The following is an 87,410-nucleotide window of genomic DNA, read 5'->3' on the forward strand; positions in this document are numbered from 1 at the left end:
ACAGGAGTGGCGAGCGCTGCTGTTGGCCGCCGGCCTGCTCACGCGTATTCCGATCCCCGCCATCGGCAGCTGTGACAGCCGAACCGTCGGGCTTTCCCTGCACTGGTATCCGGTCACGGGGCTGCTCATCGCCCTGCCACTCGTTGCGGTGGCCGCGCTGACGCAGAGCTCCCCGCCACTGGCCGCCGCCCTGGTCCTGTGCGCCTGGGTGGCGCTCACCGGGGCCCTCCACCTGGACGGCCTGGCAGACTGCGCGGATGCCTGGGTCGGCGGCATGGGCGACCGGGAGCGCACCCTGGCGATCATGCGGGACCCCGCCAGCGGCCCCGTCGCGGTAACCGCGCTGGTGCTGCTCTTGCTGCTCAAGTGGACCGCGCTGACAGTCATCATTGCCGCACCGCTGGATACCGGCTGGTGGCTGATACCCGTGCTCGCCCGGCTGGCCGTGGTTCTGGCTTTTATCAGCACCCCCTACGTGCGCCCCGGCGGCATGGGCGACGGGCTCGGCGAGCAGCGCTCGCCTTGCGCCATCGCTGTCGTCGGGGCCGCCAGTGCCGTCGCGGCCCTGCTGCTGACACCGGCACGGATCGGGGGGCTGTGGCTGGTCGCAGCGAGCCTGCTGTTTTGGTGCTGGCGCAGGGCAATGCGCCGCCGCCTGGGCGGCTTTACGGGCGACGGCGCCGGTGCCCTGGTGGAATTGCTGGAGGCGGCACTCCTGGTCGTCACCGCCCTGGCCGCCGGAGGCGTCGCTTCATGATGGTGCTCGAGCTTGTCGCCGCGCTGGCTATCGACTGGCTGTTCGGCGAACCTCGCCACCACCCTCTGGTGGCTTTTGGCCACTGCGTGAGTACCGTGGAAACGCGTTTCTACCGCGCCGACCAGTCTGCGCGCCGGCAACAGCTTGCCGGCCTGTTGGGCTGGGCTCTGCTGGTATTGCCCCCGGTCGCGCTGCTCTGGACCTTGCTCTCCAACCTGTCCAGCCTGTGGCAGGGCATTATCGCCGTGCTGACCCTGGCCTTCTGCCTGGGCGGGCGCAGTCTAAGCGAGCACGCCCGGGCGGTGGCCGGACCGCTGGCGCGCGGCGACCTCGGCGCTGCGCGCCAGCAGGTTGCGATGCTGGTCAGCCGCGACACCCGGGCGCTGGATGAAGGAGGTATCAGTCGCGCCACTATTGAATCCGTCCTGGAAAACGGCAACGACGCCATCTTCGCCTCGCTTTTCTGGTTTGCCCTCGGAGGTGCGCCCGCCGCCCTGCTGCACCGGCTGGCAAATACCCTGGATGCCCGCTGGGGCTACCGCAGTGCCCGCTACGAGAATTTTGGCCGCGCGGCAGCCCGACTCGATGACCTGCTCAACTGGCTACCCGCCCGGCTCTGCGCCCTGGCCTATGCCCTGGTCGGTCACTGGCTTGCCGCGGTCCGCTGCTGGAGAACACAGGCCAGCCATGCCGCCAGCCCCAATGGCGGCCCCGTGATGGCGGCCGGGGCCGGCGCACTGCAAATCCGTCTCGGGGGGCCGGCCATCTATGCCGGCCAGCGGGAAAACCGCCCCATCCTCGGTTGCGGCCGGGAAGCGCGCCCGGCGGATATCCCCCGGGCCCTGGCATTGCTACGTCGCGGCATTCTGCTCTGGTTGCTGGTGATTGCCCTCGTGACATTGCTGCAGGAGATATCGGTATGACCCTGGTGCACGGCGGCAATCTCGCGGCAGCGGCGGCGCAATTCGGCATACCCAGGGAGCAATGGCTGGATCTCTCCACCGGCATCAGCCCCTGGAGCTGGCCGGTCCCCCCACTACCGCAGGCCGTGTGGAACCGACTGCCGGAACGGGACGGCGAGCTGGAGGCCGCCGCCGCGGCCTACTACGGCACAGGGAGCCGGGAGCTGCTGGCGGTACCGGGCTCCCAATATGCCATCGCGCGGATTCCCGGCACGCTTCCCACGGCGACCGCCGCTCTGCCCCTGTGGGGATACCGCGAACATGAGGCCGCCTGGCAGCGGGCCGGTCACCAGATTTTGCATTACCGGGATGCCGAACAACTGGCGCAGCTCGTCAGATCCGGTGCGGTTCGCCATGCCGTGATCATCAACCCCTGCAATCCCACCGCCGAACTGGCAGGCCTGGATCTGCTGACCGATATCGCGAGCGGACTGCAGGCGGTGGACGGCATGCTGGTTGTCGACGAGGCCTTCATGGACACCACACCGGAGAACAGCCTGCTATCCCGGCGTCCACCCAACACCGTGGTGCTGCGCTCAGTCGGCAAGTTTTTCGGTCTGGCGGGGCTCAGGCTGGGTTTTGTCGTGGCGGAGCGGTCCCTACTGGCGGAGCTCGGCGCGACCATGGACCCCTGGGCCGTTAATCACCCCGCCCGCTGGATTGGCACCCGCGCCCTCGCCGACCGGGCCTGGCAGCGGCAGCAACGGCGGCGGCTGGCGGTAAATGCGCACCGCTGGAACGAGATACTCGCCGCCGTATTCCCCGGGGATAGCCTGACAGGCAGCAGCCTGTTTACCAGCCTGCAATGCGACTGGCACCGTGGCCGCGCGCTCTACGCCTCCGCGGGTCGACACGGCCTGCTGTTGCGATTGATCGGTCCCCAGGCCGGTTCGGCGCAGCTGCGCTTCGGGCATCCACTGCCCGAGCACCACGACACTGCCCTGGCCAGACTCTACCTGGCACTCGGCGACCTCACTACGGAGCACACATGAAGCACCTGACTCGCAGCTTCGGCAACTGGGCCTGCGCCCTGCTCTGCCTGCTGGCCACAGCGGCTGCCGGGGAAATCCGCCTGGTCGATGTCACCGGCCACGAGGTGGTCCTGGAGGCACCCGCACAGCGCATCGTCAGCCTGGCGCCCCACATTACAGAAACTCTGTTCGCCGCCGGCGCCGGAGAAAAAATCGTCGGCACCGTCGCATCCAGCGATTACCCCGAAGCAGCAAAAGCCATTCCACAGATTGGCGGCTATGACCGCATCAATCGCGAGAGCCTGATGGCCGCCAGGCCGGACCTGGTACTGGCCTGGGAAAGCGGCAACGGCAGCGAGGTCATCGCCGGCCTGCGGGCCCTCGGTGTCACAGTCTATGTGAGCGAGGTCCGCGAGCTGGACCAGATCGCCGGCAGTCTGCGCGCATTTGCCACGCTGGCCGGTACCACCGAGGCAGGACATGCCGCGGCGGATGCCTTCGACAGGCGCTTGGCGGCATTGCGCAACACCTACAGTCACAGGCCGCCGGTCACGGTCTTTTACCAGATCTGGAATTCGCCCATCCTGACCTTGAACGGCGAACATCTGATCTCCGACGTCATTCGCCTTTGCGGGGGGCGCAACAGTTTTACAGACGCCATCGCCCTGGTACCCAAGATCAGTATCGAAAGCATTCTGCTGCGAGACCCCGATGTCATCGTCGCCAGCGGCATGGGCGAAGAACACCCGGAGTGGGTGGATGACTGGCGCCGGTTCCCGAGCCTGCGAGCGGTGCAGAGCCAGCAGCTCTACTTCATTCCCCCCAGCCTGCTGCAACGCCATTCGACACGGGTTCTCGACGGCGCCGAGCAACTCTGCGGTTTCCTGGAACAGGCGAGAGCAGGGCCCGCGACCTGAGTCATTCTCTCAGTGAAGGCCCGCCTGGGCACCGGCACGCACCAGCCGCCCGGGCAGCGCCCCGGTGGGCACCCCGTTTTCCATGACCACCTGTCCGGACACCAGTGTAAAGCGATACCCAGTCGCCCCCTGAAAGACCCGACGGCCTCCTGCTGGCAGATCGTAGACAACCTGCGGTGAATCGACTCCCAGCGTCTCCAGGTCAATCACGTTGATATCGGCTTTCATCCCCGGCTCCAGGGTGCCGCGGTCGCTCAAACCCATGCAGCGGGCGGTATCCCGAGTATGCATGCGCACGGCCGTCTCCAGCTCCAGGCGCGGCCCGCGCTGCCGGTCCCGTACCAGGTAACTGAGCAGCCAGGTGGGAATGCTGGCGTCCGACAGCACACCGCAGTGGGCGCCGGTGTCAGCCAGGCTGATCACGGAAGATTCGTCCGTCAGCATCTCGATCTGGCGGTCCAGATTGCGGCGATCATAGCCAAATAGCGGGCAATAGAGCATGCGCTTGCCGTCATTCTCCAACAGGGCGTCGTAGGCGAACTGCGCGGGACTGACCCCCGCCTGCCGCGCACGCTGGGCGATGCTGTCCTGTTCGCCAGGCTCGTAGTCCGGCAGGTCATCCAGGACATACAGGTTGTCAAAACCGTTGGCGATCCGGTCCATGATCTCGTGATCCAGGTGCGGTGGCACCTCCTCGACGATTGCCCTGCGCACCGCCGGGTCCCTGAGCTTGCTCAGGCGAGTGGCCGGGTCCAGTTCCGCCAGCGCAGCAAACGACTGGTGGAACATGAAGGGGTTCACGGTACCCTCCCAGCTCATCAGGATGTTCACCGGACGGGCACCGACATGGGGAATCAGACGCGCGCCCTCGGCTTGGGCCTCCTTGACGTACTGCAGTTGCTGCAGCACCCGCGGCCAGTCCGCTTCGCTGCGATAGAACAAGACGAAATTGACCTGACACTGATTCTCTATGGACAACTGCTTCATCCAGTCCATTTCCTGGCGCCAGTCGGCAAAGTCGGACACCAGACCGTAAATGCCCCGGCCGGTTTCGCCAAGTACCCGGCCAATGCCCAGCAGCTCACTGGCATCCGCGTAGGTGCCCGGCATCACCTCACCGTTGCGGGTCATGTGAAGCTGGGTTCGCGAGGTGGTGAAGCCCACGGCCCCCGCCTGCAGGCCTTCGCGCACAATCGCCGCCATGCGCGCCACGTCCTCCTCGCTGGCAGCTTCGTTGTTGACGCCGCGCTCACCCATCACATAGGTACGTACCGCACAGTGGGGTACCTGGGCGCCAATATCGATGGCCCGCGGCATACACTCGAGGAAATCCAGGTATTCGGGGAAGCTCTCCCACTGCCAGTCAATCCCCTCGGAAAGCGCTGCTCCCGGGATATCCTCCACGTCCTCCATGACTTCGATCATGCGCTGACGCTCGCCGGCATCGGGCTTGCAGGGAGCAAAGCCCACACCGCAGTTGCCCATGACCAGGGTCGTAATGCCGTGGACCGAGGCGGGACTGCAGTAGGGGTCCCAGGTTGCCTGGCCGTCCATGTGAGAGTGTGTATCGACCCAGCCAGGCGTCACCAGGCAGCCCCCGGCATCAATGACACGATCTGCGCCCTCCTTGATGTCACCCACTGCCGCGATGACACCGTCCTGGATCGCGATACTGCCCGAAAATGCCTTGCGGCCCGTACCGTCGACTATTTGCCCGTTGCGAATGACCAGATCGTACACTGCCTGCCCCTTTAGACTTATGCTTATTAGTCTGGCCAGCATAGCCCATGCTGGGGCCTTCGCAAAAGCGCCGGCGGGAGGCTCACGGAAAACGTACCGTCGACTCGCGGGTTGGGGGTAATCTATAGTCACCTTGAGCCATCAAGCAGAGTACCCACGGGATCCCATCGACCATGACCACCGCAGAACATCGCCTGCAAACCCTGTGCCCCCATTGCGGCACATGGAACCGCGTTAACCGCAGCCGTCTGGAGGAACGCCCCAAATGCGGCCGCTGTCACCAGCCGCTGTTTACCGGGGCACCACTGCCCGCGGATGACGCGCTTTTCGAGCGCTTGCTGGCAAACGAAGAACTCCCCATGGTGGTGGATTTCTGGGCCGAATGGTGTGGCCCCTGCCGGATGATGGCCCCGGTTTTTGCCGAAGCCGCGGCCCATGTGGAACCCCGGGCCCGCTTCGTCAAGGTGGATACCGAACAGGCCCAGCGGACCGCTGCGCGATTCGCCATTCGCAGCATTCCGACCCTTGCGATCTTTCACCGCGGCAAAGTCATCAGCCAGCAGGCCGGCGCCCTGCCCCGACAGCAGTTTCTCGCCTGGGTGGAACACAACCTGCCCGATTGAGGTGAACTTTTCAGTTCCGCGGGCAGCCAGGGCAGTGGCGTCCCTGGCGGCAACGAGGCAAACCGATCCTCAGTGCAGCGCACTGGAACCGGAGTAACGCGGTGGCACCACCGCCGCGGCACGCGGCGCCAGCTCTGAGTGCGCCGGTGGTGCACCCGCCTCAAGCAAGCGCTGGCAGCACTGCAGCACAGCCTGACGGGGGGCGCCACTGGCCATGGCCCAGTCCAGCCTCGCCATGCAGCCACCCACCAGGCCGCTGACGAGGCCGGCATCCCCCAGCTCCAGCAGCAGCGCACGCAACAGAATCGCCGACTCTGTGAAACGCCGAAGATCCACCTCGCCCTGCTGGGCGTGGTCGCGAATCAGTATTTCAGCCGCCTCCAGCGCACTGCCGGCAGCATTGATCGCCTGCTCCAGGCGGTCTTCCGCGGAAAACGCCAGGGCCTTGTCATAACTCATGATCCAGGTGCCGCGGGCTCGGGTGGCGCTGCGTTCCAGCAGCGCGCGGTGGTGTTGGCAGAGAAAACGCAGTCGCATGATGGGCCTCCTGTTATCGATGCAGGGCTCAATTTAATGCGAATAGTTCTCACTTGCAATAGCTGGCAAGAGATTCCGGTTTCCGTAGTGGCGCCAATCTGGCTGCGCTAGGAAAAGCCCCCTGCCAATTGGCCTGCCCCCTTCCACGATCATCTCGTCAAGCAAGCAGACCCAAATGGCCGAAAACTCGTCCGCGCTGACGAAATGGTAAGATGTTGCTTTTCTTGTTCCAGGAGGTCCTTTTGTTACGGCAACTCTTATACATGCTGAGCCCAGTACTTCTCGCCCTGACCCTCCCCGCCTCATCCTCTTTTGCCAGCTATGCCTTCTATGTCGGCAGCGAACTCACCGCCGACGGCAGCGTATTACTGGGGGGAACCGGCGAAGAGCCCTCGAGTCACTGGCTGCAGATCGCACCGCGGGGACAACATGGCGCCAATGCCGTCATCACCGTGGGCGCCACGGAACGCGCCGACCTGCCAGCGCGACTGTCGACGATTCCCCAGGTGGCCGAGACTGCCCGCTACATCACCATGAATTATTCCAGCTATGCCGGTTTCCCCGCTCCCATTACCAATGGCGGCCTCAACGAGCACCAGGTTGCCGTGCGCGACGTGTGGTCGCCATCACGCGACGAGCTGGTGGCCATGACCCCGGCGCAACAGACGGGCCCCAATTACAGCGACCTGGCGCGGATTGCCCTCGAGCGTGCCGAAACTGCCCGCGAGGCGGTAACAATCATTGGCGACCTGATTGATCGCTACGGCTACACCACCTACGGCGGCAACTCCCACCTTATCGCCGACAGCAGCGAGGGCTGGGTGGTGCTCGAGTTTGCGGGTGGCCAGGGGCTGTGGGTAGCCGAACGACTCGGTCCGGACGACGTGCGAGTCAGCTACCCGGGATACATCGGCGACATTCCCGCAGACTACGCCGACCACCCGGACTACATGGGCTCAGACAACCTGATTGATTTCGCTGTCGAACGTGGCTGGTATGACCCCGAAGCCGGCGAGCCATTCAATGTGGACCGGGTCTACGGTATGGGTGGAATCATGCGCCACCCCGGCACCAAATTCCTTTCCCCTGCCACCGTTGAGGCGGAACTGCGTGCCATGGCGCCAGTCACCGTGGCCGACATGATGGCCATGGTGCGCGACCCACGCATCGCTGACGATCACGCCGGTTACGGACAAGTGGCCCACCTGCGTCCCGAGCTGCCACATCCTGAGCTGGGCCTGCTGTGGGTGGCCCCAACCGGTTCGGTCACGGCGCCCTTCATCCCCTGGTGGATCGGAGTACAGTCCGTGCCCCCCGAATACGGCGAACACCGCTATCTGACCGAGAACGCGGGGCCGACCTTCCTTAACCCGGCATTTCAACTTCAGGAAGCCACGGAATTTGCCGGCCGCGTGTTCAAACGCCTGATGTACTACACCTGCGCCCATCCCGAAGAGCAATTAGAACGGGTACAGTCCACCCTCACCGCATTCGAAGCCGGTATGCTGTCCCGGGTACCGCGACTGGAGGCGACCGCCATGCTGGCCTTTGATCAGGACCCCGCCCTGGCCCGTGAACTGCTGACCGATTACAGCCATGCGCGCGCCGCCGAGGCCTTGAACCTTGGCCGCGACTTGGTCGCCGGCATTGGCGCAGAGATTCGTGTGCGGCACGGTGTCCCGGCACCCGCGGCAAAAGAGGACATCAATGCCGGCGGGACATCCATCAATTGTCTCGTCGGAGCCAACCCCGACCGGCCTCAGTCATGAACCGGGAGGCTATGGAAAACGCGCTGCGCCAGGGGCTGTCACGGCAGCGCGCCGGAGACTTGGCCAGCGCCGCGCGCTGGTATGAGAGCGTGTTGCAGCAGGCGCCAGAGCAGGTTACCGCGCTGCACTACCTGGGCCTGACTCGATTCCAGCAGGGACAGCTGTCAAGCGCAGAAAATTTACTGCGGCGAGCCCTGGCACAGCGGACAGACAACGCCAACGCCTGGAGCGACCTGGGCATGGTGCTGCTGCGTCGCGGTCAGCCCGAAGCCTCCATTGAGGCCTTCAGCAAGGCTCTGAGCCTCGCTCCCGACCATCCCGATGCCCTGCACAACAAGGCTCAGGCCCTGCGTCAGCTGGGCCGTTTCGACCAGGCTCGGCCCTTGCTGGAACACCTGCTCACCCTGAAGCCCAAATCCGCATCGGCGCGCTACCTGCTGGCCAACGTGCAGCACCGGGCCAATGACCTCGACGCCGCCATCCCCGCTTACCGCGAAGCGCTGCGCCTGGCCCCCGGGGACAAGCGTATCCGTCTCGGCCTCGGTGACGCACTGGAATCCTCCGGACAGTTCAGCGAGGCTCGGGAACACTACGATGCCGTACTCGCAGCTGACCCGGACAGCCCCCTGGCACTGGCCAGACTCCTCCAGATGCGCGACCGCGAGCCAGCAAGGGAACAGGTAAGGCGAGCAGAAACCCTGGCGGACAACCCGGCCACTCCAGAGGACGGCCGGGTGCGCCTGAACATTGGGCTGGGCTACTACCACGATCGCCAGCAACAGTTCGAAACCGCTTTTCAACGACTGCAGGCGGGATACGAAGTGCTTGCACGACGCGCCCCCTTTGACAGTGACGGCTATTCCCGTGCCGTGGATAAACTGATTGAGGCCCTGCCCAAGAGCTTCTTCGAAAGCGCCCCGAATTCCGGGCTGGACAGCGAGCGTCCCATCTTCATTGTCGGGATGCCCCGCTCTGGCACCACCCTGACCGAACAAATCCTGGCCAGCCACAGCCAGGTCGCAGCGGGTGGAGAGCTATCGTCGCTACTCAAGGTGAGCTATCGCATCGGCGAACTTTCGGCCAGTGGAAAGCCCTATCCGGCGGGTCTACGCAGCGTCGCACCGCCGGACCTGCGCAGCCTGGCCGAGGATTATTTGCGTCAACTCGACCGCGTTGCCCCGCAAGCAGCAAGGGTAACCGACAAGTTGCCCTTCAATTTCATGCACCTCGGGGTAATCGCGCTGCTGTTTCCGCGCGCGCGCATTATCCACTGCCATCGACACCCGCTAGATAATTGCGTGTCCTGCTATTTCACCAGCTTCGCCGACCAGATTCGCTTCGCCAACCGACTGGATACCCTGGGGCGCTACTATGTCGAATATCACCGGCTGATGACACACTGGAAGCAGGCCTTGCCACTGGAGATCTTCGATCTGCGCTACGAGGACCTGGTGACAAATACCGAAGATCGCATTCGCGCACTGCTGGGCCACTGCGACCTGCCCTTTGAGGACAGCTGCCTGCGCTTTTACCAGACAGAGCGCGGCGTACGCACTCCCAGTCGCTGGCAGGTGCGGCAACCAATCTATGCAAAGTCGGTGGGGCGCTGGCGCAACTACCAGCAACAGCTGGCTCCGCTGGCAGAGATACTGGCCCCCGTGCTGGGGGCCGAAGAGAATCAGCGAGGCTGACAGTTCACGTAGGGACCATTGCGGGTGCTGATGGTGCGACTGTCCAGCGGCGCGCGATACCCGACCAGCAGCCGGTGGCGGGCCTCGATACTGGCGAGCAGTGCCTGGCCCAACTCCAGGGCCTCTTCTGCTCGCTCAGTGCTGTAAGCGTCGAACACCTCACCGGCCATACCCGGTTCACCCGCCTGGTAAAGTGCAAGTGCCCGTGCTTCGACCCCTGGCTGGTCGAGGATACTGGCGTTTTCGAATGCCGCCAGGGCCTCGGTGACTTCCGCTAGAAAACGCTCCGGCGCGTCGCAGGTATAGTACATCAGACGCTTGAATACACGACCGGCGAACAGGGATGCCTCCTGTATCGCGAAGTCCGGCGTCACAAAACGCGTGGCTTCGCCCTTGGTCAGGTAACGGTGCTTACCGTACTCCGGCAACACCTCACTGCCACCGATCCAGTAAGGCACGAAGGGCGCGGTGATGGAACCTGTGGGCGCAACCCACAACACCTGCAGCGATTCGTGTGGCAGCTGCTGACGGATATGTGCCACCTGGCCGTAGCCATTGGTATCCAGGGATACCAGGGGGTCGCGCACAGCGGCCATCATATCGCGCAGACTGACGCCACCCGCGGCGCCCTGATCCATCAGACGCTTCTCGATAATCTTTACCGTATCCGACCGCCCCTCACCGTTGCCGTATATCGCGTTGACATTAAACGGGGCACCGGAATCCGGGTCGTACCAGCCCTGTTCAACCGCAAAATCAATGAAGTTGTCTGACCCCATGTAATCCGGGCTATCCTGGAAATCCAGGGGGATTTCCAATACATAGCCGGGATAGGACATGCGAACGTCATCCGGTCCAAGGCGCTCGGCGATCCACAGCCCCTGACCACCGGCGAAATTGATCACCACCCAGGCCTCTTCGGCATCGGCAAACAGGTGTGAGTTGCCACCGTAAGTGGAGTAGCCGAACTCATCCATCAGCCCGCCGATGATCTCCACCGCTTCCCGTGCGGTGCGCGCACGCTCCACGGCGATGCGCGAGAGATCACTGTAATTCGGCCCAGTCTGGGGGTTGGGCGTCATCGCTGCCAGCTCCGGCCGCGAAGGCGACCAGATATCCCGAACCGCGAGACCGTGCTCGTTGAGGCCGCCATTGGTCAATGGTGGCGGGAAGCCCTCGTAGTCGGAGTAACTCATGGTAATGTATTTGGCAGTCTGCCGGGCCTGGGGGATGTCGATGAACTGGCCAGGGTAAGTGGCCTTCTCATCGACACCGACACGGATGGTCTCGCCCTCCGGATAGGAACGGCGCGGCACGATCTCCAGCCAGTGGCTGGAGACCTCGTCCCCGGTACCGCCGAGCAATACGCTGCCATCGGTCGTCAGATTGCGACCGACGTAGATACCGTAGCTAGCCAGAGCATTCACTGCAGGGACTGCCAACAGCAGACACAACACGGTTTGACGTAACAGCTTCACAATAAACCCCCCTGCTTATTCAAAGTTGTAGCGGACGCCGAAGCTCATGCGCTGTTGATCGATGAACATGACGCCATAGCCGGGGTTGCCCTGCTTGGCCACCAGGATGTCTTCGTCGAAGATGTTGTGCCAGTTGAAGGACAAGGTAAGGTTCTGCCAGTTCCCGAAAGGCGGTACATACGAGGCGTGGAGATCCACTCGCTCGTAGCCACCGTCCACCAGGGAGCCAAAACGGTCGACATTACTGGTGCCTTCGATAAAGGAGTAATCGTCGCTGTACTTGTAAGTCGCCCCCACACGCAAACCATTGACCGGCCCCTCGAGGAACTCGTAGCTGGTAGTCAATGCCGCGGCGTGCTCCGGCGTGGTCCTGGGCGGTGTGGAGCTGGAGTTGTTGGGGTTGATGATCTCCGCGTCGGTCCAGGCATAGTTGGCCGCCAGGTTCCAGCCGGGCAGGATCTCGCCGACTATCTCGAACTCGAGGCCGGTAGTTTCCTGAGCACCTTCGAGCACGGTGCTACCAAAGCCACCGAAGGATCCCAGGAAGGAGCTGGAGACTTCGATATTGGTGATCTCGTAGTCATACAGGGCGAGCGAGCTGCCAATCGCGCCACCCAGCCATTCGGTCTTGATACCGATCTCGTGCTGCTCCATTTCCTGGGGCGCACTGACAGTGCGGCCGTCGCCGTCAGTGAAGGTCTGCGGCTCGAAGCCTTCGCTGTAGCTATAGTAGAGATTGGCATCATCCAGACTGCCCCAGTCGCGGAACAGGTTGTAGGTTGCGCCGAACTTGAAAACAGTCTCCTGGAAGCCGACATCGGTCACATCATCGGGCGTGTTTTCACCGCGGTTGATGGGAATGCGAGTTCTGGTTTCATTGTCCTGATACAGCACACCGGCGAGTACATCCAGACGATCAGTGATGTTAAACAGCATCTGGAAGCTCAGCTTCAGATCCTCGGTTTCCTCCTGAGTGAGCTGACGCACGCCGAGAATCTCCTCGCGGTCACCCTCGATGGGACGGAAGGGAGAACCATCAGAGAACACCGGGCCGGTACTCGGGTCATAGACATCGTCACCATACATATCGATGGTGCCGTAACCCTGGAAGGAAGAGTTCAGCAGCTCGAAACGATCCGGATCGACATTGTCACTGTACTCCAGCGCGGCGAAGACCTGATGCTCGCGGCCGAACAGTTCAATATCCGCACCCAGGCTCTGGTTGAAGGTCAGTTCCTCGCCATCCTGTTCGATATCGTAGGAATAAATATAGATCTCATCGTCGCCGAGGGAATAGGCACCAAAAGGACCGAACGGATAGAAGTACTCCAGGTCCTCGTCATAGCGGTTCCAGGCCAGCTTGCTCTCGCTTCGGATACCATTGGCGAATTCATGCTCGAGCTCCAAGATCGCGAAATCGATATCCAGCGTATCCTTGGACTGGTCCGGGTGGGAGAAATACCACTCTTCCGGATCTGCATCCGGAAGGCTGAGGCTGCCATCCGGGTTCTCCACCACGGCGCCACCGTCCCACGGATCCATATTGCGCGACTGGTGGAAGTAACTGAAACGCAGAGTGCTGGTGGTAGCGATATCCCACTCCAAAGAGCCCAGGACCACCGATTGGTAGTTGGGGAAATCTTCGCCGGCTATATCCAGCGGCAGTCCAAACTCCCGATACCTGCCGGCCAGACGGCCGGCTACCGTTCCGGCTTCGTTGAGCGGCCCGGTGACATCGACAAAGACCTCGCTGGTGTCGTAACTACCCACTTCACCACCGACTTCCAGGGCAAAAACACGCTCGGGCTTTTTCAGGATAGAGTTGATTTCACCGCCAAAAGAGCCTGTAACACCGTAGATCGCAGTCGCCGGCCCGCGAACAATTTCCAATCTTTCCAGCGCATAGGAGTCAACTGACGTCAGGTCGTTGCCCAACAGTATCTCGTTGACACGCTGAGTGCTGTTAAACACACCGCGCATGACAATCTGTTCCAGACCAAAGCCAAAACCGGAGCGCTGGACGCCGGGCACCAGGTCTGTCGCTTCATAAGCTGACTTGGCATTGATGGTTTTCAGCATTTCGTCCGTGATGACAGATACCGCCTGAGGAGTATCAACCAGCGACATCTGCAGACCCGTAGCGCTGTCTTGATCCTGCGGGCGATACTGCTTTGCCACACCGCGAACAACTACCTCCTCCATACGCGATGCAGGTGCCATGGCGATATCGGCGGACTGGGCTACAGAGGCAGGCGACTGGGTAACAGCCAGGCCTGCAGACGCCAAAATCGTGTGCAAATAAAGGGGTTTGCGTTGCGGGGTAAATTTGGACATAGGAGGGCTCATCACTCTTTGCTGAGTTTAATCGGGACGGAGTTCAATCGGGCAACGGCATCAGCGTTTGGCACGCCAAAGCACCCGTTCCATCAGTGGAATACCGGCGGATCCACAATCCAGCAGAATAAAGGCAGTAGATCCGGGAGGCAGTAGAGGCAAGCAGTCGTTGGATCTTATCGATAGACTGTCTTACTCACTACGGTGGGTCAGCAGCAACCTGCGCCAACCGAGTTCGTCAGAGGAACTATGATATCAAAATACGGTCCCGCTGTCGATTTGCGCGCAAAAGCGCCTCGTCGCGCAGCAGCTGAAATACGTGGAGCGCGGCAGTTTCCGCGGCAATTAGCACGGTTTTCTGGGACAATCCTGGCACGTAGACAACTCGCGTGGTGACAGTCGAGGATGCTTTCGCACGATTATAGCTTGATGCAGCAAGCCAGCGAACTTGATCAGCAGGGGCGCGTCGGGGATGCAATGTCGCTACTCGAAAAGCGTCTGTCGTCCGCGAATGCACCGAGGGAATTGTGTCTGCTGCTGGCGAAAATTGCCGCGCGTCACAACTCACCCCAACGGGAGGCCAGGGCTCTGGCTCACACCCTGTCGACAGCCAGTCAGCCACGGGAAGCACCGCTTCTGGGCCGGCTAGGCACGCTGCTCTTGAACCTGGGCGACACACTCGGTGCTGCTCGCGCCTTTTCCCGCGCAACGCAGTTGCAACCTCAGGAATTTGCTGCCTGGCAAGGGCTGGCCAAAGCCGCGCTTGCGCGCCAGGACGTGGCCACTGCTGAACAAGTATCAGTACGCCTGATGGCGCAATTCCCGGAGCAGGTTTTTTCCCATCTGCTAGCGGGCCACCTGGCCAAAGCCCGTGGCGACGCAGGCGCTGCGCAGCACCATTACCAACGGGCACTGAAACTGGAAACCCATTGCGGCGAAGCACTTTACGGCCTGGTGGATCTGGATACACCCGCCGCCGATAGTCCACTCGCAATCCGGGCAAAACAGCTGGCACATCACGCCGCTGCCGTGGCAAACCGTATCAATGGCGCCTTTGCTTTCGCACGTATCCTCGACCACGCCGGACAATATGCTGACGCCATGCACTACTTCCAGCGAGCCAATAATCTGGCACTGGAGGATCTCGCATTGCGCGGCGTGCGCCATGACCCTGGCAGGCTCTCGGCACGCATCGAATCCATTCGGCGTCTCTACCCGACCTCGCTCGCGACAGCTGCATCGACGGAATCAGCCCCCTGCCCTTTGTTCATTGTGGGCTTGCCGCGTTCGGGAACCACGTTGGTGGAGGGCATTCTGGGCGGGCACCCACAGGTCCAGGCCGGCGGCGAACTGCCCTTCCTGCAGGAATGCGAGCGACATTTTATGCACTGCCGCCATCAGGCGGGACTCAACGGACCGATCAACCCCGCGAGCGAGACGGACGCACGACTGCTGCATGCGGCCCGGCTTCGCTACCGGGAAGCCCTGGGCTCCCGCACGCAGGCAACGACCGGGTGGATCGTGGACAAGCTACCTGCCAACTTCCAGAGCCTGGGCTTCCTCAGGCTGCTGTTCCCACAAGCACCCGTCGTGCACGTAGTTCGGGATCTGCGCGCAACTGCCTTTTCCCTGTACTGCTCAAACTTCGCAGGGCACGAGCCCTACTATCACAGCCTGCAAGGCCTGCTGGACTACTGCTCGTACTACCTCGAGGTAATGCATCACTGGCAGAGCCGGATACCCGGCATGGTCGAGGTAAGCTATGAAAGACTCGTCACATCCCCCGAGGAGGTCATTCCAGCGCTATTAAGAGCCGTGGGCCCGGGCACCACGTACCCTGGCTGCAGCGCCCCCCATCGCAACGTCGGCACGGTACTGACTGCCAGCCACGCACAGGTGCGTCAGCCGATCCACACCGGCGCCATTGACCACTGGCGCCACTATGAGCCCTGGCTTGGCCCGCTCTCCTCACTGGCAAAGCCGCCCTTGTCCCGCGATTGAGGAGAGGCAAAACGCACAATGCTCAGCTGTCCCTCCATCTCAAGCGCAGTGCATTACCCACCACGGAAACCGAGCTCAGGCTCATGGCCAGCGCGGCGATCATGGGCGACAGCAACAGGCCGGTGAAGGGATAGGCCAACCCCGCCGCAACCGGCACCCCGATACTGTTGTAGAGAAAGGCAAATACCAGGTTCTGACGCATGTTGATCACGGTTTCCCGTGACAGGTGGATAGCCCGCTCGATACCACCCAGGTCTCCCTTGACCAGGGTCACCTGGGCGCTGTTCAGGGCCACATCGGTGCCGGTTCCCATGGCAATGCCAACATCCGCTCTAGCCAGGGCGGGTGCATCGTTAATGCCATCCCCTGCCATGGCGACCGCGCAGCCTTCCCCCTGCAGTCGCTCCACCAGGGCCAGTTTGGCGTCCGGCTTGACTCCGCCGTGCACCTCGTGAATACCGAGTTCCCGAGCTACGGCTCGGGCTGTGAGCTCGCCATCTCCCGTCGCCATGACAATGCGCAAACCCGCGGCCCGCAGTGCCTTGATGGCGTCGTGCGTGGTCGCCTTGATCGGGTCTGCCACCGCCAGGGCGCCAGCCAACCTGCCGCCGACCGCCAGGAACATCACCGTGGCACCGCGCTCTCGCAGGGCATTGGCCTGCTCATCCAGGGCCGTGGCGTCCACTCCCTGCTCCTGCATAAGCGCCAGGTTGCCCAGGGCAAGAGGCTGACCGCCGACCCGCCCCGTCACACCAATACCGGACCCGGACTCGAAATCGTCGGCAGCTTCCAAGGTCAGTTGGCGCTCGCGTGCCGCCGCGACAATCGCATGGGCCAGCGGGTGCTCACTGCCCTGATCCAGACTGGCAGCCAGTCGCAACACCTCGTCATCGTCCCAGCCTTCCGCAGCGACCACCTGGCGAAAAGCCGGGCGCCCTTCAGTGAGCGTCCCGGTCTTGTCCACCACCAGCGTATCGACCTTACGCAGCGCCTCGATGGCGGCGGCATCGCGGAACAGGACGCCCCGCGTCGCGCCCTTGCCGGTCGCTACCATGATCGACATCGGCGTGGCCAGGCCGAGTGCGCAGGGACAGGCAATGATCAGCACCGCCACTGCATTGACCAGACCATAGACCCAGCTCGGCGACGGCCCCCAGATGCCCCAGGCAAAAAAGGTGAGCAGGGCAATCGCGACCACCGCCACCACGAAATAGGCTGCAACCGCATCCGCCAATCGCTGCATGGGTGCCCGGGAGCGCTGCGCCTGGGCGACCAGCTGCACGATCTGCGCGAGGGTGGTGTCCTCTCCCACCTGGACGGCCTCGACCACCAGGCTGCCGCTGGTATTCATGGTGGCACCAATCACCTGATCGCCGGGCTGCTTGCTGACCGGCAGCGGTTCGCCTGTCAGCATCGACTCATCCACCGCGGAGCGCCCCTCGATCACCTGGGCGTCCACGGGCACACGCTCTCCGGGCCGCACCCGCAGGCGGTCACCGACTCGAATGTCGGCCACGGGCACATCGTCCTCATCGCCATTGTCAGCGATGCGCCGAGCCCGTTCCGGGGCCAGCTGCAGCAGGGAGCGCAGAGCATCCGAGGTACGTGAGCGCGCCTTGAGCTCGAGAAACTGCCCAAGCAGGGTCAGGGTGATGATCATCACCGCGGCCTCGAAATACACCGCAACCCGGCCATCCTGGATGAAACTCGCGGGGAACCAGCCGGGGATCAGAGTGGCCGCCACACTGTAGAGCCAGGCCGCCCCGGTACCCAGCCCAATCAGGGTCCACATGTTGGGACTGCGATTGCGCAGGGACTGCCAGCCGCGCTGGAAAAAGGGCAGCCCGCAGTACAACACCACCGGCAGGCTGAGCAGCAACTCCACCCAGTCCTGCATGGCCCGGGGCATCCAGTCCCGACCGTGCCCGAACATCGCCAGCATGAACACGGCGGCGGTAAAGGGCAGGCTCAGATAAAAGCGGCGGCGAAAGTCGACCAGCTCGGGGCTTTCTTCCTCCTCCAGGGAGGGGGCCTCCGGTTCCAGGGCCATGCCGCACTTGGGGCAGTCACCCGGTCCCCGCTGACGGACCTCGGGATGCATGGGACAGGTGAACCAGACCGACTCATCGCCAGGCTGGCTCTCCCGGTGCCGGCCCGCCAGGTAGTGTTCCGGGTCGGCGGCGAATTTGCCGCGACAGCCGGCACTGCAGAAGTACCAGTCCTTCCCGGCATACTGCCAGTGATGCGGTGAAGCCGGGGTCACCGACATGCCGCATACGGGGTCCCGCAAATCACCGCCGTCACTGGCTTTGCACGTGTGCTCAGTGGTCATGCACCTGTCCTCCATCGACGTTCTAATCAGACTGCGAGTCGTCCGGAGCTTGCGACTCAATCAAATGACAGACCGAATTCCCGTTTGGTGACCGATCCGGCATCTCCCGCCAGCTTTCCATGGCGCTCTCCATGCGGTCGCAGAGGGCCTGCAACTCGGCGATTATCATTCTGACACCCTTCGCTTGACGAAGCCTTGAAACACCGTGAGTGTAAAACCGTGGTCCTACCCCAGGGTCAAGTGCATCCTGCGCCCTGGGCAACAGACAGTCCAGCCGGACCGCTTTCAGGGCGCAAATCCACACCTGGTCAAGATGCTTGAACAGCGCGACTGGACGCCCCGGAGGTCTTGCCCCTACCCTCACTGTATAACAACCGACGTCCTATGCCTCAGGGAGAGCGCTTGCATGACAGAGACCATTGACCTGGTGATTCGCAACGGGCGAATTGTCGACGGCAGCGGCGCGCCCGCCTTCGAGGCCGATATCGCCATCGACAAGGGCCGCATCATCGCAATTGGCGGGGAACTGGCGCAGCGTGGCCGCGAGGAAATCGACGCCAGCGGCCAGCTGGTCACCCCGGGCTTCGTCGACATCCATACTCACTACGACGGCCAGGTGACCTGGAGCAATAGTATTACCCCCTCCTCCGCCCACGGCGTCACCACGGTGCTGATGGGCAACTGTGGCGTGGGTTTCGCACCGTGCCGACCCGCCGACCGGGAAAGCCTGGTCAGCCTGATGGAGGGCGTGGAAGACCTGCCCGAAGTGGTCCTGACCACCGGCCTGCCCTGGGCCTGGGAGAGCTTCCCGGAGTACCTGGATTTTCTTGAACAGCGGCAGTACGACGCCGATATCGCCACCCAGCTGCCCCACGCCGCCCTGCGGGTGTTCGCCATGGGCCAGCGGGCGGTGGAGCGGGAGCCCGCCACCCCGGCGGACTGCGCCCGCATGGCGGAACTCGCCGCCGAGGCAGTGGAAGCCGGCGCCCTGGGTTTTGCCACCTCGCGCACCATCAACCACCGCGCCAGCGATGGCAAGTTGATCTTCACCCTGGACGCGGCCGAAGAGGAGTTGATTGCCATCGGCAGGGGACTGCAGGAACGGGGCAAGGGCGTGCTGCAGCTGGTGTCGGACTTCAGCGATGTGGACCAGGAACTGGGCATGCTGCGCCGCGTCGCAGAGCAGACGACAAGGCCGATGTCACTTTCGGTCATGCAGTGGCACAACGCGCCGGAAAAGTGGCGCGCTGTATTCGACTGGATGGAGGAGTGTCAGCGCGAGGGACTGGCCGTCACCGGGCAGGTCAGCGGCCGACCCGTGGGCATCCTGATGGGCTTCGAGGTCAGCTTCAACCCCTTCAGCTATACCCCCACCTTCAAGTCCCTGCAGGCGCTGTCCCTGGAAGAGCGTCGCCGCGCCCTGCGTGACCCGGACATTCGCCAGCGCATCATCGGTGAAACCCCCGAGCCCTCGGATTTCCCCGGCGAAATGTTGCTGCGCTGCTGGGACCTGATGTACCCGCTCGGCGAAAACCCCGACTACGAGCCGGATGCGGAGAACAAGGTCAGCGCCATCGCCGCCCGCCGCGGTGTCAGCCCGGAGGAGTGCGCCTATGACCTGATGCTGGAGCAGGACGGCCAGGCAGTGATCATGCTACCGGTGGTCAATTTCGCCGACGGCACCCTGAATGCCGCCCTGTCCATGCTGCGCCACCCACACAGCATTTTTGGTCTGGGGGACGGCGGCGCCCACCTCGGTTTCCTCTGCGATGCCAGTCTGCCCACCCACCTGCTGACCTACTGGGTACGCGACCGTGAAAAAGGGGAACGTCTGGACCTGGAGGAGGCCATCCGCGGCCTGACCCACGATACGGCGCGCGCCGTGGGCCTCAATGATCGCGGCCTGCTCAAGTCGGGCTACCGAGCGGACATCAATATCATCGACTTCGACCAGTTAACCCTGCTGCCACCACGGGTGCACTACGACCTGCCTGCCGGCGGCCGGCGGGTACACCAGGGCGCTCTAGGCTATACAGCAACCCTGGTCAACGGCACGGTTGTCCAGCACAACGGCGAAGCGACCGGGGCCCTGCCCGGCCGCCTGGTGCGGGGAGCTCAGGCCGCCTGATCCGAGTCGCTGTCAGCGGCGGGGCGGGCTGCCACGGTGCGGCCCGCCAGCCGCCCGAAGAAACTGCCATCCCCCAATGAAATCCCGGAGCTGTAGCCCTCACCCCAGCGGGGCAGGCCACAGGTGGTGCGACCGGCCGCATAGAGGCCGGGTACCGGCTGGCCGTCCACGTCCAGCACTTCGCCAGTCGGCTGGGTAGTCAATCCGCCCAGGGTAAAGCCGGTAGCGGGGTAGTCCTCCGGGCAGAAACTCAGCGCCGCGAAGGGCGGCTCCACCAGGGGCTGCATCCACTGTGTGTGCTTGTGGAAGAGCGGGTCCTCCCCGGCCTCCGCATAGGCGTTATAGCGCTCAACGGTGTGAACCAGTTCCCCGGCGGGCAGGCCGAGATCGGTCTCGACCTCTTCCCAGCTTTCCCCTACCGCGGCGATGTCGATGTCCGGGCGGAAATCCGGACGCGCAAAGATCGCGTTGTCCATCAGTAGCCAGGCGCGCCCCTCGGGCTGACGCAGGATGTAACGACAAATGCGGCCGTGGTAGGCATCCTCGTTGATGAAGCGCTGACCGCGCTGGTTGACGAAAATGCCGCGCACCATGTTGTCCGGCGGGAATAGCGGCTTGGTGGCAAAGAACTCGTGCATGTGCGAGACCGCGCCGCCCACCGACATCCCCATGCGAATGCCCGAACCGTCGTCGTTGCCGCCAGTTGTGGGTACCTCGGCGGCCACCAGGGCCTCCGGCGCGAAGCGACGCAGCATCTCCTGGTTGCAGATGAAGCCCCCGGCGCACAGGATCACGCCCTTGCGGGCACGAATGAAGCGCGGTTTGCCGTCGATGCGAGCGACCAGGCCCTGCACGGCATTGTCCGTATCCGCCACCAGGGATAGCGCGCGGGCATTGAACTCGGCCCTGACGCCCAGGCCCAGGGCGCGTTCGGCGAGAAGATCCATGATCACCTTGCCCGCCCCCATGCCCTCCATTTGCGCGGCATGCCCCCGCGGCGCCGGTTTGGCCACGGCGGAGAAGGGCCAGGCCATTTCGCTGCCGGACCAGATCAGGGTGTCATCGGTCATCGGCTCCAGCCATTTACCGGGCAGAAAGGTTCCCTTGAAGGGAATGCCCTGCTCCTGCAGCCAGCGAAAGTGATCCAGGGCGCCTTCGGCATAGAGTCCCACACGTTCCTCATCCACCCCTGGCCCACCACTCAGGCGCAGGTAGCTGGCAAAATCTTCCGTGCTGTCCTCAAAACCCGCCGCCTGCTGTACCGGCGTGCCGCCACCACCGCCGAGGTAAAACTCGCCACCGGAGAGGGCAGCGCTGCCACCCCAGGTCGAGGCCACCTCCAGCACAGTGACACTGGCGCCAGCGCTGGCTGCCTCGATTGCCGCGCAGGCACCCGCTATACCGAAGCCAACCACTACGACGTCGGTTTCCGCATCCCAATGCGGCACATCCGCCAGTCGACAGGGCGTTCCAGGTGTGTAGGTCGCAGTCATGATCAGTTCCCGAGTTCAAAGTACAGATTCTGCCAGCGCCCAGGCGCTGACCAACAGGTAGGGGCGCGAAGCGCCCCTGGGCCATCAGCCGGAGACCGTGAAACCACCGTCGATGGGCAGCGTCTGGCCGGTAATCCAGCCGGCCTGGGCGCTGCTCAGGAAGAGCACGGCGCCGGCAATATCCTCCGGCTCCCCGAGACGCCCCAGTGGCGTACGCGCCAGGGTCGGCTGGGCCCACTCAGGGTTCTCGAACGTGGCGGCGGTCATGCGGCTGGCGGTCAGGCCCGCCGCAACGGCATTCACGCGTATCCCCAGTTTACCCCATTCCACGGCCAGGGCGCGGGTCATCCCCAGCAGCCCGGTCTTGGCTGCGCCGTAACCCGGCACGATGCCGATACCGAAATAGGAGCTCATCGAGGCGATGCCGACTATCGAAGCCCCGCCTTCGAGCTCACTGGCGGCAAGCAGGTCGCGGCAGCCGCGCGAGAGGCGGTAGGCTCCCACCAGGTGCATGTTCACGGCGCGCTGGAATACCTCCGGGTCGTACTCATCCAGGCCCAGGGAGGGCAGCGCCAGTCCGGCGTTGTTCACCAGGATATCCAGACCCTCGAGGCTCGCCGCCAGCGCGGCAATCTGCTCTGGCGACTCGATATCCAGTTCCGCATAGTGGTATCCGGAGAGATCGACCTCGTAGTCACTCGCACTTGCGCGTGTCCCGGTGATGATAACCTCCGCACCCGCAGCCCGGTAGGCGCCCGCAATGGCAGCCCCGATGCCACTGGTGCCACCGGTAACCAAGACCTTGGCCTGACTGAAATCGTAACGACTCTGGTTCCGCACCGGCACCTCCGCCTTCTGGCTATTTTAATGGGATTGCATTAAATCAGGTCTGCCTCAGGGGGGCAACACGCTTGCGCTTCTTCCCGCTGCCAAGCCGGCGGGGCAAACTGGTAGACTGTTGAAACCATTGGCTCGCCTCCCACGATTCCAAGCATGCTGGACACCCGAAAAGTTGCCACCGAGGACCTGCAGATCGGCATGTTCGTCAGTCGGCTCGACCGACCCTGGCTGGGCACGCCCTTTGCCATGCAGGGTTTTCGCATCGAAAACCGCGAGCAGATCGAGGAACTGCAGAAGCTCTGCAAGTATGTGCTGGTGGACAACGAACAGAGCGGCATGTCGCTCTCTCTGCCGAAAACCCGCAGCGCGCGGCAGCATCTACCCCTGGAAACCATCTTTTTTGACCGCTCGCTGAAGCCCTACCGCGACCAGACCGATTTCATTCAGGAGCATGCCGCCGCCAACCAGGCGATCGATGTCCTGACCGATGACCTGCAACAATCCTACGAGCGCGCGACCCGTGACAACCGGATCCACACAGTCATGCTGCGCCAGTCACTGGATCCCCTGCTGGGCAGCGTGGCGCGCAACCCCGACGCCAGCGTGTGGGTATCGCGCCTCAAGCGACACGACCGCTACACCTACCAGCGCGCGCTGAATACTGGCATCTGGGCCGTGGCACTGGGAAGGGAGCTCGGCCTGCCGAAGTCCGACCTGCGCTCGCTGGCCATGGGGGGCATGCTGCTGGACGTAGGCATGCTGTACGTCCCCAGTGATATCGCCAATGCCCAGCGCCCCCTGAGCCCGGACGAGGCAGAAGTGGTTCAGGCCCACATCGAGCACGGCCTGGAAATTGTCAGGGCCAGCGGCATCATGAACCGCGATGTACTCGACATGGTTGCCCACCACCACGAACGCTACAACGGTTCCGGCTACCCCCGCGGCCTGACCGAGGATCGCATCCCTACCTTCGCTCGCATTGCCGGCCTGGTGGACACCTACTCCGCCATCACCACCGACCGCGGCTACGCCAGCGCCCTCTCCCCGGCCGCGGCCATGCGCGCCCTCTACGACATGCGCGACATCGAGTTCCAGGCGGAACTAGTGGAGGCCTTCATCCGCGCTGTCGGCATCTATCCCGCCGGGACGCTGGTGGAACTCACGGATGGCAGTGTCGCCGTGGTCGTCGCCGAGTACCGGGCACACCGGTTGCGGCCGACGGTGCTGCGGCTGCTTGACGCCGGCAAACGCCGTCTGGAAAAGCCCGAGCTACTCAAACTCCAGGCCGACGGGTCCAGCTGGCGGCGCAAGTCGCTGCCCGGCATTCGGCGCAGCCTGGAGCCCGACGCCTTCGGCATTCAGCTTGAAGAGATCGATCTACACGAGTATTTCGGCATTTAATTGAAGAAATCCTGACTTTTTTGCAGTTTTTTGCTTCACCGCGCCTTGCGCGGCGCTATTCTTGAACCTAGGCAATTCCGCGCTCGGCACGGGGCTTGATGTCAGGACCATGCTAACTTCACTGAAAATGCCAACCAGCGACCTCGAAGTCGGAATGTTCGTCAGCGCACTGGACCGGCCCTGGCTGGATACGCCATTCATGATCCAGGGCTTCAGAATCGAAACCCGGGCGCAAATCGAGAGTCTGCGCGAACACTGCGAGTACGTGTTCATCGACACCCGGCAGAGCCGGCAACGGGTAGCACCCGTGCGCAAGGCCGCCTCCCACAGGCGCCAGCCTCTGGAACAGATCTTCCGCGATCGTCGACTGCAGTCCTATAACGACGAGGCAGCGTTCGACAAGGAGCAGCCCCGGGCGGCTGCCGCCCTGGAAGCCCTCTCCAGTGACATGGCAGCCATTTACGACAGCGCAGCCCGCGAGGGAAGGGTCGACCCGATTCGTCTGCGCAAGGCCGTCGAACCGTTGATCGACAGCGTCAGCCGCAATCCCGACGCCTGCCTCTGGATGGCCCGCCTGAAACACCACGACGAGGCCAGCTATGGTCAGTCTCTCAGCGCCGGCATCTGGTCGGTGGCCCTGGGACGGGAGCTCGGCATGTCCCGGCAGGACCTGCGCTCCATGGCCATGGGCGGCATGTTGATGGATATCGGCAAGCTGCATGTGGACGCCGAGATACTGCGCCGCCCGGAGCCGCTGGATACCGACGCAGCCGCGCTCATGCAAGCGCATGTACAACATGGGCTGCGCATTATCGAAAACAGTGGCATTATCAACCCCGACGTCATCAATATGGTGGCACACCACCACGAGCGCTGGGATGGCTCCGGCTATCCCGGCAGATTGAAAGCGGAGCAGATTCCCGCGGTCGGGCAGATGGCGGCCATCGTCGATACCTACAGTGCCCTGACCAGCCCACGCCACTATGCCTCAGCCCAGTCACCTTCAAGCGCGATTCGCACTCTCTACGAGGCCCGCAACACCGACTTCCAGGCGGAGTTGGTGGAAGCGTTTATTCGTGCCGTGGGGGTCTACCCCGCGGGTACCCTGGTGGAGCTCTCGTCGGGGGAGGTCGCAGTGGTCGTCAGCGAGTACCGTGTACGGCGCCTGCGCCCCAGGGTTCTGGCTTTGCTCAATGCCCACAAGGAGCCCCTGTCCAGCCCTCGCCCCGTCGACCTCCACGACAACGGCAAAGCTCGCCGGGAGCCGCCGCCTTCCATCCTGCGCAGCCTTGAGCCCGGCGCCTACGGTATCGACCTCGAAAGCCTCTCCCGTTATTCGGGTTTCGCCGCCGCCTGAAGCAGGCTTGCGCCCGTGACGCCGGGCAGCATCTGGTGTGTGACTGACGGCCTGGCCGGGCACCGCAGCCAACTGCGCGGGCTGTCCGAGGCCCTGCAGCGGCGGTGTCACGCTCCGGTGGTCTGGCTGTCGCCGGATGCGACACCGCCCGAGGCGCCACCCTGGCTGATCCTGGCGGCGGGGCGCCGCACTCACTGGCGCGCGCTGCGTCTGCGCTGCCAGTATGGCGGCCGCCTGGTGGTACTGATGCGCCCCGGCCTGCCCCGCCGGCTTTTTGACCTGTGCATCCTGCCGGATCACGATGGCGTGCCCGAAGGGCCGCGCACCTGGCTCACCTGCGGCCCCCTCAACCCGGTTGCCGCACAAACAACGCTCGCCACCCATGCAGGACTGATCCTACTCGGCGGCCCCAGTCGGCATCACAGTTGGTCCCCGGAGGATCTGGAGCAACAGCTACGCCAGCTGCGCCAGGCCCTTCCCGGGGTGCGCTGGACCGCGGGAACTTCACGACGCACGCCCGAAGCGACACTGGGCATGCTGGCAACACTGGAGGACAGTCGCTTCCGGGTCATGCCAGCCCAGGCGGCCCCGCCGGGCTGGTTGCTGTCGCAATTTCAGCAATGCGGTATCATCTGGGTCACCGAGGACAGCGCCGCCATGGTCTACGAGGCCCTGAGCAGCGGCGCCAGCGTTGGCGTACTAAAGGTGCCACGCCGGCATGACAGCCGGGTCAGCCGTGGGCTGGATGCACTCGTCGAGACGGGGCGTCTGTCCACCCTGCCGCAGCTGAAGGCAAACCGCGACATGCCAGCGTCCGGTCCGCCGCTGCAGGAGGCTGATCGCATCGCCGCGCGCCTGATCGACCATTTTGCTTGAGGACATCATTACCCATGCGCATCCTGCAGGTGCTCCCGGCACTGCACAGTGGCGGCGTTGAACGCGGCACCATCGAGTTTGCCCGCGAGCTGGTGGCCCGCGGCCACGATTCCTGGGTGATGTCCAGCGGTGGGCGACTGAGCGAAAACCTGGCAGCCACCGGCAGCCGGCATATCCGCTTTCCGGTGCACCGCAAATCGCTCCGCTCTCTGCTCGCGGTCCGGGCCCTGCGCAAACAGCTGATCGAACTCGCCCCCGACGTAGTCCACGTGCGCTCCCGGGTGCCCGCCTGGATGGTCTATCTGGCCTTGCGCCCCCTGCCCGCGAATCAGCGCCCGGCCGTGGTCAGCACCTTCCACGGGCTTTATTCGACCAATGCCTATAGCGCCATCATGGGGCGCGCGGACCGGATTATCGCCATCTCACGCTGTGTTCGCGACTACATCCTCTCCAATTACCCGGCGGTTCCCGACGAGCGCATCACGGTGGTCCCGCGCGGTGTCGATACCCAAGCCTTTCACACCGGGATGACGGCCGGGCCCGAATGGATAGAGGCGCTGCGTGCGGCACACCCCGGTCTCGACCCGACACTGCCCTGGATCATGATGCCGGGCCGCCTGAGCCGCTGGAAAGGGCAGGCGACCTTTATCCGCCTGATCGCCGGCCTGCAGGCCCGCGGTGTGTCCTGTCAGGCCCTGATCGTGGGCGAAGCGGAAGCCGGCAAGGAAGCCTATGCCACCGAGTTGCAACACCAAGTGGTCCGGGAGCAACTGCAGGAGTCGGTCTTTTTCCTGGGACACCGCGGCGATATGGCGACCCTGTACGCCACTTGCCAGCTGGTTTGCAACCTGTCCTCCCGGCCGGAGCCCTTTGGACGCACCGTGATCGAGGCACTGGCCTGTGGCACGCCCGTGCTGGCCTGGGACCAGGGCGGCCCGGCGGAAAGCCTGCGTGACTGCCTGCCCGAAGGCCTGGTGATGCCCGGCGACGAAGTGGCACTGCTGGCCACCGCGCAGCGCCTGCTGAGCGACCGGTCTCTCGAGTTCCAACTGCCCGACTGCTATACTCTCGGCGCCCAGGCGGACGCGACGCTGGCCGTCTATGAGCAGGCCCTCGCCGACCGGGGCTGACAGCTGCGAAAGGGACCGCATGCGCATACTTCACGTCGCCCACCAACAGTGGCGCAATTACGGTGACACCCGGGTCAGCTGGGCACAGAAGTTGCTCCACGGCCTGATCCGCTGTGGTTATCAGGTGCGGCCATTCGGCGACCGCGACACGGCGGCCTTCCTGGCCCCGCTGGGCATCCGGCAGCTCGGCGAGCGGGCGGCCAACCGCGCCCTGCTGCAGACCGTAGAGGCCTACCAGCCCGACCTGGTCATCGTCGGCCACTGCCCGGCAATCACCAACACGACGCTGGAAGCGATGCGCCAGCGCTGCCCCGCTGTAACCATCGCGGTTTGCAATAATGACCCGCTGTTTGTACCCGAGAATGCTGCTCGCATCGCCCAGCGCTGCACCGTTGCCGACGCCATTTTCGTTTCTACCGGCGCGCCCGAACTGCGCCGCTTTAGCGGCCAGCGCGCCCGGCTCTGGCATATGCCGAACCCGGTGGACCCCGCGGTGGAGCGCGCGGATTGCAGCCAGCGAGAGACCTTTGATCACGACCTGCTGTTCTGCAGTAAATCCAATGACCTGACCGAACGCGGCAAGCTGGTAGCCGGACTCCGCGAGGCACTGGCTGGCGAGCTGCGTTTCCATACCCCCGGCAGCTTTGGCGTGTCGGGCGTTTGGGGCCGCCACTATGACGACACCCTGGCGGTCAGCAAGATGGGGCTGAACCTCAACCGGCAGGAGGGCTGGCACTGGTATGCCTCGGCGCGCATGGCCCAGATGGGCGGCAATGGCCTGCTGCTCTTTACCCACGCCGACGCCCACTTTGACAGCCTGTTTCCCGAGGAGACGCTGGTGTATTTTCGCGAACTGGAGGACCTGAAGCGTGCGGTCATGCGCTTCCATCACGACGATGATCTGCGGCGTCACTATGCCGCCAACACCCGCCACTTTTTCCATACGGAAATGAATATCGACCTCTACGCCCGCTATATCGTCGAGGCCAGCCTGGGCCTGAACTGGAGCCACGACTACGCCTGGTTGGAGCACGCCCGTGCCTGAGGGGATTCGCGTGGTACAGGCCCTGGCCGGCGCCGCGGTGGGTGGCGCCGAGAATTTCTATACGCGTTTGGTGGCGGCCCTGGCCGACGACCCCGGGCTCGCCCAGCACGCGTTCACACGCCGTAACCCCGCACGCGAGGCGGCCCTGCGCAACGCCGGCATTCCCGTACAGCGCTTCCGTTTCGGCGGCCCGCTGGACCTGGTCGATCACTGGGTCTACCGGCGAGCGCTGGAACGGCTATCGCCCGACATCGTCATGACCTGGATGAGCCGCGCCAGTGGCAATACGCCGCGCGGCCCCTGGCGCCTGGTCAATCGCCTGGGACACTACTACAACCTGCGCCACTACCGGCACGCCGATCACTGGGTGGGTATCACCCGCGGCATCTGTGATTACCTGGTGCGCGAGGGGCTGCCCGCGGAACGCATCAGCTGTATTGGCAACTTCGCCGACGAGACCCCGCTGCCGACACCGCCCCGGGACAGCTTCGACACTCCGGCTGACCAGCCTGTGCTGTTGGCGGCGGGTCGCCTGCACGAGAACAAGGGTTTTGATGTGCTCCTCCAGGCGCTTACACAGGTGGAGTCCGCCACCCTCTGGCTGGCAGGCGATGGCCCTCTGGCACTCTCGCTGAAGCAGCAGGCGCGTGAACTCGGGGTGACCGACCGGGTTCGCTTCCTGGGCTGGCGCGACGATGTCGGGGCCCTGATGCAGGCTGCGGACCAGTTCATCTGCCCGTCGCGGCACGAGGGTCTGGGCAGCATCGTGGTGGAAGCCTGGTTCCGGGGGGTGCCCCTGATTGCCACCGCGTCCCAGGGGCCCGGCGAGCTGATCAGCGACGGCGAGGACGGGCTGCTGACGCCTATCGACGACAGTGACGCACTCGCCGCCGCGATCAACCAGCTGCTGCAGAACCCGGACGAAGCACAGGCCCTGGCCCTGCGCGGGCGGCAAACCTACCGCGAACGCTTCTCCCGTGCCGTCATCAGCCGCGCCTACGGCGAGCTGTATCGAGGCCTGGTCGACCGCCCGTGACAACTGCTCAACCACATATACATCTGGCCGGCGAGCAGGCAGCCTTTGCCCGCGGCGGCAACCGCCTGATATTCATCCACCCGGAGGACGCCGACGCCTGTATCAAGGTTCAGCGGCCGGACCGCAGCCCCGCGCGCAAACGCGCCGAACGTCGCTTCCCGCGCAACCTGCGTCCGCTGCGTCACTTTGACGATAACTGGCAGGAGCAGCGGGTCTACCGCCGCCTGCAGCATCATATCGGCAGCGCCAGCTTCGACTATGTGCCGCGGCTGCACGGCCCGGTCGCGACCAACCTCGGGCCGGGCCTGTGCAGTGAACTGATTCGCGACGACGACGGCGCCATCTCGCTGCCGCTCAAGCAGTATCTCTGGCTGCACGGGCAAAGCGCGGCGCTGACGGCTGCGCTGGCGGAATTTCACCGTGGCTGGCAGCACCTGGGCATGCCCTCCCGCGCGCTCCTGCTGCACAACCTCGTGGTCCAGTGCCAAGGGGGCGTACCCGCCCGCATCGTGGTCATCGACGGTCTCGGCTGGCCACAGCCCCTGACGCCGGCCTGGTGGTGCCGACCGCTGGCTCGACGCAAGGCGCGCAAGCGTCTGGCAGGGCTCCAGCGCGCCATTCTGCGTCTGCTGGAAAAGCGCGAGCGAAACGAACCCTATGGGGTACATGGCTGGCTCGAGGAGGCCGGGCGTGACCGGACCTGAGAGCGCGGTGGACCGTTGGCTCGGCCACCTGGCAGCAGCCGGACTGTTACTGCTGCCAGTCAGTTTTTACCTTGCCCGGGACTATGGGGACAGCGCGCGCGTCTTCTATCTGCTGGTATTGCTCCCCGCCCTGCTCGCCCTGCCCTGGTGGCTGCCTCGACAGCGTCGATCCGGCCTGCTCGGAGCCGGTTTCCTCTTGCTGCCCCCGACATGGCTGGCACTTAGCACCAGCTGGGTGGACCCAGCCCTTCAGGAGGGGAGCCGAAGCACCTGGTACCACGTCAAACCCCTGCTGTTTCTCGCCGGCCTGTGGCTCGCCTGCAGCGTTTGCGTCAGGCGCTATCCGCCCTTCCCCCGCTGGCTGGCAGGTGCCGTTTGCCTGGTGTCATTGCCCAGCGCCCTGCTGACGCTGTTGCTCTACCTGACACAGGCACTGGAGACGGGCGCCTGGCCCAGGCTGGCGGGCGTTTCACTGCGCGGCGATGTCAATGTCACCGCCACACTCTACGCTGTCGCCGCGATTTTCTTCGCCTGCGCCATCCTCCGCCACCGCAGCCGGTGGAACCTGGTCAGGCTCGCTGCACTGCTGCTGTTCCTGGCGATCGCTCTCCTCTCCCGCAGCAAGGTCCCGCTGCTGGCACTGATCGCCATCTTCGCGATGCTGCTCCATGTCGCCCTGCAGCAGCTGTCACTGCGTACGCGCCTGGCAATCGCCGCCGTCCCGCTATTGATGGTGGCGGTGTATGCCGTGACCCTGGAACGCATCCCCCTGCTCGAGCGGCCCGAAGGCTACCTGCTGCGACTGGAGCTGTGGTCGCAATCACTGGGGCAGATTGCGCAAGCCCGGTGGTTCGGGCACGGGGTCGGCGCCGAGTTGCCATTGTATCTCCCGGCACAACCCGTGATTGGTCACGCCCACAACATGCTGCTGGATACCTGGCGCGTGGGCGGCCTTGTCGGCGCCCTGTTGCTGCTCGGCCAGCTCGCCGGGGGAGCCTTTATCGGCTGGCGCGTCCTGCGCTCCCATCCGGACTGGTTGCCGGTAGCGGGCTGGTGGGCCCTGGGGGTGTTTTTCCTGATGACCAATGGCCAGCAGCCGCTGGTCAAGCCTCACCACGTGTGGTTTTACTACTGGATCCCGCTGTCGCTCCTGCTCGCCCGCTATCTTGCCGATGCTGTCAGTAGCCATCCACGCGCTGATAGGGGCGCACCCTGACCCGGAAATAGCCCATCAGTCTGCCGGCATCCCGGCAGACGGTAAGCCACTGCCGCACGGCCCGCTCGCGGCGCCTGCGCAAAAGCCACCAGAGCAACGGCAACAGGCCGACCAGTGCCCGCAGACCATAGGCCAGGGAGCGCAGAAGGTTGCGTGGCTTGTCCGCCAGCACGCCGCCTCCGAGCATCAAGCCCACCCGGAACTTGCGCTGCGAGAGCCAGCGCAAGTTCGCCCGCGACGGTGGGACAACCTCCGTGACCACGGCCTCCTGACAGTACAGCAGTGGGATACCGGCGCGTCGTGCCGCGGAAAAAAACACCGTATCCTCGCCACCCACTTCCCGAAGCTGCTCGTCAAAGCGCAGCCCAAGGCGCTGCACCTCCGCCATGGGAACCAGTGTGTTGTTGCTGGCGCAGTAGCGCAGGGACTCGCCACTGGGCCGTGGCTTGCGCTGGAAAAAGCGCTCGTAATGCTGCTGCCTGGGATTCTGTACCCGGCTGATGACCCGCCCCTGGATCACCGCCTGCCACTGCCGACTGGCCGCCATGGTGCAGAGGGCCTGGAGCCAGTCGCTGGTCACCTCTTCATCGTCATCTACCAGGATCAGGGCCGTGGCGCCAAGCTGCTGTGCGTGATCAAGGAGGCGATTGCGTGCCTGCGGGATACCGATGTGCGGCTCCTGGCAGTAGGCCAGCGGCCAGCTCAGACGGTTGTCATAGCGCGTCACCAGCTCGCGCTGGGAGTCCCGGCTATCGTTCTCCACCACGCAACCGGACACCCGGACGCCCACCGGCAGCACCAGCGCTGTCAGGCTTTCCAGGAGGTTTTCCAGCATCATGGGTCTGCGGCGGGTACAGATACCGATACAGACCAGCGGATTGTCGGATGGCAATGTGGTCAAGAAAGCGTACGCTCGGGAATTGGCCGTCGATTATTCGTCACCGCGGGCGTCAGTGTCAATTCAGCCGACGGCGCAGGCCACCGGCCAAGGTCCGCCAGGCAGGCTGCTGCGAACGGGAAAAAGCCCCTTCCGGCTTGGCTCGACAGACGGTTTGGCGTACCGTAAGCCCCTGTTCACTCGAGAGATTCCCGGTCATGGACGTCATCCAACAGTTCACCAGCCTGGTTCTGCAATGGGTTGCTGTTGCCTTCGCGGTCGGGCTGGTCATGCTACTGCTCGCCATTGCCTGGATGTATTGGGTGGACACCCGCCAGACCCACCACAGCCTGCGCCGCAACTACCCGGTCATCGCTCGCGGCAGGTACATGCTGGAGCACCTGGGCACCTTCCTGCGTCAGTACCTGTTTGCCCAGGACCGCGAGGAACTGCCCTTCAACCGGGCCCAGCGCAGCTGGGTCTACCGGGCCGCCAAAAACCTCGATTCCACCGTCGCCTTCGGCTCGACACTGCCACTCAACCAGCCGGGTGACTTTGTCTTTCTGAACGCCCTGATTCCTCCCCTGGATGAGGAGGTCTGCGCGCGGAGTGCCATCTGTTTCGGCGAGGGCTATGCCAGGCAACCCTGGAGTACCCACAGTTTTTTCAATATCTCCGGCATGAGCTTTGGGGCGCTGTCTCGCCCCGCGGTGCAGGCACTCTCCCGCGGCGCGGCCAAGGCCGGCGTCTGGCTGAACACGGGCGAGGGCGGGCTATCCCAGTACCACCTGGAAGGGGGCTGTGACATTGTCTTCCAGATCGGCACAGCCAAGTATGGCGTGCGCGATGATCAGGGGTGCCTGAGTGACGCGCGTCTGCGCGACCTCGCCGCCTTGGAAAAGGTGCGCATGTTCGAGTTGAAGCTATCCCAGGGGGCCAAGCCCGGGAAGGGCGGCATCCTGCCGGGCCGCAAGGTGACCGAGGTCATCGCCAGCACCCGCGGGATCCCGGCGGGAATGGACTCGATCAGCCCCAACCGTCACCCGGAAATCAACAGCGTCGACGACCTGCTCAAACAGCTGCAGCATATCCGCGAGGTCACCGGCAAACCGACCGGCATGAAGCTGGCACTGGGGGACCCGGGCTGGCTGGACGAATTCTGCGAACGTATCCACGCCCTGGGTCTCGACCACGCGCCCGACTTCATTACCCTCGACAGCGCCGATGGCGGCACCGGAGCCGCCCCCCAGAGCCTGATGGACCTGATGGGCCTGCCGATACGGCGCAGCCTGCCACTGCTGGTCGACAAACTGATCGAGCACGGCCTGCGCGAACGCATCCGGGTGATCGCCTCCGGCAAGATGATCAACCCCGGTGCCGTGGCGGCAGCCCTTTGCCTGGGCGCCGATACGGTCAACTCGGCCCGGGGTTTCATGTTTTCCCTCGGCTGCATCCAGGCGCTGCAGTGCAACCGCAATACCTGCCCGACCGGCGTCACTACCCACAACCCCGATCTCCAGCGCGGTCTGGTGCCCGAGGACAAGGCCCAGCGGGTAGCCAACTACGCCACCAACCTGATGCATGAGGTGGAAATCATCGCGCACTCCTGCGGCGTGCGGGAACCGCGCCTGCTCAATCGCCGCCACGCCTGGATCGTCACGGCCGGAGGCGTTCCCCAGCCCCTGCTCGACCTCTACCCCGAACCCCAGCCGCGGGCGCCCCAAGGCGGCGATACCCGGGCCGCCGCACCGATCGAGCGCGCCGTCACCGAGAGGGCTCAGCCGTGAGTGTCGCCGCCCGGATCAACCGCCTGGTCCTGGTCATCGGCCTGGTCGCCCTGGCACTGGTCATTCTCCTGATAGCCCAGGGCGAATACCGCCACCACCGCGAACAACTGATCGCTGCTCTCAGCGCCGAAGCCGCGCCGGCCGAGCTCGCCACTGCGGTGGTGCTGGCACAGGGCGAGACCCTCGAACAGACACTGCGCGCGCTGGTGCGGCGCGACCGCGCACTCCGCTACGCGCGCCTGCTCTCCCCGGAGGGGCGCGTGCTGGCAAGCTGGCAGCAAACAGGGCAGACCAGTCCGCCGCCGGACCTGCGGTCGGTACGCGACGCGGAATTGTCACCCACGGAGACCGGGGTCAGCGGCCACCCCGGGGACAGCGGCGCCCCCCTCGCCGTCGCGCTACTGGCCGGTGGCGAGCGTATGACCGACATCACGCTGCCAGTTTTTGCCCCCATCAACCCCGCCAGCGGCAGCGTGGATCGCCAGCAGCTCGCCGCGGCACTCGCCAACCCCGCGAGCAGCCGCTTTGTCGCGGCCTACCTGCAGCTCGGGATCAGCCGCGCGCATACCCTGCTCGCGGTGCTCCCGGCCATCGCCCTGCAGGCGGCCCTCGGGGCCTTGCTGGTCCTGGGTGCCTGTCTGCTGATTACCTGGTACACCCGGCGATTGATGGCCCCCCTGGCGCAACTCGCCAGCAAGGCCGACGCCATCAATGCCGGGCGCCTGGAGGAACCGGTCACCGTCGACGGCAGCGGGGAAATCCAGGAGATAGCTTCGGTCCTCAATGCCATCATCGGCGGGCTCAATCAGTACAAGAGCCGGATTGATGTCGACCATCAACTGCTCAGCATGAAGGTCCAGGAACGCACCGTGCAGCTCAGTCAACGCAATGAAGAGCTCAGCCGTGCCGTACGCCAGGTCACCGAAACCCGCGACCGGTTACGCCAACTAGCCTACTTCGACAGCCTGACGGCTCTCCCCAACCGCCGGCTGTTCACCGAACAGCTCGACCTGCTGCTGCGCCTGGCGCGGCGAAACGATGAGCTGCTGGCGCTGATGTTTCTCGACCTGGACAACTTCAAGCGGATCAACGACTCCCTCGGCCACAGTGCCGGCGACCTGTTGTTGAAGGAAGTCGCCCAGCGCCTGGCGAGTTGCGTGCGCGAGAGCGATGTAGTCGCACACTTCGTCGACAACGAATCGCGCATCGATGTCTCCCGCCTCGGCGGCGATGAATTCACCGTGGTGCTCAACCAGGTCGAGAACAAGGATGCCGTGAGCAAGGTCGCCCAGCGCCTGCTCAACAGCCTCCTGCAACCGATCACCATCGACGGGCACGAACTGGTGGTCACACCGAGTATCGGTATCGCCGTGGCGCCCCAGGACGCCGACAGCATCGAGGGCTTGCTCAAGGCCGCAGATACCGCGATGCACCAGGCGAAGGCCCGGGGCAAGAACACCTTTCTCTTCTACGACCACAGCATGGACGCCGAGAGCGTCGACCGCCTGCGACTGGAAGCCGATCTGCGCCGCGCCCTGGAGCGCGACGAGCTGCTGTTCCACTACCAGCCACAGGTGGACGCAGAGACCGGGACCGTCATGGGGGTGGAGGCCCTGATGCGCTGGCAGCACCCGGAACAGGGGATGATCCCGCCCTTCCGCTTCATCCCCATCGCCGAGGAGGCCGGTCTGATCGGCGAGATGGGGCTGTGGGGGATCCGCGCCGCCTGCCGGGACATCGTGCAGTTGCGCCGCGAGGGCCTGCACCTGCCCAAGGTCGCCGTGAATGTTTCCGCATTGCAGTTTTCCAGCAACTTTGCCGAGCGGGTGCGAACGATCCTCGAAGAAACCGGGGCCTCACCGGACATGCTGGAGCTGGAGCTGACCGAGAGCATACTGGTCGAGGACAGCAATCAGATACTCGGTCTGTTGCGAGACCTGAAGCAGCTGGGCGTACGCCTGTCCATCGACGATTTCGGCACCGGCTACTCGTCTCTCAGCTATCTGAGTCGCTTCCCCCTGGATGAACTGAAAATCGATCGCAGCTTCGTGATCGACATCGACAAGAGCGAAGCGGATGCCAGCCTGGTCAGCGCCATCATCGCCATGGGACGATCGCTGAACCTGGAGCTGGTGGCAGAAGGGGTGGAAACGCCGGAACAGTTCGAGTTTCTCACCCGCGGGGGCGAGCTCACCATCCAGGGCTACCTGTTCAGCAAACCGGTCGAGCTGGACGCGCTGAAGCCGCTGCTGGCGGTGGGCCACTTTGCCCCGCGCATCCGCGATGTGCGGGCGGAACTCGCGGCGGCCGCGCCCGCGATCGCCTCTCCCTGAGCCAGGAGAAGGCGCCTGCCGTCAGTGGCCGGCGCCCGCCGGGCGATCAGTTGCCCTGCTGCTGGGCAGCCTGGGCCTCCTCGCGTTTCGCCTCCTGGATACGCTGCAGGTTTTCCTTGTAGGCCTCGGCAACCTTGTCGACCCCCGAGGGGTTGAGGCCGCCGCTGTTACCCGCAACGGTGTAGGTTGCATAGACACCGGAGGCGGTCATCAGACCGGCTGAAATCACCCGGGTCGGCACCCCTTCATTCTTCATCGTGTTGGCCAGGTCAATGAAGCGTTGCATGCACTGGTGGTGCTGCTCCTGGTCGGTTGCGGTCATGGCTTGCCTCCCGGCATTGCTGTGTCTGTTGCAGCGAGTCTATCACGAGGGCGAAGCGGGCTTCACCCAGGGATCGTCGCCCTCACCGCCCTCCAGCGATGCGCGCACCAGAGCCCGAAACAGGTTCATCTGCTCTCGCTGCATGGGCAGGTATTCAGGATGCCACTGCACACCGACCTGAAAGGGGTGTTCCGGGGCCTCCACCGCCTGGATGAAATCATCCAGGTCCCGCGCTACCGGCACCAGGCCCTGGCCCAGTTCAAGCACAGCCTGCTGATGCAGGCTGTTGATGCGCAGACGAGTCCTGCCGAGAATTCGCGCCAGGCCAGAATCCTCTTCCACCAGCGCCGTCTTGCGCGGCAAGGGCGTGCGCCGGTTGCTGGTGCGGCGGCGCAGGGGACGCAAATCCCGATAGAGGGTTCCGCCACGCACCACGTTGAGCAACTGGGCGCCGCGACAGATACCCAGAAGCGGCAACTTCCTGTGCATCAGATGCTCGAGGACCCGAATCTCGAAGCGGTCGCGCTCCGGGTCGGCCGGTGCCACTTCGGGGCTGTCCGGCAGATAAAGGCGCACGTCGATATCGTCGCCACCGCTGATCACCACCGCATCGAGATCATCCAGTGGCAGGGGCCGGGAAGGACTCAAGCGAAGGGCGCGGGCCCCCGAACGCCAGAGCGCCAGATGCGTGAACCACCAGGCCAGGGGAAGCCCCCTGTCCCCGCCGGTCACCCCCACCAGTGGTCGTTTCAAAGCAACTCCGGCAGGAGGTAGCGCCGACACTGTTCCTCCCAGTTACTGAACAGACCGCCGGTGGCGCCACCGTGAACCGCGCGCCAGGCCTGCATGGCCTCGCGCAGACGCGCCTCATCACAGGCGAGGGCTTCCACCTGCAGCCAGTCGCGCCAGGGGAGCACCAGCCCCCACTCGGGCTCGTCGATTTGGCAGTTAGGCAGCCGATAATGCAGCGTCGGCCGGGCCTTGATTCGGGGATCTGGCACCCGGCTGCGCACGCGCGCTTCATCCAGGTGCGCAAACAGCGGCAGAAGGTCCAGGGCGCGGTTACGTGTCGGGTTGAAGCGCAGGTAGTCATCGATCAGGGCCGACATGTTCGGTCGATAGCTGTCATCGAGCACCCGGTGGGAATACTCGGTGGGAAAGGGATCGATGTAGGGGGTAAGACGGCGGGTCAGGCTCACTCGGCTGCGCTGGCGCAGCCAGTCGAACAGGCAGAGGAAGGCGCGCAGGTAGGCGAGCACCGTCGCAGCATCCAGCGCGGGCAGCTCGGGATTGAGGTGCAGACCGAAGGCATAGTGGGGGGCGTGACCGGTACCCAGGGCGCCGGCCTCGCGCAAAGTGGCGAGGGGGGCGCAAAGGCGCCAAAGATCCGCCATCGGCACCGGGGGGCCCACCACCTCCCAGGGCACGACCTGCTCGGCGGCCACCTTGAGCAGGGATTCCCCAAAAAGCTCGGCGCTGTCCGACTCGCGCCGCTCACGCCCCACCCGCTTGAGCCAGGCGAAATCCAGCTCGATGCCAAAGTCTCCCAGCCGGGTGTCGCGCAGCAGCTGCTCGTAGTCGGAGACCACTTCCACCTCGCCACCGAGCGCATGCCGGAGAATGCGCACGATGGCCCGCAGGTCGAGCCCGGCAAATTCCAGTTCCACACCCACGCGGCGCGCGCTGCCCTCCCCGGTCTGCAAACAGGGCGGCAGCGGCCACAGGCGTGCACGGTAGTCGTCATCCACGGCACACGCCATAGGTCTTACACCCGCTCGATAATGATCGCCGGCGCCATGCCCCCGGCGGCGCACATGGTCACCAGACCGCGGCGCAGATCCCGGCGCTCCAGCTCATCCAGCAGGGTACCGATCAGAATCGACCCGGTGGCCCCGATGGGGTGGCCGAGGGCCATGGCGCCGCCGTTGACGTTGACCTTCTCCCGGTCGAGTTGGAGGTCGCGGATGAACTTCTCCGCCACCACCGCGAAGGCCTCGTTGATCTCGAACAGGTCGATGTCCTCCAGGCTCAGGCCGGCCTTGGCCAGTACCTTGCGCGCCGCCGGCACCGGTGCATTGAGCATCAAGGTGGGCGAATCCCCCATGTTGGCCATGGCGATCACCCTGGCGCGGGGCTTCAGGCCGTGCTCCCGGGCAAAGGCCGGTGAGGCGAGCAGCAGCGCCGCCGCCCCGTCGACAACCCCCGATGAGTTGCCCGCATGGTGGACGTGGTTGATCTGCAGGTCCGGGTGCTTCTGCAGCACCAGCTTGCGGAAGGTGGTCCCAGCCTCATCCAGCGGGTAGTCGGCGATCGCCTCGAAGGCGGGCTTGAGCTGACCCAGACCGTCCAGGGTGGTCTCGGGACGGGGAAACTCCTCGCGATCCAGGGCCAGGCTGCCATCCGGGCGGTAGACCGGCACCAGGGAGCGGTCGAAGTGGCCGTTGCGAATGGCGTGGTCAGCGCGCTGCTGGGACTCGAAGGCGAGGCGATCGAGATCCTCCCGAGGAATACCCTCGAGGGTGGCAATGGCATCGGCGCAAACCCCCTGGTGCGGCTGGGGATGCATCTCGCGCAAGACCGTGTTGCCGTTGTCGAGGAAGGGCGAGGCCGTGTTTCCCTCCTTGCCGTAGAGGGACATCATTTCGGTGCCCCCGGCCACCACCAGGTCCTCCATCCCCGACAGGATGCTCGCCGCCGCCAGGTTCACCGAGGTGATGCCCGAGCCGCAGAAACGGTCCAGGGTCACGGCACTGGAGCGCACATCGTAGCCGGCCTGCAGGGCCGCCATCCGGCCCAGGTCACCGGACTGGTCACCGCGCTGGGAACTGGTCCCCCAGATGATGTCATCTACCAGGGCCGTATCCAGGCTGTTGCGCTCTGCCAGCGCCTTCAGCACGGTGGCACCCAGGTGCTGCGGGTGCAGATCCGCCAGGGCACCCTTGCCGGCCTTGCCGATGCCACGGGGCGTACGGCAACTGTCGATGATCCAGGCTTCGCTCATTGTGATTATCCTCTCGGTTCAGTGGGTCAAACCGTCATGGTAGCGGGAATCAGCCGCTCTGTGCAGTCGCATCCCCGCTGTCGCGCCGCCGCTGCTGCCAGATCAGCACCTGCGCGGTCAACGCCGGCAGCATGGTCAGGGTCACCGCAGTGGCGCCCAGAATACCGAACATCACAATCGCCCCTACGCCGCGGTAGAGCTCGGTACCCGCCCCGGGGATCAGCACCAGCGGCGCCAGCCCACACAGGGTGGTGATGGTGGACATGGCGATGGGGCGCAGGCGCGCGCTGACCGCCTCCTGCACCGCCTCCAGGGGCGGCATGCCCGCCTCCTCCACATTCTGCACCGAGCGGTGGACGATCAGGATCGGGTTGTTGACCACGGTGCCCATGAGAATGAGGAAGCCGAGCATGGAAATCATGTCGAATGGCTGCACGATAGCGGCCAGGCCCAGCAAGGGTAACAGGCCCCCGACCAGGTTGAGTACCCACAGCCCGACAATCCCTCCGGCGATGCCCAGGGGAATCGAGGTCATGATCAGCAGGGGATAGCCCCAGTGGGTGAAGATCGCCACCATGAGCAGGTAGACAATCACCAGGGCCACCAGGTAGTTGCTCCAGAGTGCCTCGCGGGTGGCATCCAGCTGGTCGGCGGCACCGGAAATGGCCAGGTTGACCCCGGCCGGGATCGCCCCCTCGGCCTGCAGCTGCCCGACCACCTCCTCGCGCACCCGCTGCACGCCGGTCTCGAGGGCGACGCTGCGAGGGGGAATGATGTTCAGGGTGACCGTGCGCCGGCCATCCACCCGCCGCACTTGAGCGGTGTCCACCGTTTCCACGATATCCGCAAGGCTGGCCAGGGGAACCAGTGCGCCGGTGGGCGTATAGACCGGCAGCTGAGGCAGGGCGTCCAGTGTCGCCGACTGCCCCACGTCGCTGTAGAGATAGATATCCACCTTGTCGTCGCCGAGGAAGAACTCGTGGACAAAACTGCCGTCGGTGAGCGCGGCGACGGTAAAACCCAGCGACTCGGCATCCAGTCCCAGCTCCGCCGCACGCTCCCAGCGCGGCCGTACCTCCACCATCGGCTGGGCCAGACTCAGGGACGAGGGCTGGCTCTGGATTCGCGGATTGCCAAAGACCTCGTCGGCCCGCGCATAGATCACCCGGGCCACCTCATAGAGCTGCGCCAGGTCCGCGCCGGAAATATCCAGGTTGATGCTGCGGGTGCCCCCGTCGTTACTGGTGATGATGGAGCCCCGCGCGGCAAAGGCGCGCATACCGGGCCAGGCCTCGAAACGCGCCGTGAGGATGTCCAGCAGCGGCTCGATATCACCCGGATTCAGTGGCTCGCTGATGATGCGCATCTGTTCCGGTGAGATACGCATATTAACGTAGGCCAGTGCCGGCACTTCCGCCTCACCCCTGCGATAGGCCTCCGGATCGGCGCCGACGTAGGGCAGCAACTCGGCCTCGATGGCGGCGGAGATCTCCGCCATGGTCTCGAGGTTGTAGCCCGGCGGCGCGTTCATCACGGCAAAGACCTTGGGCTCCTCGCCCTCGGGCAGGTACTCCGCGGGGGGCGTGAGCATGAGAATGATCAAGGTACTCAGAGCCACGGTTACGCCGATGCACAACAGTCGCGCGCGGGTCGTGGCCAGAATACCGTTCACCAGGCGCAGCGTGCCGTCACGCCAGCGGCCAGCCGCACTCCCCCGGGGCCGCTCGCCGAAGGGCACCCGGGCTGCGACGGTCGGCAGCACGGTAATCGCCACCAGCATGGAGGCGAGGATGGCCGAGGCAATCGCCACCGCCACATCCGAGTACAGCTGCCCGGCTTCCTGCTGGATAAACACCACCGGCAGGAAAACCAGCACCGTCGTCAGGGTCGAGGCGAGCACCGCGGGCCAGACCTGGCGCACGCCATCAATCGCAGCCTGCAGTCGCGAGGCGCCCCGCCGCCGCTCCAGTTCGATGCTCTCCAGCACCACAATGCTGTTATCCAGGGTCATGCCAATGGCAAAGGCGACCCCGGCAAGGGAGATGACGTTAATCGTGCGCCCCGCCAGCAGCAGCCCCAGAAAGGCCACGATGATGCACAGGGGAATCCCCATGACCCCCGCCGCGGTGGCACGCCCCGAGCGCAGGAACAGGTACATGACCAGGCTCGCGAACAGGGCCCCCAGGATGAGGTTCTGCCAGACGTTGCGCACCGAATCCTGGACATAGCGCACATCATCCGAGACCAGCTGCATGACCATGCCCGCGGGTTCCAGCACCTCGCCATTGGTGGCCTCCAGCTCCTGCAGCATGGCTTCCTTGATGTCGATGACGTTGGAGCCAGACTCGCGCCGGATGGCCACAAAAATGTTGGGGTCGCCATTGAAATAGGCCAGGCTGCGCTTCTCGAAATTGCCCAGCCTGACCGTCGCCACATCCGACAGACGGATGATGGCGTCCCCACGGCGCTCGAGAATCAGACTCTCCAGGTCCTCCAGGTCCTCGAAGCGACCCACGGTGCGCAGCAGGTAGCTGCGCTTGCCGGATTCGATCTCCCCGCCCGAGCGGTCCCGGTTGCGCGCCCGCACCGCTTCGCGAACCTGCACCAGGGTGAGATCGCGTTGCGCCAGCCGGCGCGGGTCCACCAGGATCTGGATCTGTCGCTCGGCTCCGCCCCAGACGCTGACCTCGGATACACCGGGCACCCTCGACAGGCGAGGCCTGACATAGTCCTCCACGAAGTCCAGCGCCATGTCCATGTTCAGCTGACGCGGATTCCCCGGCAGCGGCACCACACTGAAGAACATGAAGGAATTGCTGGAGAAGGAATTGGCATAGATGCGCGGCTCGTCGACATTCTCCGGGTAGGAGGGCACCTGGCTGAGAGCATTGTTGACCCGGATCAGCATCTCCGTGATGTCGGTACCGAAGGGAAATTCCAGCTCGATTTCCGCCGTGCCACTGCTGGCGGAAGACTCCAGCCGCGTCAGGCTGGGCAGGTTGCGCAGGTACTCCTCCTGCTCGACCAGGATTTCCTTTTCCACGTCCTGGGGGGTTGCCCCCGGCCAGGTGGTGCGGACACTGATCACCCGCACATCCAGGTCGGGAATCATCTGCACCGGAATCCGCAGGGCGGCGATCGCACCCACCACCGCGACAATCAACACGATCACCGTCATCAGGGTGCCGCGGCGTACAATCTGCTCGAACATGTCAGCTCCCCGCGGGCTGTTCGACCGGCGCCACCCGCTGGCCTACGCTCAGGGCTTCGTTGCCCCGCACAACCACACGTTCGCCAAGCTCGAGGTCACCGCGGACCTCGACCCTGCCATCGAAGGTCAGCCCGGGCTGCACCGGGGTTTCCCTGGCTACCGGACCGGACTCGCCGGCCTCCACCGTCCACACCACGACGCGACCGTCCGGATAGCGCAACAGCGCATCCCGGGGCACGGTCAGGGCCCGGCGCCCGGTATCCAGCTGCAACTCCGCACCCACTGACATGCCGGGGAGCATGAAGGGCGGCCGCTCGCCCTCGGGCAGTATGCGCAAAAGGAAGGTACGGGCACCGGGGTCCGCCACCGGCACCAGGCTGTCCACCCGGCCGGCCCAGACGCGCTCCGGGGCCTTGCCCAGGCGATAGGTGGTTTCGGCACCGGACTGGATACCGGCGACGACATCCTCCGCCACGGCAAACTCCAGCCGCAGATTTTCCAGGCCTACCAGCTCGAACACCGGGGTGCCCGGGGTCACCCACTCGCCCAGGTCGGTGTGGCGTGCGGCGACGATACCGGCGAACGGTGCACGGAGCTGGTGCCGCGCGAGCACCGCACGACGGTGTTCTGCCTCCGCCTCCGCGCGAGCCAGGGCGGCCTCGGCCTGGGCCACCTCCGCCTCCAGGTCGCGCACGGCGGTTTCGGCAATGCCCCGTTGGGGCAGCAGGCTGCGCCCCTCCTCCAGGCGGCGACGCGCATCTTCCAGTTGCAGCCTCGCCTCCCTGGCGGCGGCCTGGCTGGCTTGCCTGTCGAGACGGGCCAGCTCGTCATCCAGCCCCAACAAGGTATCCCCGGCGGCAACCCGGCTGCCGGCGTCCACCGCGAGCGTCTGCACCAGGCCCGCCGTAGCCAGGGACAGGCGGGCACTGCGTTCGGCGGTCACCGAGCCGGTGAGCCGCAGTTCCTGCAGCACGCGCTCCTCGGCCACGGTCACTACACCGACCGGCACCTGGGCCGCGGCGCCGGCAACCCACACCAGCGCCGTGGCCAGACCGGTAAGGCCAGCAGCCAGCACCCCGCGACAAAGCCTTCGAATCACCGTCGTCAAACTGTCCTCCTGTTGCTGAATATTCCGACCAGGCCGCTCTCGGCACTTCACCAGTACCCTACGCAGGCGGGCCGGGTTTGTCTCAGACCACGGTCGGCCTGCTATAGTGTCAGAAATCGAGGCGAGACAAAGGGAGAGACCATGAGCACCCGCTATCGCAAGACCGAGACACTTTCCGTCAACGGCGAAAGCTACACTATTTTCCCGCTCGATTGTGACACTGCCGGTGGCGATGTCGACAGTCTGCCCTACGCGCTCAAATTGCTGCTGGAAAACCTGCTGCGGCACGGCGACCAGGAGTATGTCTCGGACGCGGATATCGAGGCCCTGGTGAACTGGGACCCGGCAGCCAGCCCGTCCCGGGAGATCAATTTCGTGCCGGCGCGGGTTCTGCTGCAGGACTTCACCGGGGTGCCCGCCATCGTCGACCTGGCGGTCATGCGCGACGCCATGGTCGACCTCGACGGCGACCCCGACCGCATCAACCCGCTGTCCCCGGTCGAGCTGGTCATCGACCACTCGGTGATGGTCGACCACTTCGGCAGCGAGGACTCGCTCACCCGCAACACCGACATCGAGATCGAGCGAAACCTGGAACGTTACCGTTTCCTGCGCTGGGGCCAGGCCGCCTTCGACAATTTCCGCGTGGTGCCGCCGGGTACCGGCATTGTCCACCAGGTGAACCTGGAATACCTCGCCCGCGGCGTCTTCACTCGCGAGGAGGACGGCCAGCAATTCGCCTACCCCGACACCCTGGTGGGCACCGACTCCCACACCACCATGATCAATGGCCTCGGTGTCCTGGGCTGGGGCGTCGGCGGTATCGAGGCCGAGGCGGCCATGCTCGGGCAGCCGGTCACCATGTTGATTCCCGAGGTGGTGGGCTTCCGTCTCGAGGGCAGCCTGCCGGAGGGCGCGACCGCCACCGACCTGGTCCTGACCGTGACGCAGCAGCTGCGCGCCCACGGCGTGGTCGGCAAGTTCGTCGAGTTCCACGGCCCGGGGCTGGCCCAGCTCAGCCTGGCGGACCGCGCCACGATCGCCAACATGGCCCCGGAATACGGCGCCACCTGCGGCCTCTTCCCCATGGATGCCGAGACCCTGCGCTACCTGCGCCTGACCGGTCGCAGTGAAGAGCAGATCGGCCTGATCGAGCAATACCTCAAGACCATGGGCCTGTGGCACGACGAGAACACCCCGCCGGCCCGCTACAGCAGCAACCTGACCCTGGATCTGGGGGATGTGGTGCCCTCGATTGCCGGGCCAAAACGTCCCCAGGACCGGATTGCCCTGGGCGAGGCCAAAGTGGCTTTCAACAAAGTGCTCGCCGAGCACCGCGAGCTGTCCCTGGCCAGCATGGAAGAAGCCGACTGGGACGAGGAAGGCGGCAGCGCCGCGGTGGAACAACCCGGCGCCCAGGAAGGCTGCCGGGTGGACCGCGGCGACGACAGTTTCACCCTCGAGCACGGCGCCGTGGTGATTGCCGCCATCACCAGCTGCACCAACACCTCCAACCCCGCGGTCCTGGTCGCCGCCGGCCTGCTGGCCCGCAAGGCGCGTGAACGGGGCCTGGTGACCAAACCCTGGGTCAAGACCAGCCTGGCACCGGGCTCCAAGGTTGTCACCGAGTATCTGGAGTCGACCGGCCTGCTGGACGACCTCGAGGCCCTGGGCTTCTACCTGGTGGGTTACGGCTGCACCACCTGCATCGGCAACTCGGGGCCGCTCCCGGATGACATCAATGAGGCCATTCGCCGCGGCAACCTGCTGGCCACCTCTGTGCTCTCCGGCAACCGCAATTTCGAGGGGCGGATTCATCCCGAGGTGCGCGCCAACTACCTCGCCTCACCGCCGCTGGTGGTGGCCTATGCCCTGGCCGGCAATATGGGTGTCGACCTGACCCGCGAGCCCCTGGGCCAGGACGACGAGGGCAAGCCGGTCACCCTGGCGGACCTGTGGCCGAGCAACCAGGAAATTCGCGAAATCGTCGAGAGCGCCGTCAATGCCGACATGTTCCAGCGCAAGTACGCGGATGTCTTCAACGGCAACCAGACCTGGAACGAGCTGCCAGTCAGCGACAGCCCGCGCTACCCCTGGCCGGACTCCACCTACGTGCGCAAACCCAGCTACTTCGATGGCATGCCGGCGAGCCCGCCGGAGGTCACTGCCATTGAACAGGCCCGCTGCCTGGTCAAGGTGGGCGACAGTGTCACTACCGACCACATCTCGCCGGCGGGGGCCATCGCCCCGGACAGTCCGGCCGGGGTGTATCTGCAGGAACAGGGGGTCAAGCGCGAGGACTTCAACTCCTACGGTTCCCGGCGCGGCAATCACGAGGTGATGATGCGCGGCACCTTCGCCAACGTGCGCCTGCGCAACCAGCTGGCGCCCGGCACCGAGGGTAGCTGGACCACCCTGCTCCCCGATGGCGAGCAAATGTCCATCTTCGACGCGGCCCAGCACTACCGCGAGGCGGGCACCCCCCTGGTGGTGCTGGCGGGCAAGGAGTACGGCACCGGTTCATCCCGGGACTGGGCCGCCAAGGGCCCGGCTCTGCTGGGGGTGCGCGCGGTGATCGCCGAAAGTTTCGAGCGCATCCACCGCTCCAATCTGGTGGGCATGGGCATCCTGCCGCTGCAGTTCCCCGAGGGGGAATCCGCGGAAAGCCTGGGCCTGAACGGCGAGGAAGTCTTTGACATTCCCGCGGTGGAAGCCGGCCAGACAGAGGTGGAGGTCAAGGCCTGCGCGGAGGGCAAGGACCCGGTGAGCTTTACGGCCCGGATCCGCATCGATACGCCCAACGAGTTCGCCTACTACCGCCACGGCGGCATCCTGCATTTCGTACTGCGCAGGCTCGCAGGCAGCGAGGAATAGCCCTGCTCGCCTGCGCCGCACCCGGCCAGGCGATGCATCCGCGACTTCAGCGCTTCTGGCTGAAGTAGCGCTGGCGCGAATGTTCCATCAGCGCCCAGAGGATGTTGCGGGAACTGACCTGGCCGACCAGACGATCGCCTTCCATCACCGGCCTGCGGCGCTGACGGGTGTCCAGCATGGATTGCGCCACTTCCACGATACTGTCCTGCACCGAGCAGGAGTTGACCTCCCGGGTCATGACATCCTCGACCCGGGCCCGCTCGGGGTCGCCGTCGTTGTAGATCGAAGCCAGCACCCCGCGCAGGCAATCCAGTTCGGATATCACCCCGCGTACCTTGCCGTCGTCATCAATCACCGTGAGCCCGGTAAGGCGGTTCTCGACAATGGTTTCGATGGCCTCGACCAGGCTGGCATCGGGGTGGATGGTCAGCGGGTTGCGGTGCATGCAGTCGCTGACCGACGAGGGGTGCTGTGCCATGGGCTGTGCCTCCGGATCTTCTTGATTTGCAGTATAGTCTAACCCATGCCGGGGTCGGCTTCAGTGCCCGGAGGCCCAGGCCTCCCGCCAGGGTCGCAAGTCTGCCGCAAGATCGGGGAAACCCTTGTAGTGCGCCAGCGCCGGGGGACAGCCGTCAATGGCCTCGAACAGCGCACCCAGCCCGCCCGGCCGAGCCGCCAGCGATGCCAGGGGAGCGAGCATCACACGAATCGTGAAAACCACGGCACGACTTTGCGGCAGGCGCAGGAGGGTCTGTCGTTCCACCCGGTAATGCAGGTCCTGGCCCTCCTCGGGGCTGTCCTGGCGCTGGCAGCGACCACGGCCGCGCTGCAGACCCCAGTTGTAGCGCTGTACCGGCCGCGCGGTCTTCAGGTGGCCGAAAAAACGCGCCACACGGGCGTCCAGCTCCCGGGCAAAACCCGGCACCGGCGCATGTATCTCGGGCAGCGTTTTTCCCAGCTTGTCCTCGAGCTGCCAGTGACTGGGCGAACAGAGGCTGGCGGCGGTCAGGCGATAGCGCCCGCAGTCATCCGCCTGCATCAGCACCAGGTCCTCGGCGACCCAGAGGGAGGCGTGCCACAAGGCCTCCCTGCCCGCCCCGGATACCGGTAGCACGAGGCCCTGTGCCGGGATGCGCAAGCAGCCATCACCACGCTGCCAGCGTCCCCCGTGCTCCGTCAACAAGTGTTCCAGCAGAATGCGCTGCAGCTCCTCAGCAGCAGCATCGGCCACCGGCAACACCGCGTAGGCGCGCTCACCCAGCCTGGACCGGACCGACTGCTTGTGTTTCAGCCAGCTGCTGGCGTCCCGCGCCGGCAGTATCCAGGTGCTCGCATCCAGCGGAGCGAGGCCCATCTTCAGAATCGCCGCGTCCGGCAGGGGAAGGTCGTCCGGGAGCATCACGCAGAAAAAGGGCCCGGCAAACTGAGACGGAATCCACGCATTGGCGGCTTCGACCATTCTCTCCTTGAGGCAGACAGGATCATTGGGTAGTCTCGCCAACTTGTGAAAATGAAAACGGATTCCCGCAATGCAGCTGCGCCGGTCCGCTCTGCCCTGGCTGGCAGCCCTGGGGGCCAGTCTAGGCGCCCTGCACGCACACGCCGAGGCCTCTGACAAGCCCTTGCCCCCAGCGCGCTATTCGGCGCAGTTGTCCGTGGGTGTCGAGTATGACAGCAACGTCACCATTGATGAACTGGAGGCCAACAGCAAGCAGGACGACCACGCCCTGGTGCTGGGCGCCAAGGTCGGCGTGAAGAAGCAGGTCAGCAAGGCGATCGATTTCGGTCTCAGCTACGACCTCAACCAGACCGCTTACGAGGAGTTCAACCGGCTCGACCGGCAAACCCACATCCTCGGCGGCAACCTGGGCTACAAGATGGAGTCCGTCGACACCGGGCTCTCCTTCTACTACGTCAATTCCCTGCTAGACGGCGAGGGTTTCCTCGAGCTCTACCGCGTTTCGCCTTCGGTCACCGGGTTCATCAGTCGACGCTGGTATGCCAGGGGCGCCTGGGTCTATGCGGACAAGCGCATCGACAACAGTGCCGAACGCAACGCCGACACGCACGGCCTGGAACTGGACCTGTATTTTTTCCAGCGCGGTTTGCGCAGCTACTTCAATGCCGGCTATCGCTACAAGCAGGAAGACGCCACCCTGGAGCGCCTGGACTACCGCGCCCACGCGGCCAAGTTGCGCTATATCCGACGGATTGACATTGGCAGTCTGCAGTTGAAATCCGAGTTGTCCTTCCGCTACGAGGACCGCGAATACGACGGCCTGACGCCGGGGCTCGACGGACCGCGGGATGACAAGCGCCAGCGCTGGCAAGTGGACGTGGAGATCCCCACGGGGAAGCGGGGCAGCGTGCAGCTTTACGCGAGTTACGGCGACTACGAATCAAATTTCGCCGCTACCGACTATCGACAGGGAATCGCCGGCGCCCGCTACCTCTGGCGCTGGTAGGTTCTCCTAGCCCTCCACTCGCAACAGCCCATAGCCATAGATCTCATCGTAGCCCGGCGGCCCGAGGTCCTCCGCCGAGCGAATCAGCAACTCGCGTATATCGCCACTGGGCACCACGTGCCGCAGCCGCGCCGCAGCCGTTGCAGCGAAGGGCACGGCGAAGGAGGTGCCCGAGGAGGTGGCATAACCGCCACCCTCGGCATCGGCATGCACCAGGCCCACACCGGGCGCCGCGATATCCAGGTAGTCTCCGCGGTTGGCCAGCCGGAACACCCGGTGTTCGGGGTCCACCGCGGTGATGGCCATCACCGAGGGGTAGGCGGCAGGGTACATGGGCGCAGCCACCGGCCCCCCGTTACCCGCCGCCGCAAGAATCAGTACGCCCCGCTGGGCCGCCCGCTCCAGGGCCCGTTCAAGCAGACGGTTCGGCGGCCCCGCGAGGGAAATGTTGACCACGTCGACGCTGGAGGACATGAGCCAGTCCAGCGCCCGAACCAGGCTGACCGTGCTGGCGATTTCACCGCGTTCCCGGTCCTCCTCGAATACCGCCGCCGCATACAGCTCGGCATCCGGCGCCAGCCCCTGAAATCCGCTGTCTCGGCCAGCCAGGATGGAAGCGATGGCGGTGCCGTGCTTGTTGGGCACCCTTGCCCCCTCAGTGACAAAAGCCTTGCTGCTGATGCGGGCATGGCTCAGCGACGGGTGCCGGGTATCCACCTGGCTGTCGATCATGCCCAGACGCAAGCCCAGGCCCGGTGTATCCGCCGGCATCGCCATCAGCTCGCCCGGCGCACGCCCCGGGTTGCTGTGCTCGACCGGCGCACTGGCGGTATACAGGTGGTTCATGTCCACCTCGGCACGCCCGGTGCCCACGACATCCACAACGCCCTGGCGCACCTCGGATATATCGAAACTGGAAGGAGCGGCCACTTCCGCCAGCAACAGCCCCATCCCGGGCAGGTCGGTCACGCGCTCAAACAGGTAGCCCTGCTCCGCCAGTTCCGAAAATACCTCAGGCTCCGCCATGACCAGCCACTGCTCGGTATTGATGCGGCTCTCGTCAATTTCCAGCTTGCTCTCCAGCTGATCCACGATGCTGTCGATTTCCGTTTCCAGCCGCTCCTCGACCATCGAGGCCACGGAGCCCTCCACCGAGGACTCGACGCTCTGCCCCACGGACTCCTCGACCGCCCTCGCAACCGTTTCCTCGGTGGCTTCCTCCACGGAGTCGGTCACCGACGCCTCGACCGACTGGGCCACATTGTCCTCGACGGACTCCTCGACAGCCCCGGCAACGGACTCTTCGACCGAGGCCTCGACCGACTCTTCAACGGAACCGGCGACCGACTCCTCTACCGATTCTTCGACGGAGTCCTCCACGGACTCGGCGACCGTTTCCTCGACCGATTCGCTGACTTCCGCCTCCACCGACTCCTCGACCGCACCGGCCACGGATTCCTCTACCGTCGCCTCCACCTTGTCATCGATGGTCTCCTGGATGTTATCTTCGATGGTATCTTCAATGTTCTCGTCGACCCGTTCCTCGACATCGCCCTCGACCGCGTCCTCGACCTCTTCGGTCACCTCGTCTTCGAGCGCTTCTTCCAGCTCGGACTCGTCCATGCAGCAGGGCACCTGCGCTGGCGCGGGGACGGGGGCAAGCAGAAGCCAGGCACAGCAGAAGCCGGCCGCTGCGGCGCAGAGCCAGCGGCTACCGCCGGCATGATGACTGATGTTATCTGCCATGTGTGCTCCCCCGGGTGTTGCAACAGGCTTTCCTAGAGGACGAATCATAGCGCGAATAATTCCGGCAGATGGAATAGAATTCGGGGCTTGCACGTCTCTACCCCTGACAAAGGACATTATGCCATCGCTGAGTGAGCAACAGCGAGCGGACCTGCTGGACGAGCTGGCCCCTCTGCGCCGATTCTGCCTGTCACTGACAGGGGCGGCCGCGGACGCGGACGATTTGTTGCAGGTTACGGTGGAGCGGGTTCTGGACAAGGGCATGCCCGCGGATGCGGACGCCAGAAAATGGGCGTACCGGGTCTGCAAGAATGCCTGGATCGATGAACTGCGCTCCCGGGAGGTCAGGCAGCGCTACCCGCAGCAGGCGGCGGGCGATGAGGAAGCCGAGGCCCCGTCAGCGGAAGACAGCGCCGTGGGAGAACGCGCACTTGAGGCGATTTCCCGGGCGCTGGACAGGCTGCCGGACGAGCAGCGTCTGGCGCTCACACTGGTGGCAGTGGAAGGCAAGAGTTACGCGGAAGCGGCCGAAATCCTGGAGGTGCCGGTCGGTACCATCATGAGCCGGATCGCCAGAGCGCGCCGACACCTGCTGGACAACCGCAGTCTCCAGAGGGCAGTAGAGAGATGACAGAAACCATTTCAACAGATGATTTCCAGCAGCTGTCCGCCTATGTGGATGGCGAGCTGCACGGCGTGCAGCGGCAGCAGCTCGAGGCGCGACTGGCCGCGGAGCCGGCGCTGGCAGCCACCCTGGCGGCCCTGCGCGAGCAGCAAGCGCAGCTGCGCGCGCCATTCCAGGGCGCCGGCGAGGCGGTCCCCGCCCACGTGCGCGCCCTGCTTGAGAAGGGCAATAACGTCGTCTCCCTGCCTACCCGTCGAGGCGGGTACTGGCAGGGCCGGCCCCTGCACCGGCTGGCGGTAGCCGCCTCACTGCTGGCGGCTGTCGGTCTTCTCGCCCTGCCCCGCTGGCAGGCCGGCAGCGACAGCGAAGCGCTGCTCTCTCTCGCACTGGAAACACTGCCCTCCCGCGCCACCGGCTGGCATGAACTCGAGGATGGCCAGCGCATACGGCCCATGCTCAGCTTTCCCCACCAGAATGGCCAGTGGTGCCGGGAGTATCTGCTGGACGCTGGTGATGCGCACACCCACGGCATTGCCTGTCGCGAAGCGGGAGCCCATCAGTGGCAAACCACCTTCAGCGTGGCCTGGGAACCCAGCGACGAGTCGAACGCCTATCGTCCCGCCAGTGCCCACGACCATCGTGACGTCGCGGCATGGATCGATGCCCACGCGGCAGATATCGCACTTGGCGCTTCTCAAGAAGCTGAGCTGATTGCCAATCAGTGGCAGTAAGCGCCCGGCGGCGCCGGTCGCAGGGCATTCATTCAGGAAGGATGTCGGGAAATTCAGGGGCGGGGGGCTAGCGTCCCCGCCCCTGATGTAGAGGCATCGAACCGCGACAGTATTTCCGACTTGCACTCTCAGCGGGTTAGCACTTCAGTGTTCGCCCGAAACATGCCGCGTTTCAACGAAAATGGATGCGTTTGGCACTGCCAGTGAAAAACGGTTCATGACGCCGCTTCCACCTGTCACGGCAATTGCCGCCCGCCCAAGTGTTTCACTCCACTTTCACCTTCATGACGGACGGCCGAAGGGTTTTATTCCAGGCTATCTGCGTTTTTTTACCCGCCTGCCAGGGCAATGCGCAGGGAAACCGTGACCCGATAGGCGTTTTCGCCGGTCGCTACGGGCACCGCATCCGCGGAGGCCATCATCGCCTCGCGCCGGAACATCGCCTGAGCCGGTGCAGGCGAGCCGCGCTGCTCGCTGATCTCGAGGATGTCGCCCAGGCCCACGCCCGCTGCATCCGCCAGCGTGTGCGCCCGCGCCAGGGCGTCCTTGACGGCCGCTCTGCGTGCCGCTTCCACCGCCTCCCGCGGGTCGGCATTGGTCCACTCGATCTGGCCATCCTGGTTGACCCCCAGGCTCACTGCGCGGTCGAGAATGGCGCCCACGGCGTCAATCTCCCGGACCCGCACCTCCAGGCTGTTGGACACCTGGTAGCCGACAATGGAGGGTGGCTCCTGGGTGCCATCCTTCTGCCGGGGAGGATGACGATAGCGCGGTTGAATGGAGAACTGGCGGGTGCGCAGGTCCCGCGACTCCACCCCGGCTTCGCGCATGGCATCAAGCACCTGCTGCATGGCCCCGGAGTTGGCATCCAGGGCCTCGCGAGCCGTTTCAGCTTCGCGAGTGACAGTAAGTTGCATGACCGCCATGTCGGGGGCGAGAAAGGCCTCGCCCTCGCCCGTCACATGCAGCTGGCGAACCGGGGGATCACCGGCAAGAACCAGCGGGGAAAGCAGCAGCATCAGCAGCAGGTAAAGGCCCGTCAGGGGTCGGTGGGCAGGATACTTTTTCACGGGAATGACTCCTCTTCCGAAATAACAAGCACCTTGGCGCCACGCACACCACCGCTGCGCAGCTCTCGAAGTGCACGATTGGCCTCTTCCAGGCGGTAACTCTCAGTCACCGGCTTGAGGGCAATAGTTCCCGCCAGCTCCAGCATTCCGGCGATATCCGCCACGGTGACATTGGCAACGCTCTTGATTTCCTTCTCCAGCCACAGGTGCCTGTGGTAACTGAGGCGACCCAGCTCCCGATGGTCGGTATCTTCCTTGCGGATCGCATTGATCACCAGGCGACCGCCCGGACGCAGTACTTCCAGCGCCGACAACACGGGCAGCCAGGCGGGCGTGGTATCGATGATTGCCGCCGGCGGCTCGGGCGGGACTGCGGTGGTTTCACCGACCCAGTCGGCTCCCTGCTCGCGGGCGAACTGACGACTGCCTTCGCCGCGGGCATAGACCTGGATGGGCGAATCCGGGTAGAGGTGCCTGGCCATCGCCAGCACCAGGTGCGCAGAGCCCCCAAAGCCTGTCAGTCCAAGCGTCTCGCCATTGCGCAGGCCGGTGAGCCGGAGGGCGCGATAGCCAACCGCCCCGGCACACAGCAAGGGGGCTGCTTCGAGCGCGCTCAGGGTAGCGGGAACCGGCACCGCATAGCCCTCCGGCACCGTCATGTACTCTGCATAGCCGCCATCGACATCGCGACCGGTGGCCAGAAACCCGGGCTGGATATTCTCCTGCTCACCGCCACAGCCGCAGTGAATCCAGCCGACACCGACCCGGTCGCCGGGCTGGTGACGGCTGCAGCCCGGTCCCAGAGAGACCACGCGGCCGATCACTTCGTGGCCCGGTATCACCGGCAGCCGGGGCGGCGGTGTGCGCCCCTCGATCTCGTCCAGTTCCGTATGGCAGACACCACAGGCCTGGACCTGCAGCAGTACTTCACCGGGCCCTGGCTGCGGACACGCCACCTCCTCAAGGCGCAGGGGCCCCTCCTCGGCCCCGGCCTTGCCCAGATCCATCAGGGTGTGCAAACGCATCGCTTTCACAGGCACCTCCTATTCACGCGCCAGCATCGCGCCCCCAGTCGACGCGCACCCGGAGACCACCCAGGGCGCTGTCTTCCAGGGACAGCCCGCCGTCGTAGCTGGCCACGATATCCGCGGCGACAGCCAGGCCAAGGCCCTGGCCGTCCGCGCGACGATCCGCCCTCGCCCCGCGCTCAAGCAAGGCCTCGCGCAGGGCCGTCGGTATACCTGGCCCATCGTCATCGATCTGCAACCAGTTTCCCCCGGCCCCCTCATCGCCGCCACTCACCTGGATATGCCGGCGCGCGTGCTTACAGGCATTGTCGAGGAGATTACCGAGCACTTCCAGCACATCGCGTTCGTCCCCCTGGAAACGCAGCCCGGGGGCAAGATCCACAGCGATGTCCAGCTCCCGGTCGGCGTAAACCTTGCGCAGCGATGCCACCAGTCGCTCCAGCAACGGTTTGACTGCCACCCACTGTAACCAGCGGTGATGCCCCCCCTGGGCGCGCTGCAACTGCCAGTCGATGATATCCCGCATCTGCTCCGCCTGTTCACGCACCCTGGCGGGATACGCACTTTCCCGGCTGTCCGAGCTCAGAATGACCGCCAGGGGCGTCTTCAGGCTGTGGGCGAGGTTGCCAAGCGTGTTGCGCACCTGTTCACGGCGCTGTTGCTCCGAGTACAGCAGGGAGGTCAATGCCCGGGTCACTCGCTGCACCTCCCTCGGCCAGGGCCCCTGCAGCCCCGTCTGCTCACCCTGTTCAATGCGCTGCAACTGTGCCGCCAAGCGGTGCAGTGGCCGCAGCCCCCAGGCCAGGATACCGGCCTGGCACAGCAGCAGGATCAGCACCGAACCCCCGAGCCAGAACAGTAGCCCTCGCCGATAGGCCGCCGCTTCCGCCTCCAGCGGCGCGAGGGTTTCGAGTACCACAAAGCGCAGGGGGCGCACGGTCGTCTCGTCCACCTCCCAGAGCACGGGGTAGCTCAGGCGCTGCAGGCCGTCCCGGACCGACAGGCTGGGATACCCCGCGCGCATCGGCGCCAGATCGCCAGTCAGCGTCTCCAGCGGCAGCGCCGCACTTGAGGCCGATGACCAGAGCACCGTCTCGCCTTCCAGGACCAGAGCATAGAGACCACTGCCGGGATGCTCCAGGCGGGGCTCGAGCAGATTGCCAGGCACCTCGAGATGCCTGGCACTCACTTCCACCTCCGCCAGCAAAGCGCGCACTTGTAGTTGCAGACGCTCGGCCAGGGCGGCTTCCAGGCCGGCGCGGTGGGCGACCGCCAGGTACCAGCCGGTGGCCCCCAGGAAAAGCGGCAAAACCAGCGCGCTTGCAAGCAGGAGGCGCGCTGCCAGGGAGCTCATGAGCCCGCCTTCCCGCGGCGGGGTTCGAGGGCAAAACGGTAGCCCGCTCCCCGCACGGTCTGGATCGGCCGCCAGGCCTGGTCTGGGTCCAGCTTGCGCCGCAGGCGCCCGACAAAGACTTCGATCACATTGCTGTCGCGGTCGTGATCCTGCTCGTAGAGGTGCTCGGTCAACTCTCCACGGGAGACCACACAGCCCGCCCGGTGGACGAGATAGGACAGGGTATTGAATTCGTAGGTGGTCAGCTCCAGCTCGCGACCCTCGCGCAGTACCCGCCGGCCACTGAAGTCGATGCAGAAGGCGCCGTAATCCACCACCGGGGAGCTATGGCCCGCGGCGCGGCGCAGCAGGGCACCGACCCGGGCGTCGACTTCCGCCAGATGGAAGGGTTTGGTGACATAGTCATCCGCTCCCGCCTCCAGACCCCGCACCTTGTCCTGCCAGTCCGAGCGCGCGGTCAGGATCAACACCGGCAGGTCGAGCCCCCCGGCGCGCCAGTTGCGGATGAGCTCGATACCCGAAACATCCGGCAGGCCGAGATCAACCAGCGCCACGTCACAGGCGAACTCCCGGGCGACGTAGTCGGCCTCGCGCCCGTCCGCCACCTCGTCCACCACCCAGGCCTGCTGGCGAAAATACGCGGCCACCGCTGCACGCAGGCGCGCGTCGTCCTCAACCAGCAACATGCGCATGCTTAGTCCTCTATGCTGACGGTGATGACCCGGCCATTGTCCATCAGGAGACGGACACGATAGCCCTGGCCCCCGCGCGTGACGTTGAGCACTTCACCGCCGTGGCGGGCGCGGGCGCGGGCGGCGGCCTCACGGGCAGACAACTTTTTCGCGCTGCGCGCGCGATTTTCCGCGGGCTTGCCGCGTCCGTCGTCGGCGGGCCGCTGTGCCGTGGCGGGCGACGCCAGCAGCGCGTGGCCCAGGGGGAGCAGCAACAGGGCCGCCACCAGTGTACGTCGTCGCATTGCGATCTCCGGGTCATGCCTGTCGCCATTACCGCAGGGGACTCACCTCGACGCGCACGGGGATGGTGTCTCCCGGGTAATGATCACTGCGGGTATGCAGGATAGTACCGTTGTAACGGTAGCTGACGCGATAGCCGGTAACCTCCTCGCGTTCTCGGCGCTCGTACTCGACCTCGCAGACGTCCTCGTTGACATAATAACTCTGGCTGGCCCGCCGCTGTGCCCGGTCATGGCCGATGGAAGCCCCCAGAAGCGCACCGGCACCGGCAATCACCGGCTGATGGCGGCTGTTTCGCCCCAGCACGCCTGCCACTGTACCGCCGACCACCGCACCGACAAGCCCCGGCGTAGCCGAGCCCACCCGGCCGCGCTCGACCACGCGCACCCGCTCCCGCCGACACACTTCGTGGGGAATGCGCTCGGAGACGGTGCGCACGATCGGCTGCACACTCACCACCGGTGCATCCACGACCAGGGAGCTGCGATCCGCATTGGCCGCCGGAACCAGAAGGATCGCTACCAGCGCCCCTGCAAGCCTGAATCTGTCCATAAGAGCTGCCCTCTGTCGACTGAGACACCCCGAGACTAAACCGCGCTGCCTGAACGGCACCTGAACATCGTGCAAAGGCACTACGCAGCCGTTCAGACGCCGTTCAGGCGCGACGGCGTAATCTGCCCCCGTGACAACTGACGGGAGATGCCGTGATGAAAGCGTCAATGAGAAAGCGGGGTATTGTTGGTGGCAGCCTGTTGGCACTGCTGGTATCGCTGGCGGCCGCTCCGGCCATGGCCGATCGCGGCGACCGGCACTGGGGCAAGCACCGCGACAAACACTGGGAAAAACACTGGAAGCACGGCCGCCATCCGGGCTACCGCTACCGCAGCTGGAAACCCGATCGGCCGAACATCCACATCCATCGCTACGAGCGCCCCGACTACTCCGCTTACCTGGGCGCGGCGCTGATCGGATCGGCGATCACCTACAGCCTGAGTCACAGCCACGACGGGGTCCGCTGCGATGAGCGTCACGACTACCGGGAACGCGAGTACCGCGACCGTCGCTACGAGATTATCGGTTGCCATCGCGTGGAGCGCTTCGCCGACGGCAGTGAACGCAGAGTGCGCGTACCGCTCTCCGAATGCGACTGAGCGGCCACGGGATTCGCGGGCCGCTCAGTCTCGTGGCGTCCTGCGCCTGTATCCCGCGCCACAGGCGAGCTACACTCCGGGAAAACGCCTGGAGACACACCATGAAAATGATCCTGGCACTGCTGGCGCTGTTCCCGGCCCTGGCAGTAGCGACACCCGACCAGCGTATTGAGCGCAGCATCGGCGAAATCGAGCAACAGGTCATTGACTGGCGGAGGGATATCCATCGCCATCCCGAGCTGTCCAACCGCGAGGAGCGTACCGCGGCCCTGGTGGCGGAACACCTGCGTCGACTCGACTTCGACAAGGTGGAAACCGGCATCGCTCACACCGGCGTCGTCGGCACCCTGCGCGGCGCGAAGCCCGGCCCGGTGATTGCCCTGCGCGCGGACATGGACGCTCTGCCGGTCAAGGAAATGACCGGACTGCCCTTTGCCTCCGAGGCCCGGGGCGAGTACATGGGGCGCGAGGTCCCGGTCATGCACGCCTGCGGCCACGATGCCCATGTCGCCATGCTGATGGGCGCTGCCGAGGTGCTGGCCCAACACCGCAAGCAGCTCGCCGGCACCGTCAAGTTCGTGTTCCAGCCCGCCGAAGAGGGCCCACCGCCGGGCGAGGATGGCGGGGCACCGATGATGGTCGAGGAGGGCTTGCTCACCGGCCCTGACGCCCCCGAAGCCATCCTCGGCCTGCATGTCTGGCCCGAGGACAGTGGCAGCCTGGTCTATCGCAGTGGCAGCTTCATGGCCGCCGCCGACACTCTGGATATCACGGTCACGGGCAGGCAGACCCACGGTTCATCGCCCTGGCTCGGTGTGGACCCGGTCTACGCCGCTGCACAGATTGTGACCGCCCTGCAGGGTATCCCGGGGCGTCACCTGGACATTACCCGCGGGCCCGCGGTAATTACCGTGGGCAGTTTCCAGGGCGGGGTGCGCGGCAATATCATCCCGGACCAGGCGCGATTGCTGGGCACCATCCGCACCTTTGATGCCGGCGAACGGGAGCGCCTGCACCAGCGGCTCGTGGCCACCGTCGAAGGCATTGCCGCAGCCAACAATGCCACAGCCGAGGTCAGCATCACCCAGGCCGCACCGATCACCGGCAACGACCCGGCCCTGCTCCAGCGCATGCGCCCCACCCTGGAATGGGCGTCCCGGGGCAAGCTGGCCGAGGGGAACCTGATTACCGCGGCGGAAGACTTCGCCTACTACCAGGAGCACATCCCCGGTCTGTTTATCATGCTCGGTGTGGGCGACCCGACCGTGCCACGGGCAGAACGCCCCTCCAACCACTCGCCCTACTTCACGGTCGACGAGAGTGCCCTGCTGACCGGCGTCAGGGCCCTGGTGGGCTTTGCCCTCGACTATGCCGAAGCGGCGCCCTCGCCGTGAGCATCGGTGGCGATCAGTTGCGCCAGGAGCTGGCGGCGCTGGTGGGCCGCGACCACCTGCTCGGTCCCGACGAACTGTCCACGCGACCGGCCGGCATCTGGCGCACGGACACCCTGCAGGCCGCGGCCCTGGTGCGCCCCGGCAGTACACAGGAAGTCAGCGACGTACTGGCCTGGTGCCGGCAACATGGCGTCAGCGTGGTGCCCCAGGGCGGCCTGACCGGGCTGGTACACGGCGCCGACGCGTCTCCGGAGCAGGTGATCCTGTCGCTGGAAAGACTGCGACAGATAGAGTCGATTGCGCCCGCCCAGCGCGCGGCCACCGTACAGGCCGGCGTGACCGTGCAGGCCCTGCAGGAAGCGGTGGAGGCCCACGGCCTGCAATTTCCCCTGGACCTCGGAGCCCGCGGCACCGCCACGCTCGGGGGCTGCGCCGCCACCAATGCGGGCGGCAACCGGGTGATTCGCTACGGCATGCTGCGCAACATGGTGCTGGGCCTGGAGGTGGTGCTTGCCGACGGCACCGTCCTGTCCAGCCTCAGCCCCCTGATCAAGAACAATACCGGCTACGATTTGAAACAGCTGTTCATCGGGTCCGAGGGAACACTGGGCGTCATCACCCGCCTCTGCCTGCGCCTCTGGGAGCAGCCGCGCAGCCACGCCATGGCCCTGGTCGGTGTGGCCGACTTTGCCGCGGTGAAACGCCTGCTGCGGCACATGGACCAGGCCCTGGGCGGCAGCCTCTCGGCCTTCGAGGTCATGTGGCGGGATTTCTATCGGCTGGTGACCACGCCACCGGCACGCGGCCGTCCGCCGCTTTCCGGGGACTATCCGTTCTATGTGCTGCTGGAAAGCCAGGGCGCGGACCCGGAGCACGACCGCGAGCGCTTTCAGACGGCGCTGGAAGACGCGCTAGCGGCGGGCTTGATCAGCGACGCCGCCGTGGCACATTCCGAAGCCGACTGTCGCGATTTCTGGTCACTGCGCGATGACGTCGCCCAGACCCTGAACGGCGGGGCAACCATGATTTTTGACGTGTCCCTGCCGATCGATGAGATGGAAGCCTACACCCGCGGCCTCGCTACAGAACTGGACAGCGTGCTCGCTTCACACCACCTTTGGATCTTCGGCCACCTGGGGGACGGCAACCTGCACGTCGCAGTGCAGGTCGCGAACGCCGACTTCAACACCGCACGGCCGCTGGTGGAAGCCGCGGTCTACCGACCGCTGGCAGCTTTCCAGGGTTCGGTTTCCGCCGAGCACGGCATCGGCCTGGAGAAAAAGCCCTGGCTGCCGGTCAGCCGCTCGGACGCGGAAATCACCGTGATGCGCAGCCTGAAGGGGGCCCTGGATCCCGCGGGGATCCTGAACCCCGGCAAGATCTTCAGCCCAGCTTCTGGATAAGCTCGCCGAATTCGTCAACCATCGGCATGATCTTCTCCGGCTGGTCCCACATGTCGAGGGCAACGCCGACCACGATACGCTCCACACCCAGGTCACGGTAACGCTTGAGCGTATCGAGGTCCGGGGTCATCAGCGTCTGCAGGGTAATCGGCACCCGGTCCGGGTCGCGCCCGTTGCCCGCCACCTGCTCGCGGAAACCACGGATACCCTCGGCGACATCGCCCATGGCCACATCCACCGGCATCCAGCCATCCGCCCACTCGGCGGCGTGCCTGACACCCAGGGGCCCCATGGCACCGAAGATCACCGGCGGACCCTCGACCTGGGCCGGCTTGGGGGCAAACCAGACCGGGTCAAAATTGATGTACTCGCCATGGTACTCCGGCGCCTCGTCGCGCCACAGGGCGCGGCTGGCCGCCACCGTCTCACGCATCACGCCGTAGCGCTTTTTCCAGGGCTGGTGGGTGGTGTTGGTAAATTCCTCCTCGTTCCAGCCTACCCCTGTGCCAATCATCAGGCGTCCGCCGCTGAGACGGTCCAGGGAGGCGATCGTCTTGGCCTGGGAAAACAGCTCACGCTCCATCAGCAGTGCAATCCCGGTCCCGAGCTTCAACCTCGTGGTGACGGCGGCCGCCGCCATCAGGGTCACATAGGGGTCGCCCATCTGCTTGTAGGGCTCGGGCAGCTCGCCCCCCGCCGGATAGGGCGAGGTGCGGCAACGCGGGATATGGCTGTGCTCCCCGGTCCACAGGGACTCGAAGCCCCGATCCTCGAGCGCCGTTGCCAGCTCCCGGGGGTCGGGGTCCAGGGGGGTGTTCATGAAGCTAAAGCCGATGTGCATGCAGGTCTCCCGCGTCTGGTCAAGTCAGTCGAAGGAGCATAACCACGCCGGCTGGCGCCGCGCAAACCCGTTGGTATGAATAAACGTCAACGAATGACGTAATCCTCCGGGTGCAGGCGATGCGTCATCTTCCAGTAGTCAATAATGCGGAACGGCAGGTTCGCGGTGACCCGTCCGGCATCGTTCTTGTACCAGTTCTCGACCTGCGGGGCACCCCAGGCGGTGCCGGCATTCACCGCGTCAACCCGCTCGTTGTAGGCGTCGTGAATTTCCTGCCGGCACTCCACGGTATGCTGTCCCTCGCGCAGCAACAGCTCGATGCAGCGCAGTATGTAGGTCACCTGGGATTCGCAGTTGTGGGCAATGCTGCCCGCCACCACCAGGTTGGTGTTGGGGCCGTAGATGCAGAACAGGTTGGGGAAATTGGGGACGGTAATGCCCAGGTAGGCGCGGCCGTTGGTCTCGCCCCACTGGTCACTGAGTTCCACACCCCCCCGGCCGACAATCTTCATCGGGAACAGGAAGCGGTCGGCGTGGAAACCGGTGGCACAGACAATGGCATCGACTTCGTGCAGGCGTCCGTCAGCCGTCCGCACAGCATTCGGTTCGATCGACACGATGCCTTCCGTTACCAGTTCCACGTTGTCTTTCTGCAGGGCCTCCAGGTAGGTGCCGTTGTCCTGCAGAATGCGCTTGCCGAAGGGCGGATAGGTCGGCAGCACCTTCTTCAGCAGCGCCGGGTCCTGCACCTGGCTCTCGATCCAGGCGGTCAGGGCCTGGCGCATCTCGTCGTTGGCGGCACTGACCGAGTCACTGCGCTGCCAGCTCGGGTCCATCAGGGTCTTGTCGTAGACCCCCTCCACCGAGGTATAGAACAGCCAGAAGCGGTACCACTTGGAGTAGAAAGGCAACTTGCGCAGGGCCCACTTCTGCCCCTCTCCCACCGGCGTGTGGTAGCCGGGGTTGGGGAACATCCAGGCCGGAGAGCGCTGGAATACGGTCAGCTTCGAGCTGGTCTTGGCCATTTCCGGGATGATCTGGAAGGCACTGGCGCCGGAGCCGATAACCGCCACCCGCTGGCCGTCGAGACTCAGGCCCTTCGGCCAGGCACCGGAATGCACCACCTCGCCCTGGAAGCCGTCCAGACCGGGGATGTCCGGGAATTTCGGCCGGTTGAGCTGGCCCACGGCACTGATCACGGCCGCGGCGGTCAGGGTCTCGCGCTTGCCCTCGGCATCCTGGATCTCCACTTGCCAGAGCTGGCGCTCTTCGTCAAAGACCGCCGCGACCACCTCGGTGCGAAAGCGGATGTGGGGCATCACCCCGTAGTGCTCCGCACAGTGCTCGTAGTAGGCGCGAATCTCGTCGGCCAATGGGAAGTGGCTGCTCCAGTCGTGGTTGGGTGCAAAGGAATAGCTGTAGCTGTGCCCGGGCACGTCCACCCGGCAGCCCGGGTAGCGGTTCTCGTACCAGGTGCCACCCACCCCGGGGTTCTTCTCGATCACAGTGTAGGGAATGCCCGCCTCGCCCAGGCGGATGCCGGCCAGCACGCCGCCCATGCCGGCGCCGATCACCACCACCGGGAACTCGGCGGCGCGCTGGCGCAACTCCGGGTCGCTGAAGGACAGACCGCGGCGGTCCACGCCGTCCAGGGCAATCTCTTCGCGAATAAACTCCAGGTACTCGTCGTCCACATCCCTGCCGCACATGTAGCGGTAGAGCGTATCCAGCTGGGCGCTGTCCAGTTCCGGCAGGGTAAAGCCGCGCTCCCGGTAGTCCTCGATCGCCTTCAGGGCTTCCTCGTGAACCCGGTCCACCTGGGCACGGGTAAAGCCACCTTCCAGGACCTCCTCGCCGGGCTCGGCGTTGGCGGCCACCACATCGATGGTGCGTGGAGTCGGCAGCTCCTGCAGCAGGCGCGTGCTCCCGGTCATGTGCACGATGGACATGATCAGGGCGGCGGTATTCAGTTCGTGCAGGTAACCTGCGATGGTATCCCGGCTCTCGGTGATCGGTTCGGGGGCGGAGTTCTCGTAGCGGACCATACTGTCTCCCGGTAATTATAAGGATCTGATCGGGAACAGTGTGCCGAGGGCCGGGGGCAGCTGTCTCCCTCCAAACGGATGAAACGCCGCCCGCCCCGGAAGCGGGGCGCTAGAGAATGATCGTGCGCTGACCGTTGAGCTGGACCCGCTCCTCGCAGTGCAGCCGCACTGCATGGGACAGCGCCGTGGCCTCGATGTCGTGGCCCAGGTGGATCATCTGCTCCACCGACACCTGGTGATCAATGGCGCGCACCTCCTGGGCGATGATCGGCCCCTCATCGAGATCGGACGTGACATAGTGTGCCGTGGCGCCAATCACCTTGACCCCGCGCTCGTAGGCCTGGTGGTAGGGGCGCGCACCCTTGAAGCCGGGAAGGAAGGAGTGGTGAATATTGATCGCCCGGCCCTGCAGCTGCCCGCAGAGTTCGTCGGACAGTATCTGCATGTAGCGGGCGAGGATCAAGGTATCGGCCTGGAGCTCCTCCATCACCGCCAACATCCGCTGCTCCTGGTCGCGCTTGGTCTCTGGCGTCACGGGGAGGTGGTAATAGGGCAGATGATACCACTCGGTCAGGGCCCGGCAGTCCTCGTGGTTGCTGACTACCCCCACCACCTCCGCCGGCAGCGCCCCGGAGTGCCACTTGTTCAGCAGGGCATTCAGGCAGTGGTCGTAGCGGGAGACCGCCAGCAGCAGGCGCGGCCGCTGATCCACTGGCCGCAACTGGTAGCGCATCTGCATGTCGGCCGCCAGTGTGGCAAAGCGCGCGGCAAAGGCCTCAAAGTCCATGTTCATGGCGCGGTCATCAAACACGCAGCGCAGGTGGAAGGTATTGCTGACCGGGTCACTGTAATTGGAAATCTCGGTGATGAAGGCGCCGGCCTCCAGGAACAGGCTGGAATAGCGGGCCACCACGCCGAGCTGGTCGGGGCACTGGAAAGACAGAACGTAGGAACGCGTGGAACTCTGGCTCATCGGGACCTTGGCATTGGCTGGGTTAATCCGGGGTGGGCCGGCAGAGCCGGCGCAGTTCATGGTATGCCAAAGCGGCCGGGGGATACAGTCAGCGCGACAGCAAATGGTCACGGAATCGAGTGACCGGTATCAGGCAGCGCGATCGGCGGGCTCCTCCGGCCTTACCGAAGCCATCCCCAGGCGTACCCACGAATTTGCGACCGGCGACTGCTTGCCCTGCCGCTCCAGCGCATTCTCGATGGCCAGCTCCAGCAGTTCAGCCAGGTCCTCGGGCGTCACGTCGATGAGGGAGTTGATCTGCTCAAGCGCCGCCTGCAAATCGCCCTCCTCCAGCGCGGGCAGCTCGGTGTGTTCCTCCACCGGTAGCGGCTGATGACGGCGTGCCAGCACCGCCGGATAGCGGCGCCAGGGAAACAGGGCGTTGAACAACACTGCCACGCTGAGGATGGTCAGCACATTCAGCAGCACCGGGGCGAACAGAAAACCGAAGCCCAGTGACTGGATATCGGGGCCACCAATCACCGCGGCGAGCGCCGTGGCGCCGCCCGGCGGATGCATGCAGCGCGCGTAGTGCATAACAGTCACCGACAGCCCCACTGCCAGCGCCGCTGCCAACCAGCCGGCGGGCAGCCAGTGGGCACACGTAACGCCGATCGCCGCCGACAGCAGGTGACCGGGCACTACCGCCCAGGGCTGTGACAGCGCGCCATGGGGCACCGCAAACAACAGCACCGCTGTTGCGCCCATGGAGGCCAGCACCCAGGCCAGCGCTTCGTCGCCAAGGTACCACTGCGTCGCATAGAAAACCGCCAGGATGCCCAGCACGGCACCCAGGCCGGAAACCAGCTTTTCAGCGTGGGTGGTGGTGTCGGCGGCGACACCCAGGCCATCGCGCAGCAGATGCCGGGCACGACCTACCGCGCGTCGCATGCCCTGCCTCACGATATCTGCAGCCGCTGTAGCAGGCGGGTGAAGTTGCCGCGATCAACGCCCAGCTCGCGGGCCGCGGCCGCGCGCACCCCCTTGTGGCGACGCAGGGTCTGTCGAATCAGGCCAGCCTGGAAAGAGTCCGTCGCCTCGCGGAGACTGAGGCCGGCAAATGACAGCTCAGCACCTCCGTCATCCGGGCCATCGACGCGACACGGTGGTGCCACAAACAAGTCCCCCGCCAGGATTTCCAGACCGTCCCGTCGCTGGCAACGCAAACTCGCTCGCAGTACACCCCGCGCAATCACATGCTCGAGCTCGCGCACATTGCCCGGCCAGGAGGCAGCTTCCAGGGCCCGGCGGGCACAGTCCGCAAGTCGCAGATCCCGCACACCACAGCGACAGCGCTGCCGGCGGAGGAAGTGCTCCGCCAGGCGGATAACGTCCCCATCCCGGGCCCGGAGTGGAGGCACGACCAGCGGATAGACACTCAGGCGGTGGTAGAGATCCTCGCGAAACCGCCCGGCCGCAACCTCCTGCTCGAGGTCACGGTTGGTCGCGGCGATCACCCGCACGTTCACCGTGTGCACCGCGTCACTGCCCACCCGCTGCACTTCACCACACTGCAGGGCACGCAGCAATTTTGGTTGCGCCGAGAGCGTCAGCTCCCCCACCTCGTCCAGAAACAGGGTGCCACCATGGGCCCGTTGAAACAGCCCTTCCCGGCGCTGGCTGGCCCCCGTGAAGGCACCGCGCTCGTGACCAAACAGCTCACTTTCCAACACGCCTTCCGACAGGGCGGCGCAATTCACCCGCACGAAGGGGGCGCTTGCACGACAGGACTGCTCATGCACTGACTGTGCGACCAGTTCCTTGCCGGTACCGGTTTCCCCCGCCACCAGGACGGTCAATTCGGAGTCGGCAACCAGCGCCAGGTCCTGGCGCAGGGTCTGCATGGCAACACTTTCGCCAATCAACCGGGTTTCCGCGGCGACTCGCCCCACTTGTTCCAACGTCATAATCACAACCTGTTGTCGACCTCACAACGCATGCGGTGGTCATTATAACAATACAGGTATTTTATTTGCCTGTTTTATGCAAAAAAAAGCTGGCACGGCTCCTGCAAAGACACTGATGCCAAACAACGAGGAGAGTCCACATGCTTTCAGAGTCATCCCGCAGCATCATCGACGCCACCCTGCCTGCCGTGGCGGAGAACATCGACCGGATTACCGAAGTGTTCTATCCGCTGATGTTCGAGCGCTACCCCGAGGTGCGCGCCTATTTCAACCAGGCCCACCAGGCCCAGGGCAGCCAACGTCGCGCCCTGGCCAACGCCGTAGTCGCCTATGCGAGCAACCTGGATCGGCTTGAAGCGCTGGGCGACGCCGTCGCCCTGATCGTCCACAAGCACGCCTCACTGAATATCCAGCCGCAGCACTACCCGATAGTCGGCGAGTGCCTGCTCGCCGCAGTGCGCGAAGTGCTCGGAGAGGCCGCCAGCGATGAAGTACTGGCGGCCTGGGGAGAGGCCTACCAACAACTGGCCGATCTGCTGATCGAAGCGGAGGAAACGGTCTACCGCGAAAATGCCCACAAAAAAGGCGGCTGGCGCGGCGAGCGCGAGTTCCGCCTGGTAAAAAAGGTCAGGGAAAGCGAGGTAATCACCTCTTTTCACCTGGTACCGGCAGACGGCGGCGCGCTGCCGGAGTTCACGCCTGGCCAGTACACCACGCTGATTCTGAGTATCGACGGGCAGACCGTGCGTCGCAACTATTCACTCTCGAGCCGGCCCGGTGAGCCTTTCCTGCGTGTGAGCATCAAGCGCGAGCCCGGTGGCCTGGTGTCCAATTATCTGCACGACCAGTTGCGAGAGGGCGACAGCCTGCGCCTGACACCGCCTTGCGGCCACTTCACCCTGCGTGACAACGGAAAGCCCATCGTCATGCTTAGCGGGGGTGTCGGCCTTACGCCGCTGATGAGCATGCTACCGGTCGCCCTGGAGCAGAGCAGAGAGGTGCATTTCCTGCACGGCAGCCTCAACAGCCGGACACACGCCTTCCGGGCGGACATCGAGGCGTATCATGGGCAGTACCCGGGTTTGCGGGTGCACTACTGTTACAGCGCCCCCCTGCCCCAGGACCGCGGAATCGCCAACGGTTTCTTCGACCGGGCACGGCTCGCCCACCTCTTGCCCGAGGGCGACAACTTCGAGGTGTACCTGCTGGGGCCGCGCCCCTTCATGCAACTGGCCTACCGCAGCCTGCTTGAGCTGGGCGTGACGCGCGAGCGCATCCACTTCGAGTTCTTCGGCCCGCTGGAGGACCTGGAGCCCACCGAGGAGGTTGTGGCCGCGGCCTGAGTGCCGCGCCCTGGCGGGGCCTGACGACAGGCCCCACACAGCACCCGGGATGGTAGGCCCGCCAAAATCGATCGCCGGCGTATCAGCTGCCGATATCGCCCTCGCGCCGGCGCATCAGCAGGTCACCCACCAGGCACAGCCCAACGTAGACCAGGGTCGCCGGCACCAGACCCAGCAGAATACCGCTCTCCAGCCGGGCCAGATAAGCGAGATTGAGCTGGGCGGCAATCAGGTACCATACATAGACAGCGTAGAGCACCAGGAAAAGCCCGCCCTCGAAGCGGTTCAGGGTCCCACCGACAAAGAAGAGCGGCAAACACAGGGCCGCCACCGCCAGCATCACCGGAAAATCGACCGAAAGCATCTGCGCACCGGCCAGTAATGGCTCCGGCGAGACCAGCCCGGAGAGGCCAAGCACACACAGCAAGTTGAACACATTACTGCCCACCACGTTGCCGATGGCGATATCGCGCTCCCCGCGAATCGTGGCCATTACCGAAGTCATCACCTCAGGCATCGAGGTGCCGGCTGCCACGATGGTCAGCCCGATCACCGCCTCACTGACCCCCAGGGCCCCCGCGATCTGCACCGCGCCATCCACCAGCCAGCGCGCGCCGATCACCAGCAGAACGAGCCCCCCCAGCACCAGGGCGAGATTCCACCACAGCGGGCGCTGTGTCCCCAGCAGGGCAACGACGTCCTCGTCGGGCTCACTGCCTGATTCCTTGCGCCCCTGGAGGAAAAGAAACAGGGTATAGCCCAGCAAGACCAGAAAAAGCAGCGCCGCTTCCCAGCGCGCCAGGTTGCCGTTCAAGACCAGCAGAAAGGCCAGGAGGGACACGCCGACCATGATCGGCACATCCTGACGAACCAGCTGCCGGGAGACCAGCAGCGGCGAGATAAGCGCCGCCAGCCCGAGGATGAACAGGGTGTTGAAGATGTTGCTGCCGACCACATTGGCGATCGCCATTTCGGTCTGGCCGGCCCAGGCAGAGCGCACGCTGACCGCAAGCTCCGGGGCGCTGGTACCAAACGCCACCACCGTCAGGCCGATCACCAGAGCGGGCACGCCAAAGTTGCCCGCCAGCCTGGCTGCTCCGCGAACCAGCAGGTCCGCCCCCAGCACCAGCATCAACAAGCCCGCCGCCAACATTAACCAGGCCATTACGCCTCTCCCACGGACGCTTCAGACCGGCCCAGCATACCATCGCCCCCGCACAAGTTCCGCCAGGAAGGCTTCGTCAAGATTCACATTTCCCGCGATCCGCAGTACTCTCTGCCCTAGCCCCGCCATCTTCTACGGGTCATTGTCACAGCGAGAGCCGAAATCGTGTCCCCATTCAGCTCCACAGGCCTGGTTGCTCAGGATCACAATACCCGCAAACCGGTACTACTGGCGGTTGATGACGATGCGGGCACCCTGCTGCTCACCCGGGAGTTTTTCGGTGCCGAGGGCTACGAAGTCCTCACTGCGGCAGACGGTAACCTGGCTCTCAACCTGCTGCGACAAAATACCCCCGACGTCATTCTGCTGGATGTCTTGATGCCCGGGCCGGACGGTTACGAGGTATGTCGGCGGATTCGCCAGACGCCGCACCTGCGGGGTGTCCCGGTCATCATCCTCACGTCACTCGACGATCCCGCCTCCGAGGAGGAAGCCTACCGTATTGGCGCCTGGGACTTTGTCAGCAAGCCGGTTCACTGGCCTGGCCTGATGCACCGCGTGCAATATGCCATGCGCGCGGCGCGGGCCCTGCACGCCGAACGCGCGGCCAATCGCTTTGCCCGGGTGATCAACCAGTCGCCCAACGAGGTACTGATCTTCGACGCCCAGAGTCTGCGCCTGCTGGATGCCAATGTCAGCGCGGTGCTCAATCTCGGCTACAGCCGCTCAGAGCTACTCGAGCGGGAGTTCTCCTCGCTGCTGTTCAATGGCTCGGCGGCCAACCTCAGCCGCAACCTCGCCCTGGTAAAAGGGGCGAAGCAGGACCATTTCCATTTGCAGATGTTGCGCAGCGACGGCTCCAGCTACCCCACCGAGGGCACACTGCTCTACGCCGATGACGACGAGCCCAGTGTGTTCATTGCCATTCTGCAGGATGCCACCGAGAAGCGCCGCATCGAAAACGAACTGCACCGGCTGTCTTTCTACGATGACCTGACCGGGCTGCCCAACCGGCGACATCTCCACGAACAGGCCTCCCGGCTCCTGTCCCTCGCCGAACGCAAGGGCAGCCGCTGCGCCATCTGTCTGCTGGATATCGACGATATCAGTCAGATCAACAACAGCCTGGGGCCGGCCGCGGGTGACCGCATCCTGCAGGAGATGTCCCAGCGCCTGGCCGACGTGGTGCGGGGCTTCGACATTGTGGCTCGGGATGAATCGCTCACGGTACAGAACAGCGGGCTGCAGCTGGCGCGCTTCGCCGGGGACGAGTTTATCCTGGTACTGGGTGACCTGACTGACCCCGTGGACCCCGCCCGGGCTGCCGAGCGTGCGCTGCAGGCGATTTCCCAACCCTGTGATTCCGTGCCCGGCAGCCCGCGGGTGACCGCCTCCATCGGCATTTCCCTCTACCCCGATGACGGCGACAACCTCGAACTCCTGGTCCAGCATGCACACACGGCCCTGCACAGCGCCAAGGCTGCTGGCAAGAACCGCTACTCCTTTTTCACCGACAGCCTCAATCAGCGCATCCTGGGCCGGCTGCAGCTTGAGCGCGAACTCCACGAAGCCATCGACACCCATGGCTTCGAGCTGCACTACCAGCCCATTGTGGACGACGATCTGCAACGCGTGGTGGGGGCTGAATGCCTGATTCGCTGGCCGCGCCCCGAAGGGATGCGCTTCCCCGACCAGTTCATTCCACTGGCCGAGCAAACCGGGCTGATCCTGCCCATCGGCGCCTGGGTAATGCGGGAAGCCCTGGCACATCTGCAGGCCTGGCAAGATCGAGTACCCGAAGACTTTTACCTGGCCATCAACATCTCCGGCCTGCAAGCTCGCCAGCCCAACTTCGTCGACAGCGTGCGTACCCTGCTGCAGGAATTTCCCGTGCGCCCGGAGCAGTTGTGCTTTGAAATTACTGAAAGCCTGCTGATCGACGACCTGGATGCTGCAGCCACCTGGTTGCGCGACATCGAGGCCATGGGCATCCGCATTGCCCTGGATGACTTCGGCACCGGCTACTCCGCGCTGGCCTACCTGGTCCGGCTGCCGGTCAATTGCATCAAGATCGACCGTGGCTTCACCAGCCAACTGGACACCGACCGAGAGCAGGCGGCCGTCGCCGCTGCCATCTTCCAGATGGCCCAGGCCCTCGGTCTCGGTGTTGTTGCCGAAGGGGTAGAAACCCGCGAGCAGCTCTCGGCCCTGCGCGCCATGGGCCGCTGCGAGATCCAGGGCTGGATGATCGGCAAGGCCATGCCAGAAGCGGATTTTGAGCGGTTTTTGGGTTGCTACCCGGAAGCGGTGGCGGAGGCCTGAGTCAGCGCACTCTACCCGCCTGCGAGACTGGCGGGCACTTTCCGTCCCGGCGTTTTTCTCCACCACGAACTGACGCGGATTGTCGACTGCCCGCCGTTGCCTCACCCATGTAGCGTCTTCGCCTATCGTGAAAATCAGCCTGAGACTTCGGCAAGGCGACAGGCCTGTGAACGCGGTTGCTGCGAATTCAGCCAACAAAAAAGCCGCCCGGGATTCACCTCAGGCGGCTTTTTTGTAGGGTATTTTGGTCGGGACGGCAGGATTTGAACCTGCGACCACCACACCCCCAGTGTGGTGCGCTACCAGGCTGCGCTACGCCCCGAAGATCGCGATTGCGAGGCCGGCATTATACTCAAACACCGCGCCAAGACAACCCTATTTGCCCGGACTGAGGACTTTAAGTACGTCTTCCAGTTCGCGGATGGTTTCCTCGATCACCGCCTTGACGTCGACCGCCGCCGCACTGCCTTCACTGGCCATGCGCTGGCGAGCGCCACCGATGGTATAACCCTGCTCGTACAGCAGACTGCGAATCGCACGAATGGTGAGAACGTCCTCGCGCTGATAGTAGCGGCGATTGCCGCGGCGCTTGACCGGTTTCAGCTGCGGGAACTCCTGCTCCCAGTAGCGCAGCACATGCGGCTTGACCGCACACAGCTCACTGACTTCACCGATGGTGAAATAGCGCTTGCCGGGTATCGCCGGCAGCTCGTTATTGTGAGTCGGTTCCAGCATAGGCTTCCACCCGCGCTTTCAGCTTTTGTCCTGGCCGGAAGGTGACCACCCGCCGTGCAGAAATGGGAATTTCCTCGCCGGTCTTGGGATTGCGACCGGGGCGCTGGCTCTTGTCGCGCAGGTCAAAGTTGCCGAAACCGGACAACTTGACCTGCTCGTTGCTCTCCAGGCTGGACCGGATTTCCTCGAAAAACAGCTCGACAAGCTCCTTGGCTTCCCGTTTGTTGAGCCCCAGCTCTTCAAACAGGCGCTCCGCCATTTCGGATTTGGTGAGTGCTGCCATCGCGGTTCCGCTGTCTAGTTTCTGAGCTCGGCCTTATAGTTCTTTTCGAGGGAGTCCATGACCTGTTCGATGACTCCGTTCACGACATCATCGCTAAGAGTGCGCGAATGGTCCCGGAAAGTCAAACCGAAAGCCAGACTTTTTCTTTGTGGATCAATACCTTTCCCGGCATAGACATCAAACAACGTGAGGTCGCTGAGCACCTCGCCAGCGGCCTCCCGGATGCTGTCGGAGAGCGCGGCGGCAGCCACCTCGCGATCCACCAGCACGGCGATGTCCCTGCGCACTTCCGGAAAGCGCGACAGCGGCTGGCTGCGCGGTAGCTGACGCTGGCTCACCGGTTCCAGATCCAGCTCGGCGAGAAACACCGGGCCCTGAAGATCCAGCTCGGCATGCAGCGCGGGGTGCAGTGCGCCCATGACGCCGACCACAAGCCCTCCCAGCAATACCTCGGCGGTCTGCCCCGGGTGCAGCGCGGGGTGCTGGCCCGCGCGAAACTGTAGATCGGCGCCGACACCGGGCCCAATCAGGCTTTCCAGGTCGCCCTTGAGGTCATAGAAGTCGACCGGCTCGCCCGCGGCCGCCCAGGACTCCGGCAGCCGCTCGCCGCTGATGACCAGCCCCAGGGACGGACGCTGCTCAAGCCCGGCAACCGGGTCACCCTCCGCTGGCGGGAGGAAGCGCAGGCCGGTTTCAAACAAGCGGACCCGCGGACGCTGCCGGTGCTGATTGCGCCGCACCGCACTGACCAGGCCCGGCATCAGACTGCTGCGCATGACGGCCATGTCGGCGGAAATCGGGTTGCTGAGCGGCAGGGCTTCGAGACCGGGCGCAAACTGCTGCTGCAGTCCCGGTTCGATAAAGCTGTAGGTAATCGCCTCGCGGTAGCCCCGAGCCGCCAGCTGACGGCGCAGGTCGCGCAGGGGCAGCCGTGACTCCGGCCGCGAAGGCATGACCAGCTCGGCGCGGATGCGGCTTACTGGCAGCCGGTTATAGCCGTAAACCCTGGCCAGCTCTTCCAGCAGATCCGCCTCAATGGCGAGGTCAAAGCGCCAGCTGGGCACCGAGCAGGACCAACCCTCTTCGGTCGCTGACACCCCCAGGCCAAGGCCGGTGAGGATGCGTTCGACTTCGGCGTCCTCGAGGCTGAAGCCCAGCAAGCGGGGTATGCGGGCACGTCGCAGCGCCACGGCCTCGCGCACCGGCAGACTGGCGACGTGCACGACCTCGGCGACCGGTCCAGCCTCACCGCCCACAATCTCCAATAGCAACTGGGTGGCGCGCTCCATGGCCGCCACCTGCAGCGAGAAGTCCACACCGCGCTCGAAGCGATGGGAGGAGTCAGTGTGCAGACCGTAGCTGCGCGCCTGCCCGGCGAGCAAATCCGGCGCGAAGAACGCCGATTCCAGGAACAGGTCCCGGGTCTCGCCGTTCACCGCCGTGGGCTCGCCCCCCATGATGCCCGCCAGGGCCACCGGGCCATTCTGGTCGGCAATCACCAGCGAATCCTCGCGCAACTCCACGGTCTGGCCGTCGAGCAAGGCCAGGCTCTCGCCACTGCGCGCGGTACGCACCACGATGCCGCCCTGCAGGCGCTGCAGGTCAAAGGCGTGCATCGGCTGTCCCAGCTCGAGCAGAACGTAATTAGTCACGTCAACCACGGCATCAATACTGCGCAGGCCGCAGCGACGCAGCTTTTCCTGCATCCAGAGGGGGCTGGGACGGCTGACATCGATGTTGCGGATCACCCGCCCGACGTAGCGCGGGCAGCGCAGGCTGTCCTCGACCGCGACCGGGAAACTGTCATCGACACCTGCGGCCACCGGGGTCTGCGACACCCCCGGCACCGGCAGGCCGTTGAGCAGTCCGACTTCGCGGGCGATACCGGCAATGCCCAGGCAGTCCGCGCGGTTCGGTGTCAGGCCGATTTCGATGACGCGGTCGTCCAGCTGCAGATAGTCGCGCAGGTCCGTGCCCACCGGCGCGTCGGTGGGCAGCTCCATCAGGCCGGCACTGGCGTCGGAAATACCCAGCTCGGCCTCGGCACACAGCATGCCCCGGGACTCCACCCCGCGCAGCTTGGCCTTCTTGATCTTGAAATTGCCGGGCAACACGGCGCCGACCCGCGCCAGGGGTGCCTTGAGACCCGCCCGCGCGTTGGGCGCGCCACAGACGATCTGCACCCGCTCCTCGCCGGTGTCGACTTCGCAGACCCGCAGTTTGTCGGCATCGGGATGCGGTTCCGCACTGAGGATTTCCGCCACGACAACACCACTGAAATCGCCCGCGACGGGCTCTATCGCGTCGACCTCCAGGCCGGCCATGGTGAGCTGGTGCGCCAGCGCTTCGGTGGCGAGATCGGGGCTGACCCACTCGCGCAGCCACTGTTCACTGATTTTCACTGTCAATCTCTCCGTGCCGGTCAGAACTGCTCGAGGAAGCGCAGATCGTTGTCAAAGAAAAGCCGCAGGTCGTTGACGCCGTAGCGCAGCATCGCCAGCCGCTCGACGCCCATGCCGAAGGCAAAGCCGGTATAGCGCTCGGAGTCGATACCGCAGTTCTCGAGCACCCGCGGGTGCACCATGCCGCAACCCATGACTTCGAGCCAGCCGGTCTGGCTGCAGACCCGGCAACCGTCACCGCCACACTGGACACACTGCATGTCGACTTCCGCGGAGGGCTCGGTAAAGGGGAAATAGGAGGGGCGAAAGCGCACCTGCAATTCCTCCTGCTCGAAGAAGACCCGCAGGAAGTCCTCGATCAGCCCCTTGAGGTCGGCGAAGGAGGAGGACTCGTCCACCAGCAGACCCTCCACCTGGTGGAACATGGGCGTGTGGGTCAGGTCGGAATCACAGCGGTAGACGCGCCCGGGGCAGATGACCCGCAGCGGTGGCTCCGTATTCTCCATCACCCGCACCTGGACCGGCGAGGTGTGGGTCCGCAGCACCGTATTCGCATTCACGTAGAAGGTGTCGTGCATGGCGCGTGCGGGGTGGTGGGCGGGGATGTTCAGCGCCTCGAAATTGTGGAAGTCGTCCTCCACTTCCGGGCCCTCGACCACCTCAAAACCGGTCGCGGCGAAGAAGTCTTCCATGCGCTCAATGGTGCGGGTGACCGGATGAATACCGCCAGCTGCCTGGCCGCGACCGGGCAGGGTCACGTCAATGGTCTCGGCCGCCAGTTTCGCGGCAATCGCCGCCTCGTCGAGCGCCGCCTTGCGCTCGCCAATCAGGGCCTGCAGCTCCTGCTTGACCACGTTGATACGGGCGCCGGCGGCCGGCCGCTCCTCGGCGGAGAGTTTGCCCAGGCCCTTGAGCAGCTCGGTGACCCGCCCTTTCTTGCCCAGGTAGTCGACCCGCAACTGCTCCAGCGCGGCACCGTCGTCGGCGGCCGCGATGGCGGCCTTGGCCTCGTCGGCCAGTGTTTCCAGGTTATCCATCATTCTACTTCCGGTATTGGTCGGAAATGGCGCGCAAACAAAAAGGGGAAAGAGCCACGCCCTTTCCCCTTTTGCATTCCTGCCTGTCTAGCCGGCACACCGCCCTTTCGGGCAGCGGGGACGGGTTCAGGCCAGAGCGGCCTTCGCTTTCTCCACGACGGCAGCAAAGCCGGGCTTGTCGTATACGGCCAGGTCGGCCAGCACACGGCGGTCCAGGCTGATATCGGCCTTCTTCAGACCATCAATCAGACGGCTGTAGGTCAGGCCGTTGGCACGGGACTGCGCGTTGATACGCGTGATCCACAGGGCGCGGAACTGACGCTTGCGCTGACGGCGGTCGCGGTAGGCATACTGGCCCGCCTTGGTAACCGCCTGCTTGGCGACACGGAATACACGGCTGCGGGCACCGTAGTAACCCTTGGCCTGCTTGAGGATTTTCTTGTGACGGCGATGGGCCGTAACACCACGTTTTACGCGAGGCATACTTCTCTCCTAATCTCGATGATCAACCGGTTCAGCAGGCGCGGAACATGCGGTCCACGTGCACCTTGTCGCTGTCGTGCACGATAGACGTGCCACGCAACTGGCGCTTACGCTTGGTGGTCATCTTAGTCAGGATGTGGCTCTTGTAAGCGCTCTTGCGCTTGTAGCCAGCCCCGGTTTTTTTGAACCGCTTGGCGGCTCCACTGTGAATTTTTGCTTTCGGCATTGTCGGATACTCCGCATTGGCATCAATAGTCAGTGAAGAGAAAGGGCATTCACGGGCCCTAGCCCTTCTTCTTGGGGGCGATCACCATGGTGAGCTGCCGGCCTTCCATCTTTGGAAACTGCTCGACGGCTCCCCACTCGGCCAGGTCATTTTCAACTCGCTTGAGGAGTTGCATGCCGAGTTCCTGGTGGGCCATTTCACGACCGCGAAAACGCAGCGTGACCTTGGCCTTGTCGCCCTGTTCGAGGAAACGCACAAGGTTGCGTAGCTTGACCTTGTAGTCTCCCTCGTCCGTCCCTGGACGAAACTTCATTTCCTTGACCTGGGTCTGTTTCTGCTTCTTCTTCTGAGCAGATTTCTGTTTCTTGGCCTCGAAAATATGCTTCCCGTAGTCCATCACCTTGCAGACTGGCGGGTCGGAATCAGCGATCAACACAAGGTCCAGCCCGACTGACTCTGCCGCAGTCTGGGCGTCCTTCAGCGGGACAATGCCCACCTGGTCTCCGTTGGGCCCGATGAGGCGTACCGGGCTGGCTGTAATCTGGTCGTTGATCAGCGCTTTCTTGGAGGCGCCTTTTCCCATGTCTTTCTTAATGCTGATTCTCCATAACAATACGGCCGCGACGTGCCACGTCATCGGCGAGCTGCGCTGCCAGCGCGTCCAGGCTCAGTGAGCCAAGCTCCTCACCACGACGCGACCTCACGGCCACAGTCTTCGATTCCACTTCCTTGTCCCCGACCACAAGCAGGTAGGGCACTTTCAAGAGAGTGTGCTCGCGGATTTTAAAGCCGATCTTCTCATTTCTCAAGTCCGAGACCACCCGGAAGCCGCGCGCTTTCAGGTCATTTTCCACAGAGCGGGCATAATCCGCCTGTTTGTCAGTGATATTCAGCACCACCGCCTGGGTCGGCGACAGCCAGGTCGGGAACACACCCTCGTAGTGCTCGATCAGGATCCCGATAAAGCGCTCGAAGGAACCCAGGATCGCCCGGTGCAACATGACCGGCACCTGGCGGGAGCCGTCTTCGGCCACATACTGGGCACCCAGGCGCCCGGGCATGGAAAAGTCCACCTGGATGGTGCCCAGCTGCCATACGCGGCCGATGCAGTCCTTGAGGGAGAATTCAATCTTGGGGCCGTAGAAGGCCCCCTCCCCCGGAAGCTCTTCCCAGGGCAGCTGGTGGGCATCCAGGGCCTCGGCCAGGGCCTTCTCGGCCCGGTCCCAGTCGGCATCGGAGCCGACCCGCTGCTCGGGGCGGGTGGAGAGCCGGTAGATCACCTCGCTGAAGCCGAAATCCGCATAGACCTGGTGCAGGAAATCGATAAAGGATGCCACCTCGGGCTGGATCTGCGCCTCGGTGCAGAAGATGTGGGCGTCGTCCTGGGTAAAGCCGCGCACACGCATGATGCCGTGCAGGGAGCCCGAGGGCTCGTTGCGGTGGCAGCTGCCGAATTCGGCCAGGCGCAGGGGCAGGTCCCGGTAGGATTTCAGGCCCTGGTTGAAGACCTGCACGTGGCAGGGACAGTTCATCGGCTTGACCGCGAAGTGACGCTCCTCGGACTTCAGGGTGAACATGTCGTCGCCGAACTTGTCCGCGTGCCCGGAGCGCTGCCACAGGGACATGTCCACCACCTGGGGCGTGCGGATTTCCTGGTAGCCGTGCTCGCGCTGGGCCTGGCGCATGTACTGCTCGATGCACTGGTAGATGGTCCAGCCCGGCGGGTGCCAGAAGACCATCCCGGGCGCCTCTTCCTGGGTGTGGAACAGGTCGAGCTTCTTGCCGATCTTGCGGTGATCGCGCTTCTCCGCCTCTTCCAGGCGGGTCAGGTAGGCCTTGAGCTGCTTCTTGTTGGCCCAGGCGGTACCGTAGATGCGCTGCAGCATCTCGTTGCGCGAGTCGCCGCGCCAGTAGGCCCCGGCAACCTTGGTCAGCTTGAAGGCCTTCAGGGCACCGGTCCGGGGCACGTGCGGGCCGCGGCACAGGTCCATCCAGCTGCCCTGCTGATAGAGGGAAATCTCCTCCCCGGCGGGCAGCTCCTCGATGATCTGCACCTTGTAGTGCTCGCCCATGTTGCGGAACAGCTCGATGGCCTTCTCGCGGCTCATCACCACGCGCTGCACCGTCAAGTCGTCCGCGGCCAGTTCCTCCATGCGCTTCTCGATCTTTTCCAGATCTTCCGGCGTGAAGTGGTGCCCCGAGGCAAAGTCGTAGTAAAAGCCGTCCTCGATGACCGGACCGATGGTCACCTGGGTGCCCGGGAAAAGCTCCTGCACGGCCATCGCCAGCAGGTGAGCGGTGGAGTGGCGGATAATCTCCAGGCCGGCCTCGTCACGCTCGGTGATGATAGCCAGGCTGGCGTCGCCCTCAATCAGGTAGGAGGTGTCGACCTCGCGGCCATCCACCACCCCGGCCAGGGCGGCCTTGGCCAGGCCCGGGCCGATATCGGCCGCGACATCGTGCACGGTCACGGCTTGTTCAAACTGTCGTTGACTGCCGTCAGGGAGAGTTATGGCGGGCATGCGCTTTCCTATTGCCAGTGGTGGCCCCCACGAAAGGCCACGTGAGTCAGCGTTGTATAGAGGAAGCGCCCATGGTACCACAGCGGCGGCAAAGCCGTCAGCTCAATAACACCCCGACGAGGACGGTAAACACCGTGGCGAGCACCAGTAGCACCAGGTAACCCAACCCCATGAGCAGGAACTTCCACAGGGTCATGCCCCAGCCCTGGCCATAGACACGTTTGAGGGAAAGCAGCAGGTACAGCGGCACCCAGAGACTGATCAGCCACTCGCCTGCGGACCACAGCCGCCCGACGGCGAGACCGGCGAGCGTGTCGGGCAATGACTCCAGCACCAGCAACAGCAGGATCATCACGAACAGGAAGGCGTGTCCGTGCAGGGCGTGAATCAGGTGTTCGATGTAATAGCGCCCGACAAGGGGGTAGATCAGCCGCATGTAAAGTGCCAGCAGCGGGACCAGCAACAGCATGCTGTTGGGAATGATTTCCAGCAGATCGTCGACGAAGCCCGCCGGGTCCTCCTGGATGCGGGCCACACTCCCCTCCAGCCGCCGCTGCAGCTGGGCCTGATTCCCCGAGGACAGCCCCGGCAACAGGAGCTGCACGCGGGCCGGCTCTGCCGCCGCATCCGCTCCCTCGCCGTTAAGGGTCACCAGGGGCCGGCCCTGGATCAGGTTGACGCCCCAGGCAAAAGCGATACACAGCAGACTGGTGAACAGAAACAGACGCAGGGGACTCACATAGCGAGTGCGTCGCCCCGCCAGGTAGGCGCGGGTCAGATGGCCGGGGAGGAAACACAGGGCACCCAGGGTGCGCACTGCCCGCGAGTCGAGACTGAACATCTCCGCCAGAAAATCCCGCAGGAGGACCCCGAACACACGCACCACCTCACGGTCGGACTGCCCGCAGTGGTGGCAGTAATGCCCGGCCAGCAGCACCCCGCAATTGGCGCAGCGCGGCTCGGTCGAAGGTTCCGCCCCCACTAGCGCAACCGGCTCGGCAGCGCCTGCGGCCTGCGGCCGGCACGCAGGCTCCGCTGCGGACGCCCCCTCAGGCCCCTGCTCGCTCATCCCGAAGGCTCGTCAGAAAATCCGCCAGCACCCGATTGAAGGCCTGGGGTTTTTCCATCTGCATGAAGTGCCCGGCTCCGGCAATCAGTTCGGTCTGCCGCAGGCCGGGCACCCGGGTGGCCATCAGGGACAGGGCATCGTCTCCAATCATCTTCAGAACGGCATCCTCGGCACCCGCGACAAACAGTGTGGGCACGTCGACCGGGGCATCGGCCCAGGGCAGGCCGATCTCCCAGTTGCGATCCGCGACCCGGTAGCTGTTGAGACCACCAATGAAGGCACGCTCTTCCCCGGCCAGCAGATACTGCTGCGCCAGGTAATCGAAGTCGGCCTGGCTCATCCACGACCAGGGCAAGGGCGGCGCCGGCGCCAGCACATCCAGGTAGCCCGTATCGCCCGAGGGGTAACGGTCCCAGCCGAGCAGGTTGCCCTCGCCACTGAGCGCCCAGTAGAGGCGCTCAAGGAACTCCAAAGCCCGTGGCCCAAGCTCGGCCTCGGCGGGGCCGATGGACTGGAAGTAGTGCATGTGAAAAAAATGCTGCTCGGCGAGGGCGGCAAAACAGGCGCTGGGGGCCATGTCCGGTCGCGCGAAGGGTCGCTGCGCGGCAGAGCCACCGGCCGGTCGACTGCCGGCGCAGCCGCGCCCGGCCAGATCGAAATCGTAAGGACAGCTGGTGGGAACAATGGCGACACAGGCCTCCGGGTGACGCACGGCCAGGTTCCAGACCTGGGCGGTACCGAAGTCGTGACCGACAAACACCGCGCGCTCCTCGCCGAAATATCGCAGCAAAGCCAGCAAGTCATCGCAGTGCCGGTTGCTGTCGTATTCCGCCACGGCGAGGGGACGGTCAGACTGGCCGTAGCCGCGCTGGTCGATCGCCACCGCCCGGAAACCCAGCTCCGCCACGACGGGCAGCTGGTGGCGCCAGCTGTACCAGAGCCCCGGGAAGCCGTGGCAGAACACCACCAGCGGCCCCTCCCCCAGCGCCACGGCATGCAGGCGCACGCCATCGCTGTCAATCCAGTGGTCCTCAAGCCGGGACCAGGGCAGTGATTCAGGCATCGGTGATCGGCTCCATCTCGTCCCAGAGAGGGGCCACATTGTCGAAGAAGTGGCGATAGTAGCGACGCGCGGCATCCATGCCGGACATGCGCAACCCCACCGGGAACAGCTCGTAGACCGGGTTGGCCTCCAGGGTGGCCAGTGTGCCCTCGTAGTCGCCGTTTTCCTCGGCGACCGTGTGCCGATAGGCGATTTCCAGAAGATCGGAAGGGGACATGCCGCTTACCTGTTGTCGTTATCCAGGCACAACCATAACGGCTTCGGGGCCGTCTTCAACAGCCATTGCGGCAGATAGCAGCAGGCCGGCTGACATGCCAAACCGGTGTCCGGGTCGCGGCGATCAGCTGACGAAGGCCAGCTGACGTAACTCCGCCAGCTGATCGCGCAGGGCAGCAGCCTCCTCGAACTCGAGATTCTTGGCATGCTCCTGCATCTTTGCCTCCAGCTGCTCCATGCGCCGCGACAGCGCCGCCGGGCTGAGGCTCGCCACCTCCGCGGCGTAGTCCAGTGTGGGTTCGGCGACCTTGCGGCTCTTGCCCTTGCCCCGCGTGGGCATGCGCCGCGCGCCCTCCATGATGTCCTGGACAGACTTGCTGACCCCGACCGGCGTCACACCATGTTCCCGGTTGTGGGCCAGTTGCTTCTCCCGGCGCCGTTCGGTTTCCTCCATGGCCCGCTGCATGGAACCGGTAATCTTGTCGGCATAGAGAATGGCGCGACCGTTGAGGTTCCGGGCCGCGCGGCCGATGGTCTGGATGAGGGAGCGGTCGGAGCGCAGGAAGCCCTCTTTGTCAGCGTCCAGGATTGTCACCAGGGACACCTCCGGCATGTCCAGCCCCTCGCGCAGCAGGTTGATGCCCACCAGGACATCGAACTCACCCAGGCGCAGGTCGCGAATAATCTCGACCCTCTCCACCGTGTCGATGTCCGAGTGCAGGTAGCGCACCTTGACGCCGTGCTCGCCGAGGAATTCGGTGAGGTCCTCGGCCATGCGTTTGGTCAGCGTGGTCACCAGTACGCGCTCGCCCCGGGCCGTCACCTCGCGAATCTCCCCCAGCAGATCGTCCACCTGGGTGGTCGCCGGGCGCACCTCCAGTGCCGGGTCCACCAGGCCTGTGGGGCGCACCACCTGCTCCACCGTGCGTCCGGCGTGTTCCTGCTCGTAGGGCCCCGGCGTCGCGGAGACAAACACGCACTGGGGCACCAGTTGCTCCCACTCCTCGAAGCGCAGGGGGCGGTTGTCCAGGGCCGAGGGCAGACGGAACCCGTATTCGACCAGTGTCTCCTTGCGCGAGCGGTCGCCCCGGAACATGGCGCCAATCTGCGGAATACTGACGTGGGACTCGTCGACAATCACCAGGGCATTGTCCGGCAGGTATTCAAACAGGGTCGGCGGCGGCTCACCCGGCGCCCGCCCGGAGAGATAGCGGGAATAGTTCTCCACCCCGTTGCAGTAACCCAGCTCGCGAATCATCTCCAGGTCGTAGCGGGTGCGCTGCTGCAGGCGCTGCGCCTCCACCAGTTTGCCGGCATCATTGAGCTGCTTGAGCCGCTGCTCCAGTTCGACTTCGATCTGCTCCACCGCATTGAGCATGACATCCCGGGAAGTCACGTAGTGGCTCTTGGGAAAGATGGTCACCCGGGGCACCTTGCGCTCGACCGCGCCAGTCAGGGGATCGAAGAAGGTGATGTTCTCGATCTCGGCGTCGAACAGCTCGATGCGCACCGCCTCCCGCTCGGAGTCGGCGGGAAAGATATCGATCACGTCGCCGCGCACGCGGTAGGTCCCGCGCCGGAAGTCGATGTCGTTGCGGGTGTACTGCAGCTCGGCCAGTTGGCGCAGCACCTGGCGCTGGTCGATCAGCTCGCCCCGGGACAGGTGCATGACCATGCGAAAATAGGACTTGGGGTCGCCCAGGCCGTAGATCGCGGAGACAGTGGCCACCACCAGGCAGTCCTCGCGCTCGAGCAGCGCCTTGGTGGCGGAGAGGCGCATCTGCTCGATGTGCTCGTTCACCGACGCATCTTTTTCGATGTAGGTGTCGGAGGACGGCACATAGGCCTCCGGCTGGTAGTAGTCGTAGTAGGAAACGAAATACTCGACGGCATTGTCGGGGAAGAATTCCCGGAACTCGCCGTACAGCTGTGCCGCCAGGGTCTTGTTGTGGGCCATGACGATGGTCGGCCGCTGCAGGCGCTCCACCACGTGGGCCATGGTGAAGGTCTTGCCCGAACCGGTCACCCCCAGCAGCGTCTGCGAGGCCAGGCCCGCGTTGACCCCTTCTACCAGCGCCTCGATCGCCTTCGGCTGGTCCCCGGCCGGGGCATAGGGCGCCTCTACCCGGAATGGTTTGCCCATCGCTGCTACTCCTCGCCGATTAACCTTCCATTATGGTGCAGCGAGCGGGCAAATGCAGCCCGGCCTGCGTTACTATCGCGGACAGAACCTGGCGAGGAGCCCTGCAAGTGGCTGAACACGGCATTCCACACCTGAGAGAAATCGTTGTTTTCCTGCTGGCCGCCGGCATCCTGGTGCCGCTGCTGCACCGGGCCCGGGTCAGCCCCGTCCTCGGTTACCTGATTGTCGGGGGAATCATCGGACCCTATGGCCTGGGACTCTTTGTCGACGACCTGCCCTGGCTGTCCTGGGCGGTGATTTCCGATCTCGAGGGCGTTCAGGCCCTGGCCGAGCTCGGGGTAATTTTCCTGATGTTCATGATCGGCCTGGACCTGTCCCTCGACCGCCTGTGGTCCATGCGCAAGCTGGTCTTCGGACTCGGCAGCCTGCAGGTGGGCATCACCGCGGTAGTCATCGGCGGCATTGCCTGGGGCTTTGGCAATGGGCCCGCCGCCTCCATCGTGCTGGGTGCGTGCCTGGCACTCTCCTCCACCGCGATCGTCATGCAGCTGCTGATGGAGAAGCGTCAGCTCGCCACGCCGGTGGGGCGCTCGAGCTTCTCCATCCTGCTGATGCAGGACCTGGCGGTGGTTCCCATCCTGTTCCTGGTCGGGGTCCTCGGCACCAAGCTGGAGGGCGGGCTGGAACTGGCCCTGCTGGGCGCCCTGGGCAAGGCCGTGGTCGTGGTGGTTGGCATCTACCTGGCGGGCCGCCTGCTGCTGCGCCCCCTCTTCCACATGGTCGCCCGCACCGGCAATGCCGAGATGTTCATGGCGGTTACCCTGCTGATGGTGATCGGCGCCTCCGCGATTACCGGTGCCAGCGGGCTGTCCATGGCGCTGGGCGCCTTTATCGCCGGCCTGCTGCTCGCGGAAACGGAGTTCCGGCACGAGATCGAGGTCGACATCGAGCCCTTCAAGGGACTCCTGCTGGGCCTGTTTTTCATGTCCGTGGGCATGGGCATAGACTATCGGGTGGTGGGCCAGGAATTGTTCTGGATCAGTGCCTCGGTGATCGGGCTGTTCCTGCTCAAATCCGGCATCACCGCGGCCCTCTGCCTGTCCTTCGGGATTCCCCGGCACACCTCCCTGGAGACCGGCCTGCTCCTGGGCCAGGGGGGCGAGTTCGCCTTCGTGGTGGTGAGCCTGGCCATGGGCCTGGGCCTGATTCCACCGGACGTGGGGCAATTCATGCTCATCGTCACCGGCCTGACCATGATCGTGACGCCCTTTGTCGCTGCCAGCGGCAGCCGCCTGGCGCGCCGCCTGGAGCCTCTTCAAACACCCGCGGAAGGTGACCAGTTGCCCGAGGACGGCGCCCTCGAGGGCCACATGGTAATCGCCGGCTTCGGGCGGGTCGGCCACCTGCTGGGCAGGGTTCTGGACAGCGAGAGCATTCCCTACATTGCCCTGGACACCCAGCCGGCGATCGTCGCCTCCGGCAGGGAAGCTTCACTGCCGGTCTACTTCGGCGATGCCGCGCGTCCGGAAATGCTGCGCCGCGCCGGGCTCGATCGCGCCTGTGCCCTGCTGGTGACCATGGACAACCCCAGCGCGGCGGAAAATGTCGTGCGCACAGCCCGTCAGCAGTGGCCCGAGCTGACCATCCTGGCGCGCGCCCGCGATCCGCTTCACGCACAGCGCCTGCGCGCCCTCGGGGCCACTGAAACCGTGCTGGAGACCGTCGAGGCGAGTCTGCAGCTGTCGACCCGCGCGCTGCATACTGTCGGCGTCTCCGAAGACGCGGCGCGACGCCGCGCTGACGCCCAGCGCGAGCTGGAACTCGACACGACACCGGGACTCTAAGGAGCCATCACAGTTCTCTGTAAAAATTTAGGGCGAGGGCTTGACCCTCGGAGGGAGCGTCACTAATATACGCGGCCTCAGATGAGATCAATTCCGCCTTAGCTCAGTTGGTAGAGCAATTGACTGTTAATCAATGGGTCGCTGGTTCGAGCCCAGCAGGCGGAGCCAAATTTAGATAGAGATCAAGGGGTTGCAGTACTGCAGCCCCTTTTTTTTCGTCTGCTCTCCCCCCGGAATCCATGGCGCCGAATCCGCTGAGCGCCCCCAAAACTGCCCCGCGGTTTACTCCGCACACTCACCGACAAGGACACTATGCTAACAGCCAGCAAGCTCGAAAAAATCATGCAACTCGAAAGCGACCTCCGCGCCGAGTATCAGCAGGAGATCGACGCCAGGAACGCCGAGATCGACCGCCTCACCAGCCGCGAGTCAGCACTCCAGGCAACCATCGACAAGCAACTGGAAACCATCACCGAGCTCACCGGCAAGGCGACGGACAGTCAGAAGGCCGAGCAGCGCAGCCGCGAACTGCACAATCGCTGCGATAAGCTCCTGGCCGAGATCACCGAACTCAAGCAGTGCGTGAAAAACCTGCAGAAGGACCTGTCTGCGGTGCGCGAGGAGAACAAGGCGCTCACGCAATTCGACCCGGCGCGCATGAAGAAGAACCTCGATGCCGGCAAGAAGAAGCTGGCGGAGAAGACCGCAGCCGCCGACACCCTGCAGAAGACGCTCAGCGAAACGAAGAAAGAGAACGCCGAGTTGCAGCGCAAGGTGGCTGCGCTGGAAGCGAGGGTGGCCGAGTCGGAAGGCACGGAGCCTGTCGACCCCAGGGAAGAGCCGGCTGCGGCTTGATCACTCCGCCGGAACAAGCCTGATCGAGCGGATACTTGTCAGATCAGGTCGTGGCCGTTAAACCTACAGGCATCCGATCGAGAGTATTATGAACAGAATAGAGAAGCTACAGAATGACGTGTACAGCTTCGAAGAGCTCGACACCCTGGAGAAGAACGCGATCAAATTGCGCGATCAGGAAACTCTGAGCCTGATCATTCTTAGCCGCGCGTCAAAGACGGCCAAGGGTGAGAAGCCGAGAAGTACTGTTGGTGCCGATGGCAAACCGCTGACCAAAAGGGCCCGTCGAGATGCGAAGGCTGGGCGGTAGTTGGTAGCTGGTGCCAAATCAACGCCTATAGGCTGACTCTGACGTCAGTCTCCTTTCAGGTAAACCACCATGAGAACCGTCGATATCCACAAAGAGCCCGTCGAGCTCTATAAGATCCTCAAGTTTGAGGGCCTCGTCGCCTCCGGTGGCGAAGCCAAACTGCTCATTGGGGACGGGCAGGTACTGGTCAATGGCCTGGTAGAGACCCAGCGGCGCAAGAAAATTGTGCACGGCGACACCATTGAATTCCGCGGGGAGCGGCTGCAGATCAGACGCGTGTGACGGATGAAATCGCAGGCAGCTTCGAATCTGCCTCAACTCTTCAGAAAAAAGGCACTAGAAGCCCACCTGCCAGCCAGATCAGGGCCACACAGACAAGTACTCGCAGCAGCGTGTCTGTCAGCGATGATCCGCCGTGATCATGGTCATGATGCTCATGCTGGTGGGACGACAGCTTCCGGCCCTGGCGCCAGAACCATACCAGAACGCCTGTCACCGCCAGGAAGAGAATATTCAGCGCACTCTGGTAGTTCCACTGGAAGAACTCCCGGTCACTGACCGCCGCCTGGCCGCTAAAGTCTGGCAGCAGGCCGAACAGAGCGAAAGCGTAATGCAGTATCAGCGAAACGCTGACGATGCCGACCAGCATAATTCCCAGGATGTAGAACGCCATTTTCCAGCCGTAGTAGGCGGCATTGATGCGGAGAACCGGCAGCACCACAAGGTCGGAAAAGATGGCTCCTCGTCACTCTGAGTGGAATTAGACCACATGCTGGGGCATCCTACCGCGCACCG

At 64.7% G+C, this 87,410-nt stretch carries 74 protein-coding genes and 2 tRNA genes (1 of these 76 cut by a window edge); 33 read left to right on the top strand and 43 right to left on the bottom strand.

All coding sequences use genetic code 11. The features are described 5' to 3' along the window. The 4 genes in view from ACYVGS_RS14440 to ACYVGS_RS14455 are tightly spaced (each overlapping or abutting the next) and all read left to right on the top strand, a layout consistent with a single transcriptional unit that may run on beyond the window. On the top strand, positions 1 to 757 hold the 3' portion of the coding sequence (locus ACYVGS_RS14440) for an adenosylcobinamide-GDP ribazoletransferase (protein WP_460589378.1). The gene continues 17 nt to the left of window position 1, outside the view; only the last 757 of its 774 coding nucleotides appear in the window; its start codon lies off the left edge, out of view; the stop codon is at positions 755 to 757. Next, positions 754 to 1,680: a CobD/CbiB family cobalamin biosynthesis protein gene (cbiB, locus tag ACYVGS_RS14445; RefSeq protein ID WP_460589379.1), complete on the top strand. Its 927-nt coding sequence runs from the start codon at positions 754 to 756 to the stop codon at positions 1,678 to 1,680. Before ACYVGS_RS14440 ends, cbiB begins: the two co-directional genes overlap by 4 nt. Continuing rightward, entirely contained in the window at positions 1,677 to 2,711 is a 1,035-nt protein-coding gene (cobD, locus tag ACYVGS_RS14450; RefSeq protein ID WP_460589380.1) for a threonine-phosphate decarboxylase, read from the top strand. The genes cbiB and cobD overlap by 4 nt, the downstream gene beginning before the upstream one ends. Then, the gene (locus ACYVGS_RS14455) at positions 2,708 to 3,607 is read left to right on the top strand and encodes a cobalamin-binding protein (protein WP_460589381.1); all 900 of its coding nucleotides are present in this window, start codon (positions 2,708 to 2,710) and stop codon (positions 3,605 to 3,607) included. Before cobD ends, ACYVGS_RS14455 begins: the two co-directional genes overlap by 4 nt. Positions 3,608 to 3,616: 9 nt before the next feature. On the opposite strand, the gene ACYVGS_RS14460 is transcribed toward ACYVGS_RS14455, so the two are convergent. Next, the gene (locus ACYVGS_RS14460; RefSeq protein WP_460589382.1) at positions 3,617 to 5,347 is read right to left on the bottom strand and encodes an N-acyl-D-amino-acid deacylase family protein; all 1,731 of its coding nucleotides are present in this window, start codon (positions 5,345 to 5,347) and stop codon (positions 3,617 to 3,619) included. Positions 5,348 to 5,520: 173 nt separating this feature from the next. Here ACYVGS_RS14460 and trxC point away from each other — a divergent pair, with 173 nt between their 5' ends. Then, positions 5,521 to 5,970, top strand: a complete 450-nt coding sequence (gene trxC, locus ACYVGS_RS14465; RefSeq protein ID WP_460589383.1) for a thioredoxin TrxC — start codon at positions 5,521 to 5,523, stop codon at positions 5,968 to 5,970. 69 nt (positions 5,971 to 6,039) lie between these two features. On the opposite strand, the gene ACYVGS_RS14470 is transcribed toward trxC, so the two are convergent. Then, a complete protein-coding gene (locus ACYVGS_RS14470; protein WP_460589384.1) occupies positions 6,040 to 6,507 on the bottom strand; it encodes a hypothetical protein in 468 nt (155 codons plus the stop codon). A 263-nt stretch (positions 6,508 to 6,770) separates the two neighbouring features. Here ACYVGS_RS14470 and ACYVGS_RS14475 point away from each other — a divergent pair, with 263 nt between their 5' ends. Both ACYVGS_RS14475 and ACYVGS_RS14480 read left to right on the top strand, forming a co-directional pair. Further along, positions 6,771 to 8,276, top strand: a complete 1,506-nt coding sequence (locus ACYVGS_RS14475; protein WP_460589385.1) for a C69 family dipeptidase — start codon at positions 6,771 to 6,773, stop codon at positions 8,274 to 8,276. Further along, positions 8,273 to 9,967, top strand: a complete 1,695-nt coding sequence (locus ACYVGS_RS14480) for a tetratricopeptide repeat-containing sulfotransferase family protein (RefSeq protein ID WP_460589386.1) — start codon at positions 8,273 to 8,275, stop codon at positions 9,965 to 9,967. Before ACYVGS_RS14475 ends, ACYVGS_RS14480 begins: the two co-directional genes overlap by 4 nt. Here the strand turns inward: ACYVGS_RS14480 and ACYVGS_RS14485 are convergent. Further along, complete coding sequence (locus ACYVGS_RS14485) at positions 9,955 to 11,394, bottom strand: C69 family dipeptidase (RefSeq protein WP_460589387.1); 1,440 nt, start codon at positions 11,392 to 11,394, stop codon at positions 9,955 to 9,957. The two genes, ACYVGS_RS14480 and ACYVGS_RS14485, sit on opposite strands and share 13 nt — an antisense overlap. A 66-nt stretch (positions 11,395 to 11,460) precedes the next feature. Continuing rightward, positions 11,461 to 13,572, bottom strand: coding sequence for a TonB-dependent siderophore receptor (locus ACYVGS_RS14490; protein ID WP_460589388.1), 2,112 nt, complete (start codon positions 13,570 to 13,572; stop codon positions 11,461 to 11,463). A 636-nt stretch (positions 13,573 to 14,208) separates the two neighbouring features. On the opposite strand from ACYVGS_RS14490, the gene ACYVGS_RS14495 reads away from it, so the two are divergent. Continuing rightward, a complete protein-coding gene (locus ACYVGS_RS14495) occupies positions 14,209 to 15,780 on the top strand; it encodes a sulfotransferase (protein ID WP_460589389.1) in 1,572 nt (523 codons plus the stop codon). 22 nt (positions 15,781 to 15,802) lie between these two features. On the opposite strand, the gene ACYVGS_RS14500 is transcribed toward ACYVGS_RS14495, so the two are convergent. Further along, a complete protein-coding gene (locus tag ACYVGS_RS14500) occupies positions 15,803 to 18,112 on the bottom strand; it encodes a heavy metal translocating P-type ATPase (protein ID WP_460589390.1) in 2,310 nt (769 codons plus the stop codon). Between the two features lie 406 nt (positions 18,113 to 18,518). On the opposite strand from ACYVGS_RS14500, the gene ACYVGS_RS14505 reads away from it, so the two are divergent. Continuing rightward, on the top strand, positions 18,519 to 20,240 hold the full coding sequence (locus ACYVGS_RS14505) for an N-acyl-D-amino-acid deacylase family protein (RefSeq protein ID WP_460589391.1): 1,722 nt from the start codon (positions 18,519 to 18,521) through the stop codon (positions 20,238 to 20,240). Here ACYVGS_RS14505 and ACYVGS_RS14510 read toward each other — a convergent pair. Then, positions 20,228 to 21,733 carry an FAD-dependent oxidoreductase gene (locus ACYVGS_RS14510; protein WP_460589392.1) on the bottom strand — a complete coding sequence of 502 codons (1,506 nt, stop codon included), beginning with the start codon at positions 21,731 to 21,733 and terminating at the stop codon, positions 20,228 to 20,230. The two genes, ACYVGS_RS14505 and ACYVGS_RS14510, sit on opposite strands and share 13 nt — an antisense overlap. An 84-nt stretch (positions 21,734 to 21,817) precedes the next feature. Next, positions 21,818 to 22,573 (bottom strand): SDR family NAD(P)-dependent oxidoreductase, encoded by a 756-nt coding sequence (locus ACYVGS_RS14515; protein ID WP_460589393.1) that lies wholly within the window; start codon positions 22,571 to 22,573, stop codon positions 21,818 to 21,820. Between the two features lie 153 nt (positions 22,574 to 22,726). Between ACYVGS_RS14515 and ACYVGS_RS14520 the strand changes: the two genes are divergently transcribed. The 8 genes from ACYVGS_RS14520 to ACYVGS_RS14555 all read left to right on the top strand — a co-directional run bounded on the left by ACYVGS_RS14520 (position 22,727) and on the right by ACYVGS_RS14555 (position 31,338). Continuing rightward, positions 22,727 to 23,974 (top strand): HD-GYP domain-containing protein, encoded by a 1,248-nt coding sequence (locus tag ACYVGS_RS14520; protein ID WP_460589394.1) that lies wholly within the window; start codon positions 22,727 to 22,729, stop codon positions 23,972 to 23,974. Positions 23,975 to 24,101: 127 nt separating this feature from the next. After that, positions 24,102 to 25,331, top strand: a complete 1,230-nt coding sequence (locus ACYVGS_RS14525; RefSeq protein WP_460589450.1) for an HD-GYP domain-containing protein — start codon at positions 24,102 to 24,104, stop codon at positions 25,329 to 25,331. A 39-nt stretch (positions 25,332 to 25,370) separates the two neighbouring features. Beyond that, positions 25,371 to 26,207 carry a mitochondrial fission ELM1 family protein gene (locus ACYVGS_RS14530; protein WP_460589395.1) on the top strand — a complete coding sequence of 279 codons (837 nt, stop codon included), beginning with the start codon at positions 25,371 to 25,373 and terminating at the stop codon, positions 26,205 to 26,207. Positions 26,208 to 26,221: 14 nt separating this feature from the next. Further along, entirely contained in the window at positions 26,222 to 27,337 is a 1,116-nt protein-coding gene (locus ACYVGS_RS14535) for a glycosyltransferase family 4 protein (RefSeq protein WP_460589396.1), read from the top strand. Between the two features lie 19 nt (positions 27,338 to 27,356). Then, positions 27,357 to 28,382: a CgeB family protein gene (locus ACYVGS_RS14540; protein ID WP_460589397.1), complete on the top strand. Its 1,026-nt coding sequence runs from the start codon at positions 27,357 to 27,359 to the stop codon at positions 28,380 to 28,382. After that, the gene (locus tag ACYVGS_RS14545; RefSeq protein ID WP_460589398.1) at positions 28,375 to 29,418 is read left to right on the top strand and encodes a glycosyltransferase; all 1,044 of its coding nucleotides are present in this window, start codon (positions 28,375 to 28,377) and stop codon (positions 29,416 to 29,418) included. Before ACYVGS_RS14540 ends, ACYVGS_RS14545 begins: the two co-directional genes overlap by 8 nt. Next, the gene (locus ACYVGS_RS14550) at positions 29,415 to 30,122 is read left to right on the top strand and encodes a protein kinase family protein (protein ID WP_460589399.1); all 708 of its coding nucleotides are present in this window, start codon (positions 29,415 to 29,417) and stop codon (positions 30,120 to 30,122) included. The genes ACYVGS_RS14545 and ACYVGS_RS14550 overlap by 4 nt, the downstream gene beginning before the upstream one ends. Next, positions 30,109 to 31,338: an O-antigen ligase family protein gene (locus tag ACYVGS_RS14555; protein WP_460589400.1), complete on the top strand. Its 1,230-nt coding sequence runs from the start codon at positions 30,109 to 30,111 to the stop codon at positions 31,336 to 31,338. Before ACYVGS_RS14550 ends, ACYVGS_RS14555 begins: the two co-directional genes overlap by 14 nt. Here the strand turns inward: ACYVGS_RS14555 and ACYVGS_RS14560 are convergent. Next, a complete protein-coding gene (locus tag ACYVGS_RS14560) occupies positions 31,301 to 32,239 on the bottom strand; it encodes a glycosyltransferase family 2 protein (RefSeq protein WP_460589401.1) in 939 nt (312 codons plus the stop codon). The genes ACYVGS_RS14555 and ACYVGS_RS14560 overlap by 38 nt on opposite strands. Before the next feature lie 194 nt (positions 32,240 to 32,433). Here ACYVGS_RS14560 and ACYVGS_RS14565 point away from each other — a divergent pair, with 194 nt between their 5' ends. Then, positions 32,434 to 34,002, top strand: a complete 1,569-nt coding sequence (locus ACYVGS_RS14565) for an FMN-binding glutamate synthase family protein (RefSeq protein ID WP_460589402.1) — start codon at positions 32,434 to 32,436, stop codon at positions 34,000 to 34,002. Continuing rightward, a complete protein-coding gene (locus ACYVGS_RS14570; RefSeq protein WP_460589403.1) occupies positions 33,999 to 36,335 on the top strand; it encodes a putative bifunctional diguanylate cyclase/phosphodiesterase in 2,337 nt (778 codons plus the stop codon). The genes ACYVGS_RS14565 and ACYVGS_RS14570 overlap by 4 nt, the downstream gene beginning before the upstream one ends. A gap of 46 nt (positions 36,336 to 36,381) precedes the next feature. Here ACYVGS_RS14570 and ACYVGS_RS14575 read toward each other — a convergent pair whose 3' ends face one another. Genes ACYVGS_RS14575 through ACYVGS_RS14600 form a run of 6 tightly spaced genes read right to left on the bottom strand, consistent with a single transcriptional unit; the run spans position 36,382 to position 43,968 of the window. Next, positions 36,382 to 36,657 (bottom strand): DUF3144 domain-containing protein, encoded by a 276-nt coding sequence (locus tag ACYVGS_RS14575; RefSeq protein ID WP_460589404.1) that lies wholly within the window; start codon positions 36,655 to 36,657, stop codon positions 36,382 to 36,384. 42 nt (positions 36,658 to 36,699) lie between these two features. After that, complete coding sequence (locus ACYVGS_RS14580; RefSeq protein WP_460589405.1) at positions 36,700 to 37,410, bottom strand: gamma-glutamyl-gamma-aminobutyrate hydrolase family protein; 711 nt, start codon at positions 37,408 to 37,410, stop codon at positions 36,700 to 36,702. Further along, on the bottom strand, positions 37,407 to 38,417 hold the full coding sequence (locus tag ACYVGS_RS14585) for an amidoligase family protein (RefSeq protein ID WP_460589406.1): 1,011 nt from the start codon (positions 38,415 to 38,417) through the stop codon (positions 37,407 to 37,409). Before ACYVGS_RS14585 ends, ACYVGS_RS14580 begins: the two co-directional genes overlap by 4 nt. Positions 38,418 to 38,422: 5 nt before the next feature. After that, positions 38,423 to 39,658 carry an acetyl-CoA C-acetyltransferase gene (locus ACYVGS_RS14590; protein ID WP_460589407.1) on the bottom strand — a complete coding sequence of 412 codons (1,236 nt, stop codon included), beginning with the start codon at positions 39,656 to 39,658 and terminating at the stop codon, positions 38,423 to 38,425. A 49-nt stretch (positions 39,659 to 39,707) separates the two neighbouring features. Beyond that, positions 39,708 to 42,869: an efflux RND transporter permease subunit gene (locus ACYVGS_RS14595; protein ID WP_460589408.1), complete on the bottom strand. Its 3,162-nt coding sequence runs from the start codon at positions 42,867 to 42,869 to the stop codon at positions 39,708 to 39,710. Between the two features lies 1 nt (position 42,870). Beyond that, positions 42,871 to 43,968: an efflux RND transporter periplasmic adaptor subunit gene (locus ACYVGS_RS14600; RefSeq protein WP_460589451.1), complete on the bottom strand. Its 1,098-nt coding sequence runs from the start codon at positions 43,966 to 43,968 to the stop codon at positions 42,871 to 42,873. Between the two features lie 150 nt (positions 43,969 to 44,118). On the opposite strand from ACYVGS_RS14600, the gene acnA reads away from it, so the two are divergent. Further along, entirely contained in the window at positions 44,119 to 46,851 is a 2,733-nt protein-coding gene (acnA, locus tag ACYVGS_RS14605) for an aconitate hydratase (RefSeq protein WP_460589409.1), read from the top strand. Positions 46,852 to 46,897: 46 nt separating this feature from the next. Here acnA and ACYVGS_RS14610 read toward each other — a convergent pair whose 3' ends face one another. Together ACYVGS_RS14610 and ACYVGS_RS14615 are read right to left on the bottom strand one after the other, a co-directional pair. Further along, entirely contained in the window at positions 46,898 to 47,329 is a 432-nt protein-coding gene (locus ACYVGS_RS14610) for a CBS domain-containing protein (protein WP_460589410.1), read from the bottom strand. A gap of 60 nt (positions 47,330 to 47,389) precedes the next feature. Then, the gene (locus ACYVGS_RS14615) at positions 47,390 to 48,310 is read right to left on the bottom strand and encodes a heme-dependent oxidative N-demethylase family protein (protein WP_460589411.1); all 921 of its coding nucleotides are present in this window, start codon (positions 48,308 to 48,310) and stop codon (positions 47,390 to 47,392) included. 70 nt (positions 48,311 to 48,380) lie between these two features. On the opposite strand from ACYVGS_RS14615, the gene ACYVGS_RS14620 reads away from it, so the two are divergent. Further along, the gene (locus ACYVGS_RS14620; RefSeq protein ID WP_460589412.1) at positions 48,381 to 49,316 is read left to right on the top strand and encodes a surface lipoprotein assembly modifier; all 936 of its coding nucleotides are present in this window, start codon (positions 48,381 to 48,383) and stop codon (positions 49,314 to 49,316) included. Between the two features lie 6 nt (positions 49,317 to 49,322). On the opposite strand, the gene ACYVGS_RS14625 is transcribed toward ACYVGS_RS14620, so the two are convergent. After that, positions 49,323 to 51,062, bottom strand: a complete 1,740-nt coding sequence (locus ACYVGS_RS14625) for a S8 family serine peptidase (RefSeq protein WP_460589413.1) — start codon at positions 51,060 to 51,062, stop codon at positions 49,323 to 49,325. Positions 51,063 to 51,180: 118 nt separating this feature from the next. Here ACYVGS_RS14625 and ACYVGS_RS14630 point away from each other — a divergent pair, with 118 nt between their 5' ends. Then, positions 51,181 to 51,693, top strand: coding sequence for an RNA polymerase sigma factor (locus ACYVGS_RS14630; RefSeq protein WP_460589414.1), 513 nt, complete (start codon positions 51,181 to 51,183; stop codon positions 51,691 to 51,693). Continuing rightward, positions 51,690 to 52,418: a hypothetical protein gene (locus tag ACYVGS_RS14635; protein WP_460589415.1), complete on the top strand. Its 729-nt coding sequence runs from the start codon at positions 51,690 to 51,692 to the stop codon at positions 52,416 to 52,418. The genes ACYVGS_RS14630 and ACYVGS_RS14635 overlap by 4 nt, the downstream gene beginning before the upstream one ends. Positions 52,419 to 52,747: 329 nt before the next feature. Here the strand turns inward: ACYVGS_RS14635 and ACYVGS_RS14640 are convergent, their stop codons facing one another. From ACYVGS_RS14640 to ACYVGS_RS14665, 6 genes are read right to left on the bottom strand one after another with little or no spacing between them, the layout of a single operon-like run. Beyond that, a complete protein-coding gene (locus ACYVGS_RS14640; protein WP_460589416.1) occupies positions 52,748 to 53,488 on the bottom strand; it encodes an SIMPL domain-containing protein in 741 nt (246 codons plus the stop codon). Continuing rightward, positions 53,485 to 54,513: an alcohol dehydrogenase catalytic domain-containing protein gene (locus ACYVGS_RS14645; protein WP_460589452.1), complete on the bottom strand. Its 1,029-nt coding sequence runs from the start codon at positions 54,511 to 54,513 to the stop codon at positions 53,485 to 53,487. The genes ACYVGS_RS14640 and ACYVGS_RS14645 overlap by 4 nt, the downstream gene beginning before the upstream one ends. A gap of 22 nt (positions 54,514 to 54,535) precedes the next feature. Then, positions 54,536 to 55,870 (bottom strand): sensor histidine kinase, encoded by a 1,335-nt coding sequence (locus ACYVGS_RS14650; protein WP_460589417.1) that lies wholly within the window; start codon positions 55,868 to 55,870, stop codon positions 54,536 to 54,538. Then, the gene (locus ACYVGS_RS14655; protein WP_460589418.1) at positions 55,867 to 56,562 is read right to left on the bottom strand and encodes a response regulator; all 696 of its coding nucleotides are present in this window, start codon (positions 56,560 to 56,562) and stop codon (positions 55,867 to 55,869) included. The genes ACYVGS_RS14650 and ACYVGS_RS14655 overlap by 4 nt, the downstream gene beginning before the upstream one ends. A gap of 2 nt (positions 56,563 to 56,564) precedes the next feature. Next, positions 56,565 to 56,846 (bottom strand): hypothetical protein, encoded by a 282-nt coding sequence (locus tag ACYVGS_RS14660; RefSeq protein WP_460589419.1) that lies wholly within the window; start codon positions 56,844 to 56,846, stop codon positions 56,565 to 56,567. A 28-nt stretch (positions 56,847 to 56,874) separates the two neighbouring features. Further along, positions 56,875 to 57,396, bottom strand: a complete 522-nt coding sequence (locus ACYVGS_RS14665) for a glycine zipper 2TM domain-containing protein (protein ID WP_460589420.1) — start codon at positions 57,394 to 57,396, stop codon at positions 56,875 to 56,877. 155 nt (positions 57,397 to 57,551) lie between these two features. On the opposite strand from ACYVGS_RS14665, the gene ACYVGS_RS14670 reads away from it, so the two are divergent. The 3 genes from ACYVGS_RS14670 to ACYVGS_RS14680 all read left to right on the top strand — a co-directional run bounded on the left by ACYVGS_RS14670 (position 57,552) and on the right by ACYVGS_RS14680 (position 60,792). Then, entirely contained in the window at positions 57,552 to 57,995 is a 444-nt protein-coding gene (locus tag ACYVGS_RS14670; RefSeq protein WP_460589421.1) for a hypothetical protein, read from the top strand. Positions 57,996 to 58,096: 101 nt separating this feature from the next. Further along, positions 58,097 to 59,389: a zinc-binding metallopeptidase family protein gene (locus ACYVGS_RS14675; RefSeq protein ID WP_460589422.1), complete on the top strand. Its 1,293-nt coding sequence runs from the start codon at positions 58,097 to 58,099 to the stop codon at positions 59,387 to 59,389. After that, positions 59,386 to 60,792: an FAD-binding oxidoreductase gene (locus ACYVGS_RS14680; RefSeq protein WP_460589423.1), complete on the top strand. Its 1,407-nt coding sequence runs from the start codon at positions 59,386 to 59,388 to the stop codon at positions 60,790 to 60,792. Before ACYVGS_RS14675 ends, ACYVGS_RS14680 begins: the two co-directional genes overlap by 4 nt. On the opposite strand, the gene ACYVGS_RS14685 is transcribed toward ACYVGS_RS14680, so the two are convergent. The 5 genes from ACYVGS_RS14685 to ACYVGS_RS14705 all read right to left on the bottom strand — a co-directional run bounded on the left by ACYVGS_RS14685 (position 60,773) and on the right by ACYVGS_RS14705 (position 66,597). Next, positions 60,773 to 61,633, bottom strand: coding sequence for an LLM class F420-dependent oxidoreductase (locus ACYVGS_RS14685; RefSeq protein ID WP_460589424.1), 861 nt, complete (start codon positions 61,631 to 61,633; stop codon positions 60,773 to 60,775). The genes ACYVGS_RS14680 and ACYVGS_RS14685 overlap by 20 nt on opposite strands. 86 nt (positions 61,634 to 61,719) lie before the next feature. Next, complete coding sequence (locus tag ACYVGS_RS14690; RefSeq protein WP_460589425.1) at positions 61,720 to 63,678, bottom strand: flavin-containing monooxygenase; 1,959 nt, start codon at positions 63,676 to 63,678, stop codon at positions 61,720 to 61,722. A 109-nt stretch (positions 63,679 to 63,787) separates the two neighbouring features. Then, a complete protein-coding gene (purU, locus tag ACYVGS_RS14695) occupies positions 63,788 to 64,651 on the bottom strand; it encodes a formyltetrahydrofolate deformylase (protein WP_460589426.1) in 864 nt (287 codons plus the stop codon). Between the two features lie 129 nt (positions 64,652 to 64,780). Beyond that, positions 64,781 to 65,581: an HPP family protein gene (locus tag ACYVGS_RS14700; protein ID WP_460589427.1), complete on the bottom strand. Its 801-nt coding sequence runs from the start codon at positions 65,579 to 65,581 to the stop codon at positions 64,781 to 64,783. A gap of 8 nt (positions 65,582 to 65,589) precedes the next feature. After that, the gene (locus ACYVGS_RS14705) at positions 65,590 to 66,597 is read right to left on the bottom strand and encodes a sigma 54-interacting transcriptional regulator (RefSeq protein WP_460589428.1); all 1,008 of its coding nucleotides are present in this window, start codon (positions 66,595 to 66,597) and stop codon (positions 65,590 to 65,592) included. A 140-nt stretch (positions 66,598 to 66,737) separates the two neighbouring features. Here ACYVGS_RS14705 and hmpA point away from each other — a divergent pair, with 140 nt between their 5' ends. Continuing rightward, on the top strand, positions 66,738 to 67,940 hold the full coding sequence (gene hmpA / locus ACYVGS_RS14710; protein ID WP_460589429.1) for an NO-inducible flavohemoprotein: 1,203 nt from the start codon (positions 66,738 to 66,740) through the stop codon (positions 67,938 to 67,940). Between the two features lie 82 nt (positions 67,941 to 68,022). On the opposite strand, the gene ACYVGS_RS14715 is transcribed toward hmpA, so the two are convergent. Then, positions 68,023 to 69,105, bottom strand: coding sequence for a sodium:calcium antiporter (locus ACYVGS_RS14715; protein ID WP_460589430.1), 1,083 nt, complete (start codon positions 69,103 to 69,105; stop codon positions 68,023 to 68,025). A gap of 165 nt (positions 69,106 to 69,270) precedes the next feature. On the opposite strand from ACYVGS_RS14715, the gene ACYVGS_RS14720 reads away from it, so the two are divergent. Then, positions 69,271 to 71,427: a putative bifunctional diguanylate cyclase/phosphodiesterase gene (locus ACYVGS_RS14720; protein WP_460589431.1), complete on the top strand. Its 2,157-nt coding sequence runs from the start codon at positions 69,271 to 69,273 to the stop codon at positions 71,425 to 71,427. 245 nt (positions 71,428 to 71,672) lie between these two features. On the opposite strand, the gene ACYVGS_RS14725 is transcribed toward ACYVGS_RS14720, so the two are convergent. The 13 genes from ACYVGS_RS14725 to uvrB all read right to left on the bottom strand — a co-directional run bounded on the left by ACYVGS_RS14725 (position 71,673) and on the right by uvrB (position 83,606). After that, positions 71,673 to 71,749: transfer RNA gene (locus ACYVGS_RS14725), tRNA-Pro, on the bottom strand. Positions 71,750 to 71,802: 53 nt separating this feature from the next. After that, positions 71,803 to 72,162, bottom strand: a complete 360-nt coding sequence (locus ACYVGS_RS14730) for a MerR family transcriptional regulator (protein ID WP_460589432.1) — start codon at positions 72,160 to 72,162, stop codon at positions 71,803 to 71,805. Further along, positions 72,140 to 72,445: an integration host factor subunit alpha gene (gene ihfA / locus ACYVGS_RS14735; RefSeq protein ID WP_460589433.1), complete on the bottom strand. Its 306-nt coding sequence runs from the start codon at positions 72,443 to 72,445 to the stop codon at positions 72,140 to 72,142. Before ihfA ends, ACYVGS_RS14730 begins: the two co-directional genes overlap by 23 nt. A gap of 14 nt (positions 72,446 to 72,459) precedes the next feature. Next, complete coding sequence (gene pheT, locus ACYVGS_RS14740) at positions 72,460 to 74,847, bottom strand: phenylalanine--tRNA ligase subunit beta (protein WP_460589434.1); 2,388 nt, start codon at positions 74,845 to 74,847, stop codon at positions 72,460 to 72,462. A 20-nt stretch (positions 74,848 to 74,867) separates the two neighbouring features. After that, entirely contained in the window at positions 74,868 to 75,884 is a 1,017-nt protein-coding gene (gene pheS / locus ACYVGS_RS14745) for a phenylalanine--tRNA ligase subunit alpha (RefSeq protein ID WP_460589453.1), read from the bottom strand. Positions 75,885 to 76,010: 126 nt separating this feature from the next. Next, positions 76,011 to 76,367, bottom strand: coding sequence for a 50S ribosomal protein L20 (rplT, locus tag ACYVGS_RS14750; RefSeq protein ID WP_460589435.1), 357 nt, complete (start codon positions 76,365 to 76,367; stop codon positions 76,011 to 76,013). Positions 76,368 to 76,398: 31 nt separating this feature from the next. After that, complete coding sequence (rpmI, locus tag ACYVGS_RS14755) at positions 76,399 to 76,593, bottom strand: large ribosomal subunit protein bL35 (RefSeq protein WP_460589436.1); 195 nt, start codon at positions 76,591 to 76,593, stop codon at positions 76,399 to 76,401. Between the two features lie 58 nt (positions 76,594 to 76,651). Next, on the bottom strand, positions 76,652 to 77,176 hold the full coding sequence (gene infC, locus ACYVGS_RS14760) for a translation initiation factor IF-3 (RefSeq protein ID WP_460589437.1): 525 nt from the start codon (positions 77,174 to 77,176) through the stop codon (positions 76,652 to 76,654). Between the two features lie 7 nt (positions 77,177 to 77,183). After that, the gene (gene thrS / locus ACYVGS_RS14765) at positions 77,184 to 79,115 is read right to left on the bottom strand and encodes a threonine--tRNA ligase (protein ID WP_460589438.1); all 1,932 of its coding nucleotides are present in this window, start codon (positions 79,113 to 79,115) and stop codon (positions 77,184 to 77,186) included. Positions 79,116 to 79,212: 97 nt separating this feature from the next. Then, entirely contained in the window at positions 79,213 to 80,097 is an 885-nt protein-coding gene (locus tag ACYVGS_RS14770) for a DUF3667 domain-containing protein (protein WP_460589439.1), read from the bottom strand. Positions 80,098 to 80,164: 67 nt separating this feature from the next. After that, a complete protein-coding gene (locus tag ACYVGS_RS14775; RefSeq protein WP_460589440.1) occupies positions 80,165 to 81,247 on the bottom strand; it encodes an alpha/beta fold hydrolase in 1,083 nt (360 codons plus the stop codon). Next, positions 81,240 to 81,464 carry a hypothetical protein gene (locus tag ACYVGS_RS14780; protein WP_460589441.1) on the bottom strand — a complete coding sequence of 75 codons (225 nt, stop codon included), beginning with the start codon at positions 81,462 to 81,464 and terminating at the stop codon, positions 81,240 to 81,242. The genes ACYVGS_RS14775 and ACYVGS_RS14780 overlap by 8 nt, the downstream gene beginning before the upstream one ends. 123 nt (positions 81,465 to 81,587) lie before the next feature. After that, positions 81,588 to 83,606 carry an excinuclease ABC subunit UvrB gene (gene uvrB / locus ACYVGS_RS14785; protein WP_460589442.1) on the bottom strand — a complete coding sequence of 673 codons (2,019 nt, stop codon included), beginning with the start codon at positions 83,604 to 83,606 and terminating at the stop codon, positions 81,588 to 81,590. A 107-nt stretch (positions 83,607 to 83,713) separates the two neighbouring features. Between uvrB and ACYVGS_RS14790 the strand changes: the two genes are divergently transcribed. From ACYVGS_RS14790 to ACYVGS_RS14810, 5 genes are all read left to right on the top strand, one after another. Continuing rightward, positions 83,714 to 85,450, top strand: a complete 1,737-nt coding sequence (locus ACYVGS_RS14790; protein WP_460589443.1) for a monovalent cation:proton antiporter-2 (CPA2) family protein — start codon at positions 83,714 to 83,716, stop codon at positions 85,448 to 85,450. Between the two features lie 92 nt (positions 85,451 to 85,542). Then, a tRNA-Asn gene (locus tag ACYVGS_RS14795) sits at positions 85,543 to 85,618 on the top strand. Between the two features lie 144 nt (positions 85,619 to 85,762). After that, positions 85,763 to 86,305, top strand: coding sequence for a hypothetical protein (locus ACYVGS_RS14800; RefSeq protein WP_460589444.1), 543 nt, complete (start codon positions 85,763 to 85,765; stop codon positions 86,303 to 86,305). Positions 86,306 to 86,393: 88 nt separating this feature from the next. Further along, complete coding sequence (locus ACYVGS_RS14805; RefSeq protein ID WP_460589445.1) at positions 86,394 to 86,615, top strand: hypothetical protein; 222 nt, start codon at positions 86,394 to 86,396, stop codon at positions 86,613 to 86,615. Between the two features lie 69 nt (positions 86,616 to 86,684). Beyond that, positions 86,685 to 86,897 (top strand): RNA-binding S4 domain-containing protein, encoded by a 213-nt coding sequence (locus tag ACYVGS_RS14810; RefSeq protein ID WP_460589446.1) that lies wholly within the window; start codon positions 86,685 to 86,687, stop codon positions 86,895 to 86,897. Between the two features lie 40 nt (positions 86,898 to 86,937). Here ACYVGS_RS14810 and ACYVGS_RS14815 read toward each other — a convergent pair whose 3' ends face one another. Beyond that, positions 86,938 to 87,333, bottom strand: a complete 396-nt coding sequence (locus ACYVGS_RS14815; protein ID WP_460589447.1) for a hypothetical protein — start codon at positions 87,331 to 87,333, stop codon at positions 86,938 to 86,940. Positions 87,334 to 87,410 lie beyond the last annotated feature (77 nt).

This window comes from Haliea atlantica (genome assembly GCF_054779855.1).

What these genes read in the sequence shown, in the direction of transcription:
- ACYVGS_RS14805 (WP_460589445.1), top strand. Translation starts at nt 86,394, where the DNA reads ATGAACAGAATAGAGAAGCTACAGAATGACGTGTACAGCTTCGAAGAG.
- ACYVGS_RS14800 (WP_460589444.1), top strand. Translation starts at nt 85,763, where the DNA reads ATGCTAACAGCCAGCAAGCTCGAAAAAATCATGCAACTCGAAAGCGAC.
- ACYVGS_RS14520 (WP_460589394.1), top strand. Translation starts at nt 22,727, where the DNA reads ATGCTGGACACCCGAAAAGTTGCCACCGAGGACCTGCAGATCGGCATG.
- ACYVGS_RS14730 (WP_460589432.1), bottom strand. Translation starts at nt 72,162, where the DNA reads ATGCTGGAACCGACTCACAATAACGAGCTGCCGGCGATACCCGGCAAG.
- ACYVGS_RS14475 (WP_460589385.1), top strand. Translation starts at nt 6,771, where the DNA reads ATGCTGAGCCCAGTACTTCTCGCCCTGACCCTCCCCGCCTCATCCTCT.
- ACYVGS_RS14655 (WP_460589418.1), bottom strand. Translation starts at nt 56,562, where the DNA reads ATGCGCATGTTGCTGGTTGAGGACGACGCGCGCCTGCGTGCAGCGGTG.
- ACYVGS_RS14490 (WP_460589388.1), bottom strand. Translation starts at nt 13,572, where the DNA reads ATGTCGCTGGTTGATACTCCTCAGGCGGTATCTGTCATCACGGACGAA.
- ACYVGS_RS14625 (WP_460589413.1), bottom strand. Translation starts at nt 51,062, where the DNA reads ATGGCAGATAACATCAGTCATCATGCCGGCGGTAGCCGCTGGCTCTGC.
- ACYVGS_RS14585 (WP_460589406.1), bottom strand. Translation starts at nt 38,417, where the DNA reads ATGGCGTGTGCCGTGGATGACGACTACCGTGCACGCCTGTGGCCGCTG.
- ACYVGS_RS14455 (WP_460589381.1), top strand. Translation starts at nt 2,708, where the DNA reads ATGAAGCACCTGACTCGCAGCTTCGGCAACTGGGCCTGCGCCCTGCTC.
- ACYVGS_RS14505 (WP_460589391.1), top strand. Translation starts at nt 18,519, where the DNA reads ATGACAGAGACCATTGACCTGGTGATTCGCAACGGGCGAATTGTCGAC.
- ACYVGS_RS14630 (WP_460589414.1), top strand. Translation starts at nt 51,181, where the DNA reads ATGCCATCGCTGAGTGAGCAACAGCGAGCGGACCTGCTGGACGAGCTG.
- ACYVGS_RS14615 (WP_460589411.1), bottom strand. Translation starts at nt 48,310, where the DNA reads ATGGTCGAAGCCGCCAATGCGTGGATTCCGTCTCAGTTTGCCGGGCCC.
- thrS (WP_460589438.1), bottom strand. Translation starts at nt 79,115, where the DNA reads ATGCCCGCCATAACTCTCCCTGACGGCAGTCAACGACAGTTTGAACAA.
- rplT (WP_460589435.1), bottom strand. Translation starts at nt 76,367, where the DNA reads ATGCCTCGCGTAAAACGTGGTGTTACGGCCCATCGCCGTCACAAGAAA.
- ACYVGS_RS14540 (WP_460589397.1), top strand. Translation starts at nt 27,357, where the DNA reads ATGCGCATACTTCACGTCGCCCACCAACAGTGGCGCAATTACGGTGAC.
- acnA (WP_460589409.1), top strand. Translation starts at nt 44,119, where the DNA reads ATGAGCACCCGCTATCGCAAGACCGAGACACTTTCCGTCAACGGCGAA.
- ACYVGS_RS14590 (WP_460589407.1), bottom strand. Translation starts at nt 39,658, where the DNA reads ATGAGCGAAGCCTGGATCATCGACAGTTGCCGTACGCCCCGTGGCATC.
- ACYVGS_RS14700 (WP_460589427.1), bottom strand. Translation starts at nt 65,581, where the DNA reads ATGCGACGCGCGGTAGGTCGTGCCCGGCATCTGCTGCGCGATGGCCTG.
- ACYVGS_RS14500 (WP_460589390.1), bottom strand. Translation starts at nt 18,112, where the DNA reads ATGACCACTGAGCACACGTGCAAAGCCAGTGACGGCGGTGATTTGCGG.
- rpmI (WP_460589436.1), bottom strand. Translation starts at nt 76,593, where the DNA reads ATGCCGAAAGCAAAAATTCACAGTGGAGCCGCCAAGCGGTTCAAAAAA.
- ACYVGS_RS14775 (WP_460589440.1), bottom strand. Translation starts at nt 81,247, where the DNA reads ATGCCTGAATCACTGCCCTGGTCCCGGCTTGAGGACCACTGGATTGAC.
- ACYVGS_RS14510 (WP_460589392.1), bottom strand. Translation starts at nt 21,733, where the DNA reads ATGACTGCGACCTACACACCTGGAACGCCCTGTCGACTGGCGGATGTG.
- purU (WP_460589426.1), bottom strand. Translation starts at nt 64,651, where the DNA reads ATGAGCCAGAGTTCCACGCGTTCCTACGTTCTGTCTTTCCAGTGCCCC.
- ACYVGS_RS14610 (WP_460589410.1), bottom strand. Translation starts at nt 47,329, where the DNA reads ATGGCACAGCACCCCTCGTCGGTCAGCGACTGCATGCACCGCAACCCG.
- ACYVGS_RS14690 (WP_460589425.1), bottom strand. Translation starts at nt 63,678, where the DNA reads ATGGTCCGCTACGAGAACTCCGCCCCCGAACCGATCACCGAGAGCCGG.
- ihfA (WP_460589433.1), bottom strand. Translation starts at nt 72,445, where the DNA reads ATGGCAGCACTCACCAAATCCGAAATGGCGGAGCGCCTGTTTGAAGAG.
- pheS (WP_460589453.1), bottom strand. Translation starts at nt 75,884, where the DNA reads ATGGATAACCTGGAAACACTGGCCGACGAGGCCAAGGCCGCCATCGCG.
- ACYVGS_RS14670 (WP_460589421.1), top strand. Translation starts at nt 57,552, where the DNA reads ATGAAAGCGTCAATGAGAAAGCGGGGTATTGTTGGTGGCAGCCTGTTG.
- ACYVGS_RS14810 (WP_460589446.1), top strand. Translation starts at nt 86,685, where the DNA reads ATGAGAACCGTCGATATCCACAAAGAGCCCGTCGAGCTCTATAAGATC.
- hmpA (WP_460589429.1), top strand. Translation starts at nt 66,738, where the DNA reads ATGCTTTCAGAGTCATCCCGCAGCATCATCGACGCCACCCTGCCTGCC.
- ACYVGS_RS14675 (WP_460589422.1), top strand. Translation starts at nt 58,097, where the DNA reads ATGAAAATGATCCTGGCACTGCTGGCGCTGTTCCCGGCCCTGGCAGTA.
- ACYVGS_RS14620 (WP_460589412.1), top strand. Translation starts at nt 48,381, where the DNA reads ATGCAGCTGCGCCGGTCCGCTCTGCCCTGGCTGGCAGCCCTGGGGGCC.
- ACYVGS_RS14685 (WP_460589424.1), bottom strand. Translation starts at nt 61,633, where the DNA reads ATGCACATCGGCTTTAGCTTCATGAACACCCCCCTGGACCCCGACCCC.
- ACYVGS_RS14565 (WP_460589402.1), top strand. Translation starts at nt 32,434, where the DNA reads ATGGACGTCATCCAACAGTTCACCAGCCTGGTTCTGCAATGGGTTGCT.
- ACYVGS_RS14705 (WP_460589428.1), bottom strand. Translation starts at nt 66,597, where the DNA reads ATGACGTTGGAACAAGTGGGGCGAGTCGCCGCGGAAACCCGGTTGATT.
- ACYVGS_RS14635 (WP_460589415.1), top strand. Translation starts at nt 51,690, where the DNA reads ATGACAGAAACCATTTCAACAGATGATTTCCAGCAGCTGTCCGCCTAT.
- ACYVGS_RS14480 (WP_460589386.1), top strand. Translation starts at nt 8,273, where the DNA reads ATGAACCGGGAGGCTATGGAAAACGCGCTGCGCCAGGGGCTGTCACGG.
- cobD (WP_460589380.1), top strand. Translation starts at nt 1,677, where the DNA reads ATGACCCTGGTGCACGGCGGCAATCTCGCGGCAGCGGCGGCGCAATTC.
- uvrB (WP_460589442.1), bottom strand. Translation starts at nt 83,606, where the DNA reads ATGGGCAAACCATTCCGGGTAGAGGCGCCCTATGCCCCGGCCGGGGAC.
- ACYVGS_RS14535 (WP_460589396.1), top strand. Translation starts at nt 26,222, where the DNA reads ATGCGCATCCTGCAGGTGCTCCCGGCACTGCACAGTGGCGGCGTTGAA.
- cbiB (WP_460589379.1), top strand. Translation starts at nt 754, where the DNA reads ATGATGGTGCTCGAGCTTGTCGCCGCGCTGGCTATCGACTGGCTGTTC.
- ACYVGS_RS14780 (WP_460589441.1), bottom strand. Translation starts at nt 81,464, where the DNA reads ATGTCCCCTTCCGATCTTCTGGAAATCGCCTATCGGCACACGGTCGCC.
- ACYVGS_RS14495 (WP_460589389.1), top strand. Translation starts at nt 14,209, where the DNA reads ATGCAGCAAGCCAGCGAACTTGATCAGCAGGGGCGCGTCGGGGATGCA.
- ACYVGS_RS14715 (WP_460589430.1), bottom strand. Translation starts at nt 69,105, where the DNA reads ATGGCCTGGTTAATGTTGGCGGCGGGCTTGTTGATGCTGGTGCTGGGG.
- ACYVGS_RS14575 (WP_460589404.1), bottom strand. Translation starts at nt 36,657, where the DNA reads ATGACCGCAACCGACCAGGAGCAGCACCACCAGTGCATGCAACGCTTC.
- trxC (WP_460589383.1), top strand. Translation starts at nt 5,521, where the DNA reads ATGACCACCGCAGAACATCGCCTGCAAACCCTGTGCCCCCATTGCGGC.
- ACYVGS_RS14525 (WP_460589450.1), top strand. Translation starts at nt 24,102, where the DNA reads ATGCCAACCAGCGACCTCGAAGTCGGAATGTTCGTCAGCGCACTGGAC.
- ACYVGS_RS14645 (WP_460589452.1), bottom strand. Translation starts at nt 54,513, where the DNA reads ATGCGTTTGCACACCCTGATGGATCTGGGCAAGGCCGGGGCCGAGGAG.
- ACYVGS_RS14470 (WP_460589384.1), bottom strand. Translation starts at nt 6,507, where the DNA reads ATGCGACTGCGTTTTCTCTGCCAACACCACCGCGCGCTGCTGGAACGC.
- ACYVGS_RS14595 (WP_460589408.1), bottom strand. Translation starts at nt 42,869, where the DNA reads ATGTTCGAGCAGATTGTACGCCGCGGCACCCTGATGACGGTGATCGTG.
- infC (WP_460589437.1), bottom strand. Translation starts at nt 77,176, where the DNA reads ATGGGAAAAGGCGCCTCCAAGAAAGCGCTGATCAACGACCAGATTACA.
- ACYVGS_RS14660 (WP_460589419.1), bottom strand. Translation starts at nt 56,846, where the DNA reads ATGCGACGACGTACACTGGTGGCGGCCCTGTTGCTGCTCCCCCTGGGC.
- ACYVGS_RS14665 (WP_460589420.1), bottom strand. Translation starts at nt 57,396, where the DNA reads ATGGACAGATTCAGGCTTGCAGGGGCGCTGGTAGCGATCCTTCTGGTT.
- ACYVGS_RS14650 (WP_460589417.1), bottom strand. Translation starts at nt 55,870, where the DNA reads ATGAGCTCCCTGGCAGCGCGCCTCCTGCTTGCAAGCGCGCTGGTTTTG.